General features: G+C 69.8%; 105 protein-coding genes and 3 pseudogenes (1 of these 108 only partly in view). 54 read left to right on the forward strand and 54 right to left on the reverse strand.

The window, feature by feature from the left end:
- Positions 1–178: 178 nt before the first annotated feature.
- Complete coding sequence (locus QE388_RS04195) at positions 179–1,513, reverse strand: LuxR C-terminal-related transcriptional regulator (protein WP_307383190.1); 1,335 nt, start codon at positions 1,511–1,513, stop codon at positions 179–181.
- A gap of 819 nt (positions 1,514–2,332) precedes the next feature.
- Here QE388_RS04195 and nhaA point away from each other — a divergent pair.
- Entirely contained in the window at positions 2,333–3,661 is a 1,329-nt protein-coding gene (gene nhaA / locus QE388_RS04200) for a Na+/H+ antiporter NhaA (RefSeq protein WP_307383193.1), read from the forward strand.
- 4 nt (positions 3,662–3,665) lie between these two features.
- Here the strand turns inward: nhaA and QE388_RS04205 are convergent, their stop codons facing one another.
- The 3 genes from QE388_RS04205 to QE388_RS04215 all read right to left on the reverse strand — a co-directional run bounded on the left by QE388_RS04205 (position 3,666) and on the right by QE388_RS04215 (position 5,589).
- Complete coding sequence (locus QE388_RS04205) at positions 3,666–4,220, reverse strand: NUDIX domain-containing protein (protein ID WP_275797628.1); 555 nt, start codon at positions 4,218–4,220, stop codon at positions 3,666–3,668.
- A gap of 176 nt (positions 4,221–4,396) precedes the next feature.
- On the reverse strand, positions 4,397–4,912 hold the full coding sequence (locus tag QE388_RS04210; RefSeq protein ID WP_275797630.1) for an RNA polymerase sigma factor: 516 nt from the start codon (positions 4,910–4,912) through the stop codon (positions 4,397–4,399).
- A complete protein-coding gene (locus QE388_RS04215) occupies positions 4,909–5,589 on the reverse strand; it encodes a hypothetical protein (protein WP_275797632.1) in 681 nt (226 codons plus the stop codon). Before QE388_RS04215 ends, QE388_RS04210 begins: the two co-directional genes overlap by 4 nt.
- Before the next feature lie 118 nt (positions 5,590–5,707).
- On the opposite strand from QE388_RS04215, the gene QE388_RS04220 reads away from it, so the two are divergent.
- A complete protein-coding gene (locus tag QE388_RS04220; protein ID WP_275797634.1) occupies positions 5,708–6,589 on the forward strand; it encodes a hypothetical protein in 882 nt (293 codons plus the stop codon).
- 205 nt (positions 6,590–6,794) lie between these two features.
- Here QE388_RS04220 and QE388_RS04225 read toward each other — a convergent pair whose 3' ends face one another.
- Both QE388_RS04225 and QE388_RS04230 read right to left on the reverse strand, forming a co-directional pair.
- Positions 6,795–7,097 carry a hypothetical protein gene (locus QE388_RS04225; protein ID WP_307383198.1) on the reverse strand — a complete coding sequence of 101 codons (303 nt, stop codon included), beginning with the start codon at positions 7,095–7,097 and terminating at the stop codon, positions 6,795–6,797.
- Between the two features lie 54 nt (positions 7,098–7,151).
- Positions 7,152–7,736, reverse strand: a complete 585-nt coding sequence (locus QE388_RS04230) for a hypothetical protein (protein ID WP_307383201.1) — start codon at positions 7,734–7,736, stop codon at positions 7,152–7,154.
- A gap of 127 nt (positions 7,737–7,863) precedes the next feature.
- On the opposite strand from QE388_RS04230, the gene QE388_RS04235 reads away from it, so the two are divergent.
- Both QE388_RS04235 and QE388_RS04240 read left to right on the forward strand, forming a co-directional pair.
- The gene (locus tag QE388_RS04235; protein WP_307383204.1) at positions 7,864–8,376 is read left to right on the forward strand and encodes a VOC family protein; all 513 of its coding nucleotides are present in this window, start codon (positions 7,864–7,866) and stop codon (positions 8,374–8,376) included.
- Positions 8,369–9,160, forward strand: a complete 792-nt coding sequence (locus QE388_RS04240) for a MerR family transcriptional regulator (RefSeq protein WP_307383207.1) — start codon at positions 8,369–8,371, stop codon at positions 9,158–9,160. The genes QE388_RS04235 and QE388_RS04240 overlap by 8 nt, the downstream gene beginning before the upstream one ends.
- On the opposite strand, the gene QE388_RS04245 is transcribed toward QE388_RS04240, so the two are convergent.
- The 3 genes from QE388_RS04245 to QE388_RS04255 form a co-directional block, all read right to left on the reverse strand.
- Positions 9,161–10,174, reverse strand: a complete 1,014-nt coding sequence (locus QE388_RS04245) for a LacI family DNA-binding transcriptional regulator (protein WP_307383210.1) — start codon at positions 10,172–10,174, stop codon at positions 9,161–9,163.
- Between the two features lie 77 nt (positions 10,175–10,251).
- On the reverse strand, positions 10,252–10,641 hold the full coding sequence (locus QE388_RS04250; protein ID WP_307383213.1) for a helix-turn-helix domain-containing protein: 390 nt from the start codon (positions 10,639–10,641) through the stop codon (positions 10,252–10,254).
- A 17-nt stretch (positions 10,642–10,658) separates the two neighbouring features.
- Entirely contained in the window at positions 10,659–11,156 is a 498-nt protein-coding gene (locus QE388_RS04255) for a hypothetical protein (RefSeq protein ID WP_307383216.1), read from the reverse strand.
- Positions 11,157–11,446: 290 nt separating this feature from the next.
- Here QE388_RS04255 and QE388_RS04260 point away from each other — a divergent pair, with 290 nt between their 5' ends.
- A complete protein-coding gene (locus QE388_RS04260) occupies positions 11,447–12,688 on the forward strand; it encodes a hypothetical protein (RefSeq protein ID WP_307383219.1) in 1,242 nt (413 codons plus the stop codon).
- A gap of 391 nt (positions 12,689–13,079) precedes the next feature.
- Here QE388_RS04260 and QE388_RS04265 read toward each other — a convergent pair whose 3' ends face one another.
- Together QE388_RS04265 and QE388_RS04270 are read right to left on the reverse strand one after the other, a co-directional pair.
- Positions 13,080–13,313: a helix-turn-helix domain-containing protein gene (locus tag QE388_RS04265; protein ID WP_307383221.1), complete on the reverse strand. Its 234-nt coding sequence runs from the start codon at positions 13,311–13,313 to the stop codon at positions 13,080–13,082.
- Positions 13,314–13,474: 161 nt separating this feature from the next.
- A complete protein-coding gene (locus QE388_RS04270) occupies positions 13,475–14,002 on the reverse strand; it encodes a cupin domain-containing protein (RefSeq protein ID WP_307383225.1) in 528 nt (175 codons plus the stop codon).
- 230 nt (positions 14,003–14,232) lie between these two features.
- On the opposite strand from QE388_RS04270, the gene QE388_RS04275 reads away from it, so the two are divergent.
- A complete protein-coding gene (locus QE388_RS04275) occupies positions 14,233–16,116 on the forward strand; it encodes a hypothetical protein (RefSeq protein ID WP_307383228.1) in 1,884 nt (627 codons plus the stop codon).
- Positions 16,117–16,209: 93 nt separating this feature from the next.
- Here QE388_RS04275 and QE388_RS04280 read toward each other — a convergent pair whose 3' ends face one another.
- The 4 genes from QE388_RS04280 to QE388_RS04295 are packed head-to-tail and all read right to left on the reverse strand — an operon-like array spanning position 16,210 to position 21,058.
- A complete protein-coding gene (locus QE388_RS04280) occupies positions 16,210–17,700 on the reverse strand; it encodes a GH1 family beta-glucosidase (protein ID WP_307383230.1) in 1,491 nt (496 codons plus the stop codon).
- A 29-nt stretch (positions 17,701–17,729) separates the two neighbouring features.
- Positions 17,730–18,644: a carbohydrate ABC transporter permease gene (locus QE388_RS04285; RefSeq protein WP_058627660.1), complete on the reverse strand. Its 915-nt coding sequence runs from the start codon at positions 18,642–18,644 to the stop codon at positions 17,730–17,732.
- Positions 18,641–19,720 (reverse strand): carbohydrate ABC transporter permease, encoded by a 1,080-nt coding sequence (locus QE388_RS04290; protein WP_307383235.1) that lies wholly within the window; start codon positions 19,718–19,720, stop codon positions 18,641–18,643. The genes QE388_RS04285 and QE388_RS04290 overlap by 4 nt, the downstream gene beginning before the upstream one ends.
- Positions 19,721–19,780: 60 nt before the next feature.
- Positions 19,781–21,058 carry an extracellular solute-binding protein gene (locus tag QE388_RS04295; RefSeq protein ID WP_307383238.1) on the reverse strand — a complete coding sequence of 426 codons (1,278 nt, stop codon included), beginning with the start codon at positions 21,056–21,058 and terminating at the stop codon, positions 19,781–19,783.
- 323 nt (positions 21,059–21,381) lie between these two features.
- Here QE388_RS04295 and purS point away from each other — a divergent pair, with 323 nt between their 5' ends.
- The 8 genes from purS to QE388_RS04335 all read left to right on the forward strand — a co-directional run bounded on the left by purS (position 21,382) and on the right by QE388_RS04335 (position 29,347).
- Positions 21,382–21,630: a phosphoribosylformylglycinamidine synthase subunit PurS gene (gene purS, locus QE388_RS04300; RefSeq protein ID WP_307383241.1), complete on the forward strand. Its 249-nt coding sequence runs from the start codon at positions 21,382–21,384 to the stop codon at positions 21,628–21,630.
- Positions 21,627–22,334: a phosphoribosylformylglycinamidine synthase subunit PurQ gene (gene purQ, locus QE388_RS04305; RefSeq protein ID WP_275801414.1), complete on the forward strand. Its 708-nt coding sequence runs from the start codon at positions 21,627–21,629 to the stop codon at positions 22,332–22,334. The genes purS and purQ overlap by 4 nt, the downstream gene beginning before the upstream one ends.
- Positions 22,335–22,518: 184 nt before the next feature.
- Positions 22,519–23,949, forward strand: a complete 1,431-nt coding sequence (locus QE388_RS04310; protein ID WP_275801416.1) for a helix-turn-helix transcriptional regulator — start codon at positions 22,519–22,521, stop codon at positions 23,947–23,949.
- Positions 23,950–24,200: 251 nt separating this feature from the next.
- Positions 24,201–25,643 carry a helix-turn-helix transcriptional regulator gene (locus tag QE388_RS04315; RefSeq protein ID WP_275801417.1) on the forward strand — a complete coding sequence of 481 codons (1,443 nt, stop codon included), beginning with the start codon at positions 24,201–24,203 and terminating at the stop codon, positions 25,641–25,643.
- Between the two features lie 28 nt (positions 25,644–25,671).
- Positions 25,672–26,400: a GntR family transcriptional regulator gene (locus tag QE388_RS04320; RefSeq protein ID WP_307383246.1), complete on the forward strand. Its 729-nt coding sequence runs from the start codon at positions 25,672–25,674 to the stop codon at positions 26,398–26,400.
- Between the two features lie 63 nt (positions 26,401–26,463).
- A complete protein-coding gene (locus QE388_RS04325; RefSeq protein WP_275801420.1) occupies positions 26,464–26,952 on the forward strand; it encodes an ureidoglycolate lyase in 489 nt (162 codons plus the stop codon).
- Positions 26,949–28,421 (forward strand): FAD-dependent oxidoreductase, encoded by a 1,473-nt coding sequence (locus QE388_RS04330; RefSeq protein ID WP_307383249.1) that lies wholly within the window; start codon positions 26,949–26,951, stop codon positions 28,419–28,421. Before QE388_RS04325 ends, QE388_RS04330 begins: the two co-directional genes overlap by 4 nt.
- Positions 28,418–29,347: an NAD(P)-dependent oxidoreductase gene (locus tag QE388_RS04335; RefSeq protein ID WP_275801422.1), complete on the forward strand. Its 930-nt coding sequence runs from the start codon at positions 28,418–28,420 to the stop codon at positions 29,345–29,347. The genes QE388_RS04330 and QE388_RS04335 overlap by 4 nt, the downstream gene beginning before the upstream one ends.
- Positions 29,348–29,483: 136 nt before the next feature.
- On the opposite strand, the gene QE388_RS04340 is transcribed toward QE388_RS04335, so the two are convergent.
- From QE388_RS04340 to QE388_RS04390, 11 genes are all read right to left on the reverse strand, one after another.
- The gene (locus QE388_RS04340; protein ID WP_307383250.1) at positions 29,484–30,695 is read right to left on the reverse strand and encodes an ROK family transcriptional regulator; all 1,212 of its coding nucleotides are present in this window, start codon (positions 30,693–30,695) and stop codon (positions 29,484–29,486) included.
- Positions 30,696–30,773: 78 nt separating this feature from the next.
- Positions 30,774–31,994 (reverse strand): multiple monosaccharide ABC transporter permease, encoded by a 1,221-nt coding sequence (gene mmsB, locus QE388_RS04345; protein ID WP_058595194.1) that lies wholly within the window; start codon positions 31,992–31,994, stop codon positions 30,774–30,776.
- 5 nt (positions 31,995–31,999) lie between these two features.
- Positions 32,000–33,529, reverse strand: coding sequence for a multiple monosaccharide ABC transporter ATP-binding protein (mmsA, locus tag QE388_RS04350; protein WP_307383254.1), 1,530 nt, complete (start codon positions 33,527–33,529; stop codon positions 32,000–32,002).
- 66 nt (positions 33,530–33,595) lie between these two features.
- Positions 33,596–34,711, reverse strand: coding sequence for a multiple monosaccharide ABC transporter substrate-binding protein (gene chvE / locus QE388_RS04355; protein ID WP_307383256.1), 1,116 nt, complete (start codon positions 34,709–34,711; stop codon positions 33,596–33,598).
- 267 nt (positions 34,712–34,978) lie between these two features.
- Entirely contained in the window at positions 34,979–36,361 is a 1,383-nt protein-coding gene (locus QE388_RS04360) for a glycoside hydrolase family 32 protein (RefSeq protein WP_307383259.1), read from the reverse strand.
- Positions 36,358–37,347: a LacI family DNA-binding transcriptional regulator gene (locus tag QE388_RS04365; protein ID WP_307383262.1), complete on the reverse strand. Its 990-nt coding sequence runs from the start codon at positions 37,345–37,347 to the stop codon at positions 36,358–36,360. The genes QE388_RS04360 and QE388_RS04365 overlap by 4 nt, the downstream gene beginning before the upstream one ends.
- Positions 37,344–38,255, reverse strand: a complete 912-nt coding sequence (locus tag QE388_RS04370; protein ID WP_307383265.1) for a carbohydrate ABC transporter permease — start codon at positions 38,253–38,255, stop codon at positions 37,344–37,346. The genes QE388_RS04365 and QE388_RS04370 overlap by 4 nt, the downstream gene beginning before the upstream one ends.
- On the reverse strand, positions 38,255–39,133 hold the full coding sequence (locus QE388_RS04375) for a carbohydrate ABC transporter permease (RefSeq protein WP_307387051.1): 879 nt from the start codon (positions 39,131–39,133) through the stop codon (positions 38,255–38,257). Before QE388_RS04375 ends, QE388_RS04370 begins: the two co-directional genes overlap by 1 nt.
- 76 nt (positions 39,134–39,209) lie before the next feature.
- Positions 39,210–40,553: an ABC transporter substrate-binding protein gene (locus QE388_RS04380; protein WP_307383269.1), complete on the reverse strand. Its 1,344-nt coding sequence runs from the start codon at positions 40,551–40,553 to the stop codon at positions 39,210–39,212.
- 49 nt (positions 40,554–40,602) lie between these two features.
- Positions 40,603–42,069, reverse strand: a complete 1,467-nt coding sequence (locus QE388_RS04385; RefSeq protein WP_307383271.1) for a family 43 glycosylhydrolase — start codon at positions 42,067–42,069, stop codon at positions 40,603–40,605.
- 131 nt (positions 42,070–42,200) lie between these two features.
- Positions 42,201–42,770 carry an NTP transferase domain-containing protein gene (locus tag QE388_RS04390; RefSeq protein ID WP_307383274.1) on the reverse strand — a complete coding sequence of 190 codons (570 nt, stop codon included), beginning with the start codon at positions 42,768–42,770 and terminating at the stop codon, positions 42,201–42,203.
- 51 nt (positions 42,771–42,821) lie between these two features.
- On the opposite strand from QE388_RS04390, the pseudogene QE388_RS04395 reads away from it, so the two are divergent.
- The 10 genes and pseudogenes from QE388_RS04395 to QE388_RS04440 all read left to right on the forward strand — a co-directional run.
- Positions 42,822–43,472, forward strand: a pseudogene (locus QE388_RS04395) (XdhC family protein); the annotation flags it as partial.
- 127 nt (positions 43,473–43,599) lie between these two features.
- Positions 43,600–43,788, forward strand: a pseudogene (locus QE388_RS04400) (XdhC family protein); the annotation flags it as partial.
- Positions 43,789–43,940: 152 nt separating this feature from the next.
- Positions 43,941–45,083, forward strand: a pseudogene (locus QE388_RS04405) (amidohydrolase family protein); the annotation flags it as partial.
- A complete protein-coding gene (locus QE388_RS04410; RefSeq protein ID WP_307383276.1) occupies positions 45,080–45,721 on the forward strand; it encodes a helix-turn-helix transcriptional regulator in 642 nt (213 codons plus the stop codon). The pseudogene QE388_RS04405 and the gene QE388_RS04410, both read left to right, overlap by 4 nt.
- A complete protein-coding gene (locus QE388_RS04415; RefSeq protein WP_307383278.1) occupies positions 45,718–46,665 on the forward strand; it encodes a PDR/VanB family oxidoreductase in 948 nt (315 codons plus the stop codon). The genes QE388_RS04410 and QE388_RS04415 overlap by 4 nt, the downstream gene beginning before the upstream one ends.
- A 594-nt stretch (positions 46,666–47,259) precedes the next feature.
- Positions 47,260–48,492 carry a styrene monooxygenase/indole monooxygenase family protein gene (locus QE388_RS04420; protein ID WP_275798283.1) on the forward strand — a complete coding sequence of 411 codons (1,233 nt, stop codon included), beginning with the start codon at positions 47,260–47,262 and terminating at the stop codon, positions 48,490–48,492.
- A gap of 8 nt (positions 48,493–48,500) precedes the next feature.
- Positions 48,501–48,821, forward strand: coding sequence for an EthD family reductase (locus tag QE388_RS04425; protein WP_275798281.1), 321 nt, complete (start codon positions 48,501–48,503; stop codon positions 48,819–48,821).
- Positions 48,818–49,321, forward strand: a complete 504-nt coding sequence (locus QE388_RS04430) for a flavin reductase (RefSeq protein ID WP_307383282.1) — start codon at positions 48,818–48,820, stop codon at positions 49,319–49,321. Before QE388_RS04425 ends, QE388_RS04430 begins: the two co-directional genes overlap by 4 nt.
- A gap of 48 nt (positions 49,322–49,369) precedes the next feature.
- The gene (locus QE388_RS04435) at positions 49,370–50,335 is read left to right on the forward strand and encodes a helix-turn-helix domain-containing protein (protein ID WP_307383284.1); all 966 of its coding nucleotides are present in this window, start codon (positions 49,370–49,372) and stop codon (positions 50,333–50,335) included.
- A 92-nt stretch (positions 50,336–50,427) separates the two neighbouring features.
- Positions 50,428–51,840 carry an aldehyde dehydrogenase family protein gene (locus tag QE388_RS04440; RefSeq protein ID WP_275798275.1) on the forward strand — a complete coding sequence of 471 codons (1,413 nt, stop codon included), beginning with the start codon at positions 50,428–50,430 and terminating at the stop codon, positions 51,838–51,840.
- Positions 51,841–51,843: 3 nt separating this feature from the next.
- On the opposite strand, the gene QE388_RS04445 is transcribed toward QE388_RS04440, so the two are convergent.
- Complete coding sequence (locus QE388_RS04445; protein ID WP_307383287.1) at positions 51,844–52,539, reverse strand: IclR family transcriptional regulator; 696 nt, start codon at positions 52,537–52,539, stop codon at positions 51,844–51,846.
- 266 nt (positions 52,540–52,805) lie between these two features.
- On the opposite strand from QE388_RS04445, the gene QE388_RS04450 reads away from it, so the two are divergent.
- The 8 genes from QE388_RS04450 to QE388_RS04485 all read left to right on the forward strand — a co-directional run bounded on the left by QE388_RS04450 (position 52,806) and on the right by QE388_RS04485 (position 61,192).
- The gene (locus QE388_RS04450) at positions 52,806–54,071 is read left to right on the forward strand and encodes an amidohydrolase family protein (protein WP_307383289.1); all 1,266 of its coding nucleotides are present in this window, start codon (positions 52,806–52,808) and stop codon (positions 54,069–54,071) included.
- Between the two features lie 25 nt (positions 54,072–54,096).
- A complete protein-coding gene (locus QE388_RS04455) occupies positions 54,097–54,873 on the forward strand; it encodes an ABC transporter ATP-binding protein (protein WP_206542529.1) in 777 nt (258 codons plus the stop codon).
- Complete coding sequence (locus QE388_RS04460; RefSeq protein WP_058595186.1) at positions 54,870–55,760, forward strand: ABC transporter permease; 891 nt, start codon at positions 54,870–54,872, stop codon at positions 55,758–55,760. The genes QE388_RS04455 and QE388_RS04460 overlap by 4 nt, the downstream gene beginning before the upstream one ends.
- A gap of 131 nt (positions 55,761–55,891) precedes the next feature.
- Entirely contained in the window at positions 55,892–57,070 is a 1,179-nt protein-coding gene (locus QE388_RS04465) for an ABC transporter substrate-binding protein (protein ID WP_307383291.1), read from the forward strand.
- A gap of 265 nt (positions 57,071–57,335) precedes the next feature.
- Positions 57,336–58,664, forward strand: coding sequence for an FAD-binding oxidoreductase (locus QE388_RS04470; protein ID WP_307383292.1), 1,329 nt, complete (start codon positions 57,336–57,338; stop codon positions 58,662–58,664).
- The gene (locus QE388_RS04475; protein ID WP_307383294.1) at positions 58,661–59,440 is read left to right on the forward strand and encodes a creatininase family protein; all 780 of its coding nucleotides are present in this window, start codon (positions 58,661–58,663) and stop codon (positions 59,438–59,440) included. Before QE388_RS04470 ends, QE388_RS04475 begins: the two co-directional genes overlap by 4 nt.
- 40 nt (positions 59,441–59,480) lie before the next feature.
- On the forward strand, positions 59,481–60,692 hold the full coding sequence (locus QE388_RS04480; protein ID WP_307383297.1) for an MFS transporter: 1,212 nt from the start codon (positions 59,481–59,483) through the stop codon (positions 60,690–60,692).
- A 128-nt stretch (positions 60,693–60,820) separates the two neighbouring features.
- Positions 60,821–61,192: a hypothetical protein gene (locus tag QE388_RS04485; protein WP_307383298.1), complete on the forward strand. Its 372-nt coding sequence runs from the start codon at positions 60,821–60,823 to the stop codon at positions 61,190–61,192.
- A gap of 113 nt (positions 61,193–61,305) precedes the next feature.
- Here QE388_RS04485 and QE388_RS04490 read toward each other — a convergent pair whose 3' ends face one another.
- Positions 61,306–62,682 (reverse strand): amidohydrolase family protein, encoded by a 1,377-nt coding sequence (locus tag QE388_RS04490; protein WP_307383300.1) that lies wholly within the window; start codon positions 62,680–62,682, stop codon positions 61,306–61,308.
- Between the two features lie 496 nt (positions 62,683–63,178).
- On the reverse strand, positions 63,179–64,129 hold the full coding sequence (locus tag QE388_RS04495; RefSeq protein ID WP_307383301.1) for an alpha/beta hydrolase: 951 nt from the start codon (positions 64,127–64,129) through the stop codon (positions 63,179–63,181).
- A gap of 148 nt (positions 64,130–64,277) precedes the next feature.
- Here QE388_RS04495 and QE388_RS04500 point away from each other — a divergent pair, with 148 nt between their 5' ends.
- The 5 genes from QE388_RS04500 (at position 64,278) to QE388_RS04520 (ending at position 68,609) form a co-directional block, all read left to right on the forward strand.
- A complete protein-coding gene (locus tag QE388_RS04500; protein ID WP_307383303.1) occupies positions 64,278–64,787 on the forward strand; it encodes a hypothetical protein in 510 nt (169 codons plus the stop codon).
- Positions 64,788–64,889: 102 nt separating this feature from the next.
- The gene (locus QE388_RS04505; RefSeq protein ID WP_307383305.1) at positions 64,890–65,597 is read left to right on the forward strand and encodes an SDR family NAD(P)-dependent oxidoreductase; all 708 of its coding nucleotides are present in this window, start codon (positions 64,890–64,892) and stop codon (positions 65,595–65,597) included.
- A 246-nt stretch (positions 65,598–65,843) separates the two neighbouring features.
- A complete protein-coding gene (locus tag QE388_RS04510; RefSeq protein WP_058598107.1) occupies positions 65,844–66,194 on the forward strand; it encodes a carboxymuconolactone decarboxylase family protein in 351 nt (116 codons plus the stop codon).
- A gap of 3 nt (positions 66,195–66,197) precedes the next feature.
- The gene (locus tag QE388_RS04515) at positions 66,198–67,475 is read left to right on the forward strand and encodes a M20/M25/M40 family metallo-hydrolase (protein ID WP_307383311.1); all 1,278 of its coding nucleotides are present in this window, start codon (positions 66,198–66,200) and stop codon (positions 67,473–67,475) included.
- Positions 67,476–68,090: 615 nt separating this feature from the next.
- Positions 68,091–68,609, forward strand: a complete 519-nt coding sequence (locus tag QE388_RS04520) for a GNAT family N-acetyltransferase (protein WP_307383314.1) — start codon at positions 68,091–68,093, stop codon at positions 68,607–68,609.
- A 68-nt stretch (positions 68,610–68,677) separates the two neighbouring features.
- On the opposite strand, the gene QE388_RS04525 is transcribed toward QE388_RS04520, so the two are convergent.
- The 3 genes from QE388_RS04525 to QE388_RS04535 all read right to left on the reverse strand — a co-directional run bounded on the left by QE388_RS04525 (position 68,678) and on the right by QE388_RS04535 (position 71,658).
- Complete coding sequence (locus QE388_RS04525) at positions 68,678–69,511, reverse strand: ADP/ATP-dependent (S)-NAD(P)H-hydrate dehydratase (RefSeq protein ID WP_307383316.1); 834 nt, start codon at positions 69,509–69,511, stop codon at positions 68,678–68,680.
- Complete coding sequence (locus tag QE388_RS04530; protein WP_307383317.1) at positions 69,495–70,247, reverse strand: histidine phosphatase family protein; 753 nt, start codon at positions 70,245–70,247, stop codon at positions 69,495–69,497. The genes QE388_RS04525 and QE388_RS04530 overlap by 17 nt, the downstream gene beginning before the upstream one ends.
- 292 nt (positions 70,248–70,539) lie before the next feature.
- Entirely contained in the window at positions 70,540–71,658 is a 1,119-nt protein-coding gene (locus tag QE388_RS04535) for an Ldh family oxidoreductase (protein ID WP_307383319.1), read from the reverse strand.
- Between the two features lie 73 nt (positions 71,659–71,731).
- On the opposite strand from QE388_RS04535, the gene QE388_RS04540 reads away from it, so the two are divergent.
- Positions 71,732–72,040, forward strand: coding sequence for an antibiotic biosynthesis monooxygenase (locus tag QE388_RS04540; protein WP_307383321.1), 309 nt, complete (start codon positions 71,732–71,734; stop codon positions 72,038–72,040).
- On the opposite strand, the gene QE388_RS04545 is transcribed toward QE388_RS04540, so the two are convergent.
- Entirely contained in the window at positions 72,037–72,738 is a 702-nt protein-coding gene (locus QE388_RS04545; RefSeq protein ID WP_307383322.1) for a GntR family transcriptional regulator, read from the reverse strand. The genes QE388_RS04540 and QE388_RS04545 overlap by 4 nt on opposite strands.
- A gap of 92 nt (positions 72,739–72,830) precedes the next feature.
- Here QE388_RS04545 and QE388_RS04550 point away from each other — a divergent pair, with 92 nt between their 5' ends.
- From QE388_RS04550 to QE388_RS04560, 3 genes are read left to right on the forward strand one after another with little or no spacing between them, the layout of a single operon-like run.
- Positions 72,831–74,264 (forward strand): CitMHS family transporter, encoded by a 1,434-nt coding sequence (locus QE388_RS04550; protein ID WP_307383324.1) that lies wholly within the window; start codon positions 72,831–72,833, stop codon positions 74,262–74,264.
- Positions 74,265–74,291: 27 nt separating this feature from the next.
- On the forward strand, positions 74,292–75,704 hold the full coding sequence (locus QE388_RS04555; protein WP_307383327.1) for an NAD-dependent succinate-semialdehyde dehydrogenase: 1,413 nt from the start codon (positions 74,292–74,294) through the stop codon (positions 75,702–75,704).
- 3 nt (positions 75,705–75,707) lie between these two features.
- Positions 75,708–76,445, forward strand: a complete 738-nt coding sequence (locus QE388_RS04560) for a cupin domain-containing protein (protein ID WP_307383330.1) — start codon at positions 75,708–75,710, stop codon at positions 76,443–76,445.
- A gap of 99 nt (positions 76,446–76,544) precedes the next feature.
- Here QE388_RS04560 and QE388_RS04565 read toward each other — a convergent pair whose 3' ends face one another.
- On the reverse strand, positions 76,545–76,919 hold the full coding sequence (locus QE388_RS04565; RefSeq protein ID WP_275798717.1) for a MerR family transcriptional regulator: 375 nt from the start codon (positions 76,917–76,919) through the stop codon (positions 76,545–76,547).
- A gap of 110 nt (positions 76,920–77,029) precedes the next feature.
- Between QE388_RS04565 and QE388_RS04570 the strand changes: the two genes are divergently transcribed.
- Entirely contained in the window at positions 77,030–77,965 is a 936-nt protein-coding gene (locus QE388_RS04570; RefSeq protein WP_307383334.1) for an aromatic alcohol reductase, read from the forward strand.
- Between the two features lie 163 nt (positions 77,966–78,128).
- On the opposite strand, the gene QE388_RS04575 is transcribed toward QE388_RS04570, so the two are convergent.
- On the reverse strand, positions 78,129–78,665 hold the full coding sequence (locus QE388_RS04575) for a GNAT family N-acetyltransferase (protein ID WP_373426635.1): 537 nt from the start codon (positions 78,663–78,665) through the stop codon (positions 78,129–78,131).
- Entirely contained in the window at positions 78,662–78,775 is a 114-nt protein-coding gene (locus tag QE388_RS18510; protein WP_373426636.1) for a hypothetical protein, read from the reverse strand. The genes QE388_RS04575 and QE388_RS18510 overlap by 4 nt, the downstream gene beginning before the upstream one ends.
- A 245-nt stretch (positions 78,776–79,020) precedes the next feature.
- On the opposite strand from QE388_RS18510, the gene QE388_RS04580 reads away from it, so the two are divergent.
- From QE388_RS04580 to QE388_RS04595, 4 genes are all read left to right on the forward strand, one after another.
- Positions 79,021–79,737 (forward strand): GNAT family N-acetyltransferase, encoded by a 717-nt coding sequence (locus tag QE388_RS04580; RefSeq protein ID WP_307383339.1) that lies wholly within the window; start codon positions 79,021–79,023, stop codon positions 79,735–79,737.
- Between the two features lie 66 nt (positions 79,738–79,803).
- Complete coding sequence (locus tag QE388_RS04585) at positions 79,804–80,265, forward strand: prevent-host-death protein (RefSeq protein WP_307383342.1); 462 nt, start codon at positions 79,804–79,806, stop codon at positions 80,263–80,265.
- Positions 80,266–80,267: 2 nt separating this feature from the next.
- Positions 80,268–80,618 (forward strand): hypothetical protein, encoded by a 351-nt coding sequence (locus tag QE388_RS04590; protein WP_307383345.1) that lies wholly within the window; start codon positions 80,268–80,270, stop codon positions 80,616–80,618.
- Positions 80,619–80,810: 192 nt separating this feature from the next.
- On the forward strand, positions 80,811–81,827 hold the full coding sequence (locus QE388_RS04595) for an LLM class flavin-dependent oxidoreductase (protein ID WP_373426603.1): 1,017 nt from the start codon (positions 80,811–80,813) through the stop codon (positions 81,825–81,827).
- Positions 81,828–81,955: 128 nt separating this feature from the next.
- Here the strand turns inward: QE388_RS04595 and QE388_RS04600 are convergent, their stop codons facing one another.
- The 6 genes from QE388_RS04600 to QE388_RS04625 all read right to left on the reverse strand — a co-directional run bounded on the left by QE388_RS04600 (position 81,956) and on the right by QE388_RS04625 (position 89,885).
- Positions 81,956–83,140 carry a PLP-dependent aminotransferase family protein gene (locus tag QE388_RS04600; protein ID WP_307383349.1) on the reverse strand — a complete coding sequence of 395 codons (1,185 nt, stop codon included), beginning with the start codon at positions 83,138–83,140 and terminating at the stop codon, positions 81,956–81,958.
- A complete protein-coding gene (locus QE388_RS04605; protein WP_307383351.1) occupies positions 83,137–84,792 on the reverse strand; it encodes an ABC transporter ATP-binding protein in 1,656 nt (551 codons plus the stop codon). The genes QE388_RS04600 and QE388_RS04605 overlap by 4 nt, the downstream gene beginning before the upstream one ends.
- The gene (locus QE388_RS04610; protein WP_307383356.1) at positions 84,789–85,697 is read right to left on the reverse strand and encodes an ABC transporter permease; all 909 of its coding nucleotides are present in this window, start codon (positions 85,695–85,697) and stop codon (positions 84,789–84,791) included. Before QE388_RS04610 ends, QE388_RS04605 begins: the two co-directional genes overlap by 4 nt.
- Positions 85,694–86,710 carry an ABC transporter permease gene (locus QE388_RS04615; RefSeq protein WP_307383359.1) on the reverse strand — a complete coding sequence of 339 codons (1,017 nt, stop codon included), beginning with the start codon at positions 86,708–86,710 and terminating at the stop codon, positions 85,694–85,696. The genes QE388_RS04610 and QE388_RS04615 overlap by 4 nt, the downstream gene beginning before the upstream one ends.
- A 70-nt stretch (positions 86,711–86,780) precedes the next feature.
- On the reverse strand, positions 86,781–88,427 hold the full coding sequence (locus tag QE388_RS04620; protein ID WP_307383361.1) for an ABC transporter substrate-binding protein: 1,647 nt from the start codon (positions 88,425–88,427) through the stop codon (positions 86,781–86,783).
- 42 nt (positions 88,428–88,469) lie between these two features.
- Positions 88,470–89,885 carry an FAD-binding oxidoreductase gene (locus QE388_RS04625; RefSeq protein ID WP_307383363.1) on the reverse strand — a complete coding sequence of 472 codons (1,416 nt, stop codon included), beginning with the start codon at positions 89,883–89,885 and terminating at the stop codon, positions 88,470–88,472.
- A gap of 480 nt (positions 89,886–90,365) precedes the next feature.
- On the opposite strand from QE388_RS04625, the gene QE388_RS04630 reads away from it, so the two are divergent.
- The 3 genes from QE388_RS04630 to QE388_RS04640 are packed head-to-tail and all read left to right on the forward strand — an operon-like array spanning position 90,366 to position 94,806.
- Positions 90,366–91,571: an LLM class flavin-dependent oxidoreductase gene (locus tag QE388_RS04630; protein WP_307383366.1), complete on the forward strand. Its 1,206-nt coding sequence runs from the start codon at positions 90,366–90,368 to the stop codon at positions 91,569–91,571.
- On the forward strand, positions 91,568–92,917 hold the full coding sequence (locus QE388_RS04635) for an NtaA/DmoA family FMN-dependent monooxygenase (protein WP_307383368.1): 1,350 nt from the start codon (positions 91,568–91,570) through the stop codon (positions 92,915–92,917). The genes QE388_RS04630 and QE388_RS04635 overlap by 4 nt, the downstream gene beginning before the upstream one ends.
- A complete protein-coding gene (locus QE388_RS04640; protein ID WP_307383371.1) occupies positions 92,914–94,806 on the forward strand; it encodes an FAD/NAD(P)-binding domain-containing protein in 1,893 nt (630 codons plus the stop codon). Before QE388_RS04635 ends, QE388_RS04640 begins: the two co-directional genes overlap by 4 nt.
- Positions 94,807–94,978: 172 nt before the next feature.
- Here the strand turns inward: QE388_RS04640 and QE388_RS04645 are convergent, their stop codons facing one another.
- From QE388_RS04645 to QE388_RS04655, 3 genes are all read right to left on the reverse strand, one after another.
- Complete coding sequence (locus QE388_RS04645; RefSeq protein WP_307383373.1) at positions 94,979–95,434, reverse strand: MarR family winged helix-turn-helix transcriptional regulator; 456 nt, start codon at positions 95,432–95,434, stop codon at positions 94,979–94,981.
- A gap of 7 nt (positions 95,435–95,441) precedes the next feature.
- A complete protein-coding gene (locus tag QE388_RS04650) occupies positions 95,442–95,870 on the reverse strand; it encodes an SRPBCC family protein (RefSeq protein ID WP_307383375.1) in 429 nt (142 codons plus the stop codon).
- A gap of 353 nt (positions 95,871–96,223) precedes the next feature.
- Positions 96,224–97,246, reverse strand: a complete 1,023-nt coding sequence (locus QE388_RS04655; RefSeq protein WP_307383378.1) for a methylenetetrahydrofolate reductase C-terminal domain-containing protein — start codon at positions 97,244–97,246, stop codon at positions 96,224–96,226.
- A 107-nt stretch (positions 97,247–97,353) separates the two neighbouring features.
- Here QE388_RS04655 and QE388_RS04660 point away from each other — a divergent pair, with 107 nt between their 5' ends.
- From QE388_RS04660 to QE388_RS04670, 3 genes are all read left to right on the forward strand, one after another.
- Entirely contained in the window at positions 97,354–97,968 is a 615-nt protein-coding gene (locus QE388_RS04660; RefSeq protein ID WP_307383380.1) for a pyridoxal 5'-phosphate synthase, read from the forward strand.
- A 1-nt stretch (position 97,969) separates the two neighbouring features.
- Positions 97,970–98,803, forward strand: a complete 834-nt coding sequence (locus QE388_RS04665; protein WP_307383382.1) for a xanthine dehydrogenase family protein subunit M — start codon at positions 97,970–97,972, stop codon at positions 98,801–98,803.
- A gap of 145 nt (positions 98,804–98,948) precedes the next feature.
- The gene (locus tag QE388_RS04670) at positions 98,949–101,807 is read left to right on the forward strand and encodes a molybdopterin cofactor-binding domain-containing protein (protein WP_307383385.1); all 2,859 of its coding nucleotides are present in this window, start codon (positions 98,949–98,951) and stop codon (positions 101,805–101,807) included.
- Between the two features lie 76 nt (positions 101,808–101,883).
- On the opposite strand, the gene QE388_RS04675 is transcribed toward QE388_RS04670, so the two are convergent.
- The 4 genes from QE388_RS04675 to QE388_RS04690 all read right to left on the reverse strand — a co-directional run bounded on the left by QE388_RS04675 (position 101,884) and on the right by QE388_RS04690 (position 104,932).
- A complete protein-coding gene (locus QE388_RS04675; RefSeq protein ID WP_307383388.1) occupies positions 101,884–102,744 on the reverse strand; it encodes a PhzF family phenazine biosynthesis protein in 861 nt (286 codons plus the stop codon).
- A 165-nt stretch (positions 102,745–102,909) separates the two neighbouring features.
- Entirely contained in the window at positions 102,910–103,599 is a 690-nt protein-coding gene (locus QE388_RS04680) for a DUF3800 domain-containing protein (protein WP_307383392.1), read from the reverse strand.
- Positions 103,596–103,892, reverse strand: a complete 297-nt coding sequence (locus QE388_RS04685) for a hypothetical protein (RefSeq protein WP_307383395.1) — start codon at positions 103,890–103,892, stop codon at positions 103,596–103,598. The genes QE388_RS04680 and QE388_RS04685 overlap by 4 nt, the downstream gene beginning before the upstream one ends.
- Positions 103,893–104,080: 188 nt before the next feature.
- Positions 104,081–104,932 carry a helix-turn-helix domain-containing protein gene (locus QE388_RS04690; protein WP_307383398.1) on the reverse strand — a complete coding sequence of 284 codons (852 nt, stop codon included), beginning with the start codon at positions 104,930–104,932 and terminating at the stop codon, positions 104,081–104,083.
- A 217-nt stretch (positions 104,933–105,149) separates the two neighbouring features.
- Here QE388_RS04690 and QE388_RS04695 point away from each other — a divergent pair, with 217 nt between their 5' ends.
- Positions 105,150–106,544 carry a hypothetical protein gene (locus QE388_RS04695; RefSeq protein ID WP_307383400.1) on the forward strand — a complete coding sequence of 465 codons (1,395 nt, stop codon included), beginning with the start codon at positions 105,150–105,152 and terminating at the stop codon, positions 106,542–106,544.
- 878 nt (positions 106,545–107,422) lie between these two features.
- Positions 107,423–108,691, forward strand: coding sequence for a hypothetical protein (locus QE388_RS04700; protein ID WP_307383403.1), 1,269 nt, complete (start codon positions 107,423–107,425; stop codon positions 108,689–108,691).
- 268 nt (positions 108,692–108,959) lie between these two features.
- On the opposite strand, the gene QE388_RS04705 is transcribed toward QE388_RS04700, so the two are convergent.
- The 5 genes from QE388_RS04705 to QE388_RS04725 all read right to left on the reverse strand — a co-directional run.
- Positions 108,960–109,562 (reverse strand): GrpB family protein, encoded by a 603-nt coding sequence (locus QE388_RS04705; protein ID WP_307383406.1) that lies wholly within the window; start codon positions 109,560–109,562, stop codon positions 108,960–108,962.
- Between the two features lie 125 nt (positions 109,563–109,687).
- A complete protein-coding gene (locus QE388_RS04710; RefSeq protein ID WP_307383408.1) occupies positions 109,688–110,965 on the reverse strand; it encodes an allantoate amidohydrolase in 1,278 nt (425 codons plus the stop codon).
- A complete protein-coding gene (locus QE388_RS04715) occupies positions 110,962–112,191 on the reverse strand; it encodes an alanine--glyoxylate aminotransferase family protein (RefSeq protein WP_307383410.1) in 1,230 nt (409 codons plus the stop codon). The genes QE388_RS04710 and QE388_RS04715 overlap by 4 nt, the downstream gene beginning before the upstream one ends.
- Before the next feature lie 151 nt (positions 112,192–112,342).
- Entirely contained in the window at positions 112,343–113,917 is a 1,575-nt protein-coding gene (locus QE388_RS04720) for an AtzH-like domain-containing protein (protein ID WP_307383413.1), read from the reverse strand.
- Positions 113,918–114,208: 291 nt separating this feature from the next.
- Positions 114,209–114,340, reverse strand: the end of a protein-coding gene (locus QE388_RS04725; RefSeq protein ID WP_307387055.1) for an acetamidase/formamidase family protein. 996 nt of this gene lie beyond the right edge of the window; the window shows 132 of its 1,128 coding nt (coding positions 997–1,128); its start codon lies off the right edge, out of view; it ends in the stop codon at positions 114,209–114,211.

Raw genomic sequence — 114,340 nt, forward strand, 5'->3', positions numbered from 1 at the left:
CGCACGGGACCCGTGCGTCGGGACGCCGACCTCAGCGGCAGGAGAGGATCGCCCCCTCGGCAGAGGGTCGAGACCCGATCGCACGACGCCCGGTTTCGCGGGCGCGACGGATGTCGATGAGAGACCACGCCGGAACGCGACCACGTCTCACGCCCTTTGGGAATACCGCGCGAGCCTTTCAGTCTCTTCTGGGATCCGCGGAGATGACGTTCTCGTTGACGACTGCCATGAAGAAATCACGCTCCTCCAGGAAGGAAAGCGCCTGCTCCCTGCTCGAGACTCCGAGTTTGCGATAGAGCGTGCGCAATTGCGTCTTCACCGTATTGACACTGACGCTGTCCTTTTCGGCGATGTCTTTATTTGATGCGCCATGATAAATACTCCACGCCAGGGACTCTTCGCGAGACGTCAAGCTCGGGACGAAGGACGGCGAAGGCGGGGCGGGCAGGCTCCCACGATATTCTTCGAGCCGAGCGACGAGGGCGCGGGCCCCGGGCACCAGGTCGCCGACGACCTGCGCGACCTCGTCCAGCTCGGTGCCCGCGAGGCCGATGAACGCGTTCAGCGACAGCTGCGCACGAGCCGCCACCCGGAAGCCGTCGGTCAACGAGCGGCGCGCGCGGCCGATCTCGCCGAGGCGGTATTGAGCCACCCCCCGCACGAGCATGATCGCCGCTGCCGCGCGCAGGCTGTGCTCGGCGAGGCGCCCCACACAGGGTTGCGTGACGCGCAACACGGAGCGGTAGTCGCCCATCATCTCCAGCGCCATGGCGCGTTTCGCCTCGAGGCAGACCACGTGGGAAGGCGGCAGAGCGCACGCACTCAGCACGGCCAGCGCGCGCCGCGGCTCGCCGCGCAGCAGCAGCGTGTCGAAGTACAGGTTCGTCAGCAGAGCGCGGACGATCGAGTGCCCGCGCGACGATCCGCAGGCGAGCAGATCGCCGGCCAGGCAGACCGCTTCATCGAGGTCGCCGGAGAGCACCTGCGCCTGCACCACGGCCACGTCGGCGGCGTACGCGAGAGGATCGCCCCCGCCGACGATCTGTCGGAGGGTCGCCGCCGTGCGGAGCAGACCGTCGGCATCCCCGCTGTTCGCGAGGACGAGGATCCGCGCCACGCTCAAGATGTAAGAGTTCTTCGCCCACGAAGAATCGTTACGCTCCGCGAGGGCGTCGCATTCAGCGATTTGAACGGATGCCAGGGCCATATCGCCGCGAAGCGCCTGACAGAGAGCCAGCACGCTCTTCGCCCGGAAGGATTCGGCCGAACTCACACTCATACTCAATGCCCGGCGCGAATGCAGAGCGCCTGCGGCGATGTCTCCGAGGGAGCAATAAGCCTCCGCCGCATTCGCCTCGAGGAAGAAACTCGACTGACGATCCAGAGGGACGCTAGAACGAAGATGGAAGTTCCGCCAATAGCGGCGGAGGAGATACTCGCAACTTTCCATATCATCGAGTCGTGAATGCGAGATGAGTGCTGCGCTGAGAATAATTACGTCATTTTCGGACATATTCTGAGGGCCTGACTGGAACCTCGATGACCGCACGTAATTCAAGTCGTAGATTTGAACGGCCGCCGCATTCGGCAACGTGCTCGCATTCACTCGGCGCGCCGACTCGCTAACCAGATCGTATGACTCGAAAAGACTCACTTCGCTTCCACCGTGATCACTCGAGGCCCCCCTCATAAGAAAACCGGAATTGCCTGTTATGCATACGTGCACGAGGCGCCACTCGATACGGCGTGCCACTGTACAGGGGCCCAACGCGCACACTCCGCTTCTTATCCGCGGCAAATAGGCGTGACGGAACCGGGCCCGTCGAGGTGTCGAACTCGCCGGCCGAGAGGGGCCCCCCGACGAAGTTCCGCCGCATATCGAGCGAAATCGGCATTCGCGATGACACGAGCATCGCGACACGCGCGGCCTCGCTCACCCGGATGTGGGAGCGCTCTCACGACGTTTCGGTCGATTCGCCACGCGCGCGCCTCAACGGCGTGTCGCGGCTCCCTCCGGTCCGTCGCGCCGAGGGGGCGTGATCGGCCGCCGCGTGCGCGTCACCCATTTGTCACGGCGGCGCACGGAGCGACACCGTCGCATTGTCGGCACGCCACCGAATAGCGATCCCGAGATCACAGACCGGCCGTACGCGGGATATCCAGATAACGCAAGAAATGGAAACCCGGTCGGCGCGAAATACCCAAGGACGCTCATCGACCCGACGCAGCGGACGACGGACAGAGCGAGAGCGGAAGCGACGCGGGTAAACTTGTGTACGGTGCGTCGGGAAGTCTGGTCGACATTTCGTCGATCGACCCCTCTGGAGGCTTCATGAGCCCTGACACCGTCCGCGCGCCGAGCTGGCCGGGATACGCCGAGGTCCACCGCGTCACTACGCTGCTGCGCCGTGAGTCCGTCGGCGGGATGCTCCTCGTCGTCGCCGCGGTCGTGGCGATCGTCTGGGCGAACTCGCCCGCTTCCCCGACGTACTTCGCGCTGCGCGACTTCCGCTTCGGCTACGAGCCCTGGCATCTCGAACTCAGCGTCGGAGCGTGGGCCGCGGACGGCCTCCTCGCGATCTTCTTCTTCCTGGTCGGACTCGAGCTCAAACGCGAGATCGTCGTCGGAAGCCTCCGCCGGCTGAACACCGCGATCGTCCCCGTCACCGCCGCTTTCGCCGGCGTCGCCGTGCCCGCGCTCATCTATGTGGCGGTCGTGCACACCCAGCCGAGCCTGCTCGCGGGCTGGGCGATCCCCACGGCGACCGATATCGCCTTCGCCGTCGCGGTGCTGGCCCTCGTCGGCTCGCACCTGCCCGGTCCTCTGCGCATCTTCCTGCTGACGCTCGCCGTGGTCGACGACCTCATCGCCATCGCGATCATCGCGATCTTCTACACGAGCGACATCGCGCTGCTCCCGCTCGGCATCTTCGCCGTGCTCGTCGTCGTCTACGGCGTGATCGCTCACCGCGCCCGCGCGTGGTTCGCGCGCACGCCGTGGGCCGCGTGGGTCGTGCTGCTCCCGATCGGTTTCGCGGCCTGGGCGTTCCTGCACGCCTCGGGCGTGCACGCCACGATCGCCGGTGTGGCGCTGGCCTTCACCATTCCGGTCGCCGCATCGCGCCGCCGCGAGGCGAACACGATGGACCTCGCGGAGCAGTTCGAGCACCGCTTCCGCCCGATCTCGGCCGGCATCGCCGTCCCGCTGTTCGCGTTCTTCGCCGCGGGCGTCTCGGTCGGCGGCGGCGACGGCCTCCTTCGCGCTGTCACGGACCCCGTGACGATCGGGGTCGTCGCGGGTCTCGTTCTCGGCAAGCCCATCGGCATCCTGCTCGGCGTTCGCCTGCTCACCCTGGTGACGAAGGTGCGTCTCGACACCGCGCTGACCTGGGTCGACCTCGCGGGCGTCGGTCTGCTGGCGGGCATCGGCTTCACCGTGTCGCTGTTGATCGCCGAGCTGAGCTTCGGCGAAGGCTCGCCGCACACCGACGACGCGAAGATCGCGATCATGGTCGCCTCGCTCCTGGCATCCGTCCTGGCGTCCTGCGTGCTCCTCGTCCGCAATCGTCGCTACAAGCAGCTGGCGCGGGACGAAGAGGTGGATGCCGACGGCGACGACGTTCCGGACGTGTACCAGCAGCCTCTGCCGCCGGGTCGCTGAGCGCTCAGACCGTGGGGGCGACGGCCGGGTACTCGTCCATCGCCACGGGCTCCCATGCGGGGAGGATCTCGTCCAGGATGAACCGCCCCGCCTCGCGCCACATCTCGACGATCTCGTCGTCGGGAATGGCGTCGAGTTCCACTCGGGTGAGCAGGCGGATGTCGGTCGACTCGCCCGCGTCGGGGTCTCCCGCGGGTTCTTCGCCGGTGACGAGCGCGTACAGCAGGTCGGTGTGGAAGTGCGCCGGATCGGCCGAGGTGCACGCGGTCGACGACAGCACCGGCACGGGGTGCGCCGCGGCGTCGGTGAGGCGGCGCACACGCACCGCGGGCTGGAGCAGCCGCACCTGCTCGGGCTGGTAGCCGGACTCCTCTCTGAGCTCACGTCGCACTGCCGCCCAGGGTGTCTCGTCGTGCTCGACGTGACCGCCGAACATCATGAGCTTCCGTGCACGCCGGTGCAGGTGGTAGCTCAGACGGGGCTCGGGGCCGTCGATGCGGACCACGAAGAAGCTCACGGTGGCGTCGTGATCGCCGGGACGGGTGTGCAGGTGCGGCATCGGCGGCTCGCTTTCAGCGGGTCGGGAACGTCCACGGTACCGGCCTCTCCCGCGCCGCCCGGACGCGGCCGCCGCCCCCACGAGAACAGGAGATCGTGCGGAAACAGGACGACCGGAAGCAGAGTGGTCCTGTCGCGGTGGCATCCCCTGTTCTGATGACGCGGGCGCGCGCCAGCTCAGTCCTGGGAAAGGGGGACGTCGGAGAGGGATGCCGCGAGCGCGAGCTTCGCGCGACGGTACCGGCCCCGAACGGTGGCCGGGGCCACGTTCTGCAGGTGGGCGATCTCGACGAACGACAGCCCCTCCCAGTGCGCCAATGTCACCACCTCCGCAAGCTCCGGTTCCAGTTCGCCGATGAGCGCGCGGAGGGCGATGGCTTCGGTCGAATCCGCCACCGTGTCCGCCGCCATCTCGCGGCGGAGCGTGTCAGCGAGGGCACGGCGTCGACGAGTTCCCCGCTCGGAGTTGGCGAGCACGTTTCGTGCGACACCGAACAACCACATGCGCACCTCCTCCCGAGGAGTAGGGAGATCGGCCCGGCGGCGCCACGCCGTCAGCAGCGTTTCAGCCAACAGGTCTGCCGCGTCCTGACCCACTCGCCGGGCGAAGTACCGGAGAAGGTCGGGACTCAGCTGCTCGACGAGGGCGACGAACGACGCTTCATCGTCGCTGCGGCGGAGGGGACGCTTCACCGCTTCTCGCCCTCGCACAGCTCTTGGGAGGAGAAGCCCAGGCCCGTGGTGGGATAGCCCACGGCCTCGACGTGCGACATGACGGCGGTGAAGACGGCGTCCTTGACAGCGATGTTGTATTCGACGTCGGCGTTGTACTGGTTCGTGCCGAACCCGAAGGGAACGGACTCCCCCTCGCCCTCGTAGGTCATCGGCTCTTGCCGTAGCTTCGCGATCTCGGCATCCACGTCGATCGCGTGGGCGAGGTCGGTGGTTCGGAGGTATTCACGGGCGGCGTCGGCTGCGGCGGGGTCCGCCGGCACATCCGCGGGGCGGTCCGCCGCCGGCGAGAACGTGACGTCCCCGATCCTGACCTCGCAGGTTCCACCGCCCGGGAGGGTGTAGGCGAATGACGCATCCGGGGAGAGCGCCCAGGTCTCCCACGCGGCGGGCTCCATCCAGAACCGGCTCCAGTCGACGGCGACCGCCGCATACGCCGCGCCCGCGGTCCCCAGTACGAAAACCGGGACGAGTGCGGCCGCGAGCACTCGCTTACGCCGTCCACGATTCCGGTCATCGGCGACGATCGCGCGCGCCATGGTCGAGGCACGGACGCGCACCCCGTCGTCGCTCACGTCACGTGCGCGATCAGCGCGAGTCATGATCGCGTGCAGCGCGTTGTCCACGTCGTCGTTCATCCGGAACACCTTCCCTCACCGGGGGCGGAAGCACCCCTCTGGAACAGACATGTCCGGGTGTCTCCCAAACGTTGTCGGATCTTCCGGCCGGTGCAGGTACGGACGGTACGGTGACCGCGTGGACAATGAACGCGAGAGCCTCGTCATGCGAGCGAAGATCCTCAGGGGCTACATCACCGCGGTCGAACAGCCCGAGAAGCTCCTGCAAGTGTGCGCCGCCGCCACCGGCACTGTCGACGACGTCCGAGTCGCGGTCGCCACGGCCTTCGGCGTCAACGACATCACCGCCGAAGCGATCCTCGACCTGCAGGTTCGGCGCTTCGCGCCGACGACGGTTGCGCAGATGAAGGCGGAGCTGGCCGAGAACGAGCGGCGCCTCGCCGACCTCGACCTCGTGTCGAACGTCCCCGCGGCACCGAACGAGGCGGACCGCCGAGAAGACGGCGACCTTCCGCCCCGACATCTGACCGCGAGCGCGTACGGAATCTTCCTCAACGGGGCGTACGGTGTGGGAAAGTCGTCGGTGCTGGACCATCTTGGCGATCTGTTTGCCCGGCATCAACTGGCGTTCAGCCTGTTCGATGTCGACTGGTTCCACCGTTCGTGGCCGACAGCATCCCACGACCCGCGGAACGTCGTCGTCGAGGCGGAGAACATGCGAGCCACCTGGGAGAACTATCTCTTGACGGGACCGCGTACGCCCCTCATCGCTGGCATCATCGAGACCGCGGACGACCTCGTCCGATACGAGGAAGTGTTTCAGCGGGAGCTGCGGATGGTTCTTCTCACCGCCTCACCCCGGGTCGCCGAAGACCGGCTCCGCCGCCGATATGACCGCGACAGGTACGCCGCACTTTCGTGGCACCTTGCCCGTCATCGCGATCTCGCCTCGCGCCTCGAGACGGGCCACGGGTACGTCGTAACCGTGGACACCGACGAACTCACGCCGGCCGGGGTGGCGGCATCCATCTTCGATGCTCTTCGTCCGGGCGAGAGCTGACCGGATCTCCGCGGGGAGATGAATCGCCACGCGGGCTCTCACAGGGACGGCGCTGCTGACCGAGTATGCCGAGGCTGGTAGATGAACAGGCACGACGCTGAGCGAACAGGCTGTCTCGGCCCAATCCGGCTCGAGCACGTTCACAGAGGCCCGCATCTCGAGGGTGCCGTCAGCAGCGACGTCCGCTCTCAGCAAACGAACAGCGTCAGCGCGGATCAGCCGGCTCCGGCGCGACCTCGATGGTGATGCGCCTGCCCGCTTCGATCACCCCGGGACCGCGGTCGGGTGTGGGCGCGGGAAGCGGAATCTCCTGCTCGGCTTCCCACACGATCCGGGCTTCATGCGCCGCGGGATGGAACAGTTCATCGAAGCCGAGCAGGCCGCCGGAAGACACGGCCGAAGCACCGGCCCGCCGCTGACGACGGCCGACCGCGTAGGCGACCGCCGCGAAGACGAACGGCACGCAGAGGACGACGGCGATCGTCGCCCACCCCCACACGTCTTTCATGCCCGCGACTCTGCCAGACTTCTCTCCCGCAGCACACCCGCGAACCGAGAGCGATCAGCCGAAGATCTGCGACGTGATCTCCGAGAGCCACGGCCGCGCGTTGACGTTGACGGTCTCGAGGTACAGCCACTTCCCGTCGCCCGCGACCACCACGTCCTCGGTCTCCGGGGTGTCGGCGGGCTTGGCGCAGTACTGCGCGCCGAAGTCCTGCGACGGCTGGCATTCGAATCCCTGCGCACCCAGCCCTTCGAGACCGGCCGTGATGTCCGCCGCGGGTGCGGTGCTCACGATGAGCAGCACCGCGGCCGACTCCTCCTGGATCCAGTTGCACGACAGCACGGTCGTCGCGTTCGCGGGCGCCGGGCGCACGAAGCCGTCTGCGTGCTGGGCGGTCAGGTCGCCGACGGTCTGCTGGCGGGTCTCGGCGGTGCCGAGATCGTCACAGGATGCCGGCAGGGCAGCGGGCAATGACGACGGGGCCGCGGGCATCGAGGCCGTCGGCGAGGCGACCGACGCCGTCGGCGACGCGACCGGGGTGTCGCTCGGAGCCGGCGCGGCGGTTCCCGAGGCGCATCCGGTCAGTAGGGCGGCGGCCCCGATCAGCAGCGCCCCCGTGACAGCGAGTGGTGCACGACGCATGACGGTCCCCCTTCGCGCGGCGGCGATCTCCCCAGGCCATCCGCTTGTCCTGCGCTCAACATAGCTCGGTTCGCCCGACGCTTCACCCACTTGACCCTCACGCAACGTGAGGGCCGAGTCTGGAGGCATGAACGAGAACCTCGACGCCTTCGACATCAGTCCCGTGCCGCCTCCGGGACCGGATGCCATCGCACCCCCGCTGTACCGCGGGATCTACGGCATGCCCCAGTTCGTCACCATCCCGACGTCCGACCTGACGGCATCCGTCGACTTCTGGACGCGCGGGCTCGGATTCTTCGAGCTCTTCGGCATCCCGGGGCAGATGGTGCACCTGCGGCGGTGGGCGTTCCAAGACGTCCTGCTCGTGTCGGGCGAGACGCCGGCATCGGTCTCGGCGGGGCGGGTGAGCTTCGCGTGCCTCCTCGACCAGATCGATACTCTGGTGGCGTCGCTCGCCACCGTGGGAGTCGCCGCCGAGGCGCGCGATACCCCCTGGAACACGCGCGACGTCGAGGTCGTCACGCCCGAGAACGCGCGCGTCGTCTTCACGGCGGCCAAGGTGTTCGATCCCACGACCGTCGAGGGCCGGAATTTGCAGTCGGTCGGGATCGGGCGCGACGAGAATGACTCCCATGGGTGAGCAGGGGATGCCGGTCGGCGAGACGGCCGTGCAACTCGGGCTGACCGTGCGCACGCTGCACCACTGGGACGAGATCGGGCTCGCGAGCCCCGCGGCCCGCTCGGCCGCCGGATACCGGCTCTACACCGACGACGACCTCGAGCGGCTCCGTCGCATCGTCGTCTACCGCGAGCTCGGTCTCGATCTCGATGCCATCCGCGCGGTGCTCGACGAGCCGGGCGGAGACGTGGCCGAGCAGTTGCGCGTCCAGCGGGCGCAACTCGCTCGCCGCATCGCCCAGTTGCAGCACCTCGACGAGGACCTCGAGCGCATGATCGCGGCGCAGGAGCGCGGCATCCTGCTATCCGAAGAGGAGCAGCGCGCGACGTTCGGGCCGGGGTGGGACACCCGCTGGCCCGCCGAGGCGCGAGAGGCCTACGGCGGGTCGCCGCAGTGGCAGCAGTACGCCGAGCGGGCGGCATCCCGCTCGGCGGACGACTGGAAGGCCGTGACGCAGACGGTCGCGGCCTTCGACGAAGAGCTCGGCGCAGCCATCGACGCCGGCGCCCGCCCCGGCGACGCAAAGGCCGACGCGCTCGTCGAACGGCACCGCGAGGTGTTCTCGCAGTACTTCCCGATCACCCGACAGATGCAGGTGCACCTGGGCCGGATGTACGCCGCCGATCCGCGCTTCGCGGCGCACTACGACGCGGTGCGACCCGGGCTCGCTGTGTGGCTGCGCGACGCGATCGAGGCGAGCGCCCGCGCGCACGGCATCGACTCCGACACCGCTGCCTGGGAGTGATCAGGCCGAGCCGCGCTCGATGATCTCGGTCGGCAGGATCGCGGTGGTCGACGGCGCGCGCCCGGCGAGCAGGTCGAGCAGCATGCGGGCCATCTGCCGTCCCTGGTCTCGCGACGGCTGCCGGATCGTGGTGAGAGCGGGGACCAGCGAGGTCGCGACGGACGAGTCGTCGAACCCCATGACAGCGACGTCGCGCCCGGGCTCGATCCCCCGTTCGCGCAACGCCGTGTAGGCACCGCGGGCCATGAGGTCGCTCGCGGCGAAGACCGCGTCGGGAACGTCTCCGGATGCCAGGATCCGCCGCATTGCGGACGCACCCTCGGCCTCGGTGAACCCGCCGTCCTCCACGGCGAACGGTTCGAGTCCAGCGGCGGCGAGGGCGTCGCGGAACCCCTGGAGCCGGTCGATGCCCGCGGGCATGTCGGCCGGGCCGGCGACGGTGGCGATACGACGGTGCCCGCGATCGATGAGGTACTGCGTGGCATCCCGCCCGCCCTGCACATTGTCGACGTCGACGTAGTGGTCGGTAGGGCGCACGCGCGCGGGGCGCCCGCCGTAGACGACGGGCACGGTGTCGGCGAGGCGGTCGATGAACGTGTCGCTGGTGTGGTGCGAAGCAACGATCGCGCCGTCGACGCTGCCGCTACGGAGGTAACCGAGCGCCTTCGCACTGGCGTCGTCGCTCGCGATGAGCATGTTCATGACGTAGTCGGACTCGCCGATCACCTGCGAGATGCCGGCGACGATGGAACCGAAGAACGGATCGCCGAAGAAGCGGTCGGTGTCTTCCGGGATGACGAGAGCGATCGCGCGTGTCTGGCGGCTGGCGAGCGATCGGGCTGCCCGGTTGGGGACGTACTGCAGCTCGTCGATCGCCCGCTGAACGGCCTCGAGAGCCGAGGGCGAGACAGCGGTCGAGCCATTCACGACGCGCGAGACCGTGGAGCGCGAGACCCCCGCCCGCGCGGCGACTTCTTCGATCGTGGCGGCACCGCGCACGGGGGTCAGTGACATCGATTCTCTCTCGGGCTCTGCGATGCGACCGCGCCGTTTGACGAGCGGCGACGTTGCGAGCGTACTCCCCCGGTGGGTCACAGACGCGGCGACTCCGCAGACGCGAGAGCATCTCGCAGGGCGCGGGCCGATGGGAATCCGGAAAGGGCCGCGACCTCGGCGAGCTCCCGGGCATCGTCGGCCGCGAGCAGGTCGCGCGCGAGGCGCAGGCGCTGAGCGCGGAGCACCGCCGCCGGGGTCTCGCCACGTAACCGGAACGCTCGCTCCAACCGACGCCGACCGACGCCCAGTCGCGTCGCGACATCGTGGATCGTCAGCCCCGGACGTACGGCATCCGCGTCGAGCACCGTTCGCGCCCGCGCGTACAGCAGGTCGTAACTGTCTGTCGTGTCGCGGGAGTGTCGGGGCGGCAGCATCCGGGCCTCCGCCCGGACCGCGGCGATGAGGGCTTCGAGCGAGGCGGCCATCGCCGTGGCCGCGCTAATTACCCCCCCCCCCCCCGCTGCTGGTCATGCGCGTGGAAGAGGGCGTTGACGGCCGACGTGATCATCGCGACCGACACGAGCTCTCCGTTCGCGTGGAACGCATCGGCCGCGCGGTCGCGCGCCCCATGGTCGATCTCGATACGGGCGATCGGCTCGCTGGAGCGGTAGGAGACCGCGGTGCCGCGCGGCACGAGCAGCACGTCGTTGGGTGCCAGCGGAGCCTCGGGGTCGTCGCCCACGCGGATGATTCCCCTGCCGGCAACGTGGACAACAAGGGTGTCGGTCGGCTCGTCTCGCCCGGATGCCGTCTCGTCGGGCATGCGAGGCGATCGCGACAGCGCGAGTGCGGTGTGCCACACGCGACGCACCGCCACATCGGCGACGACAGCCTCGTCGATGAAGGCGTGAGCGGTGGCCGCATCGGATTGTTCGACGGTCCAGCCGCGGAGTCGGAACCACTCGCCGACCTCTCGCCCTTCGAGCGGAATACGCCGCACGCGCCACGGCGACCGTGGCGGGTGGCGGTCGCGTGTCACGGCAATGTCTCCAGAGCATTCCTCAGAACGAGGTCACAAAAACCTAGACCCGCTTCGCGTTGACAGAGCCGCCTCGCCCACCCAGGCCCGCTTTCCCTCACCCCGACCATCCCCACCACCAGGGATCCCCCTCACCCGCGAAGCCGGTGGAGCGACAGCCGCGACGGCGCTCCGACACCGCCTATGCGCGGAGGAGGCGAACACGGCTGGATGTGACACGGAACATCACCCACCCTGAGAGGAACTCCCCCATGGAGAACGCCCCCGAAACTCCCGCTGTCGACAGCGGACTCCCCCGCCGCACGGTGCTCACCGGCGCCGCCTGGACCATCCCCGTCATCGCCGCCGCCACTATCGCACCCACGGCGTCCGCCTCGGGCACGCTGCAGCTCGCGTTCGACAAGACGACCTACAACGGCACCGCCTGCTCAACCATCACGGGCGCGTACGTGACCGCGACGACGAACGGCGTGCCGACGACGGGAGCGTCGATCACGGTAAGCCTGTCGAACAACTACACGTTCTCGGGCGGCTCGACGTCGGCTACCGGGCTGTCGGGGTCGAACGGGCGTTACACGTTGCCGGACATCAACGTGCCTGCCAGCGGAGGGAGCGGTGTGCTCAACGCACAATCCGGGAGCGCTTCAGCCAGCGGAGCAATCAGCGCTTCGGCTAAGTCGGGGGGCCTCGGTTGGTATGACACCAGCCGTCAGTTCCACGCGGTCACCGCAAACATCCCCGCGGACTCCGTCCCCTACGGCGCCTGGTTCCTCACCCAGGACGGACGCCTCCTCAACGCCGCAGACGCCGCCGTCAAAGGCACCGGAATCGCCACCGTCGGCCCGGAAATCGGCGGCTACTTCGGCGTCACCCTCAAAAACGGAGGGTACGGATGGTACGACACCCAACTCCAATTCCACACCGTCACCGCAAACATCCCCGCAAACTCCGTCCCCTACGGCGCCTGGTTCCTCACCCCAGACGGACGCCTCCTCAACGCCGCAGACGCCGCCGTCAAAGGCACCGGAATCGCCACCGTCGGCCCCGTCATCAACGACTACTTCGCCGTCACCCTTAAAAACGGAGGGTACGGATGGTACGACACCAGCCGTCAGTTCCACACGGTCACCGCAAACATCCCCGCGGACTCCGTCCCCTACGGCGCCTGGTTCCTCACCCAGGACGGACGCCTCCTCAACGCCGCAGACGCCGCCGTCAAAGGCACCGGAATCGCCACCGTCGGCCCGGAAATCGGCGGCTACTTCGGCGTCACCCTCAAAAACGGAGGGTACGGATGGTACGACACCCAACTCCAATTCCACACCGTCACCGCAAACATCCCCGCAAACTCCGTCCCCTACGGCGCCTGGTTCCTCACCCCAGACGGACGCCTCCTCAACGCCGCAGACGCCGCCGTCAAAGGCACCGGAATCGCCACCGTCGGCCCCGTCATCAACGACTACTTCGCCGTCACCCTCAAGGGAACCTGCTAAGCGCGGCGGTTCTCTTCGTGGCCGCCCGATCTCTTCGGGCGGCCACTGCGCTCGTCGCCAAGAGTGGGAAGTGGGCTTGCCGTCGGCATGTCACCCGTTCACGGGGGCGGAGCTCACCCCTGACGGCGGAACAGCGACAGCGGCAAAGGCGATCCGACGGGTGGGTCCTGATTTCCGATGGAACGCTCTACTGGTCCCAGAACGGATCCACGTTCCCCGCCGCCGCGAATAACTTTGAGCGCCTTGCCGCCGCCGACAAGGCCAACATCTACGCGCTGAGCCAGCCTGCTGATGCGTGCCCCGCGGGGCCGGCCGCTCATTCAAGCGGCCGGCCCCGCAACCAGAGCCCGGATCGCGGGCGACCGGTGAATTGACCGCACGACGAGACGGGTCACCGCGCGAGGGCGTGCGTGAGCGCCCGTTCCGAGGAGAAGCCGGCGAGTTTCGCGACACTCGCCAGGGGAAAGTCAGGGTCGGCGGCGAGCAGCATGCGGGCCAGGCGGAGCCGTTCCTCGCGGAGCATCTGTCCCGGCGATCGGCCGTGCGCGGCGAAGGCGCGCTCCAACTGCCGACGCGTCGCGCCCAGGCGTTCGGCGAGACGATCGACGGTGAGATCGACGTGCATCGCTCCCGACGCGATGACGACCGATGCGCGGTCGTAGAGGTCGGCGTAGTCGACGGTCTCGCGAGATCGAGCACGGGGTGAAGCGCGTAGCGCTCCGGCCTCGGCGCGAGCGGCGGCGATGAGAGCTTCAACGGATGCCGCGACCGCGGTCGCAACGCTGATTACCCCCCCCCCCCCCCCCCCCCCGAAACGGGGGTGTGGAAGAGGGCGTTGACGGCCGACAGGATCATGGTGGCCGACACCAACTCGCCGTTGCCGTGTACCCACGCGGGCGAACGGTCGTGCGCGCGATAGTCGATCTCGACGCGCGCGATCGGCTCGTCGGATACGAGCGAGAAGGCCTGCCCGCCGGGGAGGAAGACGACGTCGTTGGGGCCGAGAGTAACTTCGGTGTCATCGCCGAGCGAAAGCCGTGCCTCCCCGGCGACCTGCACGAGAAGCGTGTCCCGCGTGCTCATGGTGTTCGCGGCGGGGCGGGTGAGGCTCAGCGGCGTGTGCCAGATCCGTCGCACCGAGACCTCGGCGACGTCCGCCTCATCAATGAACGCGTGACTGCGCGCGAGGTCGCCACGGGCATCGATCCCGCGGGCTGTGAACCACTCGACGACGGCGGACCCGGTGAGTGGAACACGGGCGATCGTCCACACGGGTTCGCGGCGCCGAGAGCCCGATGCACCGGGCTCGCTCATGCGGTCTCCCCTCCACGATGCGTAGGGACCGAATCTAGACGCCGCGATTCACCGCGGGAAGCTGCTTCACCCTCTCTCCCTGACTGCGGCGTTCGGGAGTCACCCGCTGCCCACCCGCTGAGGCCGGCTCCCGACAGCACGCACCATCTTGCGACACCGTTTGCGCCGCAGAGGGGGATGCACGGCTGGATGTGAGACGCAACATCACCCGACCCCGAGAGGACCTCCCCATGGAGAACACCCCCGAATTCCCTGCCGTCGATGCCGGCCTCCCCCGCCGCACGGTGCTCACTGGCGCCGCCTGGACCATCCCGGTCATCGCCGCCGCCACCATCGCCCCTGCCGCATCCGCGTCGGGCACGCTTCAGCTGGCGTTCGACAAGAGCACCTATAACGGCACGGCCTGCTCGACCATCACCGGCGCCTACGTGACGGCGACGACCAACGGGGTGCCGACGACAGGAGCGTCGATCACGGTGAGCTTGTCGAACAATTACACGTTCTCGGGCGGCTCGACCACGGCCACCGGCTACTCCGACACGAACGGGCGGTATACGCTGCCGGACATCAACGTGGCGGCGGCGGGTGGGACAGCTGCCGTTACGGCGACCTCGGGATCGTCGACCGGGACCGCGACTCTCAGCGCGCCCGCCGTTCCTGATGAAGTCCCGCAAGACGGGAGCGTGGCGCTGACCGGGCTACCCGCCGGAGTCACCGCCACCCAGATCGCCCGCCAGAACACCGCCAACGGCGGCGTCATCTGGGTACGCGGCAGCGATAACAACCTCTACGGCGTCACCCGAACCTCCACCGCCGTCACGACACTGACCCGACAGTTCACCAACGCCAACTCGTTCTACTCCACCCCCAACAGCGACGCCATCGGATGGATCACCACCAGCGGGACCCCCATGGACGGGAGCGTGGCGCTGACCGGGCTACCCGCCGGAGTCACCGCCACCCAGATCGCCCGCCAGAACACCGCCAACGGCGGCGTCATCTGGGTACGCGGCAGCGATAACAACCTCTACGGCGTCACCCGAACCTCCACCGCCGTCACGACACTGACCCGACAGTTCACCAACGCCAACTCGTTCTACTCCACCCCCAACAGCGACGCCATCGGATGGATCACCACCAGCGGGACCCCCATGGACGGGAGCGTGGCGCTGACCGGGCTACCCGCCGGAGTCACCGCCACCCAGATCGCCCGCCAGAACACCGCCAACGGCGGCGTCATCTGGGTACGCGGCAGCGATAACAACCTCTACGGCGTCACCCGAACCTCCACCGCCGTCACGACACTGACCCGACAGTTCACCAACGCCAACTCGTTCTACTCCACCCCCAACAGCGACGCCATCGGATGGATCACCACCAGCGGGACCCCCATGGACGGGAGCGTGGCGCTGACCGGGCTACCCGCCGGAGTCACCGCCACCCAGATCGCCCGCCAGAACACCGCCAACGGCGGCGTCATCTGGGTACGCGGCAGCGATAACAACCTCTACGGCGTCACCCGAACCTCCACCGCCGTCACGACACTGACCCGACAGTTCACCAACGCCAACTCGTTCTACTCCACCCCCAACAGCGACGCCATCGGATGGATCACCACCAGCGGGACCCCCATGGACGGGAGCGTGGCGCTGACCGGGCTACCCGCCGGAGTCACCGCCACCCAGATCGCCCGCCAGAACACCGCCAACGGCGGCGTCATCTGGGTACGCGGCAGCGATAACAACCTCTACGGCGTCACCCGAACCTCCACCGCCGTCACGACACTGACCCGACAGTTCACCAACGCCAACTCGTTCTACTCCACCCCCAACAGCGACGCCATCGGATGGATCACCACCAGCGGGACCCCCATGGACGGGAGCGTGGCGCTGACCGGGCTACCCGCCGGAGTCACCGCCACCCAGATCGCCCGCCAGAACACCGCCAACGGCGGCGTCATCTGGGTACGCGGCAGCGATAACAACCTCTACGGCGTCACCCGAACCTCCACCGCCGTCACGACACTGACCCGACAGTTCACCAACGCCAACTCGTTCTACTCCACCCCCAACAGCGACGCCATCGGATGGATTGCGCAGGCGGCGTGCTCCTAAGACATTCGTGACGGGCCCGCAGAGAGCCCCGGCTCGGGTCGCCCCAGTCGGGGCTGTCTGCGGGCCCAAGTTAGAGCGTTGAGGCGGGACAACTCAGCAAGAGTGGTCTATGGCCCGGCCACAAGACACAGCGCGGACCCCCTCAGCAACCAACGCCCGCTCCGCAATAACCCGCGCATAAGCCAACCCCGAGTCCTTCACGGTCCGCTCCTGCGTCGCGTAATCGACGTACACGATCCCGAACCGCTTCTCGTAGCCCCACGCCCACTCGAAGTTGTCCATCAGCGACCAGTAGAAGTAGCCACGTACGTCGACGCCCTGGTCGACGGCATCCAGGACCGCTCCGAGGTGCGCCTCGACGAACTCGACGCGATCTGCGTCGTGGACGTGCGCCTCTCCGTCCTCGACGACGAGCTCGTCGTCGTAGGCCGCACCGTTCTCGGTGACGTAGAGGGCGACGCCGGCCTGAGCGCTGTACTCCTCGCTGACGTGCACCAGCAGGCGAGTGAGGCCCTCGGGCTGCACCTCCCAGCCCATGTTCGTGCGAGGGAGACCGCGGTCGTGCCAGAAGAGGTTCTCGTGCGCCGGGAACGGCGACGAGATCGGCCGTTGCGTGGGAGCGTCGCCCGCGGGCGGGTTGACGACGGGGGGCGCGCCCCCGACGAACTCGCCGTGGTAGTAGTTCACGCCCAGGGTGTCGATCGGCGTCGAGATGATGTCGAGATCGCCCGGCTGCACGGCCGCCCGCCATCGCGACACGGCCTCGGCGTCGGTGTCGCGGAAGTCCTTGATGATGTCGGCGGGGTACTCGGCACGGAACACCGGCTCGAGGAACCAGCGGTTGAACTGACCGTCGATGCGGCGCGCGGCGTCGACGTCGCTCGGGTTCGTCGGGTCGACGGCATCCGCCACCGTGAGGTTCAGCGTGAGTCCGAGGTTCAACGACGAGTCGCGCGCACGGAGCTCGCGGACGGTCTGACCGTGACCGAGCAGCAGGTGGTGGGCGGCGAGCATACCCTCGGCCTGCGAATAGTGTCCGGGGGCGTGCGCGCCCGCGGTGTAGCTGAGGAACGACGAGCACCAGGGCTCGTTGAGCGTCGTCCACACGTTGACCCGGTCGCCCAGGGCGTCGTGCAAGTCGAGCGCGTACTCGGTGAAGAGGTCGCTCGTCTCGCGGACGGTCCAGCCGCCGCGATCTTGCAGGGCCTGCGGGAGATCCCAGTGGTACAGGGTCAGCCACGGGAGGATGCCGGCATCCAGAAGCTCGTCGACGAGGCGCTTGTAGAAGTCGACGCCCTTCGGGTTGAGCGCGCCGCCGTCGGGGCGCACGCGCGACCACGACGTCGAGAAGCGGTACGTCTGCAGGCCGAGGCTCTTCATGAGCTGCACGTCGCCGGCGTAGCGGTGGTAGTGGTCGCAGGCGACGTCGCCGTTGTCGGCGTTGATCACCGCGTTCGGGACGCGGCTGAACGCGTCCCAGATCGAGGCGGTACGACCATCATCGAAGGCGGCTCCTTCGATCTGGTAGGCCGCGGTCGCGGCTCCGAAGAGGAAGCCCTCGGGAAAGGCTCGGGATGCGGACATGGTTCGGGTTCCTTCCGTGGGCGCGAGGGTCATCCCTTCACCGCCCCTTGCATGATGCCACTGACCAGCTGCTTGCCCGCGAACACGAACAACAGCAGCAGAGGAACAGTGGAAAGCAGCACACCCGCGAGCACGACCGAGTAGTCGACGAAGTAGTTCGACTGCAGCAGCGACAGGGCCACCGGCAGCGTCGGGTTCTGGCGGTCGAGCACGATGAACGGCCAGAAGAAGTTGTTCCACGCGGTGACGAAGGTGAACAGACCCAGCATCGCCGCGGCCGGGCGAGCGGCCGGGACGCCCACCGTGAGGAACGTGCGGAACGAGCTCGCTCCGTCGACGCGGGCGGCCTCGATCAGCTCGTCGGGAACGGCCTGGCGCAGGTACTGCGTCATCCAGAAGACACCGAAGGCGCTGGTGAGCGCCGGCACGATGATCGCGCCGATCTGTCCCGTCCACCCGATCTCGCTGAACAGGATGTAGAGCGGAACGACGCCGAGCTGCGTGGGCACGGCCATCGTCGCGACGACGAACACCAGCAGCCAGGGACCGCCTCGGAAGCGCAGCTTCGCGAAGGCCCAACCCGCGAGGGTCGAGAAGAAGACGACGGATGCCGCGATCAAGGCCGAGCTGAAGATGGAGTTCCACAGGCCCGTCCAGAAGTTGACGGCGGGGTTGTTCAGCACCGCGGCGGCGTTCGTGAAGAAGTTGCCGCCGGGGATCCACGACAGCTCGGTGTTGCGGATCGTCGAGGAGTCACCCGAGCCGATCAGTAGCGCCCAGTAGTAGGGCACGATCGCCGCGAGCAAGACGACGCCGAGGCTGGCGTAGACGAACCAACCGGGACGCGAGCCCCGCACGGCGCGGGGCCGGCGGGCCCGGGACTGGCGCTGCGGCGGATTCGGGTCTGCGGCCGCGGTGACGGGAGAGGTGTCGATGACGCTCATGACCGTGCGCCCTTTCCGGTGGATTCGGCGGCGAGGCGCTGCTTCGCCGCACGAGAGGCGGCACGACGCTGAGCACGGGTGAGGCCGTCGCGAGCGCCCTCGTCACGCACGAGCGAGCGGCTGATGAAGAGGTTGACCGCCCCGATGACGAGGATGATGAGGAAGAGGATCCACGCGAGCGCGGCCGCCCGACCGAAGTTCCACTCGCCCCACCCGAGCTTGTAAAGGTAGAGCGAGATCGTCAGCCATTGGTTGTTGGACCCGCCGGTGCCGCCCTGGTCGAACATGCGCGGCTCGTCGAAGATCTGCAGGCCGCCGATGGTCGACGTGATGACGACGAAGATGAGGGTCGGCTTGAGGCTCGGCAGCGTGATCGAGAAGAACTGACGGACCTTGCCCGCACCGTCGACCGTGGCCGCCTCGTAGTACTCGCGCGGGACGGCCTGCATGGCGGCGAGCAGGATGAGGGTGTTGTAGCCGGTCCAGCGGAAGTTGACCATCGTCGCGATGGCGATGTGGCTGGCGAAGGTGTCGGAGTGCCATCCGACCCCGGGGAGGCCGATGCGGCCGAGCAGGGTGTTCACGATGCCGTACTGGTCGCCGAACATGTTGCTGAAGATCAGCGCGACGGCGACGGGGGCCATGACGTACGGGACGAGGACGCCCATTCGCCAGAGGGTCTTCGCCCGGATGTTCTGGTCGAGCATCGCCGCGATGAAGACCGCGAAGATCAGCTGCGGCACGGTCGACAGCACGAAGATGCTGAAGGTGTTGCGCAGGGCGTCCCAGAACGCGGGCTGGGAGAGCACGTAGGCGTACTGGTCGAAGCCGACGAAGGTGCCCGAGCCCCGGATCTGGTCCCAGTCCATGAACGAGATGACGCCCGTGTACAGGATCGGGAAGAGGCCCGTGACGATGAAGAGGATGAAGAACGGGGAGATGTAGAGGTACGGGGAAAGCTTCAGATCCCAGGCGCTGAGCTTCGAGCCGAACCCGACGCGTCGGGGCGTGCGAGCGGGGGGACCGTCGGGGGCGGATGCCGCGGGGTTCGCGGGCGGCTGCAGTGTCGTGGTCATGGGTTTCCTTCCGGGGGTACGGGCCGGGCGCACACGGCGCCCGGCCCGCGACGTCCGACGTCAGCCGATGGCATCCACCTGAGAGACCCACTGGTCCCACGAGGTCTGGGCGTCCTGCGTGTTCTGATCGACGCGCAGGAGCGCCTTCGACATCGCGTCGTTCACCTGGAAGTAGTACTGGCCCTTGAACGGGGTCACCGACACGGCGTTCGCGCGGTTGGTGAAGATCTCACCGATCGCCGCGTCGCCGAAGTAGGCGTTCTTCGCACCGAGGAGCTCGGGCGACTTCAGCGCGTCGACCTGGCTCGGGAAGGTGCCCGCCTGCTCGAAGAACTTCACCTGCTGCTCGGGAGAGGTCAGCCAGTCGGCGAGGGCCTGCGCCTCGGCGACGTGCGGGCCGTTGGCGGGGACGGTCAGGTACGAACCGCCCCAGTTGCCGCCGCCGTTGGGGAAGACGTCGGCGATCTTCCATCCCGAGACCTCGGGAGCGTTGCCCTCGATCTGCGTCAGCATCCAGCCGGGGCAGGAGAGCGTCGCGAACGCGCCGTTCGCCATGCCCGCGTACCAGTCGGTCGACCACTGCTCGAAGTGCGCCGACTGCGTCTTGCTGGCGTCGAGCGTCTGGGTGTAGATCTTCTTGACCTCGGGGTTGGTCGTGGCGGTGATCTCTCCCGTGTCGGGGTCCTCGTAAGCCGCCTCGACCTGGTTGATCATGCCCTGGTACACGCTGCTGGCGGAGTCGAAGAACGGCTTGCCGGTGGCGGCGACGTAGGTGTCGCCCATCTCGAAGTACTTGGACCAATCGCCCTGAAGAGCGGCCGCGACCTCGGCCGGGTCGGAGGGGAGGCCCGCGGCCTCGAACAGGTCGGCGCGGTAGCAGATGGCCTCCGGGCCGATGTCGGTGCCATAGCCGATGAGGTTGCCGGAGGAGTCGGTCGCGGCCTTCGACTTCCAGTCGAGCCACCGGTCCTTCAGGTCGTCGGGCACCGGTGCCAGCAGGTCGGAGTACTTCATGACCTCGGGCAGCCAGTCGACCTCGATCGCCTCGATGTCGGCCAGGCCGGTCTTGCCGAGCTTCTGGAAGTAGTTGGCGCGGGCGTCGTTCGACTTGGCCGCGCGGTTGTGCACGATCTTTACGTTCGGGTGCTCGGCGGTGTACGCGTTCAGCAGCTCGTCGGTGTAGCCGAAGTCGTTGAAGGTCGCGACGGTGAGGGTGATCTCCTCGTCGCTGCTGCCGGCGGCAGCGCCCCCGCCGCCGGAGCAACCGGCCAGCACGAGGGCAGAGGTGGAAGCGACGGACGCCGCCAGGGCGACGCGGCGCAGGGCGCGTGATTTCACAGGACACTCCTTTGTGGTGGATGCGAATCGACAGAGCGATCAGCCCCCGGCCTCGCGTGTGGGAGCGCTCTCATCGATTTCGTCGAGAGTATGGGATCGCTCCCACGACGTCAAGAGAGCGCTCCCACATCGTTACGCGCCGCGCTGTCCCGCAAGGAGCCTCGCGAGACTTCATCGCGCTGACAAACCCACTGCAGCCTGCAATGGAGATGTCAGCGGGATGCTGTCTCGCGGCCAGATCGCCGAGACCCCGTCCGCGACCGCGGCAGCCGGGGCGCCCTGCGTAGAATGGGGGCACAACCCCACCGACTTCTGGAGCTGCTGTGCCCACCATCGTCGTTGACGTCATGCCCAAGGCCGAGCTTCTCGACCCCCAGGGGAAGGCCGTCGCCGGCGCCCTGTCGCGTCTGGGTGAGAACCGCTTCTCCGACGTCCGCATCGGCAAGCGCTTCGAGCTCACCGTCGAGGGCGAGGTCGACGAGGCCACGCTCGCTCGCGCTCGCGAGCTCGCCGACGAGATGCTCTCGAACACCGTCATCGAAGACGTCGTCAACATCGAGGTCGTGGAGTGACCGCCCGCATCGGGGTCATCACCTTCCCCGGTTCGCTCGACGATCGCGACGCCCAGCGCGCGATCCGTCTCGCGGGCGCCGAGCCGGTTGCGCTCTGGCACGGCGAGCACGACCTGAAGGGCGTCGACGCCCTCGTCCTGCCCGGTGGGTTCAGCTACGGCGACTACCTGCGCGCCGGCGCGATCGCCGCGTTCGCGCCGATCATGGCCGAGGTCAAAGACGCCGCGAGCAAGGGCATGCCCGTGCTCGGTATCTGCAACGGCTTCCAGATGCTCGTCGAGGCCCACCTGCTCCCGGGCGGTCTCATCCGCAACGCCCACCAGCAGTTCATCCGCCGCGACCAGCGCCTGCGCGTCGAGAACGCCTCGACCGCGTGGACGAGCGACTTCACCGAGGGCGAAGAGATCGTCATCCCCCTCAAGAACGCCGACGGCGGCTACATCGCGGATGCCGAGACCCTGGCGCGCGTGAACGGCGAGGGCCTCGTCGCCTTCCGGTACCTCGGCGTGAACCCCAACGGATCGCTCGATGACATCGCCGGCCTGACGAACGAGCGCGGCAACGTGGTCGGCCTGATGCCGCACCCCGAGCACGCGGTCGAGCCGGGCTTCGGCCCGGGCACGTCTGCCGCCATGCGCTCCGGCGTCGACGGGCTGGGCTTCTTCACCTCGGCGATCTCGGCCGTGGTCTCCGCCGCCGCCTAGCCGCACCCGCATTACCGCAGGACCGGCCGCTGCGCCGGTGGATCATGCGAAATCTCACCCGGGTCACTATCGTTCTCCGTACCCGCATCCCGATATCGCGCTTCCCGACCTCCCCATCGAGCCCGCGGATGGCGAGCCCGGCACCCGTCGCCGCGCGCCCGGGCGGAGAGAGGATGTGCCGATCGTGGACGTGCCCGAAGGTGGCGATGCGCTTCGCGCGGCGTCGGCGCAGACCCTCCTGCGCCTCGAGCCCGGACACGGTCAGCCGATCGCCCGCCACCTGACCCTTCTCGCCGAGGTCGATCCGGGGCCTGCGCCGCCCGTCTGGACCGACGCGCGCGCCGGCGTCCTCGCCAGCATCCTTGCCGCCCGCGCGCGGCGCGACGCCCTCGCGGACGGCCTGGCCCTACCGCAACGCTACTTCGAGGACGGACGCCTGACACGGCCGGCTTCGATGTCGACCAGCGCGCGCTCGCGTCTGTACGCGAGCGTGAGCGAGTACTGCTCCGCCGCCGGGTGGCCGCAGATCGCGGCACGGTATGCGGCCGAATCGCTGCTGTTCGCCGAGACGGATGCGCAGCGGTACCGGGCCCACAGCGTGCACGCGCTCGCTCTCGCCCTCAACGCGGAGTACATCGCCGCCGCGGAGGCAATCGAGCAGGCCCACGCCCTGTTCGCGGCGCACGACTGGCACGACGACGACCTCTCGCACTGTCTGTGCCTCGGAGAGGCGATGCTCGCTCTCACCCGCGCCGACGTCGGACGTCTCCGCGAACTGGCCGACGCGCTGCAGAGGACGCCGTCCGACCAGCCCTACTGGAACTTCGGTGCGGCGGTCATGCGCGTCGCCGCGCACTTCTTCGATCGGGACCTCGCGGCGGGCCTCGCCGAGAGTCGCCGACTGCTCCACGCCTCCGATCGCGCCAGGAGTCCACGGTTGCAGCGCGACCTCCTGCTCGGGATGCACGCCGACATGCTCGCCCTGCACGGCGAGTTCGACGAAGCGCTGGCCGTGCTCTCGACGGGGGTCACCCAGCCCGGGCACGCCGTGTGCTTCCCGATGCAGCGGGCGGCGACGCTCCTGCTCACGGGAAGGGAGCGCGAGGTCATCGAATCGACGAACGCCTGCGTCGCGATGCACGACGAGCACTGCCTGCGCACCCTCACTCCTCTCCTCACCCGCCGCGCCGTCGCCTTCCTTCGCCTGGGCCACCTTCGTCGCGCTACGCAGAGCATGGAGTCGGCCATCGTGCTCATCGCACGGACGGGCGGATCGCTTATGCCGTTCCTGATGATCCCGAGCGCCGACGCGGCGCGACTGCTCGACCTCGTCGCCGAAGAGCGCGACGACCTCGCCGAGACCATCACCGCGATGCGCGCCGCCCTCCCGGCGCTGGCTGCACGCCAGTCGATGTCTCCCGCCCTGTCGCCGCTCAGCCCGGCGGAGCGGGAGCTCGCGGCCCTCCTGCGGACGGATCAGACCACCGCGGAAATCGCTCGCGCGCGCGGGGTGTCGGTGAACACCGTCAAGTCTCAGATGCGATCGATCTACAGCAAGCTCGGGGTGTCGAGCCGCGAGGAGGCGGTGGACATCCTCGACGTCCACTCGGACTGAGGCCACCCGTCGCATCGACCCGCGTCGATCGATCACGCTCACCCCAGATCCCGCCGTGACAGTGCCGTGAAGTGCGCCCGTGCCCGACACTGAGGCGTATCCTCGCAAATGGACCGCTCACGGGGGCAGCGGGTTCCGACGATCGCCCGCGGACCCGAAACCGCGCCCGACCGCCGCCCACAGAGGCGCTTTTCCGTATAGCCGTCGCGCACGCTGTGTCCACGCGCCCGTGTTCGCCTCTGGAGGGCCTCATGAGCGACCCCGAAAGCTCGACCGATCCCGGCACCGCGTTGCGGGCGGCCGCCGCGCACACCGTCCTGCGCCTCGAGCCCGGGCACGGCCAACCGCTCGCGCGCCACCTGGCGCTGCTCGCCGAGGCGGAGCCCGGACCCCCTCCGCTGCTGTGGACCGACGCCCGGGCAATGATGCTCTCGGCCGTGCTCGTCGCCCGCGCGCGCCACGACGCCCTCGGCGAGGGGCTCGACCTCGTCTCACGCTACTTCGACACCGGCCGACTCACGCGGCCCGCAGCCCTCTCGGGACCGGTCAGGTCAGGGCTCTTCGCGAGCGTGGCGGAGTACTGCGCCGCCGCGGGGTGGCCGCAGCTCGGCGGGCATTACGCGGCTGAGGCGTTGTTGTTCGCGGAGACGCCGGGGCAGAGATATCGCGCGCTCAGTGCACAGGCTTTGTGCTTGGGGTTGAATGCCGAATACCCCGCGGCCAGACGAGCCATCCACGAAGCGTGGGCGATCTTCGGCGCAGAGAGGTGGGGTGCCGCCGACGTCTCGCACTGCCTCTTGCTCGGCGAAGTACTCGTCGCGGTCAGCCGTGCCGACGTCGAGCGGATGAGAGAGATAGCCGACGAACTCGAGCGCGCGCAGCCCGATAACCCGTATTGGGCGTTCAGCGCCGGAATGGTCCGCGTCAGCACCACGCTCATCGATCGAGGTGCCACCGCGGGCCTGTCGCAATGCCGCGAGCTGCTGCACGGTTCCGGTCGATCGCGCAGCTTTCGCATCACACGCGAGATCCTCCTCGGGGTTTACGCGGACATGCTCGCTTCCCTCGGTGAGTTCGAAGAGGCCCTCGCCGTGATCTCGCACGCCGTGACCCACCCGGGACACGCGGTCTGCTTCCCGATGCAACGAGCGGGCGTCCTGCTGCAAATGGGACGCGAGCGCGAACTCATCGACATCACCAACGCCTGCGTGGCCCTGCACGACGAACACTGCCTACGCACGCTCACCCCGCTGCTCACTCGGCGGGCGGTCGCCTTCCTGCGTCTGGGGAACGAGAAGCGCGCGGTGCAGAGCATGGAGGCAGCCGTATTGCTGATCCAGCGAACGGGTGGGTCGCTCACGCCGTTCCTCATGATCCCGCTCTCCGACACCGACCGCCTCCTCGACCTGGTGGCCTCCCATACACCCGACCTGGCTCCCGCCGTCACCGCGACGCGACAGATGCTGCCGCGCGTCGCCGCCTCCTCTCCCTCGGTCGACGCCCTCTCCGCTCTCACGGCCACGGAGCGCGAACTCGCGCACCTCCTCACCTCGAGCCTGAGCCTGGCCGAGATCGCGCGCGTCCGAAGCGTGTCGACGAATACCGTGAAGTCTCAGGTCCGCTCGATCTACGGCAAGCTGGGGGTGTCCAGCCGCGAAGAGGCCGTCGGGATCCTGCGGGGTTCCCCGACGTGAGCCGCCGCTCGACACGAACGAGGAGCCCATGGCAACGACCGATCAGGATGCCGTCATCGACCGGATCCTGGCTCTGTGGAGCGGCGACCTCGAGACGCTTCCGTCCGAGCCGCGGCTCGCGGAGCTGACCGGCGCGAGCCGCGCGTCCGTTCGCGAGGCGCTCGTCCGGCTCGAGGAGCGCGGATACGTGCACCGCACGCAGGGCACCCGCACCACGCCGAATCGTCGACTCCCGCACGTGGGTCGTCGGATCGACGAGCAGTTCGACCATTCGCTCTCGATCCGCTCGGCCGGGTACGAGCCGCGGCTCGAGGTCGTGGCATCCGAGGTCCGGGTTCTTCTGCCCGGCGACCCGCACCGCTACGACGACCTGCCCGACGGCACGCGCGTCTTCCGAACGGTGAAGGTCTGGAGCGTTGACGGAACGCCCTACGCCCTCGCGGAGGACCTCGTGCCTCTTGCTCGCGACATCGACCTCGACCCGCACCGACCCGTGTTCGAGCTGGCCGAGGAGGCCAATGGCATCCATGTCGCGTGGGAGACGCTCTGGGTCGACGCGGTCGCGCTCGATGCCGCGCGCGCGGAGCTGCTGTCGACCGAGCCCGGCGTGCCGGTGGTCGAGATGACGTACTGCGGCTACGGCACGGGCGACACGGTCGGGTACTGGTCGCGCGAAGTGCAGGTCGCGGCGCCGGCGGGACTGCGCAACGCCTTGATCCGTCGAGTACGGCACGATCGGGGCGTTTCGGGGTCGTAACGAGGTCGTAAACGTGTCAGACAAGATGGGACAAAACTTGTCTGACAGGTATAGCTTCGTGGCATGCCCGAGACCCTCACCCCCCACGCACTCGCCGCCGAGACCGTCACCGCCGAGAACTTCGCCCCGTTCGGCGTCATCCTCACGCCGATGGCCGACGGCACGCCCTTCACGTCCGAGGAGGCCGTGCTCGACGTCTCGGGTGGCATCCCGCGCTTCTACCTGATGTCACTCGACGACAAGAAGCCCGAGTTCGTGCGCGTCACGCGTCACCTCGAGACGACCCAGACGCTCATGGCGGTCGGCGACGTCGAGTGGACGATCGCCGTCGCACCCAAGGGCATCGACGAGCCGACGCTCGACGACCTGCGCGCGTTCCGCATCCCGCCGCGCACCGCGATCACGATGCTCAAGGGCACGTGGCACGCGGGCCCGTTCTTCGACGAGCCCAGCATGGACTTCGTCAACCTCGAACTCGACGACACCAACGTCACCGACCACCACAACTTCCGACTCGACGACGCGTACGGCGTGCGGGTCGTCGTCGAGTGAACACGCTCGAACCGCGCCCCGACGCAGCCGCCCGCCTGGCCGCCCTCGAGCGCGAAGCGGCGCACCAGGAGCGACTGAGCGCCGGCGACGAGCGGGCGTGGGTCGGCGAGAGCGACGGCGAGCACCCGGTCGTCATCGTCGGCGCCGGCCAAGCCGGGCTCGTGCTCGCGCGCGGACTCCGGCGGCGCGGGATCGACGACGTCGTCGTGATCGACGCCGCCCCGGTCGACGCCACCGGTCCGTGGACGACCTACGCGCGCATGCACACGCTGCGCACCCCCAAGGACATCGCCTGGCCGACCTGGGATGTTCCCGCGGTGAGCCCTCGCGCCTGGTTCGAAGCCGTCTACGGCGAAGACGCGTGGGAGGCCATCGCGTTCTTCCCCACGGTCGCGTGGCAGGGCTTCTTGCAGTGGTACCGGGTCGTCTCAGGCATCGAGGTGGTCGGGTCCACCCGCGTCGGCGCGATCCGCCCGACCGAGCCCGACGGTCCGCTGCGCATGCACCTCGACGGACCCGACGGCTCCTGGGTGCTGCTGGCCCGCCACGTCGTGCTCGCGACCGGCATCGAGGGGGCGGGCGGACGCCACATCCCGGCGCTCCTCGGTGACATCCCGTCCGACCGCGTGCACCACACGCACGACGACATCGACTTCGCCGCTCTCGCGGGCCTGCGGATCGGCATCCTGGGGGCGGGCACGGGCGCATTCGACAACGCCGCGACCGCCCTCGAGCACGGCGCGGCCTCCGTCAACGTGCACATGCGACGCCCCGCCATGCCGCAGGTCAGCCCGTACCGCTGGATGGAGTTCGCCGGCCTCATCGAGAACTACGGTTCGTTCACCGACGAGCAGAAGTGGGCGTTCAACGTCCACCTCTCGGCCGTCGACCAGCCCGCGACGCAGAACGCGATCTGGCGCGCGCACGCCTTCGACGGCTTCCGATTCCTCACCGCTTCGCCGTGGCAGAGCGTCGAGTGGGACGGCAGCGACATCGTCGTGACGACGCCGCATGGCATCCATCGTTATGACGTCGTCTTCGCCGCGACGGGGATCGTGGCCGACCTGGCTCGACGCCCGGAGCTCTCAGCGGTGGCCGCGGATGCCACCCTCTGGAGCGATCGCCTCAGCCCCGAGGCCGCGGCGCAGAACCCGGGGCTCGCCGCGTTCCCCTACCTCGACGACGACTTCGGCCTCGTGGACCGCCGCGGAGGGGAAGCGCTGTCGCGGATCCACCTGTTCAACCACGGCGCGCGGATCAGCCAGGGGATGCTGAGCCATCAGATCCCGGGTCTCGTGGGCGGGGCGACGAAGCTCGCCGCCGCGCTCTCGCGGCGTCTTTTCGCGCAGCGCTCCGACGAACTGCTGGCCGAGTACCTCGCCTACGACGTGCCCGTGGGCGTTCACGTCGGCCGACGCGCGCAACCCGCCTCCACGGGCGAGACGCCGGCGGTAGCGTTCTCGGGATGACGACCGCGACCCCCCTCACCGTGTCCGTGCCCACCGCCCAGCTCCGCGATGACCTCGGCGAGCTCCCCGACGGCGTCGAGGTGGTGATCTGGGACATGAAGGATGCCGCCCCGCGCGAGCGTTTCGACATGGTGGTGCCGCCGTACATGTCGATGGACGGGGTCGTCGAGGCCCTGTCGAGCGTCGAGGTCGGGCTCGTCCAGAGCCAGTCGATCGGCTACGACAACGTCGAAGGACGCCTGCCCGAGGGGCTCGTGTTCGCGAACGCGTCGTCGGTGCACGAGACCGCGACGGCAGAGCTCGCCGTGGCGCTCGCCCTGGCCGCGCAGCGTCGCCTCCCCGAGTTCGTGCGTGCGCAAGACCGCGGCGAATGGATCGGCGGTGGCGCGCCCGGTCTCGCCGACCGTCGTGTGACGCTCCTCGGTTTCGGGGGCGTCGGTCGCGCGATCGCCGCACGTCTGAAGCCGTTCGAGCTCGAGCTGCGCGCGGTCGCCTCGCACGGGCGCCTGCAGGACGAGGTCGAGGTCTTCCCCCTCGGTGAGTTGGCCGAGGTGCTTGCCGACACCGACATCCTCATCGCGTCGCTCCCCGGCGGCGACGCGACCCGGCACATCATCGACGACGCGGCGCTATCGGCACTCCCCGACGGCGCGCTCGTGGTCAACGTCGGACGCGGCCCGCTCGTCGACACCGACGCTCTCGTCGACCACGTGCGACGCGGCCGGATCCGGGCGGCGCTCGACGTGACCGACCCCGAGCCGCTGCCCGCGGGGCACCCGCTGTGGAGCCTCGAGGGCGCCCTCGTCGTCCCGCACGTGGGAGGAGCGACGGATGCCATGCGCCCCCGCATCGCTCGCCTCGTGCGTCGGCAGATCGACCGCCTCCGCGCCGGCGAGGAGCCGCTGAACGTGGTCCTCGGCGGCTGACGCCCCGCCCCGCGGCGCCGGCGCGCGCCGCCCCCGCACGTCCAGCGTTGAGTGTCCAAGACACGCCGTAATGGCCCCGGCAGTTGCGGCGTGTCTTGGACACTCAACGGGGGGCGGGGGCGGCGACGGGACGACGTCAGGCGCGGAAGCCTGCGGGGTTCGAGAGCAGGTCGGCGAAGGCCAGCTCGGCGGGGCCGACGAGCATCAGGCGCGAGCGCAGGTGGGCGCGCTCGAGGCGGATCGTGCGCCCCTCCGCGCCTAAGGGGTGCACGCGCACCGCTTCGGCCAGGCGCTCGCGACTCACCGACAGCAGGGCGCCGAGGTAGCCCGAGAGCACCACGGTCTCGGGGCTGAAGGCGTTGACGAAGTTGGTCAGTGCGACCGAGAGCACCTCGACCTGACGGGTGACCTCGGCCATCACGCGGGGATCGCGAGCGACCCCGAGCTCGACGTCGAGCTCGTCTTCGTCGAGCTTGCGGCGCCCGAGGAGCGGCTCGAGGAGGTCGAGGCTGACCTCGGCTTCGAGGCATCCCTTCCTCCCGCACACGCAGCGCCGACCCCGAGGGTCGACGACCGTGTGGCCGAGCTCGCCCGCGTAGCCCGAGGTTCCGCGCAGCAGCGTGCCGTCGATGATGAGCCCGCCGCCAATGCTGTGCATCGCGCCGCCGAGGTAGAGGAGGTTGCCGACGCCCACCCCGACGCCGAACCGCGACTCGGCGAGGGCACCGATGCTCGCGTCGTTGCCGGCCATGACCGGCATGCCGAGCTGATCGCTGAGGCGGGCGGCGACCGGGTCGCGCTTCCACCCGAGCGTCGGCGACACGAGGACCGAGCCGTTCGCGTTGACCAGACCCGGCACCGCGAGGCCGGCACCGACCACCCGGTAGTGCCGGTCGATGTCGGCGCGCATCGCCTCGACCGACGATTCGACGATCTGCACGAACCGGCGCGGCGAGGGAGCGCTCGCGGTGTCGTGGCGCAGGCGCGCGTGCACCACGCCGCCGAGTCCGACGAGCGCCACGGTCACCGCGTGCGGCTCGGCGCGGACGCTCAGGGCCGCGACGTGGTCTTCGGGTTCGATGTCGAGCGTGGGCCGCCCGACCTTGCCGGTGCGCTCCCCGCCCGGGGCTTCGCGGACGAGCCCCAGCTCGGTGAGCTCCATGACCAGGCCGGTCACGGTCGAGCGGTTCAAGCCGGTGGTGGCGCCCAGCTGCGCGCGTGAGAGCGCTCCCCGCGAGTGAAGGAGCGACAGCACGGACGCGAGGTTCTGCTGGCGGATCAGGTCGTTGGTCGTACGACCGGCCGGGGGTGCGAGCGGCGTCGCGGGCTCGAACACGGCAGGGGTCATGAGGGGCGCACCTCCCCCATCATTCCATCGGAGCCGGGCGGATGGGGAGCGGGCCCCGGGGCCACGCTCCCCATCCGATCACGCACCGCCGTTGCGGCGCTTGTTGAAGATGTCGAACGCGACGGCCAGCAGCAGCACGATGCCCTTGATCGCCATCTGCCAGGCGGCATCCACACTGAGGATCGACAGACCCATGTTCAGCACGCCCATGACGAGGCCACCGACGACGGCGCCGATCACGGTGCCGATGCCGCCCTGGACGGCCGCTCCACCGATGAACACGGCGGCGATGGCATCCAGTTCGTAGTTCTGACCGGCGGATGCCACGGCGCCACCGGCGCGAGCGGTGCTGACCACGGCGGCCAGGCCCGCGAGCACGCCCATGTTCACGAAGATGAAGAAGTTGACCCACTTCGTCTTCACACCGCTCATCACGGCGGCGAACAGGTTGCCGCCCATTGCGTAGACGTGACGACCGAAGGTCGTGCGGTTGAGCACGAACGTGTAGGCGAGCACGAGCACGGCCAGGATGATCAGCACGATCGGGGTGCCGTTGTAGGCGGCGAGGGTGAAGGCGACCGCCATGATCGCGACCGCGGCGATGGCGTTCTTCGCCCAGAACGACCACGCGACCTCGCGGGGCAGCTCGAGACGACGCAGCGTCGCCCGCGTCCGCAGCTGCTGGGCGATGAGCGCGACCACGGCGACGAAACCGAGGACCACCGTCAGGGAGTCCCAGACGCCGACGTAACCGAGGATGGGCGGCAGCCAGCCGGCGCCGATGGCGGTGAAGCCGTCGGGCAGGCCCGCGATGGTCCCGCCGGTGAGCAGCACCAGGGTCAGGCCGCGGAACAGCAGCATGCCGGCGAGGGTGACGATGAACGCGGGTATGCCCACGAAGGCGACCCAGAAGCCCTGCCAGGCACCGACGACGGCGCCGACGGCGAGCGAGAGGATCACGGCCAACCACCACGGGAGGCCCCATTGGTTCATCGCGATCGCCGCGATCGCCCCGACCATGGCGACCACCGAACCGACCGACAGGTCGATGTGCCCGGCGATGATGACCATGACCATGCCGATCGCGAGGATCAGCACGTAGGCGTTCTGCTGGATGAGGTTGTTGACGTTGCCCGGCATGAGCAGTCGCCCGCCGGTGAGCACCTGGAACAGCACGATGATGATGACCAGGGCGGCGAGGATGCCGAACTGACGGAAGTTGATGCGCGACAGGATGCCGCGGCGACGCGGCCCGGGCTGGGTCGGCGCTTCGACCGTCTGGGTGGATGCGGTGGCCATTGCTGTCAGTTCCTTCCGGCGGTCATGTGCCGCATGAGCGTCTCCTGGGTGGCATCCGCGCGGCTGACCTCGCCCGTGATGCGTCCCTCGGAGATGGTGTAGATGCGGTCGGAGAGGCCGATGACCTCGGGCAGCTCCGACGAGATGACGATGACGGCCTTCCCCTGGGCCGCGAGTTCGTTGATGATTCCGTAGATCTCGTACTTCGCGCCGACGTCGATGCCGCGGGTGGGCTCGTCGAGGATGAGCACGTCGGGTCCGGTGAACATCCACTTCGACAGCACGACCTTCTGCTGGTTGCCGCCGGACAGGCGTCCGGTAATCGCGGCGACGCTGGGGGCCTTGATGTTCATCTTGTAGCGGTACGAGTCGGCGACCTTGTACTCGCGGTACCGGTCGACGACGCCCAGACGCGCGAGGCGGGCGAGGGCGGATGCCGAGACGTTGACCTGGATGTCGCCGATGAGGTTGAGGCCGTACTTCTTGCGGTCCTCGGTGGCGTAGGCGATGCCGTGCTTGATCGCCGCGTCGACCGTACGTACGTCGATCGGCTGGCCGTTCTTGTAGACCTCGCCCGAGATGCCCGTGCCGTACATGCGGCCGAAGATGCTCATCGCGAGCTCGGTGCGGCCGGCACCCATGAGTCCTGCGAAACCGACGATCTCGCCCGCTCGCACCATGAACGAGGCGTTGTCGATCACGACGCGCTCGGTGTCGACGGGGTGGTGCACGGTCCAGTTCTCGACGCGGAACAGCTCGTCGCCGATGTCGGGCTCGCGCGGCGGGAAGAGACTGTTGAGGTCGCGACCGACCATCGCGCGGATGATCCGCCCTTCGTCGGTGTCGGGATCGTCGCGGAGCATCGTCTCGATCGTCCGGCCGTCACGGATGATCGTGATGCGGTCGGCGATGCGGAGCACCTCCTTCAGCTTGTGGCTGATGATGATGCAGGTGATGCCCTGGTCGCGGAGCTGATCGATGAGGTCGAGCAGGTGCGCGGAGTCGTCGTCGTTCAGCGCGGCGGTGGGCTCGTCGAGGATGAGGAGCTTGACCTCCTTGGCCAGCGCCTTGGCGATCTCGACGAGCTGCTGCTTGCCGACGCCGATCTCGTAGATCTTCGTCGCGGGGTTCTCGCGCAACCCCACGCGCTTGAGGAGCTGGGCGGCCGCGGTGTTCGTGGCGTTCCAGTCGATGACGCCGCGCTTGGCCTTCTCATTGCCGAGGAAGATGTTCTCGGCGATCGACAGGTACGGGCTGAGGGCCAGTTCCTGGTGGATGATGACGATGCCGGCCGCTTCGCTGTCGTTGATCGAGCGGAACGCCATCTCCTCGCCCTCGAGGGTGATGCTGCCCTCGAAGCTGCCGGCCGGGTAGACGCCGCTCAGCACCTTCATGAGGGTGGACTTGCCGGCGCCGTTCTCGCCGCAGATCGCGTGCACCTCGCCCCGGTGCACGTCGATCGAGACGTCGGCGAGCGCCGGGATGCCGTTGAACGACTTCGAGATCCCCGACATGCGCAGGATCGGTTCGGTCATGGTTGTCCCTCCGTCAGGGATCGAGCGGCGGGACGGGCCGAAGCCCGCCCCGCCGCGAGGGGTGGATCAGAGTCCGACGTCGGACGCCTTCAGGAAGCCCGAGTCGATGAGCTTCGACTGCACGTCGTCCTTGGTGACCACCTCGGGAGTCAGCAGGTACGAGGGGACGACCTTCTTGCCGTTGTCGTACGTCTTGGTGTCGTTGACCTCGACGGTCTTGCCGTCCTTGATCTCCTGGATCATCGTGAACACGCGGTCACCGAGGGCGCGGGTGTCCTTCCACACGGTCATCGCCTGAGCGCCGTCGAGGATCGCCTTGACGTTGGCCTTGTCGGCATCCTGGCCCGTGATGATCGGGTAGTCGGCGCCCGGGGTGTACCCGGCCGACTTCAGCGACGCCTCGATACCGATGGCGAGGCTGTCGTTGGGCGAGAGCACGACGTTGACCTTCTTGCCGTCGCCGTAGAACGACGAGAGGCGGTTGTCCATCTCGGCCTGGGCCTTGTCGGACGCCCAGCCCTGGATGCCGATCGACGCCCATGCGTCGTCGTTCGCCGGGGCCTTGCCGCTGGGGACGACCAGCTGGCCCTTGTCGACGTACGGCTTCAGCACGTCCCACGCACCGGCGAAGAAGAACTTCGCGTTGTTGTCGTCGGGGCTGCCGGCGAAGGGCTCGAGGTTGAACGGGCCCTTGCCGTCCGCAAGGTCCAGCTGCGTCTCGATGTACTGGCCCTGGAGGGTGCCGACCTTGTAGTTGTCGAAGGTGGCGTAGTAGTCGACGTTCTCGCTGCCGTTGATGAGGCGGTCGTAGGCGATGACCGTGGCGTTCTGCGCCTTGGCCTCCTGCAGCACCGGGCCCAGGGTCGATCCGTCGATCGCGGCGATCACGAGGATCTTCGCTCCGCCCGAGATCTGGTTCTGGATCTGGCTGATCTGCTGGTCGGTCTTGTTGTCGGCGTACTGCAGGTCGACGGTGCAACCGGCGTCGGTGAGCTTCTTCTGGAGCTGCTCGCCGTCGTTGATCCAGCGCTCGAGGCTGCGAGTCGGCATCGCGATACCGACGTTGCACTCGGTGCCGCCGGCGGCGTCGCCGCCACCGGAGGTCGCGCGCTCCGAGCTGCACGCTCCGAGACCGACGGCGAGAGCGGCGATGGCCGCACCGGTCAGGATTTTCTTCAGCATGTGATCTGCGTTCCTCTCTGAACTGCAGGGACCCCCATGGTCGTACCCGTGCCCTCCCCGGCACAGATCGGGTACGCCTTCGTCCCGGCTCTCTGGTTGCCGTCGCAATTATGACGGCTCCGAAAAATTATCTAGCCGCAGGGGTTTTGTCTATAGCCACGTCAAAATTCACCCCGGCCGTGATCAGACCGTGACCGAGACAGACCCGCGGAATCGATGAGGCGGGCCATCGTCCGCCCCCGTCGGATCGCGAGGTGGGGCCCCGGCTCACACCCGCTCGGAGAACTGGCCGTCCGAGTCGGCAAGCGCGCCGAACAGCGCAATCGGAAGGTGCGAGGTCTCGGCGTCGATCGAAACGGCGACCGCAGCCGACCCGAGCGTCACCACGTGCGACAGCACGACCGCCCCGTCATCGGCGAAGACCTCGAGGAGCATGCCGTCGAGGACCACGGTCAGCTCTCCGGCGCCGTCACGTACGAGCGGAGCGACGCTCGTTCCGGCGAAGTCGGAGTGAAGGGCCATCGCCGCCGATCCCGCGCGCGTGACCGACAGGGTCCGCACTCGCGGATCGTGAACGATCTCGACCGTCGCGTCCCCCTCGCCCTCGAGCAGCACGCGGACGACGCCGGACTCCCGCGGGTCCCAGCGCAGATCGAGCACCCCGTGCGGGATCGCCGCGAACGGGGCTGCACCCGTCACCGCGGCAGTCCGCATCGGCGGCAGCACCGCCGGGCGCTGCACGAGACGCGGCACGCCGTCGACGCGGCGCAGCCCGAGAATCCGCGGCAGCGACATCGCCCCGCGCCACGGTGAGGTGGGCATCTCGTGGGCGTACCGCCAGTTGCCCATCCACGCCAGCATCACCGCGGCGGCCCCGGGGGCATCGGCGAAGGTGACTCCGGCGTAGCAGTCCCGCCCGTGATCGAGGGGCGACAGATCCGCGGCATCCGCGTGAAAAACCCCGTCGGACAGGTCGCCGACGACGTAGTGCATCGCGGACCCGCGCGGGTCGGCGTGGTCGCCGACGGGATTGGTGCTGAGCAGCAGCACCCACGCCGACTCGGCCGAGTCCTCGACCGGCAGCCGCACCAGGTCGGGGCACTCCCACACCACGTCGGTCGGCCCGAGCGGACCGAACGATCCGGCCTCGCGCCAGTGCACGAGATCGTCCGAAACGTAGAAGACGACGCGGCGTTGCACGGCCTCGACCGCCAGCATCACCCAGCCGCCGCCCGGAAGCGGAACGACCTTCGGGTCGCGAAAGTCGCTGCTCCCGCGGTCGAGCACCGGGTTCGCGGCATCCGGTCTCCACGTGTATCCCCCGTCGATGCTGGTGGCGCGGGACTGGGCCTGAATGCCGTGATCGTACGCGCTCGTGTAGAACGCGGTCAGCGTGCCGTCGGGCGCCGAGACGACCGAGCCCGAGAAGATCTGCTCGCCCGGGCGGTGTGCGAGAGCGACCGGGTGCTCGTTCCACAGCACCAGGTCGGCGCTGGAGGCATGGCCCCAGCTCATGTTGCCCCAGTCGTTGCCCTCGGGGTTGTACTGGAAGAACGCGTGCCAGCGCCCATCGACGTGGATGAGCCCGTTCGGATCGTTCATCCAATTCCGCGACGGCGCGAGATGGAAGCGCGGGCGCGGAAGCGTCATAGCGACTGCCGGCGGACGGTCGGGCAGTCGATCAGTCGACGTGACCCGGTGGCGGAAGCGTCCAGCCCGAGCAGAGTCCGTACTCCGGCGGCGCCGAGCTCGTAGTGCGGCAGCGCGACCGTCGACAGCGGAGGTCGCAGGTGCGCGGCGATGACGTCCTGGTTGTCGAAGCCGATGACGGCCATGTCCTCGGGGATACGCAGCCCGCGCTCGCGCAGACCGTCGTAGAGGCCCATCGCGACACGGTCGTTGTGGCAGAACACGCCCGTCGCCCCGGAGGCCACGACCTCAGCGACCACGTCGTACCCGCCCTCCTGCGCGGGATCCGCATCGAACACGAGCGCGTCGTCGACCGCGATTCCGGCCTCGTCCAGCGCAGCGCGGTAGCCGGCCAGACGTCCATCCCGCGCGGGAGACGGAGTGGTCGTGTTGACGAAGGCGATCCGGCTGTGTCCGGCCGCGATCAGTTCTGCCGTGGCCGCGCGACCCCCCTGCTCCTCGTCGGGGACGACCGCGGGGAACGAGTCGTCGTCGCTGAAGCAGTTCACCAGCACGGTCTCGCTCTGCCGCAGCGCAGGGGGCACGGCGATCTCGCGGTGATACCAGGTGGAGTACAGGATGCCGCGCACCTGATGCTCCAGCATCATCGCGATCGCGTCGTTCTCGACCGCGCCGTTGCCCTCGGTGTTGGCCACGAGTAGCACGAAGCCGTGACGCCACGCCTCGTCCTGCGCGCCGTGGATGATCTGCCCGGCGAAGGGCGTCGTGGCGATGGCATCCGCTACGAGACCGATGAATCGCGAGCTGCCCTCGGACAGGGTCTTCGCCAGGGCGTTCGGGCGATAGCCGAGCGCCGCGATCGCTTCGTGCACACGTCGGCGGGCGTCGTCGCCGATGCGCGCCCCCGGCTTGTCGTTGACGACGTGCGACACCGTCGCCACCGACACTCCCGCCGCCCGCGCCACGTCGCGCATGGTCGTGCTCATCCCTTGGTGGCTCCGCTCTCCAGGCCCGCGATCATCGCCTTGTTCAGCACGAGGAACACCAGCAGCAGCGGCGTCACCGTCACGCACACGGCGGCGAACGTCGCTGTCCAATCGGTGTTGCCCATGGCTCCGATGTAGTTTTGCAGGCCGAGCGGGATCGTCTTCAATCCGTCCGACAGAACGAACGTGTTCGCGAAGATGAAGTCGTTCCAGATGAAGATGCTGTTGACCAGCACGACCGTGATGATCGTGTTCACCGACAGCGGCGCCGTGATCTGCAGGAAGATACGGTACGGCCCTGCGCCGTCGAGAGAGGCGGCCTCGTACAGCTCGCGCGGGATGTACTCGTAGAACGACGAGAACAGGTACACGCCCATCGGCAGCGAGAAGGCCGCGAGCGGCAAAATCATCGACAGATGCGTGTCGAGCAGGCCCACTTTCGAGTAGTCGATGAACAGCGGTACGAGCGCGATCTGCACCGGGACGATGATGCCGAGCAGGAACAGGGCGCGGACGAACCCACTGAAGCGGAACCCCAGCACTTGCAGGGCGTAGGCGGCCATCATCCCGGCCACGACGATGAGCGCGCTGGCGCCGAGGGTGACGATGAAACTGTTGGCGATGTTCAGCGCCAGGTTGCCGGTCGCGAACGCGCGCGAGTAGTTCTCGAGCGTCCACTCCGCGGGGAGGGCGAAGGGGTCGCCGCCGGCGAAGTCGCTCGCGGTGCGGAAGCTCGTGAGGAACAGCCACAGCAGCGGGTACACCTGCACCACGACGATGAGGATCACCGTGACGGTCAGCAGGGTCCGCTGCACACGGGCGCGCGGCGACCGGCGCACGGGCTGGGGAACCGTCGCGGGAGACGGAGGGAGGGATGCCACCGGGGCCGGGGCGAGAGTCGTGCTCATCACGCATCCTTTCGACGCAGCAGCAGGAAGATGAGGCCCACCGCGACGAGGCACTCCACCACGATGAAGACCGAGATGGCGCTGGCGTAGCCGTAGTCGGTGTGGACGAAGGCCGTCTTGTACATGTACGTGGTCAGCAGTTCGGACGACTGCCCCGGCCCGCCGTTGGTGAGCAGATAGGGGATGTCGAAGCCGCGGAGCGCGAAGGTCGTGGCCATGACCGTCGTCGTGATCCACACGGGGCGGATGTAGGGGAACCGGATGCGCCAGAACGTCTGCCACCACGACGCGCCGTCCAGCCGCGCGGCCTCCTCGAGCTCTTTCGGCACGGCCAGGAGAGCCGCGTAGATGATGAGCATGTACAGACCGGTGAAGCGCCACCCCTCGGGGATCGACACCGCCGCCAGCACCGTCTGCACGTTCGAGAGCCAGGCCGTCTGGAGCCCCTCGAGTCCCACCCACGCCAGCAGCTGATTCAGCAGGCCGACGGGTTCGAGCGAGTAGATACGGACGAAGAGGAACGCGATCGCCACGGTGGAGATGACCGCCGGCAGCAGATAGAGCGTCTTGACCAGCTCGCGGGCCCGCGGAAGCGCGGTGAGGAGTCCCGCGACTGCCAGGGCTCCACCCAGTTGGAGGACCAGGCAGATCGCGAGGTAGCCGAGGGCGTTGCCGAAGGCCGTCCAGAACACGTCGTCGCGCGTGAACATCTTGATGTAGTTGTCGAGGCCGACGAACTGCAGGGCGGTGATGCCATCCCACTCGAACAAGCTCAGGATGAGGGACTGCACGATGGGCAGCAGGACCGCAGCGCCATAGAGCAGCAAAGGCGGGACGAGGAAGACGGCGACGGCCAAGCCCGAGCGCCGCGGCAGCATCGAGGTGCTGAGCGGACGCCGACGCGGGGAGGGCCGGCCGGCCCCGGTCACCCGGGGCCGGCGCGGAGCGAGCGTGTCAGCCACCGACGTTCTCCGTCAGGGCGGCATCCATCGTGCTGATGAACTCGTCGGGCGTGATGTCGCCCTGGACCAGGAGGGTCAGCTCCTGCTGAAGGCGAGTGTTCGTCGCCGGGTCGAGCTGCGTGTCCCACGGCATCGCGATCTTCGTGCCGACGTCGCCGGCCTGCTCGATCGCCCGCGTGTACAGCGGAGTGGCATCCGCGGGAATCGTCGTCTCGACGCCGGTCGTCGGCGACAGGGCACCGGAGGCGGCGACCTCGGCGGGGTAGCGCTCGAGGGCGAAGTGCAAGAAGTCGCGCACGAGCGGGTCGTACGTGGCGGAGTTGACCGCCATGCCGATGCCGGAGGGAGTCACGTACTCGTTGTCGGCTGTCACCGATCCCGGGATCGTCGGGAGAGTGAAGTAGTCGACGTTGTCACGGACGCCCGCGTCGAGCTTGTCGGTGGCGAGGTTGGCCAGCTCCCACGTGCCGATGTTGTACACCGCGGCCTTGCCCGAGGTGAACTGCGCTTGCGCGTCGGCGTAGCCGGTGGCCGAGAAGCCCTCCTGGAAGCAGCCGGCCTTGCCGAGTCCGGACAGCCACTCGGCGGCGGCGCGTCCGGGAGCGTCGGAGAACTTCGCCTCACCCGTCTTGAGCTTCTGCACGTATTCGGGTCCCGCCTGACGGAACGGGTAGTACGCCATGTACCTCTCGAGCGGCCATCCGTCGGCTCCGTCGAGAGCGATGGGCGTGATACCCTTGGCGCGCAGCGCCTCGCACATCGGGGCGAAGTCGTCGAGGGTGGCGGGAACCGACACCCCCGCCTGGGCGAGGAGGTCCTTGTTGTACCAGAAGAACTCCAGTTGGAACTCGAACGGCACCATGTACAGCGAGCCGTCGTCGAAGCGCTGGTAGTTCAGGGCCGCTTCGCGGTACTCGTCGGACAGACCGAGATCCTTCAGCAGCAGGTCGACGTCGACCATGCGGCCCTGCTGCGCGAGCTTCTGCGCGAAGGGGGTGGCGTCCGTGTCGAAGAGCTCGGGGAGCTTGTTCGCCGCCGCGAGCGTTTCGTACTTCTGGATGTAGCTGGGCCGGTCGGGCGTCGTGATGAGGTTCAACGAGAAGCCGGGGTGATCGGCGGCGTACTCATCGGCGATCTTCTGCATCACGGTGATGACGCCGCCGTCGGCGGGACGAGACAGCAGCCACGAGATCTCGCGGGGTTTCACCTCTCCTTCGGGGTTGACGTCGGTGGGGTCTCCGCCGCCGCCGGTACCGGCGCAGCCGGACAGGACGATCGCGGTGGCGGCGACGAGGGCGGCCCAGGAGGCCGGGCGCAGAGAGCGGGGGTGGACCATGTGAATCTCCGTTGATATGTGTGGTTCGGGCAGGAAAGGGTGGTGCGGGTCAGGAGGAGGCGACGAGGGCGTCGTCAAGCGACGCGACCGCCGCGGCGGCGGACGCCCCGGTGATCTCCAGCGAGAGCACCGTCACGGTGCCCTCGCCGACGAAGACGCCCACGTGGCCGTCGGTGCGGTCATAGAGCCTGGTGCTCAGCGTCACGGCCCCATCGACGGTGGCCACGCACAGGTCACCGTCGACGACGACCTCGAGCCGGTGCGGTCCGGGTGCGAGTGTCACGGGGCGCTCGAGCTCGACGACGTGGGGGACGTCGCCCGAGATCTGCCACTGTTCCCCGCCCGTGCGGCGGCGGGGCCAGCGGTCGAAGACGAGGCGGTTCCGTCGTGGCTCGAGGCGCAGGACGTACGCCTCGTCGCCGTCCGCGCTCGCGCGCAGCAGCAGACCGCACTCGGTCGTGTCGGGGGCGATGTCGACGACGGCATCGACGCGGAAGGCCGAGGGGAGGACTGTCGGTACGAGCAGCTCGGCGTAGCCGTCGGGGGCAGACAGGACGGTTCCGGATGCCGTCGACCCGAGGCGCTCGTGGAAGCCCTCGGAGAGTTCACGCGGCCGATGGAACCGCAGCGAGCCGTCGGCGTTCTGTTCTGCCTCGAGGACCGAGAGGGTACCGGCCCACTGCCAGGGGCCATCGTCGGTGCCTCCCTCGCGGGAGGAGATCCAGCCGAAGAAGAACCGGCGTCCGTCGCGGGCGGCGGACTTGGCGGCGTAGTACGCGCGCCCGTCGATCGTGTCGTTCTCGGGCACCTGCCACGGCCCGTGCAGACTCCGCGACAGCCGATAGCGGGTGGTGAAGGACTCGCTGAACTCGGAGTACACCAGGTACCACCAGCCGTTCCACTCGAAGACCTCGGGGCACTCGTGAGCGATGTATCGCCGCGGGTCCCAGAATGGCTCGACGGGCTCCCACGACTCCAGGTCGCGCGACACGCACTGCGCGATGACTCCGCGTCGGCGGATCGGACCGTCGATGTGACGCGCGGTGATGAGCATGCGCCAGAGCCCGGCCTCCTCATCGCGGAAGACGAACGGATCCCGCCAGTCGGCCGTCTCATAGCCCGCGGTCGCCCCGAACGTGTGCTCCGGGTGCCGGATCCACGTACGCATTCCGTCGACGCTCGTCGCGTGCAGGACCACCTGGAGGGGCAGACCATCGGCACCGAGCTTGTCGGGATTCTGACCGGTGTAGAACACGTGATGGATGCCGTCCGCCTCGATGATGCTGCCCGTGTAGACGTTGAAGTCATCGGCGTGCGGACCCCCGGATGCCAGGGCCCATCCGGTCTCGGTGAACGTGGTCACATCATCGGTCACGACGTGGTGCCACGGCATCCCGATCTTGGGTGTCTGTCGGGTCTCGTGCAGGTAGAAGAGGTGCAGTCGACCGTCCTCCTCGAAGGGGATGACGTCGCCGACCCAGGCGTCGTGCGGTTGGTAGAACCCTCGTCGGTTCACGTGGTCACTCCTCGTCGAGATCGGCACCGATGCAGGTGGTTAATCGGTTACGCAGACCGTAGCAAGGGTCGTCGAGGTTGGTCAAGCGGTTAATCACAGTGATTCGTGGCACCGCACGAGAGCCGAGAACGTCAGCAGGTGTCGCAGTCCACGCCCGACCAGAGGTCGCCGCATTCGACGAGGGCGGCCTCCTGCGCGATCAGGTACGGTCTCGCGCCGACATCGCCCCGCACCGAGGCCGACACCGCCGCCCAGTGCGCCCGCCCCAGCAGCACCGGATGCCCGGGGACGCCGTCGTAGACGGCCTGCGCGAGCGCGTCGCCGTCGGAGCGGCGGACGACTCGCGACACCGCCGCCGGCACCAGGTCGGGGGTGTCGACGGGGATGACGACGGCGGCCAGCGCCGACCCCGACTCCAGCGACGCGAGACCCGCCCGCAACGACGCCGCCGCTCCCGAGACCCAGTCGGCGACCCGCACGATCGCGACCCCGTCGGGCACGAGCGTGGCGGCTTCGTCGGCCCCGGCTCCGAGCGCGACGGTGACGTCGCGGCATCCGCCCTCTCTCAGCGCGCGGACGGCGAGAGCGAGCCACGGCGTCCCCGCGGGGGTGCGGGCGAGGGCCTTCGGACCACCGAAACGCCGACCCGCACCCGCGGCCAGGACGAGCCCCGAGACGGCGACAGGAGGCGCGGCGGGCATGGTCACGACAGCGTAGCGTGCGCGAAACACGCCCCGACTACCGTCGCGTCCATGCTCGATCTGGCCGCCGACCTGCTGCCGCTGCTCGACGCGGACGTGCCCGTCGCCGCGGTCACGGTCACCGCGGTCGTGCGCAGCGCGCCGCGCGGAGTGGGTGCCACGCTCGCCGTCACGCGGGACGCGCGGGTGATCGGGTCGATCTCGGGCGGCTGCGTCGAGAACGACGCCGTGATGCTCGGCCTCGACGCGCTGCGCACGGGAGAGGTGCGTCGCGCACGCTTCGGGTTCTCGGACGACGACGGCGTCACGCCCATCGCCGCGGGACTCGCGTGCGGCGGGGCCGTCGACGTCGTGGCCTACCCGGTCGATGGTGCCGCGGCGCGGGCGGCGTTGGGGGACGCCCGCGCCGGCCGGGAGGCGACGCTGCGCCTCGACCTCGACGGCGAGCCGCTCGAGCTGCACCGACCCGCCCTCCCGCGGTTGATCGTGCTGGGCGCGGGTGAGCACGCCGCCGCCCTGTGCCGGCTCGGAGCGGCCGCGGGCTTCGCCGTGACGGTGTGCGACGACTGGGCGCTTCTGGTCACGCGCGAACGGTTCCCGGATGCCGCCGAACTCGTCGTCGCGGCTCCGCACGAGTACCTCGAGAACCTCGACTCCCCCGACGCCCGCACCGCCGTGTGCGTGCTGACGCACGACGAGCGGCTCGACGTCCCGGCCCTGCGCACCGCCCTGCGGATGCCCGTCGGCTTCGTCGGCGCGATGGGCGCACGGGCCACGGTCGCGCGTCGCGCGATGCTCCTCCGCTCCGCCGGGGGTCACGGATGCCGAGCTCTCACGCCTGCACTCCCCCCTCGGCCTCGACCTCGGCGGCGCCACGCCGGAAGAGACGGCACTGTCGGTGATCGCCGAGATCGTGGCATCCCGGAACTCCGCCAGCGCGCGGCCGCTCCGCGACGGACACGGCTCCGTGCGACGCCGAGACGCCTCGTCGGACTCGTGCGCGGTGAGGAGCGCGTGAGCGCTCTGGTCGTGCGCGGCGCGGTCGCGGTGGTCGACGGCGTCGGCGGAGTGCACACGGGAGATGTCGTCAGCGTCGACGGAGTGATCGTCGACGGCGCCGCCCCCGAGGGAGCGACGATCGTGGACGCCACGGGGTGCGTGGTCACGGCGGGTCTCGTGAACGCCCACCACCATCTGCTGCAGACCGCGTTCCGGACGCTTCCCGGCACCCGCGGCATCCCGATGAGGGAGTGGCTGCCGGCGATGGCGGCGGCCTACACCGCCGCGGGAGTGGACCCCGAGCTGACCGGGCTCGCGGCGCGCGCCGGTCTCGCCGAAGCCCTGCTGAGCGGCGTCACCACGGTCGCCGACCACCACCTCACCTGGCCGAGCGGCGCCGACACCGTCGGCATGGCGCGGGCCGCGGCCGAGGCCGCAGCCGGGCTCGGGGCACGCCTCGTGTTCGTGCGGGGAGCCGCGCGCGACGATCCGCAAGAGGCCGCGACCTCGGCCGATGCGATCGTGCGGGCGCTGGTCCCGGATGCCCCGGGCGGTGTTTCCGCCGACGGGATGCTGCAGGTCGCCGTGGGACCCGCCGGCGTGCACAGCGACCCGCGAGAGACCTTCGCGCTGCTCGGCGAGGTCGCCCGCGAGCACGGGCTGCGCCGACGCACGCAGGCCAACGAGGTCGTCGACGTCGAGATCGCGCTGGATCGCTACGGCGCGCGTCCGCTCGACCTCCTCGAGGAGTGGGGCTGGCTCGCCCCCGACGTCACCCTCGCCCACCTGTGCGACGTCACCGATGACGAGATCGCCCGGGTCGCGGCATCCGGGGCCTCCGCGACGCACGCGCCGGGCTGCGACGTGCCGATGGGCTGGGGCGTCGCTCCCGTGCGCCGCCTGCTCGACGCCGGCATCGCCGTGGGGCTCGGGACGAGCGGCGGAGGCAGCAACGACGCGGGGCACCTGCTCGCGGACGCGCGCCTGGCGATGCAGGTGTCAGCTCTCGTGGGGCCGCAGCTGCCGGCATCCGAGGTCCTCTCGCTCGCGACGAGCGGATCGGCGGACGGACTGGGGCGGCCCGAGCTGGGCCGGCTGACCACCGGGGCCGCCGCAGACCTCTGCCTGTGGGATGTGTCGGGCGTCGCGGATGCCGGCGTCGCCGACCCCGTGGCCGGGCTCCTGTGGGCGTCACCTGGACGGCGGCCGCGCACGGTCGTCGTGGGCGGACGCCTCCTCGTCGACGAGGGGCGCCTGCTGACCGCCGACGAGGACGAGGTCGTCGCGCGACTGTTCGAGAGGGTGGGACGATGACGACCATGGCTCCTGCGACGTCGGTCGACGACTCCCCCACCGGCGACGAGAGGCTCGGGGCCCGGGTCCGCGGGCTGCGCAAGGCGCGCGGGCTCACCCTCACGCAGCTGGCCGAGGCCGCCGCACTGTCGCACCCCTTCCTCAGCCAGCTCGAACGCGGACTCGCGCGGCCCAGCATGGCCAGCCTCGAACGACTCGCGCGGGCGCTGGGAACGAGCCGCGTCGAGCTGATCGCGGCCTCCGAGCCGCGCCGTGCCGACGCCGATGCGGAGCCGTCGTTCGTACTCGCCGACGAGGGCGCGATCGGGCCGTACGCCGAGGGCACGGCGCGCCTGCTCGCGGACGGACCGCGCCGATTCGAGCCGCTGGAGTTCTCGGGGTCGAACGCCGCCCCGGGCGACCACTACATCCACGAGGAAGACGAGTTCCTCACCGTGCTCGAGGGCACGATCGTGATCTCGTTCGGGCCGTTCGGCGAGCGGCGCCTGTCGGTGGGCGACTCGGTCTACTGCCGCTCGGGCACGCCCCATCGCTGGCACTCGCCGGACGGCTCTCCGTACCGTCTGCTGATCGTGAAGGAACTCGTGCACGGGTCGGTAGACGGAGCTGCGGACGACGGGAGCCAGGGAGACACATGAGCGGTGGAGTGACCTTCGAGGCCATCGTCCGAGAGCGACGGGAGGCCGCCGACGGGGTGATCGTCCTCGACCTCGAGCGCGCCACCGGCACGCTCCCGCACTGGTCGCCGGGCGCGCACATCGACGTCGTGCTGCCCGGCGGCATCGAGCGGCAGTACTCGCTGTGCGGATCGCCGAGCGAGCGCGGCACGTGGCGCATCGGGGTGCTCCGCGAGCGCGAGGGCTCGGTCTGGCTGCACGAGAACGCCCACGTGGGCGCGACGCTGCGGGTGCGCGGTCCCGCCAACCACTTCCTGTTCGCGCCCACCGCGGGCCGATCGTACGTGTTCGTCGCGGGCGGCATCGGCATCACGCCGATCGTGCCGATGATCGAGGCCGCCGAGGCCGCGGGCGCGACCTGGACGCTTCTCTACGCGGGACGCTCACGGGGCACGATGGCCTTCGTCGACGAGCTGGTCGAGCGCTACGGCGAGCGCGTCGAGGTGTACGCGGCCGACGAGGGGCGACGTCTCGACCTCGCGGAGCGCTTCGGAACGCCGACGGCGCGGACCGTCGTCTACTCGTGCGGCCCCGCGCGCCTGCTCGAGGCCCTCGAGGACGCGATGACGGGCTGGCCGCGCGGGAGCCTGCACCTCGAGCGTTTCGAGGCGAAGGTGCTCGGCCCGCCGGTGTGGAGCGAGCCGTTCGAGGTCGACCTCATGATGTCGGGGATCACGGTGACGGTTCCGCCGGAGCGCTCGATCCTCGACGTCGTCGAGGAGGCCGGGGCCGTCGTGCCGTCGAGCTGCCGCGTCGGCACCTGCGGGACGTGCGAGGTCGCGGTGGTCGACGGCGAGGTCGAGCACCGCGACTCCGTGCTGTCGCCGGAGGAACAGGATGCGAACCGCTCGATGATGGTGTGCGTCTCGCGGGCGGCGTGCGGGCGGATCACGCTCGAGCTCTGACGCGGCGTCGTGAGAACAGGGGATACCACGGGAACAGGGCGATCGCCGGACCGACGGCTCGTTCTCGCGGCAAGCCCTGTTCTCGCGGCACGCCCTGTTCTCGTGGCATCCGCTCTCTCGTAACGATGCGCGCGGACCCGCCGACGACGGAGCCCGATGTCAGGGGCGGAACACCGCGCGGACGCAGCCGTCGCTCTTCTTCTTGAACATGGCGTACCCCTCGGGCCCCTCGTCCAGCTGCATCACGTGGCGAGGTGCTCGGTGCGGAGCTCGTCGCGCGCCATCCGCTCAAGGAGCATCGGGATATAGCGGTGCCCGTGCTGCTGGGCCGAGTGCCTGCTGGCGCGTGGGGCGCTACGTTCCCGTCTCGCAGGCGCGTCCCGCCTGAGCCAAGAGCGCGGTCGACGTCGACCGGTACCCGTCTCGCTCGCCGTCGACGCGGTATCCACTTTGCGAACGGCTCCCCCCTGGTCGAACCACCGACCTATCGTTTTGCTCACATAGCGGTCTCACCACCGCTTGACAGCCCGATAATCGGGCCGGTACGCAATGACGCGGACACCTCTTCGCGTCTCGACGAGAGAGACAGGAAGCATGGCAACGATCGGCATAGTCGGCGCCGGAGTCGCAGGTCTTCACCTGGGACTGCACCTGCGGCAGCAGGGACGCAACGTCACCATCTACACCAACCGCACGGCCCAGCAGGTGGCCGACGGCAAGGTGATGAACTCCGTCGCGCATATGAGCGCGACCATCGACATCGAACGCGAGCTCGGGATCGCCGACTGGCCGGAAACGGATGCCGAGTACTCGCTCCACCACCACTACAACGGCTGGGGAGAAGAGCGCCGGTTCAGCGGTGCCTTCGAGAAGCCGGCGCGCGTCATCGACTACCGGATCTACCTCCCCCGCCTCATGGACGAGTTCGAATCACGCGGGGGAACGATCGAGTACCGCGACCTCAGCGTCGCCGACATCGAGAACCTGACGGAGGTGCACGATCTCGTCGTCGTGTCCACGGGCAAGGGAGAGATCGGCGCGCTCTTCCCGCGGCGTGAGGACAAGTCCCCGTTCGCGGCACCGCAGCGCAAGCTCGCGGTCGGCTTCTGGAAGGGCGTCGCCTCGCGCGAGCCGCGCGGAGTCGAGATCAGCCTCGCCCCGCCGGCCGGCGAGCTCCTCGCCATCCCGATGTGGTCGTTCAGCGGCCTCGTCCACGCGCTGCTGTTCGAGAGCGTCCCCGGCGGCGCGCAGGAGATCCTGACCGACTCGCGCTACGAGGACGATCCCGCCCGGTACCGGGAGACGACGCTCTCCATCCTCGAGGAGTTCCACCCGACGGTGTTCGAGCGCGTGGACACGCGCTCGTTCGAGCTGCAGAACGGGGCGAAGGACATCCTGCAGGGCGCCGTTACCCCCGTCCTGCGCGAGGACTACACACTCCTGCCCAACGGGCGGTTCCTGCTCGCGCTCGGCGATGTGCACATGACCGTCGATCCGATCCAGGCCCAGGGTGCCAACTCGGCGGCGTACTCGGCGAAGGTCATCGCGGATGCCGTCGCCGAAGACCAGGTGTTCGACGAGCGCTTCATGAAGAAGGTGGCGCGACGCCGTGCGGAGCGCCTCGAGGCATCCAACGACTGGGTCAACACCATCATCCAGACGCCGCCCGCCCCGCATATCCCCGAGCTGTTCTCGGCGATGGTGCACGATCAGGCGCTTGCCGATCGGTTCACCGAGAACTTCAATCACCCCATCCGCCAGGTCGATCTGCTCGGCACGCCCGAGCGCGTCACCGCGTCACGGGCCGCCACCGCGGCCCTGGTCTAGGAGTCCGCATGCACAAGCTCATCGTTCTGTACCCCGAGCCCGTCGACCGGTCCGCCTTCGTGGACTACTACGAGAAGACTCACCTCCCGCTCGCACAACGGCTGCCCGGCCTCCGCAGCTGGCGGTACTCCGTCGACGTGAGCCCCGACGCCGACGGGAATCCCCCCGCGTACTTCGCCGTCTTCGAAGCCGAGTTCGACGATGCCGACGCCTTCCGCTCGGCGATGGGGTCGTCCGAGGGCCGGGCCGTCGCGGCCGACGTCCCGAACTACGCGTCAGGCGGGGCCGTCATCCTCGACTACGCGCTCGCAGGAGGAGGTGCAGCATGAACAACGAGCTCAGCCCCAAGCAGGTCGACTTCCGGCACGCGATGGCCAACCTCGCCGCCGCCGTTCACATCGTGACGTCGGACGGACCGCACGGACGGGTCGGCATCACGGTGAGCGCCGCATGCTCGGTCACGGATTCGCCCCCCACGGTTCTCGTCTGCATCAACCGCAGCAGCGCCACGAGGAACGTCTTCGCCCGCAACGGGAGACTGGCCCTGAACATCCTCGCTGCCGACCAGGAAGAGCTCGCTCGACATTTCTCGGGCCAGACGGGCGTCCCCATGCCCGAGCGGTTCGCCTGGGACATCTGGACCGATCTCGAGGGGGTGCCCACGCTCACGCAGGCCCGGGCCGCGCTGTCCGGTCGGGTGGTCAGCCTCCTCGAACAGGGCACGCACACGATCTTCTTCGTCGAGATCGACGCCATCCGCAACCGCGAAGACGTCCAAGCGCTGGTGTACGACAGACGTGCCTTCCACGCCGTCGGCGCCGTCGCCTGACGCGGACGCGACACGACCGACCGCACCGCCGACCACACGGAGATACGCATGTCTGTGGGACCGCCCCGCGCGCAGATCGCTCTCTCGGCCCGCGCGCGCTCGCTCGAAGAAGCGCACGCGCTGGGAGCGTCGCTGTACTACCCGCATGTCCTGACGCCCCTGGGCGCCAAGGACGACGTCAGCCTCGTGGCGTCGGCGGCGCGGTTGGGGCCCGTGACCGCCGGCGTTCTGGAGTACTCCTCGGGCATCCGCATCGACACCGGGGAGTACGGGTCGGCGGTGCAGGTGAACGTCCCCCTGTTCGGTTCGCTGAAGACGACGATCGGCGACGAACACGTCCGCGCGACGAACCGGATCGCCGCCGTGTACCCCCACGACGTCCCCACCGTCATCGCCGGCTGGGACAGCCCGCTGGCGATGCTGGCCGTCAAGCTCGACCGTCGCACCGTCGAGCGCCGTCTCCAGCAGTACGACCAGGCCGTGGACCTGCACGACGTCCCGACTCTGGACGTGCGTACGGGGCCCTCCGCCGACTGGGTGGTGGCGGTGCGACGCGTCATCGCGACCGCCCAACGCCTGCCCGCGATGGACGAGGGCCTCGTCCGATTCCTGGCGGACCGTTGCATCGACGGTCTCGTCCTGGCGCTGACGGCGGACCCGAACTCGCCGTCGTCGGCGGACTCCGCGACGGATCGGACCATCATCGACAGGGCCCGCGAGGCGATCGCGTACTCCAGCGGGCCACTGCTCTCCCTGCACGACCTCTCGCAGTACGTCGGCGTGAACGCCCGCTCGCTCCAGCTCGCCTTCAAACGCGTCCTCGGTCAGACACCGATGCAGGTACAGCGCCGAGAACGTCTGCGCCGCGTGGCGCGCGAGCTCGAGGCATCCGCGCACGGGGTCGACCGCGTCCAGACGATCGCGCTCAAGCACGGGTTCACGCACCTCGGCAGATTCTCGGCCGAGTACGAGCGGACCTTCGGCGAGCTTCCTTCCCGCACGCTCGCCCGCTGACCACCGCCTCCTCGGGTGCCACCGAGCGGGCGTCGACCGACATCCCCGTCCCCGAACTCCGGGCGACGGGCCACCCCTGACGAAAGGCACTGATGTTCACCTCTTCTCATCTCCTGGATCTCGTCGTGGACGAGACCGGACGCGGGATCGCGTCCCTCGACCCTGCGACCGGCGAGACCATCGGATCCTTCCGCCCGATGACCGTCGCCGAGCTGCACGAAAGCGTGGATCGCGCGGCGCAGGCGCAGCCGGCGTGGGCCTCTCTCCCCGACGCCGAACGTCGTCGCTTCCTCCACCGGGCGGCCGACGCCATCGAGGAATCCGCCGAGGCGCTCGCGGAGCTGCTCTCGCGGGAGCAGGGAAAGCCCCTCAACGGGCCGAACGCACGGTTCGAAGTCGGAGGTTGCGTGGCCTGGCTCCGCGCGACGGCCGAGACCGAGATCCCGGTCGAGGTGATCGTCGACGACGAGACGGGCAGGGCCGAGATGCACTACCGCCCCCTCGGCGTCGTGGGCGCGATCTCCCCGTGGAACTGGCCCATGATGATCTCGATCTGGCAGATCGCGCCCTCTCTGCGGATGGGCAACACCGTGGTCCTCAAGCCGGCGGAGACCACGACCCTCTCGGTGCTGGCACTGGTCGCGGTCATGAACACCGTCCTCCCGGAGGATGTACTCATCGCCGTCCCGGGTTCGGGCGGAACCGTCGGAGACGCGCTCGTGCGCAGTCCGAAGGTGAGCAAAGTGATGTTCACCGGTTCCACGGCCGTCGGCAAGAAGATCATCGAGGCGTCCGCCGCCAACGTCACGCGTCTCACCCTCGAGCTCGGCGGGAACGATGCCGGTATCGTCCTCCCCGACGTCGACCCGGCGGTCATCGCGGAGGACCTCTTCTGGGGCGCCTTCATCAACACCGGTCAGACGTGCGCGGCGCTGAAGCGCCTCTACGTCCATGACGACATCTACGATCGGGTCGTCGACGAGTTGACGAAAGTCGCCGCAGCCGTGCCCATGGGGCGCGGACTGGACGAGGCGAACGTGCTGGGGCCGCTGCAGAACCGGGCGCAGTTCACGATCGTCGACGAGTTGGTCGAGGCGGCGAAGGCCTCGGGCGCACGCGTGGTGCTCGGAGGCGATCCGGACCGCGACGCCGTGGGGAACTTCTACCCCACCACGCTCATCGCCGACATCGACCCCCGGGAGCGCCTCGTCGTGGAGGAGCAGTTCGGTCCGGCGCTGCCGATCATCCGCTACACCGACCTCGACGATGTCATCGGTCTCGCGAACGCCCTGGAGTACGGCCTCGGCGCCTCCGTCTGGTCCCCGGATCGGAGCAGGGCCCTCGAGGTCGCCGCGCGCCTCACCGCGGGGACGGTCTGGATCAACTCGCACGGCGGGTTGCACCCGCTTGTACCCTTCGGCGGGGCGAAGCAATCCGGATACGGTCGCGAGTTCGGGCTCGAAGGGCTGAAGGCGGTGGCGGAGCCCCAAGTCATCAGCGGGTGACGGTCAGTCCGTCCAGACGTCGAAGGTCCGCCCCAGGCGCTGAACCGCTCTGAGCAGGGCTTCGACGGAGTCGGCCAGCGGCCGGGTGGCGTGGGGGAAGACGATCGCGACGCTCGCGAGCTGTCCGTCGCGGATCCTGACCGGAGAGGCCACCGACTCGAAGCCGGGGAAGGGAGAGCCCTTGGTGTGGACGACACCCCGCGAACGCGCCAGGGTGATCTCGTCGGCCTCGTACGGCTCAGCCGGCCCGAGGGAGAGGATCGCCATCCCCGGCGCGCCGTCGGCCGCGGGCAGACGCGTCCCGCGCCGGATCGCCACCGACGCGGAGTACGCCGCCGGTCGCACCGAGGACAGGACCACCACGTCATCGCGCTGCGGGATGCAGAGGATCGCCGTCGAACTCGTCTCGTTCGCCAGCTCGGTCAGCACCTCTTCGATGCGCACCTCGCCCTCGCGCAGTCCTGCGTCCGCGAACGCCGCCAGCCCCAGACCGATCGTGTAGCGACCGTCCGTCGTGCGGGTGACGAAGGCGTAATCCTCGAAGGTGCGCAGGATGCGATAGACGTTCGATCGCGGGATGCTGAGGGCCTCCGCGAGTTCGTGACTCGAGCGGGGCCGGCCGTCCGCGAGCACTTGCAGCGCGTCGAGCGCACGCCCGAGCGTCTGCGAACGCATCGTCGGACTGCCGGAGGAAGACACCGCCTCAGGCTATCGGTGACGCCGACGGCCCCGGCGAGGCAACGTGCGCGAAGGAGACATACATCGCGGCATCGCCTGGATGTGGACCCGAGAAAGGTTTGTCACGAGGGTCACGCCGAGGAAATACAGCGGAAACGCGTGGTTCCTAGCATCGGAACATCGCCGGATGTTGGTCACACCAACACTGGCCGGCCGCCCCAGGCGACCCGCCCCGATGCCGTGGCTCCCGTCTCGACGCTCGTCTACCCGACTCCTCGGAGGCCCCCGTGTCTGCCGCTCCACCCGTCTCGATCGCTGCGCTCCGCGGTGCGCGCCTGCCCTCCGGCGCGCTCGTCGACATCGCGCTCGACGGTGACGAGGTGTTCGCGGTCGTCCCGGCGGGGAGCCCGCTCCCCGAGACCGACGGCGAGACCCTCGACCTCACCGGCTACCTCGTCACCGCCGCCGGCGCCGAGCCGCACGCGCACCTCGACAAGGCGCTGTCGTGGGATGCCATCCAGCCCCCGTTCGGCGACCTCGAGCGCGCGATCGAGAGCTGGCACGCCTTCGCCGTCGCACTCGACGAGGACGAGACGCTCGGTCGGGCCCGCGCCACGGCGTTGCGGATGCTGGCATCCGGGATCACGTCCGTGCGCACCCACGTCGACCTGCTTCGCGGCGACGACCCGCTCACGGGCGTGCGCGCGATGGTCCGTCTGCGCGACGAACTCGCGGGCCTCATGGACATCGAGCTCGTCGCCCTCGGCGGACCCACGATCACCGACGACGTCTTCGAGGCCGCGCTCGACGCGGGCGTCGACCTCGTGGGCGGCGCGCCCCACCTCGCCGAGGACCCGATCGCCGACCTCGAGCGCCTCATCGCGCTCGCCCGTCGCCGCGACGTCGGCCTCGACCTGCACACCGACGAGAGCCTCGCCGGAGCAGACACCCTCGCGACCTACGCCCGCGCGGTGACCGGCTGGCATCGCCCCCGCAGCGCCGGCCACTGCGTGCGCCTGAGCATGATGCCCGCGACCGATCTCGCGGAGCTCGCCGAACAGATCCGCGTCGCCGACATCGGCGTGATCGCGCTGCCCATCACCAACCTGTACCTGCAGGGATGGGATGCCGATCACGCGGTGCCCCGCGGAATCGCGCCGATCGCCCGCCTCAAGGCCGCGGGCGTCCGCGTCGCCGCGGGGGCGGACAACGTCCGCGATCCCTTCAACCCCGTCGGTCGCTGCGATCACCTCGAGACCGCGTCGCTGCTCGTGTCGGCGGGGCACCTCGCCCCGACGGAGGCGATGGATGCCGTGACCGTCGGCGCGCGCGACGTGATGGGCCTGCCCGCGGCGGGACCCGTGCCGGGATACCGTGCCGACCTCGTCGCCGTCCGCGCCGACTCGATCGGCGAGGCCGTGGCGTTCGCCTCGGCCGACCGCGTCGTCGTCCACCGCGGCCGGCTCGTCAGCCGCACCACCGTCTCGACCCGAACCGCCACTCCCCTGCCCACCGAACCCTCCCGCGCCGCCGCACCCGCGACGACTCCCTGAACCCGACCGGAAAGTGAGCGCCCCCGTGACCTTGGCCTCTCCCGCTCCCGCAGACATCGCGGATCCGACCGCGCCCCTGCTGGACTTCCGCAACGTCGCCATGACGTTCCCCAACGGCACCACCGCCCTCTCCGGCGTCGACCTCACGGTCGGTCGCGGCGAGTTCGTCAGCGTCGTCGGTCCCTCGGGCTGCGGCAAATCGACGCTCCTGCGCATCGCCTCGGGTCTCGAGACCGCGAGCGAGGGCACCGCGACCGTCAACACCGACCGCATCGGCTACGTCTTCCAGGACGCGACGCTCCTGCCCTGGCGCGACGTGCAGTCCAACGTCGAGCTGCTGGCCGAGCTGAACTGGCAGCCCAAGCGCGTCCGCACGCCGAAAGCCCAGTGGGCGATCGACCTCGTCGGGCTCAAGGGCTTCGAGAAGCACCTGCCCAAGCAGATGTCGGGCGGTATGAAGATGCGCGCCTCGCTCGCCCGCTCGCTCACCCTCGACCCCGAACTCTTCCTCTTCGACGAGCCGTTCGGCGCGCTCGACGAGATCACCCGCGAACGCCTGAACGACGAGCTGCTGAAGATCTTCGTCGAGCAGAAGTTCGGCGGTCTCTTCATCACCCACTCGGTCTCCGAGGCCATCTACCTCTCCACCAAAGTCGTCGTGATGTCGGGTCGCCCCGGCCACCTCGTCGACACCTTCGAGATCCCCTTCGACATGCCCCGCGACCCCGAGATCCGCTACACGGCCGAGTACGCGAAGCTCGTCGGCGAGGTCTCCCACGCCCTTCGGGAAGGACACTCATGAGCACCACCTCTGCAGAGCCGGTCGCCGCCCTGTCGCCCGAGCCCACGGCATCCACTCCTCCGCCCACTCCGCCGAAGAAGAGCACGCCCGCGCGTCGTCGCGGCTTCGGCGCCCGCGCCGCGTCGATCCTGCCGCCGCTCGGCGTGCTGGTCGTCCTGCTCGGCGCCTGGTACGGCGTCTCGATCGCCCTCGCGGCGTCGGGCAAGGGCTTCCTCATGCCCATGCCCCACGAGATGTTCACGCAGGGCTTCTTCGACCCGCAGGTCGGCGCCGACATCTGGATCTCGCTGTTCCGCACCACCGGCGTCGCCCTCACGGGTCTCGCGATCGCCATGATCATCGGCATCGGGTGGGCCATCGCGATGTCGCTGGCGCGCTGGGTCGAGCGGTCCACCTACGCGTACGCCGTGATGCTCCAGTGCATCCCGATCCTCGCGCTGGTGCCGCTCGTGGGCTTCTGGTTCGGCTACGAGTTCCTCGCCCGCGTGATCGTCTGCGTGCTCATCGCGCTGTTCCCGATGGTGTCGAACACGCTGTTCGGTCTGCAGTCGGTCGACAAGTCGCAGCGCGAGCTCTTCCGCCTGCAGAAGGCCGACAAGTGGACGGTGCTCACCAAGCTCACGCTCCCCGCCGCCCTCCCCTCGATCTTCGTGGGCATGCGCACCTCGGCCGGCCTCTCGGTCATCGGCGCGATCGTCGGCGACTACTTCTTCCGCCGCGGTGAGCCGGGCATCGGCTCGCTCATCTCGAACTACCAGTCGCGCCTGCAGAGCGCCGAACTGTTCGCCGCGATCCTCGCGGCGTGCCTCCTCGGCGTGGCGATCTTCGCGTTCTTCGGCTGGTTGTCGAAGGTCGCCGTCGGCCGCTGGTACGACAGCACGCGCTGACCCAGACCCCGGATGCCACGGCCTCCCCCCTCGTCACGAGCGAGGAGGCGGCATCCGGCGTACCCGGAAACACCCCGCACCTGCTTCACCTTCCGCACCCGAGTTCCATCCGTCACAGAAAGCGACCCAGCATGCAGCGCTCCACCCTTCTTCGCGCCACCGCCGCCACCGGTGCCTTCGCGATCGCCCTCACGCTCACCTCGTGCGCCGGGAGCGCCGCGGAGCAGGCGGCGCCGGCGACCGACATGCCCATCGGCTCGGTCGACCTCTCGGCCGACTGCCCCTCGACGATCGTGGTCCAGACCGACTGGAACCCCGAGGCCGAGCACGGTCACCTCTACGAGATGATCAAGGACGATTACACGATCGACGCGAACACCAAGTCGGTCACCGGCCCCCTCATGGCCGACGGCGAGTACACCGGCGTCAACCTCGAGATCCGCGCCGGTGGCCCCGCGATCGGCTTCCAGACCGTCTCGGCGCAGATGTACCAGGACGACAAGATCACCCTCGGTTACGTCAGCACGGACGAGGCCATCCAGCTCTCGGCGACCACCCCCACCAAGGCCGTCATGGCGCCGCTCGACATCAGCCCGACCATGGTCATGTGGGACCCCGCGACCTACCCCGACGTCAAGACCATCCAAGACGTCGCTCCGGCGCTCGAGAAGAACGGCGGCGTGTGGCGCTACTTCGACGGCTCCGCGTACATCGAGTACCTCAAGAGCGCGGGCCTGGCCAACGCCTCGATCCTCGACGGCTCGTACGACGGCACCCCGTCGAACTTCGTCGCCGCCGGCGGCAAGGACATGCAGCAGGGCTTCGCCTCGGCTGAGCCGTACGTGTACCAGAACGAGGTCTCGGCCTGGGGCAAGCCCGTGAAGTTCGCCCTGATCCACGACGCGGGATGGCAGACCTACCAGTCGTCGATGTCGGTGAAGAAGGACGACTTCGACAAGCTGTCACCGTGCCTCTCGAAGCTCGTCCCCGTTCTCCAGAAGGCGGGCGTCGCGTACTACAAGGACCCGAAGGCCGCGAACGACCTCATCCTCAAGCTCGTCGACGAGTACGCCACCGGCTGGACCTACACGCAGGGCGTCGCCGACTACTCGGTGAAGACGCAGGTCGACCTCGGCCTGGTCGGCAACGGCACCGACTCCACCTACGGCAACTTCGACGACGCCCGCTTCGCGGACTTCTACACGAAGGCTGCGAAGGTCTACACCGACCTCGGCACCCCGCCGGCGTCGGGTGAGACCGCGAAGGACCTCTACACGAACGAGTTCATCGACACCTCGATCTCGTTCTGACCCGTCCGGCCCGGCCCGCCTCGTGCGGGCCGGGCCGCCTCGGTCTGGTCCACCCCGGTGGCTTCGACAAGCTCAGCCACCCCCGAAACCCAGGTCCCTGAGCCCGTCGAAGGGACCGGGCACCGCGCCCACCCCCGAAACCCAGGTCCCTGAGCCCGTCGAAGGGACCGGGCACCGCGCCCACCCCCGAAACCCAGGTCCCTGAGCCCGTCGAAGGGACCGGAACCACACACCCCACGTCCCCGTTCCACCCGGAGAAACACCCATGAGCGACACCGCCACCCGCGTCCTCTCCCTCGAGGACGAGCTCCTCGACCTGCTCGGCCCCGCAGCCGTCAGCACCGAACCGCGCGTGCGCGAGCGCGCGAGCGTCGACGGCTCCCCGATGTCGCCGATCATCGCCGCACAGCTCCCGCTCGGGCTGGCCGATCTCGTCGTCTTCGCCGCGGACGCCGAGCAGATCGCCACGGCCGTGGCCGCGGCATCCCGTCACGGGGTCCCGATCACCGTGCGGGGCAAGGGCACGGGCAACTACGGTCAGGCCATTCCGATGCAGGGCGGCCTCGTCATCGACACCACCCGCGCCAAGGCCATCGTCGAGGTCGGCGACGGCTTCATTACCGCCGAGGCGGGCACCCCCATGGTGCTGCTCGAGCAGGCCGCGTGGGCCAGCGGGCAGGCGCTCTGGATGTACCCCTCGACCGCGCAGTCCACCATCGGCGGCTTCCTCTCGGGCGGCTCCGGCGGCACCGGCTCAATCGCCTACGGATCGAACGACCGCGGCTTCGTCGCCGCCCTCGACGTCGTGCACGCCGACGGCAGCGCCGAGATCCACCACGTCGAGGGCGACGAGGCCCAGAAGTACGTGCACAACTACGGCACCGCGGGGGTCATCGTCCGCGCGACCGTCCGCCTCGAGCCGCTGCGCGAGTGGCGCGGGCTCTGGGCGAGCTTCCCCGACTTCTCGGGCACCCTGTCGGTGCTGCAGACCATCGGCAACCTCGACCCCTCGCCGCGCCTCGTGTCGGGCGACGGCCCCGACATCTCGGCATCCCTTCCCGCCGACGAGGCGATCCCCGAGGGCCGGTCGAGTCTTCGCGTGATCCTGGATGCCGCCCAGATCGACACCGTGACCGCGATCATCGAGGGCGCCGGCGGGCGCGTCGAGGCGGTGCGCGAGGGGCCCCAGGCGAGCATCCGCCTGTCGATGCTCAGCTACAACCACCCGATCGAGTGGTACCAGAAGAGCCAGCCGCACGAGGTCTTCCACCTCGAAGTGGCGGGGATGCCGCTGAGCGAGAACGTCGAGGCGGTCGAGGCCGTGTTCCCCGGCGGGAAGCTCCACATCGAGTCGACGAAGCAGCACCCGATCGGCATGCTCGCCGCCCCCTACGTGAGCGAGGAGGACGTGTATCGCGGCATCGCCGCGCTCAACGCGATCGGTGTGGGCGTGCACAACCCCCACCAGTGGAACGTCGACTTCAACGTCGAGCAGACGGTCGAGACCGCGCGCGTGACCGACCCGAACGGCCTGCTGAACCCCGGCAAGCTCAACCCCGAGTACACCGGCGCCCGCAAGGGAGCGATCCGTTGAGCCGTCTGCTCGCCGAGCTGAGCGGCCCCGCCGCCGCCGAGGCCCTCACCGAGAAGTCGATCATCGTGCTGCCCACGGGCGCGATCGAGCACCACGGTCCGCATCTGCCCCTGGCGACGGATGCCATCGTGGCCGAGGCCTCGGCGACGGCCGCCGTCGCGCGGGCCGCGGCCCAGGGCCTCGACGTCTGGCAGCTGCCGACCCTGTCGATCACGAAGTCGGACGAGCACTCCTGGGCTCCCGGGACGCTGTGGCTCACGCCCGAGACGATGATGCAGACGATCGTCGACATCGGCCGGTCGCTTCTGACCACGCGCGCCCGCACCCTCGTGTTCCTCAACGGGCACGGCGGCAACGTCGCGCTGCTGAACGTCGCGAACCGCGAGCTGCGCCGCCGCTTCGGCCTGCGCACGTTCTTCATGCCCGCCGCGCGCGTGCCCTCGTTCGACGGCACCGACGGCGGCCCCGACGAGCACGGCACCGGCATCCACGCCGGCCACGGCGAGACGAGCATGATCATGCACCTGCGGCCCGAGCTCGTCGACGCGTCGAAATTCGAAGCGACGGTGCCGGCGCACATCGGCGACTTCCGGCACATCGGCTTCAACGGCAAACCCGTGACCTTCGGCTGGCTGTCGAACGACTTCGGTCCCACGGGGGTGCTCGGCGACCCCACGGGGGCGAACGCCGCCCACGGGGCGCAGCTGTTCGAGGACAGCGTGTCGTTCGTCGTCGAAGCCCTCGAGGAGATCAGCCGATTCGACTACACGGCGTGAGCGCCGTGACGCCGAACGCGATGGGCTCGGCGGCGCGCGCGTGAGCGCCGCCGCCGAGACGCGTCAGGGGGTTCGCGCCTACGGGCAGGTGCTGCGCCTGCCCGGGGCGCGGAGCTTCGTCGCCGCGGGCATCCTGGCCCGTTTCCCGCGCGCGACCCTGTCGCTCGGCATCATCCTTCTGGTGTCGGCGGTGACCGGGAGCTTCGCCTCCGCGGGACTCGTCGTCGCGCCGCTGGTCGGCGGCATGGCAGTCGCGGCGCCGCTCTGGTCGTCGCGCATGGATCGGCACGGCCAGGCGCGGGTGATCCTGGTGTCTCTCGGATGCCTCGTGCTCGCGGCATCCGGATTCCTCGCCCTCGTGCTCGCGGGGGCACCGTTCTGGACGTGGCTCGTCGCCGCGTTCGTGACCGGGGCGTCGACTCCCGACCTGACCTCGGCCGTGCGGGCGCGGTGGACGGTCCTGGCGCCCGAGTCGCAGCGGACCGCCGCGCTCGCGCTCGAGACGATCGCCGATCAGATGGTCTTCATCTCCGGTCCGCCCGCGATCACGGCGGTCGCCGCCGCGATCGATCCCGCCGTGGCGATGCTCGGCTCGCTCGGGCTCGGGGTGGTCGGCGGGGTGTGGCTCGCGTCGCAGCGAGGGACGCAGCCCGTCGCGACCCCGCGCGGGCCGCGCCGAGGTCTCGTGCTTCCGCCCGCCGGGGTGATCCCGGTGGCGATCGCGTGCATCGCCCTCGGCGGAGTCTTCGGCGCCTTCGACGTCAGCCTCGTCGGCTGGGCCGAGCTGAGCGAACGGCCGTGGCTCGCGGGCCCGGCGTTCAGCGCCTTGGCGGTGGCCATCGCCATCGGCTCGGTCATCACGGGCGCTCGCGCATGGAAGCTGTCGCCCGCCGCTCGATACATCGGCTTCGCGGCGCTGGCCGCCGTCGTCGCCGCGGGCCTGCCCGTGGCGCAGGGCTCGGCGCCCGTGCTGTTCGGCGTGATCCTGCTGCTGGGCCTCGCGGTGTCGCCGGTGATGGTGTCCGGCATCCTGGTCGCGTCCGCGCGGGCACCCGAGGGGCGTGTGACCGAGACGCTCGCCTACCCGACCGCCGCGATGTCGCTCGGCGTGCCGATCGGCGGGGTGATCGCGGGAGCGGCCCTGGATGCCACGGGCCCGGCGACTGCCCTGGTCACGATCGCGGTGTCGCTGGCTCTCGCGGCGGCGATCGCCGCGGTAGGTGAGGCGTTGTTGCGGGCACGGCGGCGGTAGGGGCGGAGGCTTCGACGGGCTCAGCCACCGCGCACGACCGAGACCCCCTGCCGCCACCGAGGTCCCTGAGCCTGTCGAAGGGACCGGACACGCGCGGCGGCGGGCGGACGACGCGTACCGTGGCTGTCATGGAGCCCGAGACCGAGGAACAGCGAGCGCGCTTGGCGCACTGGAGCTGGCAGGAACGGTCGCTGACGTCCACCACACCGCCACGGCTCGAGGACGGTCGTCGGCTCATCCGCGTCTTCCCCGAGTGGATCAGCTGCCTCCCCCTCTGGGAGAACTACACGGACAACTACCCGTTCGAACGCGACGTCCTGCCCCTCTCGTCCGAGCTGCAGGACCGGCTCGTGGCGTGGAACGACCACTGGCAGAACCGGGACCTCGACGAGGAGGTGCCCGACCTCGACCGGTGGATCGCCGAGGGCCGGGAACTCGTCGCCCGGCTCCGCGACGAGCTGGGTGACATCGCCGACGTGCGGGCCGAGTTCGGCCTGTGAAGCGCGAGTCCTCGTTCGGTGAGTGTCCAAAACACCCGGGAAGGTGCCGCGACACGTCCGGGTGTCTTGGACACTCAAGTTGAGGGAAGCCGGCGCGGGCGGGGGCCGCGGGGCTAGAGGATGACGCCGAACTCGTCAGCCAGGGCGGGCAGCTGCGTGTGCAGGACCTCGGATGCCTCGACCGCGAGCGGGTTCGTCGAGACGCCGTCCTGACTCACGAGCTTGCCCCCGACGTACACCTGCTTCAGGTTGCGCGTGCCGCACGCGAGCACGTAGCTGCGCACGGGGTTCCACAGCGGACCGATGTCGGGGGTGCGCGGGTCGACCACCACGAAGTCGGCGAACTTGCCGACCTCGAGGCTGCCGACGCGGTCGTCGACGCCCATGATCTCGGCGCCGCCCAGGGTGTGCAGGCGCAGGACCCGCTCGGGCATCATCGACAGCGGGTCGTGGGTGCGTGCGCGCTGCATGAACATGCCCATGCGCATGTTCTGCCACGGGTCGGCGACGTCGGTGCAGGCCTGGTCGTCGAGGCCCATGCCGACCTTCATGCCGAGGTCGAGCATCTCGGGCACATGCGCGATGCCGGACGCGAGACGCCCGTTCGACGCGGGCTGCCACGACATGCTCGCGCCGCCGGCAGCGGCATCCGCGATGATCTCGGGCGTCGTCTGGATGAAGTGCCCGAACATCATGCCCGGCCGCAGGGCTCCGGCGTTCTTGTACAGCTGGAACTTCGTCTGCTGGTGCTCGATCGCCTCGTACGTCTCGAGGAAGTGCGCCTGGTTGGTAACGCCGAAGCGGTCCATGACCGCGACCTCGATCTCAGCGGCATCCGGCCGAGTCGACCACTGCACCTGCCCCATGATCGACGCGCCGAGCGCGATGTCGGGGTCCATGGCCAGGACGTGATCGAGGGATGCCTCGAACCGGGCGAAGATCTCGTCGTCGGTGCCGACGGTGGCGTCGAGCGCGATGGAGTCGACGAAGCGGAGCCCGGCGTCATGGCATCCGTCGGCCTGTCGGGTGTGCCAGGCGTGATCGCGAAGCTGTCCGCCGCCGTCGGCGCGCTTGCCGTCGACCATGGGCTCCCAGGGCAGGAGCGGGTCGGTGAAGTTGTACGCCGTGGTCACGCCGTTGGCGAGGAAGTCGAGCGAACCGTGCAGGGTCGCCCAGTAGATCTGGTCGGGCGAGGCGTTGTTGAGCACGCTGAACATCGAGGTGCACCAGCCGTAGAGCGTCTGGTCGACGCCGAGTCCGCGCGAGCCGCTCGTGAAGAGGTGGCTGTGGGAGGAGACGAATCCCGGGGCGACGAACTTGCCGTCGACGTCGAGGACCTCGTCCGCGGAGACATCCGGGGCAGGGTCACCGGCACCGATCGCGGAGATGCGTCCGTCTTCGACGAGCATGTAGCCGCGCTCGATGTATCCGGGGTCGTCGGTGCCCGCGGGGACGGTGATGAGGCGTGCGTTGGTGACCAGGAGCGACATGTTGATGACGGTAACAATCGCGTGTTTCCGCGGTGTTCCAAGCGTGCGGCGGAGCGTTTGCGTGACGGTTTCGTCGCGCCGCGTCCCAATATGTGCGGCTCAGCACCCCTGGGACTGCACAAAGTGGGACACGGTGCAGCCAACGCGGGTCGGCTCAGCGGCCGTGAGCACCGGTGGCTCTCCATGTCCCAAAATGTGCGGCTCAGCACCCCTGGGGCTGCACGAAGTGGGACACGGTCCAGCCGACGCGAGTCGGCTCAGCGGCCGTGAGCACCGGTGGCTCTCCATGTCCCAAAATGTGCGGCGCAGCACCCCTGGGGCTGCACAAAGTGGGACACGGTGCAGCCAACGCGGGTCGGCTCAGCGGCCGTGAGCACCGGTGGCTCTCCATGTCCCAATATGTGCGGCCCAGCACCCCTGGGACTGCACAAAGTGGGACACGGTCCAGCCGACGCCGAACGCGCGCGGCGGCGCGTCGCCCTACGCGCGCCGCAGATCACGCGAAGGCGCGACGCACCGCGGGCGCGATCGCCTCGAGGACCTCGTCGCGCGCGGGCGTCGACGGGAACACCAGGAACAGGTGCGGCACACCCGCGCGCCGCACGAACTCGACGGGGACTCCGGATGCCGCCAACCGCCCGGCGTACTCCTCGGCCTCGTCGGACAGCGGGTCGACGCTCGCCGCGACGATCACCGCCGGCGCCGATCCATCGACGACGGCGGCGCGCAACGGCGCCGCCTCGACGGGCACCGCGCCCGCGGCATCCTGCACGTACAGCCCCCAGTACCACTGCATGCCCTTCGCGGTCAGCGGCAGGTTCTCGGTGTGCGCGCGGTAGCTGGGGCGCTCGGGGTCGGGGGCGTCGAGCACGGGGCACAGCAGCACCTGGACCCGGATGCCGGGAGCCCGACCCTCGCGCGAGCGCAGGGCGAGCGCGGCGGCGAGGTTGCCCCCCGCGCTGTGCCCGGCGACCCCGAGCAGCGCGGGGTCGATCAGCCCTTCGGCCCCCGAGGCGGCGAAACGCAACGCCCGCTCGCAGTCGTCGAGCCCGGCTGGGAAGGGATGCTCGGGCGCAAGCCGGTAGTCGACGCTCAGCACCTGGGTCCCCGTCGCGGCGGCGAGCGCGCGGCACAGCGCGTCGTTGTTGTCGAGGTCGCCCGCGACCCAGCCGCCACCGTGGGCGAGGACGAGCGTCCCGCGGTGGCCCGCGCGGGGCCGGTAGAGGCGCAGCGCGAGGCCGTCGGCATCCAGATCTCGCGACTCGACGACCTCGTCGTCGGGCAGCCGCACCCACGACGGGTTCGCGCGGAGCTCCGCGATGCGCGCGGCGTCGTCGCCGTCGGCATCCGTGGCACCGGACGGGATGGTTCCCGCCTGCGCCGCGAGCCGCGCAAGGTGCGCCCGCACGTGCGGGTCGGTGATGGCCGGATGCACGGCGTCGATCACGGGGGTCCTTCCGGCGGGTATCAGGATGCCGCGCACGCGGGCGGCGATGCCCCGAGCGTAAGACCCCGGATGCCACCGGCCCGACGCCGACGACCAAGCGTTACGCCGCGGAAACACCGGCGTCGCCCGCGCCCCGGACGATGACCGCATGTCTTCTCCGGAACAGCGCGCGGCGGCGATCCTCGCGGCGCAGCGCTTCGTCGTCATCGGAACCGCCGACGTCGAGGGCCCGTGGACAGCGGCCGCGCAGTACCGGCTCCTTCCCCGCGGCCTGTACGTCGAGTCCGACCTCGGGTCGCGCCACGCCCGGGCGATCGCGGCGTCGCGCGTAGCATCCGGGGTCGTCTACGACTCCTCGGCGGCGATCACCGATGCCGACGGGGTGCAGCTGGCGTTCTCGGCCCGGGAGGTGGATGCCACGGAACCGGCCGTGCGAGCCGTCCTGGCCGCGCGGCTCCCCCGGGACGCGGCTCCCGCCGACGCGCTCGATGCCGAAGTGGCAGCGGTGCTCGCGGTGCCGACGAAGCGGCTGTACGTTCTCGAGGTCGAGCGGGCGTACGTCTTCGATCGCGACGCCTGGCGGTCACGTGGCACCGACGCGCGCCTCGAGGTCGACGTCGCCGCGGTGTGGGGTCTCCTCGGCGCGGGGCGACCCTAGCGAGCGGCGTTACGCCGCCGAAACAGCACCGTCGCGACGCCGTACGACGCGGGGCGTACCGTGACGCCGCAGGGCGACCCGACGTCCGGAGAGAGGAGCACCGTGTCCCACCGCGTCATCGTCACCGGAGGCTCGGGCGGCATCGGCGCCGCCATCGTCGAACGCTTCCTCGACGACGGCGCCCGTGTCGCGGTCCTCGACCGTCGCGCCCCCGCCGAGGAGTCGGCATCCGTCTTCGTCACCGTCGACCTGCGCGACCCGATCGATACGCGGCGCGCGGTCGCCGAGGCGATCGAGGTGCTCGGCGGCGTCGACGTCCTCGTGAACTGCGCGGGCATCTTCCAGCACGTCTCGCTGCTCGACATCACGGTCGACGACTGGGATCGCGTGCTCGACATCAACGCCCGCGCCACTCTCGTGACGATGCAGGCCGTGGCCCCGTCGATGCTCGATGCCCGCCGCGGCGCGATCGTCAACATCGCGAGCATGGCTGCGAAGCAGGGCGGCGGCGGCGAGGGGCACTACGCCGCTTCGAAGGCCGCGGTCGTCGCGCTGACGCGCGCGGGCGCGCAGGAATGGGGATGCCACGGCGTCACCGTCAACGCGGTGTGCCCCGGGTACGTGCTCACCGAGATGGGCGCCGACACCCGCTCGGAGGCCGACATCGCCGCGTGGAGCGCGAAGTCGCCGCTGGGCCGGCTCGGAATCCCCGAGGACGTGGCCGGGGTCACGCACTTCCTCGCCTCACCGGCCGGGAGCTACCTCACCGGCCAGGCGATCAACGTCACCGGCGGGATGGTCATGCACTGAGGACCCGGCGCGGACACGGGCAGCGCGCGCGGACACGGGGTGCCGGCGCGGGTGCGAGCGAAACTCCTGAGATTTCGAGTCCGCCGACCCCTCCTGCACCACGGGCCGCCGCCGCCGCGCGATTTCTCAGGACTTTCGCGCGGGCCGGTCGCGTGTGACCGCGCGTGACGGCGGCCGAGGCGCGTCGGAGGGCGATGGTTACGGTGGGGCTTGGCATCCGTCCCGCCCTTTCGACCTGGAGAGCACATGTCCGAGTACTTCGACCGCACCGCCGACAAGACCTACACGAAGGTCTACAAGGCCGAGACGCCCGACATCCTCGCCGCGTTCGCCGCGTTCGATCAGGCCGTCTTCGCTCCCGAAGGGCGCGCGATCCCGCTGAAGTACCGCGAGCTCATCGCGCTGGCCGTGGGCATCACCACGCAGTGCGTGTACTGCATCGACGGGCACTCGCAGAACGCGGTGAAGGCCGGTGCGACCGAGGCCGAACTGGCAGAGGCGGCCTGGGTGGCCACCGCCATCCGCGCGGGCGGCGGCTACGCGCACGGCCGCCTCGCCTTCAAGCTCGGCGAGGACGCCCGTCCCCACGAGCACTGACGCGTGTCGCCCCTGGAGGCGGAGGCGCTGGAGTTCGTCCGCGCCCTGATCCGCATCGACAGCGTCAACACCGGCGAGGCCTCGACGATCGGCGACGGCGAGACGCGCGCCGCGCTCTTCGTCCAGGCGCAGCTCGAAGACGCGGGCTACGAGACGACCCTCGTCGAACCCGTTCCGGGGCGGGCGAGCGTGATCGCGCGCCTGGCCGGGTCGGATCCGGATGCCGGTGCCCTCGTCGCCCACGCCCACCTCGACGTCGTACCGGTCGAGGCCGAGAACTGGACGTATCCGCCGTTCGGCGCCGAGATCCACGACGGCATCCTCTACGGTCGCGGAGCCGTGGACATGAAGGACTTCGCCGGCATGCTGCTCGCGATCGCCCGGGCCTTCCGGCGCGAGGGCATAATCCCGCGCCGCGACCTCATCTTCGCGTTCTTCGCCGACGAGGAGGCCGGGGGCGTGTGGGGTGCGCGCTGGATCGTCCGCCACCGCCCCGAGCTTTTCGCGGGGGCGACCGAGGCGATCAGCGAGGTCGGCGGGTTCTCGATCCCGCTCCCCGGCGACCGTCGCGCGTACCTCGTGGCGACCGCGGAGAAGGGCGTCACCTCGGCGACCCTGACGGCGCGCGGGCATGCGGCGCACGGCTCACGCCCCACCGCCGACAACGCCGTGGTGCGCCTCGCGCGCGCGGTCGTCGCGATCGGCGAGCATCGGTTCCCCGTGGTGCGGACGGCGACCCTCGACCGCTTCCTCGACGTCTACGCGCGAGCGGGTGGCGATGCCGACGACCTCGGGTTCACGGCATCCCTCATCGACGCGGGAATGCACCACACCGTCTCACCCACCGTGCTCGAGGCCGGGGGAAAGACGAACGTCATCCCCTCGACGGCATCCGCTCGCCTCGACATCCGCATGCTGCCGGGGCACGACGACACGCTCCGCGACGAGATCGAAGCCCTCGTCGGCCCCGACATCGAGGTCACGTGGGCCCGCGCGGTGCCCGCGATCGAAGCACCGGTCGACGCCCCGATCATCGGCGTGCTGCAGGATGCCATCACCGCCGAGGACCCTGACGGCACGGTCGTGCCGTATCTGCTGCCGGCCAGCACCGACAACAAGCACCTCGCCGAGCTGGGGATCCGCGGGTACGGCTTCGTGCCGCTGCGCGTGCCCGCCGACTTCGACGTGTTCGGGCAGTTCCACGCGGCGGACGAAGGGGTGCCGGTCGAGGCGCTGCTCTTCGGCGCACGGGTGACGGCGCGGGTACTGCGGGAGGCGTGAGGGCGGTCCGGTCGAGCTGACGGTCAGCGCGAAGGGGGCTGAGCCTGTCGAAGCCCCCGGACCCCGGTGCCACCGGTCCCTTCGACAAGCTCAGGGACCTCCGACGCGACACGCTCAACGACCTCGAGCGCCCGGCGCCAGGGGGCTGAGCCTGTCGAAGCCCCCGGACCCCGGTGCGACCGGTCCCTTCGACAAGCTCAGGGACCTCCGACGCGACACGCTCAACGACCTCCGACGCCCGGCACCAGGGGGCTGAGCCTATCGAAGCCCCCGGACCCCGGTGCCACCGGTCCCTTCGACAAGCTCAGGGACCTCTGACGGGACATGTGCAGCGACCTCGAGCGCGCGGTAGCGCGAGCGACCCCGTGACGCCAGCGTGTTACCCCGCGAGGCGGACCTTTGCGGAGCGTGGCAGACGGTTGCGACGTGTGAAACGGAGCCTCGCGAGCGACAGAACCCCGGCTTAGCGTCTCGGGCACCCACCGGCTTCACCGCCGATCCGCCGCTCGAGGAGCACGCCATGACCACCACCGCGCCGGCCCCCGCCGCCCGCCCCGTCGCCGCGCCACAGGCTGCCGAGAAAGTCGATCTCGCCCCTCGAGAAGAATGGATGCCATGACCCCCGCGACCCCATCGACGCTGACCATCCGCCCGGTCGAGTCACACGAGCTCGCCGAGGCCGGTCGCGTGACCGTCGAGGCCTACCGCCACAGCTACGACGGGCTCACCGAGAGTTACGTCGCCTCGCTCGCCGACGTCGCCGGCCGCCTGGCTCACGGCGAGGTGTGGGTGGCCGTGAACGCCTCGGGCGAGATCGTGGGCACGGTGTGGGTCCCGCGACCCGGGGAACGGCTGTCACCCCTCGCGCGCGACGGCGAACTCGACTTCCGCCAGCTGGCGGTGGCCCCCTCGGCGCGCGGTCGCGGGGTCGGCGAGGCACTCACCCGCCACGTCATCGATCTCGCGCGCGCTCGGGGAGCGCGGCGGGTCGTCATGAACAGCGGCCCCGAGATGATCGGCGCGCATGCGCTGTACCTCAAGCTCGGGTTCCGGCGCCTGACCGAGCGGGAGCACCCGGTCGAGGTGGAGCCGGGGCGGTTCCTCGACCTGCGGGCTTTCGGGTTCGAGCTCTGAGCGGCGACGAACGTCGCGGGGGAGCGGCGGTGACTCGGGTCCGGATGAAGGCGAAGACCGTCGACAGCTCAGCTGTCGTGGACGACCGCGGTCAGCTCCGCCAGCAGATCGCGCGCGAGGAACCCGATGCCGATGCGTTCGGTGAGCCGGTCGCCCGCCCGCGCGTGCGTCCAGCCACCCCAGACCGCCGCGCGCTCCGGTTCCATGCCGAGGGCGGCGAAGCCGGCGATCGCGCCCGCCAGCACGTCGCCGCTCCCGGCCGTCCCCAAGCCCGACCCTCCGGGTTCGGCCCGCCATGCCCGTCCGTCCGGGGTGGCCACGGTCGCGAAGCAGTGCACCACCGCCGAGAAGCGCTCGGCGATCTCGCGGACATCGGCGACCCGGTCGTCCCCCAGATCGCGCCCGAGCAGCAGCGCCGCTTCTTCTTCGTTCGCGTTGATGATGAGTTCGTCCGGCAGGATGCCGCGGTCCACATCGGGCAGGATGCCGAGCGCGAAGGCATCCAGCACGAGCCTGTCGATATCCGCGTCGGCGACGGCGAGGAGCGCCGCGCGAGTGGCATCCGGATCATCGAAACCGGGCCCGAGGAGAACCGCATCGGCGGACTCGACCGCGGAACGCAGGTGCTCGTCGAGCGGCTGCGACCCGGCCGGGAGCGTGTAGACGCCGGCCTCCGGAATCGCCGGTCCGAGCGGCGGCGCGATGTCGACGGGGACGGCGAGACCGACGCGGCCCGCGCCCACGCGCAGCGTCGCCTCGGCCGACAGCAGGACACCGCCCGGTGACCGGGTCGAGCCGCCCACGACGACGACCTGGCCTCGCGACTTCTTCGACCCGCCGGGTTCAGGGAGGCCCCAGGCGCGCAGCAGCGACAGCGTGACGTTCTCAGTGCTCGAGGCCATCGTCTTCTCCCGAGTGGACGGTGATGTCGGCGCCCTCGACGGCGAGGTGCTCGACCGACGAGAACGTCGTGAGCTGCCACCCGCTCTCGCCGCGGACGAGCCCACCGCGGACGAGCCCACCGCGGACGAGTTCGGTCACCGAGGCGTTGCGCACGGTGTTCTCGGCAGCGAAGGAGAGCAGCTCGGTCTCGTCGAGGGGCAGCAGCACCGCGAGGATGAGCATCACGACGGCGTCGTGCGCGACGACCATCACGGTGCCGTCGGGGCGTTCGAGGTTCTCGCCGAGGAACGACCGCAGTCGCAGAGCGACATCGGCCCACGACTCGCCCCCGGGTGGCCGGTGGTAGTACTTGCCGAGATGGCGCCGCCGCGCCGCCTCTTCGGGGTGGAACTCCCGCACCCCGCGTGACGTCAACAGATCCAGGATGCCGAGCTCCCGGTCGCGCAGCCGGTCGTCGACGCGCGTGCGGGTCGAGAGCGCCGTGTCGTCGACCGCGAGCGCGAGGGTCTGCCGCGCGCGGAGGTACGGCGAGACCCAGTATTCGTCGATGCGTCCCGCGCCCTCCCACCACGTGCGCAGCGCCCGCGCCTGATCCTCCCCCGTCGGCGAGAGGGCGACGTCGGCGTCGCGGACGTCGAGGTCGATCGTGGGCGAGCCCTCGCGCTCCGCTCTCGAGGCGGCGACGTTGCCCTCGCTCTCGCCGTGGCGGACCAGCAGGAGTCGGGTGACGGTCATGGCGTCACGCTAGGTCGACGAAGTCGCCCCGCGCAGGGGCGTTGACACGGCACGAGGTCCCCTCCGACGTTCCCCGGACGTCGAGCGCCGACACGAGGCACCGGTACAGCTCGCTGTCGCGTAGCAGGTCGGCGTGCGTTCCGCGCGCGAGGCGCGGGAGAACGACAAGACGTGACCGGCGTCCTGCTCGTCTACCGTGCTCTCGAAGAACCAGGTCTCCTTCGTCCTCTCCGCGCCGACATTCGAGGGCGGACTGCAACAGCACGTTCGAGGGAAGTCTTGGGGGCCCAGATCACACGATTGGCGAGATGTTCTGTTCCGCTCCCACACGGCGGAGGTCCTGCACGGTCTGTTCGGGCAGGATGAGTCCTCCCGCGGCTGCGACGGCCTCGGCGGAGCGATCTTCGAGCTCGCCGGGGTAGAACACCTCGGAATGGCCCTGCGCCAGCGGCACCGACTTCGCCTCGTCGACAAGCGCGGCGACACTGGCGCGGTAGTGCTCCACATCCGCGGCGGTCTCGACGTCGATGGCGATGAACATGTGTCCGGCACCGCTGCGCGCGTTCGGTTCGTACGGGCCGTGCACGCCGGTCCCGACGGCGCTGCCGGTCAGGGCGCCCGAGAGCACGTCCATCATGAAGGTGATCGCGTACCCCTTGTGCCCGGCCATGGGCAGGATCACCCCGTGCACCGCTTCAGCGGCATCCGTCGTGCGTGCGCCCTCGGGGGTGAGCGCCCAGGTGTCGGGAATGGGCTCGCCTTTCTGGCGCGCGAGGTAGATCTTGCCGCGCGCGACGGCGGTGTTCGCGATATCGACCGCCACGACCTTGTCGCCGTAGGGGGCGGCGATCGACCAGGGGTTCGTGCCGAGTCGCTTCTCGCGCCCGCCCCACGGGGCCATGGCGGGCGAGGCGTTCGTGGTGAGGATGGCGGCGCAGCCGTCGTGCGCGGCGCGGCGGGTGAAGTACATCGCCGTGCCGAAGTGGTTGGAGTTGCGCACGCCCACGAGCCCGACGCCGTGCTGCTTCGCGCGACGCACGGCTTCGATGCGGGCGCGTTCGGTGAGCACCTGACCCATGCCGTCGTGGCCATCGAGGATGAGCATCGGACCGGTGTCGACGACGGTCGTGGGTTCGGCGACCGGGCGCATGGCGCCGGTGCGGAGTCGCTCGAGGTACCACGGCAGCCGCAGGACGCCGTGCGACTGGTGACCCCACTCGTCGGCGGCGACGAGGGAGTCGGCCACGAGCTCCGCGTCGGCGCGGGGGACGTCGACGCTCTCGAAGACGTCGCGCGCGAACGCGCGCAGCGCCGTCGGGTCGACGCGCGTCGACCCGGATGCCGCGGCGGTGGAGGCCGCGGAATCGGGCGTCGCGGTGAGGGTATCGGGGTGCGCAGGCTGAGCAACCATGATCTGCCTTTCGGAAGCGGTGTACACCTACAGGTATACACTACGAGGCGATCATCATCTCCAAGGAGGAGCTATGCACGCCGTCTGGGTCGAACTGGAAGTGCTTCCGGGAAAGGTGGAGGAGTTCCGTCGCGCGATCGCGGCGAATGCGGAGGCGACCGTACGTGATGAGCCCGGGTGCTTCTCGTTCGATGTGATCGAACTCGACCCCGAGCGCCAGCGCTTCGCGTTCTACGAGATCTACCGCGATCGGGAGGCGTTCGTCGTCGAACACCGGAGCGCGGCGCACTACGGCGCGTGGAAAGCGGCCGTCGCCGAGACGGTGGTGCCGGGCTCGCAGACCATCACCGAAGGCCGGCGCCTGTTCGCCGAGCGCGCTTAGGAGACCAGGATCTCTCCGGCTTCGCCCCCTAGGAGCTGCCGGAAGATCGCCTGGTCCACGTGATGCAGGTGCGTCGTCATCGCCGCGGCAGCTGCGTCGGGGTTGCCGTCGATGATGGCGGTGCACATGGCGATGTGCTCGTTCACCGACTCCTGCAGGCGGGACCGGTCGCCGTGCGCGATGTAGCGCAGCCGGGCGCTATGCGGACGCAGATCCGCGATGGCGCGGGCGAGGTAGCTGTTGGGCGTGTGAAGGGCGACGATGCGGTCGAACTCCGCCGTCGCTCGACGGAACTGCTCCGCGAACGTCTCGTCGTAAGGGACCCCGCGCATCGCGTGGAAGGCGTCGAGGAGGGCGAGCAGATCGTCCCGGAGGGCGGAATTCGTCTCGGCCTTCTGCGCCACCGCCCGCACGGCCTCGGGCTCGATGAGCCGGCGGAAGTCGAAGAGCGCGCGTGCGCCGCGCAGCGAGATCCGAGACACGGTGGGGGCGCGCCGCGGCTCGAGGTCCACGAGCCCCTCGGCCGCGAGGCGGCGGATGGCCTCGCGTACCGGCGTGCGCGAGGCGCCGGTGTGCGTCGAGAGCTCGATCTCCGACAGGGCCTGGCCCGGCGCGAACACGCCCGTCTCGATGTCGTGGCGAAGCTGCGCGTACACCCTGTCGGCTTTTCCCCGCCAGGTGCCCATTTCTTCGACCATACGACCAGCATAGTTGTCCAACAGGTATACCCACGTGTATAACTCTTAGGAGTGGCACCGCCGCCACCTCCCACACACTCGAAGGAGCGACGATGCTCGTAGTACTCGGCTTCGCGATGATCGCGGTGTTCATGACACTGGTCATGACCAAGCGCGCCACGCCCATAGCCACGCTGATCCTCGTGCCGATCATCTTCGGGCTGTTCACCGGCGCGGGTCTGGGCCTGAGCGACATGATCATCGAGTCGTTCCTCAAGCTGGCGCCGACCGCCGGGTTGCTGTTCTTCGCGATCATGTTCTTCGGCACGATGATCGACGTCGGCCTGTTCGACCCGTTGATCCGGCTCATCCTGCGCTTCGTCGGCAACCACCCCACGCGGCTGGTGGTGGGCACCGCGCTTCTGACGTCGATCGTGTCGCTCGACGGCGACGGATCGACGACATTCATCATCGTGACCTCGGCATTCCTGCCGATCTACCTGCGTCTCGGCATGAGCCCGGTGATCCTCACCGTGGTGGCCGCGATGTCGAACGGCGTGCTCAACACCGTGCCGTGGGGCGGCTCGACCGCACGTGCGGCCGCTGCGCTGAACGTGTCGCCCATCGACATCTTCGTGCCGATGATCCCCTCGATCGCGGCGGGTATCGGCGCTGTCCTGGTCCTGGCCTACCTGATGGGCCGCTCCGAAACGAAGCGCCTCGGCCGTCTCGAACTGACCGAGTCCCCGGGCTTCCTCCGACGAGCGGATGCCGTCGGCGAAGAGATCCGGGCCGGTTCCTCGCGTCGGTTCCGAGACCGCAGCGCTCAGGAGAACGCCGCTCCGACGTGGAACTCCTCGGTGGTCGTCACCAACAACTTCGCCGTTCCCGTCGACGACGAGGGCAAGAACATCCTCGACCGGCCGAACGCCCGCCCGAAGCTCATCTGGTTCAACCTGGTGCTCACTCTCGCCGTCATGACCACCCTCGTCATGGACATCACGGAGCCGGTCGTCATCTTCCTCGTCGCCGCCGCCCTCGCGCTGGTCGTGAATTTCCCGCGAGTTCAGGAACAGTCCGCGCAGATCAAAGCGCACGCCTCCTCGATCGTCTCGGTCGTCGGCATGGTGTTCGCTGCCTCCGTACTCACCGGTGTCATGAGCGGCACCGGAATGGTCGAGGCGATGGCCGCCTGGCTGGTCAGCGTCATCCCGCCCGTGCTCGGACCGTTCATGGCGGTGATCGCCGGCATCCTGAGCATTCCGTTGACCTTCATCATGACCAACGACGCGTTCTACTTCGGGGTCCTGCCGATCCTCGCCGAGACCGCAGGGCACTTCGGTATCGAACCGGTCGAGATGGCGCGTGCCTCGCTCGTCGGTCAGGCCCTGCATCAGTCGAGCCCTCTGGTGGCGTCGTTCCTGCTGCTCATCGGTCTCGCGAACGTCAACCTCGGAGAGCACTTCAAGAAGGTGATCTGGCGCGGCACGATCGTCGCGCTGGTCATGCTCGCCGTCGGCGGCTTCATCGCCTACCCCCTCTTCTGAATCCCCGCATCACAGAAAGGCACCACCATGGCCATCACCTCGGTGAATCCCGCGACCGAAGAGGTCGTCGCATCCTTCGACCTGCACACCCCCGACGAGGTCGAGCAGAAGCTGGCCGCGGCCGCTGCCGCTCAGCGCGCATGGCGGCGCACCCCCGCCGAGGAGCGCACGGCGCTGTTGAGCCGCATCGCGGAGGTGTTGCGCGAGGGCAGCGAGGAGTACGCGCAGATCATCACGCGCGAGATGGGCAAGCCCATCGCCGAGTCGCGGGCAGAGATCGAGAAGTGCGCGGTCACGCTGGACTACTACGCCGCTCACGCGCCGAAGTTCCTCGCCAACGAGAGGGTGGACTCGAACGCGAGCGAGAGCGCGGTGGTGTTCGACCCGCTGGGGGTGGTGTTGGCGATCATGCCGTGGAACTACCCGTTCTGGCAGTTCTTCCGCTTCGCCGCCCCCGCGCTGGCGTCCGGGAACGCGCCGTTCCTCAAGCACGCCAACAACGTGCCCGAGGCGGCGCTCGCGGTCGAGGAGATCGTTCGCAAGGCCGGCGCCCCCGAGGGCCTGTGCACGACCGTGCTCATCGATGCCGGCGACGTGAAGGCGCTGATCGACGATGACCGCATCGCCGCGGTCACCCTGACGGGCTCGACGCAGGTGGGCCGGATCGTGGCGTCGCAGGCAGGCACCGCGTTGAAGAAGCAGGTGCTCGAGCTCGGCGGGTCGGACCCCTTCATCGTGCTCGCGGACGCCGACATCGCCGAGGCGGCGAAGGTGGCGGTGAAGGCGCGGTTCACCAACGTCGGGCAGAGCTGCGTGAACGCCAAGCGCTTCATCGTCGAGGAGGCGGTGGCCGACGAGTTCGTCGCGGCCTTCGTCGAACATGCTTCGGCGCTGAAGGTCGGCGACCCGATGGAGGACGACACGAACATCGGGCCGATGGCGCGGGCGAACCTGCGCGACGACCTGCATCAGCAGGTGCTGCGGACACTGGAGAACGAGAACACCGTGCTCAAGCTCGGCGGGGCTCCGCTCGACGGTCCCGGGTTCTTCTATCCGCCCACGGTCATCGACCACGTCCGCCCGGGCGACACCGCGTTCGAGGAAGAGACGTTCGGTCCTGTTGCGGCGATCATCCGCGCACGCGACACCGCGCACGCGATCGAACTGGCCAACGACACCGAGTACGGCCTCGGTGCCGCCCTGTGGACCCGAGACCTCGACCTCGCCCGGCGCCTGGTGCGAGAAATCGACGCGGGAGCGGTGTTCGTCAACGGCATGGTCGCCTCCGATGCTCGCCTGCCCTTCGGCGGCATCAAAGCGTCCGGCTACGGCCGCGAGCTCGGCATCCACGGGCTGCGGGAGTTCGTCAACGTCAAGACCATGTGGATCGGGCCCGCGAAAGCCCCCGCCCCCACCACCGGCGAGAAGATCGGCGAGTAACTCATGAGCATCGAGAGCATCACCTCCCAGCCCGCGCACGTCTTCCGCCCCGAGCAGCTCCCTTCCAAGAACCGCGGCGGCGGCGCCCGAACGATCCCTCTCGTCACCGCTGCTCGGGGCGCGACGACCTACCTCAACGGCGTCACGATCTTCGAGCCCGGTGCCGCGATCGGCCACCACACGCACAACGTCGCCGAGTCGGTCATGGTCATCGCCGGCCGCGCCGTCGTCGACATCGACGGAGAGCGAACCGCGCTGAACACGTTCGACACCACGTTCGTGCCCGCCAACGTCGCCCACCACTTCGAGAACGCCTCCGACACGGAGGAGATGAGGATCTTCTGGACGTACGGATCGCTCGATGCCACCCGCACCCTCACCGCGTCCGGGGAACACGGACGAGTGGATGCCGAATCCGCCGACACCGCTGCCGGCTCGGTACGGATGGTGACCGAGATGGCGACCATCGACGTCCTGCCCGGTCACAAGAAAGACTTCGAGGCCGCCGTGGCGAAGGCCGCCCCGCTGTTCCAGCGGGCGCGCGGGGCACGGACGCTCCGGCTGGAGTCCTCGGAGGAGAGCCCGCAGACCTACCGACTCTTCGTCGGTTGGGAAAGCATCGACGATCACGAGAGCTTCCGCGCCTCTGCGGCGTTCTCTCGCTGGCGAGAACTCATCGGCCCTCACCTGGGCGCGACGCCGCAGGTGGAACACCTGCGTAACACTCTCACTGCGTTCTGACGCTGTTGATCGCGGGCACGTCGCGCAGGCAACCGCTCGGCCGGATCGCGCGAAGTACCCGAGAGCGCTGCAAAGCTGAGGCTTCTTCGGGTCGATCTCTCACGCGGATGAGCGACGCGCGTTGGCGAGGAGGTCCGAATAGCCCGCACCTGTGAGGTACGAGATCACCGCATCTCGACTTCTCTCGAGGCACACGATCCGGTTCTCCACGACGCGGAGCTCTCGCGCGAGTTCCGCCGCTTCGGCACGCTTCGCCGGTCCGGCGGTTTCGATGTTCAAGACGATCTTGATCATCCGGGTGGAAAGGCCCGCCTCGACGAGAGCGCGGACATGGCGGGCATGCTCGACCTGCTCATCCGAGTAGTCCCGGTACCCGTTCGCCGCGCGCGACGCGGCGATGAGGCCCTGCTGTTCGTAGTAGCGCAGCATGCGCGCCGGCGCTCCGACCGCTTCTGCCGCCTCGCTGATCTTCATGCCGCACCACCCCGACGCGCCTTGATTTGACCTTGACAGTGATGTCAAAGTTTAGCCTTTCTGCGAGTGAAGGGTCCCGACCGCCGGGACCGATGAGAGGAACAGAACCCATGCGCAGCTGGGATGGACAGTCACGGAGAATCCTCGTGATCGGAGCGGGAGAGCTCGGGATGCCCGTTCTTCGCAACGTCGCCCGACGTGCCGCCGCGGTCGAGGGCTCCTCGATCGACGTGCTCCTGCGAAGCACCACCACAGAATCGCCCGCACCCGCGAAACAGCGCGATCTGGCGGAGATCCGGCAGCTCGGAATCGGCATCGTCCACGGCGATCTGGTGACGAACACTGTCGACGACCTCGCCCGGATCTTTCGGGACTACGACACCGTGATCGGCTGCACCGGCATCACCGCCGGTCTCGACACGCCGATGAAGGTGGCGCGCGCCGCGCTGGGCGCGGAGTTGCCCCGGTACTTCCCGTGGCAGTTCGGCGTCGACTTCGACGTGATCGGTCGTGGCAGCCCGCAAGACATCTTCGACGCCCAACTCGACGTTCGCGACCTTCTCCGATCACAGCACGACACCGAGTGGGTGATCATCTCCACCGGCATGTTCATGAACTACCTCTTCGACGCCGACTCCGGCATGGTCGACCTCGCTCACGACACCGTCAACGCGCTCGGAGCCGCGGACACCACCGTCACGGTCACCACCCCGGAAGACATCGGCGCCCTCACAGCGGACATCGTGTTCGCTGCGCCGCGCATCCGCAACGAAATCCTCTATGTCGCGGGGGACACGATCTCGTACGGCCAGCTGGCCACCACCCTCGAGACGGTCCTGGGTCGGCCCTTCGAATTGCGCGTATGGTCCGAGCCGACCCTCATGGCCGAGTTGGCTGCCGACCCCGACAACATGACCCGAAAGTACCGCGCCGCCTTCGCTCAGGGCCGCGGTGTCGCGTGGAACAAGGCAGACACCTACAACGAGCGCCACGGCATCTCGACGACGACCCTCGACGAATGGATCCGCACTCACCTCGCCGCGTGAACCCGCCCTCCCGGTGGAGTGAACGCCGACCGCTCTGGCTGAGGAAGCCCACGCCACCGCCACCGGCGAACTCCTCGCCGCGAGCAGTGAGCGCGAGCAGTGAGCGCGAGCAGGAGGCGCGAGGAGCGCGGGTGCGAACGCCGTTCCGGCCGCGGCCCGGGGCTCACCGCGTGGCGGTGCTCAGCGCCTTCGCGAAGCACCGCGACCCCGCGAACCGCACGTACGGCAGGAACACCGGGATCGCGCGGTAGCCGATCCGCTCGTACAGCGCGATCGCCTCGGGCTGCCGATCACCGGTCTGCAGGATGAGGCGCTCGGCCCCGCGCGCCCGGGCGAGGCGCTCCAGCTCGGCCATGAGCGCGCGGCTCGCCCCGCGCCCGCGCGCGCGGCGATCGACGAACACGCGCTTGACCTCGAGGTCGTCGTCGAGGGCGCGAAGAGCGGCGTGGCCCATCGGGCCCCCCGAGGGGTCGAGCACGAGGATCACGTCGACGATCGTGGCCGGGTCGACCGCGAAGTCCTGCGCGAGCAGCGCGGCGGTCTCGTCATCGAACGCCGCGAACACCTCGGCGTACCGCGGGCCGATCTCGTCGTCCATCGCCGCGCGCAGCGCCACCGCTCGCTCGTCGTCCCAGTCGACGCGCTCGATCGTCCACGCGATCGACTCCACGGCTGCGCCGGAAGACACCGACCCCGTCATGTCCCGCTCGCCACGATCCCGGCATCCGTCGCCACTCCCTCGGCGCGGGCGGTCGGGGTCTTCTCCCCCGCCTCCACGGCGAAGGGCAGCCGATTCTCCGCCGGCGGCAGCGGGCAGGAGGAACCCGTGCGCCTCGTGCCCCGCGGCCCACTCGCTCGCGAAGGTGTCGACTCGGGTCATCGTTCTCCTCGGGTGATGGGCGGACCGGATGCCACCCCTCCAGCATGCGCCGACCTCGCCGCCGCGGCACCGGCGCCTGACACACGGCGTCGCGCGGCGTCACGCCCCGTCATGACGACCCGCTCAGACAGGCCCACGGTTTGCGCGACGGCCATGACCGGCGCAGAGTGTCTCGGTGACCACCGCTCCCGCCCTCGACATCCCGCACGCCGACGCCACCGTCCTCGACAACGCCGCCTGGCACTCGCTCGCGGGCCCGCACTCCTCGTTCGCGATCGGCGGCGACCTCGTGCGCCGGTATCCCGCCGACGTCGCGCCCTTCGTCGCGGTGCGCTCGTGGGAGGAGCCCGGCGTCTGGGACGCGCTGCGCGACCTCGTCGGCACCGGCGCCGATGTGGGGCTCTCGGGTTACGAGGGCGGCTTTCCCGACGGGTGGGAGTACCTCGGCGGCGGCGAGGGCGTCCAGCTCGTCGAGACCGACGCGCTGAAGACCCGCCCCGACGACGAGGCGATCGAGCTGGGCGCGGACGACGCCGCCGACATGATCGCGATCGTCGACCGCAATCAGCCCGGCCCGTTCCGGCCCCGAACCTACGAGCTGGGCCGGTACATCGGCATCCGTCGTGAGGGTCGGCTCGTCGCCATGGCGGGCGAGCGCCTGCACCCGACGGGATGGACCGAGATCAGCGCTGTCGCGGTGGATGCCGATCACCGGCGCCAGGGCCTCGCCTCGCGCCTGGTGCTCGACGTAGCCTCCCACATCCAGCAGCGCGGAGACCGGGCGCTGCTGCACGCCGCGGCGGCGAACGTGAACGCGATCGCGGCGTACGAGAAGCTCGGCTTCGCCCTGCGCCGGCGAAACAGGTTCGCGTCGGTGCGGACGCCGGCCTGAGCGCGAGCGAACCGGGCTCCCGCCTGCGCCTCGACTTCCGAATGCATTCGGAATACAATGTGGGGCATGGGTACCGCGACATTCCTCCCCGCTCATTCGCGGCGGTCGTCCGATCTCAGCAAGCACTCGGCCGAAGTCTTCGCCGAAGCCGAAGATCACCCCATCACCGTCACGCGACGCGACGGGCAGACGCTCGTTCTCATGTCCGAGCGCGAGGCGAACGCCCGGGCACAGCTCTTGAACTTCGCGGCGCAGCTCATCACGGTGACCCTCGACGACGACGGGCCATTGGAAGAGCGCATGGCGAAGACATTTCCGTGGATGCTGGCGCTCTCGCACGCCGATCGGACGCAGTGCGCACAAGACCTCATCGATGCCGCGCGCGCATCGTTTGCGACCGATCAGCCTCACCTCGCGCTCGCGGAACTCACCTCGTGGAAAGAGACCGCGGTCGCCGTCGCCGCCGGGCTCGGCACGACGGTGGTCGACTGGCTCGATGACGACGGCGAGACCGTCGAGCGTCCCTGAGCATGGCAGCTTCGAAGCGCGGCGAGGTCGTTCCGCGCCCTCCGAAGAAGATCGAGTACGAGGTTCGATTCGCGACGGTGGATGCCCGGCGCGGCTGGCAAGACCTGGTCGCGACGGTTCGCAACGCCATGGCCGACTGCGGGGATTTCCTCACGCGAGCCCCGCTGACGACGACACCGACGAACTACCGGCTGAAAGGCGAACTGGGAACCATCACACGTGCGGGTGTGACCCACGAGCGATGGCAGCACAAGCCGACGCTCAAGGGTGGCGCGCGCGTCTGGTTCTTTGTCGTAGACCGCACGGTGTGGCTCGAGCACGTCCACACGAGCCACCCCAACGAAACGAAGTAGAGCCTCTCCGCCCCCCGGTCACGAGCCCAGAACGGCGCGGGCGGAAGGACAACCCTGAGTGTCCAAGAAACCCGGACAAGTTTCCTGACGCGTCCGGGTGTTGTGGACACTCAACGGCGTGCCCGCTCATGCGTGACCGCGCGTGACCGTCCGTGACAGCGCGCCGACCGTGCCGCCGACGCCGCGGCTAGCGTGACCGACATGGCCCGTGCACTCCGCTCCCTCGGCTTCCTCACCATCGGTCTCTTCGACCGCGAGAACCCGCGGGCGGGGCACGAGACCACCCTGTCGATCATCGAGCGCGGCGAGAGCCTCGGCTTCGACAGCGCGTGGCTGCGCGACCGGCACCTGCAGTACGGCATCTCTTCCCCGGTCGCGGTGCTCGCCGCTGCCTCGCAGCGCACGAGCCGGATCCGGCTGGGCACCGCGGTGATCCCCCTGGGGTGGGAGAACCCGCTCCGCTTGGCCGAAGACCTCGCGACCGTCGATGTGCTGGCGGGCGGGCGCCTCGAACCGGGGTTCTCCGTCGGCCCTCCGCCGCGCCTCGACGACGTCGCGGCGGCTCTGTACCCCGACACCGTCGAGCACGAGGAGTTCGGATACGAGCGCCTCGCGCGACTGCGCCGCTTCCTCGCGGGGGAGCCCGTCAGTGCCCGCGCCGGCACCGAGGGCATCGAGGAGTATTCCGAGCGGATCGAACCGCACTCCCCCGGCCTGAGCGACCGGCTCTGGTACGGCGCCGGAAGCCCCACCTCGACGACGTGGGCAGCCGAGAACGACTTCCACCTCCTGACCAGCAGTGTGATCCAGTCGACGACATCGACCGACTTCGACGCCGAGCAGTACGCGCAGATCCGCCTCTACCGCGACACGCACCCCGCCGGCGAGACCGCCCGGGTCTCGCAGGGTCTGGTGGTCGTGCCGACCGACTCGGCCACGCCCGATCAGCGTCGACGCTACGAGGCCTATGCCGAAGCGCGACGCGGGCGCGTCGGCATCCCTCAGGGTCCGCGCCGGATGCTGTTCGCCGAGGATCTCGTCGGCACGTCGGAGCAGATCGCCGAGCGGTTGCTCTCGTCGCGGGCGTTCCCCGAGGTCGACGAGGCCGCCTTCGCCCTGCCGTTCTCGTTCGCCCCCGACGACTACGCGCAGATCCTTGAGGACATCGCGGGCCGACTGGGCCCCCTCCTCGGCTGGGCGCCCGACTGACGCGAGCGCGGGCGAAGTTGAGTGTCCAAGACACGCCGTAACGGCCTCCCGCTTTACGGCGTGTCTTGGACACTCAACGGGGACGGGCCGCGGCCGGGGGCACCACGGGCTGGGCCGCGGCGGGCGGGTCAGCTCTGCCGCGCCACCGCACGCCCCAGCCGCGCCGCGGCCTCGCGCAGCAGCTCCTCCGAGGTGTCACCGTAGGCGAGGCGCAGGTGCCGGTCGGCATCCGTCCCCGGCCCCGAGGGGAAGAACGAGCCGCGCTGGTACTCCACGCCCTCGGCGCTCGCGTCGGCGGCGAGTCGGTCGGCGTCCAGCGAGTCGTCCGTCAGACGCGGCCAGAGGAACAACCCGCCGTCGGGCACGGTCACGTCGAAGGCTCCGGATGCCGAGAGCGCCTCGGCCAGGGTGTGAGCCCGCGACCGGTAGAGCGCTCGAGCCCGCCCGAGCACCCGGTCGAAGAGCCCGGCGTCGCTCGTCAGCAGTTCCGCGACCACCGCCTGCACGAAAGTCGACGAGTGCGAATCCTGGCGGCTGCGCAGGGCCACGGCATCCGGGACCAAGCGCTCGGGCAGCACGACCCACCCGAGGCGGAGCCCCGGACCCAGTGTCTTGGTGAAGGTGTTCACGTGGATGACGTGGGCGGAGTCGTGGAACGGAGCGAGCGACTCGGGCTCTCCCGCGAAGCGCAGTTCGCGGTACGGGTCGTCGGCGAACACGACGAAGCCGTACTTCTCGGCGAGGTCGACCAGCTCGCGGCGGCGGGCCGTGGGAAGAGACGACTGCGAGGGGTTGTGGAACTCCGGCACCGTGTACACCGCGGCGGGACGCGCGCCGGCCCGCAGTTCCGCGGCGAGCGCGTCGACGTCGAGTCCCTCGGCGCCGACGCGGATGGGGAGCACCCGCGCGTCGGCCAGCTCGAGGCCCCGCAGGAACAGCGGGAACACGGGGTTGTCGACCGCGACGAGGTCGCCGCGCTCGAGCACCGTCTGCACCGCGATCGCGAGGCCGTGGAAGCCGCCGTTCGTGATCAGCACGCGGTCCACGGCGACGCCCTCGCGGGCCGCGATCCATTCGCGCAGCGCCGGGATGCCCTCGGTGCGCGAGTACTGCAGCGACGGCGCACCCGGCGCGCTCAGCACCCGGGCGGTCGCCTCGGCCAGCTCGGCGGTCGGCAGCACGGAGGGATCCGGGATGCCGCCGAGCAGCTCGATCGCGTCCGGGCGGCGATCGCGCAGGGTCTGGTCGCCGAAGCCTCTCGGCGCGCTGAAGGCCCGGACGAGCGCGGGTCGGGAGGGGGCGAGAACGGTCATCGGGAACTCCGGAGGTCAGGGGCGGGGATGGCGTCGACGAGGGCGCGGGTGTACTCCTCGCGGGGGTGCGAGAGCACGTCGGCGACGCGGCCGGCCTCGACCACCCTCCCGTCTTTCAGCACCGACACCGTGTCGGCGATCTGGCGCACGAGGGCGAGGTCGTGCGAGACGAAGAGGTACGTCAGGCCCCGCTCGCGCTGCAGGCGACGCAACACATCGAACACTCCGGCCTGCACGGTCACGTCGAGGGCCGAGGTCGGCTCATCGAGCACGATCACGTCGGGCTTGAGCACGAGGACGCGCGCGATGGCGACGCGCTGACGCTGGCCGCCCGACAGCTCGGCGGGACGGCGGCGAGCCAGATGGGGCGGGAGGCCGACGGCATCCAGAGCCTCCGTCACCTTCGCCGTCCGTTCGGCGCGCGTGCCGATCCGGTACTGGTCGAGGGGCTCGCGCACGATCCTCCCGACGCTCCATGTGGGATCGAGCGAGGTGAAGGGGTTCTGGTAGACGAGCTGGAGGTGCCGACGGATGCCGCGGAGTTCCGCCGGCGTCCGGCCCGAGACCGCGACGCCGTCGACGAAAATCTCTCCGGCGTCCGGGCTCTCGAGTCCCAGCAGCAGACGGACCGTGGTGGTCTTGCCCGAGCCTGACTCCCCCACGAGGGCGTGCGTCGTGCCGGGCGGGACGCGGAACGAGACGCCCGAGACGGCGGCGCGGGCCACCCCGTCGACCACGAAGCTCTTCGACACCTCGCGCACCTCGATGCGGGTCGCGGTGGTGTCGGTGGTCCATGCGTCGACACCGCGTTCGTCGGCGTCGCGGCGGTAGCGGTCGGGGTTCAGCGCGGGAGCGTCGGCCTGCAACTGCACCGTGTACGGCGAAGTGGGGGCGGCGAAGACCTCGCGGGTGGCCCCGGCCTCTTGGACCCGCCCGTCCTTCAGCACGACGATCTCGTCGGTGCGCTCGGCCGCGATGGCGAGGTCGTGGGTGACGAGTAGCAGACCGATGCCGAGATCCTCGCGCAGGTCGTCGAGCAGGTCGAGGATGCGCTTCTGGATCGTCACGTCGAGGGCGCTGGTCGGCTCGTCGGCGACGAGCAGGTCGGGGCGCGGCAGCACCGCGAGTCCGATGAGCACGCGCTGGAGCATCCCCCCGGAGAGCTGGTGCGGGTACGCCCCGTACACGCGCGCGGGGTCAGGCAGGCCCACGCGCGCGAACACGTCGAGGATCGCCGCGCGCTGGGCACGGGCGTCGGAGAACCCCGCGAGAGCCGCCGCCTCGTGGGCTTGCGACCCGACGGTGCGGACAGGGTTCAGCGCGTGTGACGGGTCCTGCGGGACGAAGCCGATGCGGCGCCCCCGGTACGGGCGGAACCGCGCCTCCGACAGCCCCAGCAGGTCGTCGCCGTCGAAGGCGATACGCCCCCGTGCGGTCGCCGCTCCGCGCGGCAGCAGGCGCAGGATCGACCGCGCGATCGTCGACTTGCCCGACCCCGACTCGCCGATGAGGGCGAGACTGCCGCCCCGCGGGATCGCGAACGAGACCTCGTGCACCACGGGGGTGCGGCCGTAGGCGACGGAGAGACCCTCGACCGCCAGGAGCGCGGTCGAGGTGTGCGCGTCAGAGTGCACAGGAAGAGTGGTGGTCATGACGTCCTCCGGAGCCAGCGGCTGATGCGGTTGATCGAGAGCACGGTCGCCACCGTGATCAGGGCGGGCCAGACGACGAGCCACGGCGCGCGCGGGTAGTCTTTGCCCGCCGAGATGAGCAGACCCCAGTCGGATGCCGGGGGTGGATCGCCGTAGCCGAGGAACGCGAGCCCGGCGATCACGAGGATCGACAGCCCGAACTGGAGCACCGCGAGGGGGATCAGCGAGCGCGAGGCATTGGGGAGCACGTGCCGGAACAGCACGTGAAGGGTCGATCCGCCCTGCAGCCGCGCCGCCTCGACGAACACCGAGGAGCGCACGCGGAGCACCTCGGACCGCATGACCCGGGCGAACACCGCCACGGCGGAGACGCCCGTCGCGATCGCGGCGTTGATGGTCTGGAAGCCCAGCGAGCTGACGATCACGACCGCGAGCAGGAACGCCGGGATCGCGAGCAGCACGTCGACGAAACGCGCGAGCACGGTGTCGGTCCACGATCCGAGGAAGCCGGCGAGCAGGCCGATGAGCCCGCCGACGACGACCCCGATCGCCACGGCGACGAGGGCGCTGGTGACCGAGGACTGCGCGCCGAACACGATCCGCGCGAAGAGGTCGCGACCGAGGTGGTCGGTGCCGAGCAGATGAGCGGGGCTCGGGGGCTGGAGCTTGTCGGCGGGCACTCCCTGCGCGGGGTTCTGCGAGGTGAAGAGCGCGGGCGCGAGCGAGAAGGCCAGCACCACGGCGACGACCGCGAACGAGACGATGACGTCGATCGGGACGGAGAGACGGATGCCGCGCGCGCGGGCGAGCAGACCGCCCGGCGCCGATCCCGGTGCCGATCCCTGTGATGGGTCGACCACGGTCGGCACCGGGGCCGCGCGGCGAGACAGGGGTGCGGTGGTCATACGATGCTCACCTCCTCACGAAGCAGCGGTGCGGGCTCTTCGGCAGCCGGGGCGGCGACCGTGCGCCCGCGGGATCCGATCGACACCCGCGGGTCGAGGAGCGGGTAGGCCAGGTCAGCGATGAGGTTGACCAGGACGAACACGATCGCCGCGAGAGAGACCACCGCCTGCAGCACCGGGAGGTCCTGGCTGGCCACGGCCTGCTCGACGAGCGTGCCGATGCCCACGCGGCCGAAGATCGCCTCGGTGATGAGCGCGCCGCCCAGCAGCTCGCCGACGATCAGCGCGAGCACCGTCACCGTCGGCAGCGCGGAGGGCTTCACGAGGTGGCGCAGGAACAGCGCACCCTGCCCGAGGCCGCGCGAGCGGGCCACCGCGACGTACTCCTGCCGCGACTCGTGGTCGAGCGAGGCGATGAGCACCTCGGCGAGCTGCGCCGAGACCGGGATGCCGAGAGCCACCGCCGCGAAGAACGTGCCCCAGGGCGTCTCGGTGTCGATCATGCTGAACAGTCCGAGACCGAAGGCGAACACGTGGATCAGCAGCAGGCCGATCACGAAGTTCGGCACCGAGAGGAACAGCGAGGGCAGCGAGCGCAGAGCGCCCTGGCCGAAGCGCGGCGGGAGGAACTGCGTGCCGTACGCGATGACGACGGCCAGCACGATGGCGACCAGCAGGGCGGCACCCGCGAGGCTGAGTGTGGACCCCAGAGCGTCGAGCACGAGGGTTCCGACGGGCAGGTTCGAGCGCAGCGAGACGCCCAGATCTCCCACCACGAAGCGACCCAGCGACGAGCCCAGCTGCACCCACCACGGCTGGTCGAGGCCGTAATAAGCCACGATGCGGGCGATGTCGTCTCCGGTGAAGCCGTTATCGGGATTGCGCAGGGTGCTCGTGATCGGGTCGCCGGGCAGGATGCTGATCACGAAGAACGTGAACAGGTACGCCAGCAGCACGACGACGAGCGCCTGGCCCGTGCGGCGCAGCGCGAAGCGGCCGTAGGTGCGGAGCATGCTCTCCTCCTCTCGTCTCGGTGGAACGGGTACGGGGACGGATGCCGTGGCATCCGTCCCCTGTCCGATGTCAGCTGTTGAGCCAGGTGCCCAGGTAGTACGCGTAGGCGAGGCCGTTGTAGCTGACGCCACTCACTTCGGGCGACTGCACGTAGACGCGCTGGACGATCTGGGTGAGGGGCACGAAGTAGCCCTGCTGGAGCACGTAGCTCTGCAGCTCGTCAGCGACCTTCGCGCGGGCGTCACGGTCGGTGGCCGTGGCGATGCGCGTCGCGAGGTCGTTGAGGGTGGCATCCGAGGTTCCGAGCTTGAACCAGTCCTCGTCGCCCTTCTTCTGCGAGGTGAGGACCCCGGCGACGGTTCCGACATCGACGAAGCTCCGGGTGATCTCTGTGGCCGGGATCGTGGCGTTGCCGATCACCTTCTGGCCGTAGGTCGGGACGTCGTAGGTCTCGAGGTTCACCTCGAAGCCGAGGCTCGTGAGCTGCTGGTCGACGAGCTCGTCGACCGACTGCGAGGCCTGCAGGTACGGGTTGGGGTAGAGCGTGAACGACAGCTTCTGCCCGTTCTTCGTGCGCACGCCGTCGGCACCCTTCGTCCAGCCCGCCTCGTCGAGCAGGGCCGCAGCCTTGTCGGGGTCGTACGCGAAGTCGGCGCTGTGGTCGGTCGCCTCGGGCACGGTGCTCTGGAACAGCGACTCGGCCGCGTGCCAGTCCGTGGTGTAGACGGTCGAGAGGATCTGGTCGCGGTCGATGCCATGCTGCACGGCCTGGCGCACCTTCACGTCGTCGAAGGGGGCGACGGAGGTGTTGAGCGCATAGCCGTTGACGAAACCGAGGTAGCGGGGCGTCTCGACGGTCAGCCCCTCCTGCTTCAGCGCGTCGAGGTCCTGCGGGCTGGCGTTGTAGGCCACCTGCGCCTGGCCCGACTCGACCGAGGCGGTGCGCAGCGTGGGCTCCGCGACCTGCTTGTAGGTGATCGTGTCGAGGTACGCGGCACCTTCGTGGCCGACGGCTTCGGGACCCCAGTCGTAGTCGTCGCGCTTCTTCAGAACGACGCTGTCGCCCTCGGCGACCTTCTCGACCGTGAACGGGCCGCTGCCGATGTCCTTCGTGAGGTCGGCCTGCTGGTCGGCGGGGAGCGCCAGCGTCGCCGGGGACAGGAGGATCGAGCCGTGGTACGCCAGCGTCGGGATGAAGCTGAGCGTCGGTGCCGAGAACGACACCTTCACCGTCGTGGCATCCACCGCTTCGGCACCTGCGTAGTTGGCCGAGGGGAACAGACCGATGCGGTTGATGCCCTCGTCGGGCCGACCCTTCGCCCAGATGTCGATGTTCGCGACGACCGCGGCTGCGTCGAGGGGTGTGCCGTCCGAGAAGGTCACACCCTCTTTGAGGTGGAGCGTGAACTGCGTCTTGTCGGCGTTCTCGTCCCAGCTCTCCGCGATCCACGGGCTGAGGTTGCCCTCGGCGTCGACGTAGACGAGTTTGTCGGTCACGTTGCCCCAGATCTGGCCCTGGTAGCTCGAGATGGAGCTGTTGTTGGGGATCCAGGTGGCGCCGAGCGAGTCGATGAGGAACACGAGGTCACCGCCGGGCTTCGGGGCGGCGTTCTCGGCCGGGCCGGCCGCGGTTCCCGCGCCGCAGCCGCTGAGGAGAACGGCGCCGACGGTGAGGGCGGAGGCGACGCCCAGGAGGCGTCGGAAGCGAGTGGTCATGGAGGGGTCCTTGTGCTGTGGGAACGTGCTGCGGAGAACGGGTTACAGGGCTTTGCCGGGGTTGAAGAGACCGGCGGGATCGAGTGCGTCCTTGATCGCGAGCTGAGCCGACCGCACGCGCGCGGCGAGCTCCTCGGCGGCGAGCGCGCGCTTGACCGTGCCGATGCCGTGCTCGCCGCTGACGGTTCCGCCGAGCGCGAGGGCGACGCGCACGATGTCGTCGGTGGCTTCGTGCAGCGCCGCCGGGACGAGGGAGGGGTCGGCATCCGCCGGGATCGGGAGGGTGACGACGGGATGCAGGTTGCCGTCGCCGGCGTGGGCGACGGCGCTGACCGCCACCCCGTGGCGCGCCGCGATGGCGGGGAAGCCCGCGAAGACCTCGGCGATGCGCGACTTCGGCACCGCGACGTCTCCGCCGGCGAACCAGGACCCCTCGTCGAAGCGCCGCCCCGAGCGCCGCAGTTCCCAGAGGACCTCGGCATCCGGTTCGCTCTCGACCTGCACGCGACCCCCGGCGGCGACGAGCGCCGTCGTCAGTTCGGCGGTCTGCTCGTCGATGCCGAAGCCGTCGAGTTCGATGAGCAGCAGGGCCGCGCCGCGGGCGCGGAGTCCCGAGTCCTGCGCGGCGTCGATGCCGACGAGGGTGGGTTCGTCGAGGAACTCGATGACGCTCGGACGCACGCGCGACGCGGTGATCGCCCCGATGCCCGCGGCCCCCGCCGCGGTGGAGTCGAAGAACGCCGTCACCGTGCGCCGGGCGACGGGCAGCGGTCGGATGCGGACGGTCGCGCCGACGACGATGCCGAGGACTCCCTCGGATCCGACGAAGAGCGAGACGAGATCGAGGCCGGTCACGCCCTTGATCGAGCGGTGGCCGATCGAGACGAGGCTCCCGTCGGCGAGCACGACGTCGAGCGCGAGCACCGACTCGCGGGTGACGCCGTACTTGGCGCAGCGGAGGCCCCCGGCGTTGGTCGCGATGTTGCCGCCGATGGTCGAGATGCGCCAGCTCGCGGGATCGGGGGCGTAGAACAGGCCGAGCGGGGCGAGGTGCTCGTTGAGCGCCGCGTTCAGGACACCCGGCTCGACGACCGCGACCTCGTCGGCGGGCGAGATCTCGACGATCCGGTTCAGGCGGTCGGTCGAGACGACGAGCTGCTCGGCGTGCGCCACGGCGCCGCCGGAGAGCCCGGTGCCGGCGCCCCGAGGAACGATGCTCACGCCGTGACGCGCGGCGAGGCGCACGAGCTGCTGGACCTCGCCGACGGTGGTCGGGAAGGCGACCGCGGGACCGTCCGTCGCGCTGGTGCCGCTTCGAGGCGCGGTGCCCGCGTCGTGCGCGTACTCCGCGGTGTCGGCGGACGGCGGGAGCACCTCGACGCCGGGGGCGTCACGCTCAATGTCGTCGAGCAGGGCGGACAGGCCCGTGCGCGGGGCGGTCGCGGTGGAAGCGCTCATGGGCGTGCCTCTCTGGGTGGGGACGGGAGTGCAGCCGAAGGTAGGACGATGCCGGCGCTGCCTTCATCTCGGCGGAAACGCGCCGTCGCGATGCGTCACGGTCCGTCACGACGCGACACGGGGAGTCACAGTCGCCCGCCGGCGGAGGCTCGGGCGCTACCGTGCGCTCGGTCACGGGGTACCGGTCCCTTCGACAAGCTCAGGGACCTCAGCGGTCGCCGCCTCACGACCCTCACCCGCGCGGGGAGCGGTCGCTGAGCCTGTCGAAGCGACCACAGGCGCGCGGAGCGGTCGCTGAGCCTGTCGAAGCGACCACGGGCGCGGGAAGCGGTCGCTGAGCCTGTCGAAGCGACCGCGGACACCGACACCGTCGTAACAATGACGCCTCGCGGCGTTGTGTGACGCGCGCGATTGTGCCGACGCGGCACCGACGGCACAGTGGGCCTCTCGGCGGGACCGGCCCGCCGCGAAGGAGTCCCGATGCCCGACCGCATCCACCTCGCCGTCGCCCTGGACGGCGCCGGCTGGCACCCGGCCGCGTGGCGTGAGTCCACCGCCCGCCCCACCGAGCTCACGACGCCCGCGTACTGGCGCGACCTCGCCCGCACGGCCGACGGCGCCGGGCTCGTCCTCGCGACCATCGAAGACGCGTTGAGCCTGGGCGGCCGATCCTCCGAACCGGATGCCGAGACCCGGCGCGACCGCGCGCGGGGCCGCCTCGACGCGGTGCTGTTGGCGTCGTTCCTGGCGCCGGTCACGCGTCGTCTGGGTCTCGTCCCGACCGCGACCACCGCGCATCCCGAACCGTTCCACCTCGCCACCGGACTCCAGACCCTCGACCACGCCAGCCGGGGTCGCGCCGGCGTCCGCCTCGTCGCGGGCTCGACGCCGCAGGAACGCGCGAACTTCGGGCGCCGCACCGAGGGACCGACCGGGATCCCGGCATCCGGTCGCGTCGAAGACGATCCGGCGCTGCTCGCGGCGTTTCGCGAGGCGGGTGAGGTGGCCGACGTCCTCCGCCGCCTCGCCGACTCGTGGGAGGACGACGCCATCGTGCGCGACCTCGAGACCGGGAAGTTCCTCGACCGGGACCGCGTGCACAACGTCGCCTTCGAGGGCGAGTTCTTCTCGATCACCGGCGCCTCGATCGTGCCGCGCTCCCCGCAGGGCCAGCCGCTCATCACCGCCCTCGCGCACCAGACGATCCCGTACCGTTTCGCCGCGGAGCACGCCGACCTCGTGTTCGTCACGCCCGCGGACGCGGCGGCGGTCGGCGGCATCCGGAACGAACTGGCGGATGCCGCGGACGAGGTGCGCACGCTCGACGAGCCGCTGCGCGTGTTCGCCGACCTCCTGATCCTCGTGGAGGACACACGCCGGGAGGCCGAGGCGGTCTGGAACCGTCTCCAGGACCGCGCCCCGCTCACCACCGACGCCCGGGTCGTGGTCGGCACCGCCGACGACGTCGTGGACGAGATCCGCGCTCTCGCCGAGGCCGGGGTCGACGGCATCCGCCTGCGCCCCGCCCGCCTGCCCGCCGATCTCGAGGCGATCGCCGACCGGGTCGTGCCGCGCGCGGCGGCCGCCGGCATCCTGCTTCCCGACGACGGCGCGCCGACGTTGCGCGAACGGGTCGGACTCCCCCGCCTCGCCAGCCGTTACGCCCGTCAGGAGGTCGGCGCATGACCCGCCGCCAGATCCACCTCGCCGCCCACTTCCCAGGTGTGAACAACACCACCGTGTGGACCGACCCGAGCGCGGGCAGCCAGATCGACTTCTCATCGTTCGAGTACTTCGCCCGCACGGCCGAGCGGGGCTTCTTCGACTACCTCTTCCTCGCCGAGGGCCTGCGCCTGCGCGAGCACCGGGGGCAGCTGCACGACCTCGATGTCGCCGGACGTCCGAACACCCTCGCGATCCTCACCGCGCTGGCCGCCGTCACCGAGCACATCGGTCTCGTCGGCACGCTCAACACGACGTTCAACGAGCCCTTCGAGCTCGCCCGCCAGCTCGGCACGCTCGACATCCTGTCGAACGGCCGGGCCGGATGGAACGCCGTGACCAGCTCCGACGCGTTCCACGGCGCGAACTTCCGCCGCGGGGGCTACCTCGACCACGCCGACCGGTACGTGCGGGCGTCGGAGTTCGCGGCGCTGTCGAAGGCGCTCTGGTCGTCGTGGCGCGACGACGCGATCGTGGCGGATGCCGAGACCGGCGCGTTCCTCCGAGAAGACGCGATCGCGCGGGTGCGGCACGAGAGCCGCCTGTTCGACGTCGACGCGGTGTTCGACGTGCCACGCTCTCCGCAGGGGAGACCCGTGATCGTGCAGGCCGGGGACTCCCCCGACGGCCGCGACTTCGCGACCGCGCATGCCGACGTCATCTTCTCGCTGCACACCGAGTTCGCCGACGCGCAGCAGTTCTACCGCGATGTGAAGGGCCGACTCGCGGCGCACGGCCGCGACGAGGATTCGCTCAAGATCCTCCCGGCAGCCACCTTCGTGCTCGGCGACACCGCCGACGAGGCCCGCGAGCGCTCGCGCGAGATCGCCCTCGCCCAGGTTCGCCCGCAGACCGCGATCACCTACCTCGAGCAGATCTGGAACCGCGACCTCAGCGGGTACGACCCCGAGGGTCCGCTCCCCGACGTCGAGCCCGACACGGGCGTCGAGACCGCGCAGGGCTTCGCCGGTCGACACGCGGCGATCCGCGCGCGCGTCGGGCAGCTGCGCGAGCAGGCGGCCGCTGAGAACCTCAGCATCCGGGAGCTCGTGATCCGTCTGACCGCGAAGCACACCTTCGTCGGGACGCCGGAGCACGTGGCATCCGAGATCGACCGGTACGTGCAGGAGCGCGCGACCGACGGCTTCACCGTGGTCGGGCACGTCACCCCGCACGGCCTCGACGAGTTCGCCGACCGGGTCGTGCCGCTGCTGCAGGAGCGCGGGTCGTACCGCCGCTCGTACGACGACGGGGCGACGCTGCACGATCTGCTGGGACTGCCGCCGGTACTCGCCCCCGCCGCGCGATGATCCGGGTCGTCATCGTGGGGGCCGGCCCGCGCGCGGTGATGCTGGTCGAGCGCCTGCTCGCCCGCCGGACCCGCGCGGCCAGTCCACGCCTGCACATCACGCTCGTCGACCCGCACCCGCCGGGGGCCGGTCGCATCTGGCGCCGCGATCAGTCTCCGCTGCTCAAGCTCAACTCGATGGCGCGCGACGTGACCGTGTTCACCGACGAGACGTGCGCGATCTCGGGGCCGGTGCGTTCCGGGCCGTCGCTCATCGAGTGGGCCGAGCGCGTCCGCGCCGGGACCATCCCCGACGTCGCGATCGACGATCCGGATCTGGATGCCGAGCTCCGAACGCTGCGTGCAGACAGCTTCCCCACGCGCCGACTCCAGAGCGTCTACCTCGACTGGTTCTGGCGGCGGACGGTCGCGATCGCGCCGCCCGGGGTCGAGGTGCACGAGCACCGCGGGGTCGTGCAGTGGGTCGATGACACGATCGAGGGGTACGAGGTGGCGTTGGCCGATGGCATCCGTCTTCCCGCCGACATCGTCGTGTACGCGCTCGGCCACAACGGACGCGACCCCGACGGCGAGACGCGCGCCCTGATCACCGCAGCCGCGGACGCGGGCCTGACCTACGTGCCGCCGTCGTTCACCGCCGACGCCGACCTCTCGGTGCTCGGAGCGGGCGACGACGTCATCGTGCGCGGCATGGGGCTGGCGGCGGTGGATGCCATCGTGCTGCTGGCCGAGGGACGCGGCGGCCGCTTCGTCCGAACGCCGGAAGGCCGCGTGCGGTACGAGCCCTCGGGGCGGGAACCGCGCCTGCACCTCGGCTCGCGCCGCGGCGTGCCGTACCGCTCGAAGGTGTCGTCGGAGCTGCGGGGCGACGCGCCCGCGCGCGAGGTGCTCACCCCCGCGGCGATCGCGGAGCTTCTGGCGCGACCGGGCACGATCGACTTCCTCGACGACGTGTGGCCGCTGATCGCCCGCGAGCTCGTGTGGGGGCACTACCGCGAGCTGTTCACCGGACACCCCGAGCGGGTCCTGGTCCCGTGGGGCGTCTTCCGCGAGACGCTGCGCGCCGTGGACGGCGACACGGCGGCCCTGCGACGCGCGGTCGCCGAGGTCGTCCCCGACCCGTTGGACCGTTTCGACGTTCCCGCGCTCGATGTGCCTCTCGGCCACGAGGCGTTCGCGGATGCCGCCGAGGTGCACCGCCGCGTGCGTGAGCACATCGCCGAAGACCTGGTCTTGCGCACGACCCCGGAACGCAGCACCGCGCAGGCCCTGTTCCTCACGATCCTGCAGTCGTTCCTCGCGGTGTCGGAGATCCCCGCCGAGCGGTGGAGCGCACGGTCGCGGGCGATCGACCTCCCCGTGACGTGGCACACCTTCTTCAGTTACGTCGCGTCGGGGCCGCCCGCACACCGTCTCGAAGAGATCGCGGCGCTCGCGGATGCCGGGATCGTGCGGTTCCTCGGACCCGAGATCGCGGTGCGGATCGACGACGGGCGATTCGTGGCATCCTCTCCACGGGTTCCCGGGGAGGTGCGCGCCGGCGCGCTCCTCGATGCGTGGCTCCCGGGCGCCGAGGCGGCCTCCAGCGACAACGCGGCCTTGCGCGAGCTGGCGACGCGGCACGGCCGCGAGGTGCACGTCGCCGACGAGACCTTCACGGGTTCGCTCGGCCGCATCGACACCGACGCCGACGGACGCGTCGTCTCACGCGACGGCATCCCGCACGCGACCCTCTTCGCCATCGGACCGTTCACCTCGGGCATGGAGGCCGGCGCCTTCACGCGCCCGCGGTCGAACGCCCTGTCGCTCCGGCACACCGACCGCGTCGCGGGCGCGGTGTCCGAGGCGGTGGCCGCGGTGTCCGCGCGGCGCTGGGCGTTCTCGCGCTGAGCCCGCGCCGCGCGCTGACGTCCGCGCGCCGCCCCGCGCCCGCGCGCCGCCCCGCGCCCGCGCACGGGTCGCGCCGCCGCCGCGCCCCGTCCACTTCCGTTGAGTGTCCAAGACACGCCGTAACTCCCCCGCGCATGACGGCGTGTCTTGGACACTCGACGCTCAGAGTCGCCTACGCGAGCGAGCGCGCCAGCGCCGCGGCGAGGTGCTCGACCATTGGGCGAGACGCCGTCGCGTCAGGCCCGAAGAACTGCTCGTCGACGTCCTCCACGGCGCGATTCGCCGCGCGCGCCAGCTCACGCCCGGCGGCCGTGGCCCGGACGCGGACGGCGCGGCGGTCAGTGGCATCCTGTCGCCGTTCGACGAGATCCCGCTCGGCGAGCGCGCGGATCACCTGCGACACCATCATCGGGTCGGCGCCCGCACGCTGGCTGAGCGCGGCCTGCGTCATGCCCTCGTCGGAGTCGCCGAACGTCAGCACCGCCAGCAGCACGAACTGCACGTGCGTGACCTCGTGCGGCGCCAGCGCGCGGCGGATCGCCGCCTGCCACCGGTTCGTCACCTGCCAGAGCAGGAATCCCGGGCTGGCGTCGCCGGAGGCGAACCGACTGTCGAGGGGAGTCGTCATCCCTCGATCATCGCGCGCGCACCGTCTCGACGAGAGCGACGAGCCGGTCGAGGTCGGCAGGCACCGAGCGTTCGAACCCCGAGAACGCGGTGCGCGCCCACAGCCACGACAGCGGTCCCTCCAGCGTCACCTCGGCCGCCACCCGCGACCCGCCCGCGGTGGCGTCGACCCGGTGCCGAAACGTCAGTCGGGCTCCCGGAACGCGGCTGACGTCGGTGTAGACGCGGTCGGGCTCGAGCTCGGCGATCACGAAGGCCGTGCGCGGACCACCGACGGGCTTCAGGATGCCACGCGCCCCCTGCCGCACCTCACCCTCGACGCGCGCCCACTCGGTGTCGGGCGACCACTCGCGCCACGAGTCGTGATCGACCCAGCGCGCGAAGAACGCCGAGGGCGAGGCGGTCGATTCACGGGTGACGGAGGCAAGTGTTCGCATATGTTTAGTATGCGCGCATATTACTTCCACGGCAAGGCCCCTCCCTCCCGCTCCTCTCGTTGAGTGTCCAGAACACGCCGCAACTCCCGCGCGCATAACGGCGTGTCTTGGACACTCAACGAACTCGCGGCTGGCACGCGCGGCCCCGGGGCGGGGCGCTCGCTCCAAACGCCCCGCGCCGCGCGCCGCGCGCCACCCCTCCTGTTGGGCGTCCAAGACACGCCGTAACCCCGCACCGAATTGCGGCGTGTCTTGGACACTCAACGCCCATCGGCTGGCGACGGCCCGCGACGCACGACCCCACGCCCCACGCCCCGCCCGTCCCGCCCCGCACGGCACGGCCGCCCCGCGCCTCACGGCAGACGCCGCGCGACCTCCGCCATCGCCTCGGCGAACGACTCCTCGGCGCCCTCGCGACCGCCGGAGAGGTTCACGCCCACCACCCCGGGGATCGCGAGCATCTCCTCCGCGAGCGCGACCGCGAGGGCGATTCCCTCGGCACGAGGGTCTGCGGCACTGCGGACGCGCGACAGGAACCCGTCCGGCAGCACCAGCGTCGTGAACGACTCGAGCAGTGCGGCCGAGGCGTGGTCGACGACCACCGGAACGCAGGGGATGTACCGCACCGGCTCCCCCACCTCGTCGATGAACCGCCGCACCGGCTCCGCGCCGCCCGCGTGGTTGACGAAGCACACGTCGGCACCCGCCCGCAGCTTCTCGCGCAACCGCGCGGCGCGGCGCTCCACCGGCGGGGCCGCGGGCGACCCGGCCACCGACACGACGTGCCCCGCCGCCCGCGCGAGCGCCGCCGCCTCGGTCGAGTCGAGGTCGAACACGGGGGCGGCGTCCGGCCGGTGACCCGTCTGAGTGTGGTCCCCCGTGACGCAGTGCACCCCAGCCACCCCCTCGACGGCAAGCGCCGCGAGCTCCCCCTCGATCGCGACGCGATTGCGGTCGCGCATGTTCAGCCCCGTCCAGACGCGCAGCCCCCGTCGCTGCAACAGGTGCGCGCGGTAGGCGGGAGGGAACTGCACGCGCGCGGTTCCCGCGTCGCCGGCGAGGACGGCATCCACCTCTCCCGAGAGGACAGCGGCGCAGCCGTCGATGGATGCCACACTCAGCGCCCGCGCCGGCAGGTCGGCCACGACCCACGGACGGGTGTCGAGAGAGGCCAGGGTGTCCGCCGCCGCTGCGGTTCGCGGGCCGGGGCCGACCGGGGTCGTGCGGTCGACGCCGGTCCACGGCACCGTCGGACGGGGGAGGAACACGCAGCGATGGGCGGCGTCGATCTCGCACGAGCCGTCGAAGCCGACACCCCCGCACGGGCCGTATTCCATGCGCTTGGGGCACACGTCGATGAGAGGCAGCGAGCTCATGGCCGCGAGTGTAGGGACGCCGTGTTTCGGCGAATGTTCGTGGTGGCAACATCACCGAAACGCGGCATCCCTACGCTCGGCGATAACCCCAGCCCCCGGGAGGACCCATGATCACGGCCGGCACCACCTTCGGTTCCGATGTCGACGTCACCGACGTGCTCGTCGCCGACCCGATCGCGCTCATGGTCCGGTGGCTGCCGTCGCACGACAGCGAATTGCGCCCCCTCGCCGCCCTCTCGACCATCGGGCTCGACGGCATCCCGTCCCTCCGCCATGTGCTCATCAGCGACAGGGATGCCGCGGGCCTGACCTTCCACACCGATGAGGCGAGCGCGAAGGTCGCCGAGATCGTCGCCAACCCCGTGGCCGCGATGGCCGTGGCGTGGCCCGAGGTCGGGCGCCAGCTCGTCGTCCGGGGAATCGTGGAGCGCGTGACCCCCGCGGAGGCCGCGGCGGTCTACGCCCAGCGCTCGCGCTACCTGCAGCTGCTGGCGTGGCTGAACACGCGCGAGAACGCACAGCTCGACACCGCCGCGCGTCAGCACCTGTGGGCCGAGTTCGACGCCGCGCACCCGACGCTCGACCCGCCTCCGCGCTGGGTCGGTTTCCGCCTGCGTCCCGTCACCCTGACGTTCTGGCGCGGCGACCCGATCGGGCAGAGCACGCGCCAGCACTACACGCTCTCCGACGGCCGCTGGTCGGGCAGGATCCTGGCGGGCTGACATGGACATCACCACCGTCACCTCGTTCCGCCCCGCGCGCACGCGCGCCGATCTCGCGCTCGCGCCCGGTGAGGTCGTCATGGCGGGCGGCACCTGGCTGATGAGCGAACCGCAACCGACGACCACCGGGTTCGTCGACCTCACGACCCTCGGCTGGCCCGACGTCGAGATCACGCCCGACGGCCTGCGCATCGGCGCGACCTGCACGATCGCCCGCCTTCTCGCCTGGGCCGAGACCGAGGCGCCCGCCGAGTGGACCTCGCTCGCGCTCGCCCGCCCGTCCGCCGATGCCCTCCTCGCGTCGTTCAAGATCTGGAACACCGCGACCGTCGGCGGCAACGTCTGCCAGGCCTTCGCGGCCGGGGCGATGATCGCGATGCTGTCGACCCTCGATGCCACGGCCCTCATCTGGACGCCCGACGGCGGCGAGCGCGTGATCGCGGTGGCCGACCTGGTGATCGACAACCAGGCGACCTCGCTCGCCCCGGGCGAGGTGGTGCGCGCCCTCGACATCCCGATGCACGCGCTGCGCTCGCGCGTCGGGCTGCAAAAGATCGCCCTCGCCGAACTCGGCCGCTCGGGGGCGGTCGTGACCGCGCGCGTCGATCCGGACGGTTCGGCGGTCTTCGTCGTCACCGCCGCCGTCCGACGCCCGCGGGTGCTGAGATTCGTCCGCGTTCCGGGTGCCGGAGAGCTTCGGGATGCCGTGGCCTCCGCGACCGACTTCTACACCGACCCGCTGGGCAGCGCCGACTGGCGGCGCGGCGTGAGCGTCGTGCTCGCCGAGCGGCTGCGCGCGGCGTTCGCCCGCGATCTCGCGGAGGGCACCGCGTGAGCGCGGCACGCCGCATCGCTGTCCCGCGCTCCGGAACTCCGGGCGCCGCGGCGCGCACCGCGGGCTGCGGCACGGGGATTCTGCCGGCTTCCTCCGGAGCGCGGCACGCAGGGTGCCAGGCAAAGGCGCAACGGGAGGGCACCGCGTGAAGTTCCACGTCAACGGGGAGCCGGTCGACGCCGAGCCCCGCCCCGGTCAGAGTGCGCGCACGCTGCTGCGCGAGGCCGGCCACGTCGAGGTGAAGAAGGGATGCGACGCGGGCGACTGCGGCGCGTGCTCGGTGCTGCTCGACGGGGAGCCGACGCACTCGTGCATCATCCCGGCCATGCGGCTCGAGGGGCGTGCGATCACGACCGCCGCGGGCCTCGCTCCCGGCGACGATCTGCATCCAGTGCAGGAGGCCCTCGCGTCGGGCTTCGGCTTCCAGTGCGGGTTCTGCACGCCGGGCATGAGCGTCACTGCGTCAACCCTGACCGCGGCCGATCTGCCCGACCTCGACCGTCGCATGAAGGGCAACCTCTGCCGCTGCACGGGCTACCGCCCGATCCGCGAGTCGATCCGCGAGTCGGTCCTGGGTCCCGTGCGCGAGACCGGCGCCGGTGCCGCGCAAGCGGAGCGGTCCGGATGCATGACCCATGACCGCACGGCCCTCCCTGCCGCCCCAACAGATCACTCCTGCCCCACGGGTCATGCAAATGAACCACGCCCAGGCGCAGCAGACGGCCGCGTGGGCTCATCGACCATCCCCGAGGCCGCGCGGCGCATCGTGCAGGGCCGCGAACCGTTCACTTTCGACGAACCGGTGCCCGGCGGGCCCCCGCTCGTGCTGCGCGTCGTCACCTCGCCCCACGCGCACGCGCGGATCGTCGCGATCGACACTGCGGCAGCCCTCGCCGTCCCCGGCGTCGTCGCGGTGTTCACCCACGAGGACGTCCCCGACATCCGCTACTCCACGGGTCGCCACGAGCACCGCACCGACGACCCCGACGACACGCGCATGCTCGATGACGTCGTGCGCCACGTCGGCCAGCGGGTCGCGGCGGTCGTGGCAGAAACGGCGGAGGCGGCGGATGCCGGCGTCCGCGCGGTCCGTGTCGTCTATGACGTGCTGCCCGCGGTCTTCGACCCCGAAGAGGCGCGAACCCCCGGCGCCCCGCTCCTGCACCCCGACCGCACGCCCGAGGAGCGGGTGATGGATGCCGGACGCAACGTCGTCGCCGGGTTCCACACCGGCCACGGCGGCGACATCGACGCGGCTCTCGCCGCGAGCCACGCGACCGTCACGGGCGAGTGGACCTCGTCGCGCGTCACGCACGCGGCGCTCGAGACCCACGGCGCCGTCGGCTGGCTCGACGACGACGGCCGTCTCGTGATCCGCTCGTCGACGCAGGTGCCCTTCCTCGCCCGCAACGAGCTCGCGCACATTCTCGGCCTCGAACGCGACCGCATCCGCGTGTTCGCGACCCGGGTCGGCGGCGGCTTCGGCGGCAAGCAGGAGCTGTTCACCGAAGACCTCACGGCCCTCGCCGTGCTGAAACTCGGCCGCCCCGTGGCGTACGAGTTCTCGCGCACCGACCAGTTCGTGCGGGCGTCGCTCCGGCATCCGATGCGCGTGCGCACCACGCTGGGAGCGGATGCCGACGGGCGCCTGACCGCGATGAAGATCGACGTGCTGAGCGACACCGGCGCCTACGGCAACCACGCGATCGGCGTGCTGTTCCACTCGTGCGCCGAGTCGACGACGCTGTACCGCGTGCCGACGAAGTGGATCGACGCCGAGGCGGTGTACACGAACAACCCGCCGTCGGGCGCGTTCCGCGGCTACGGGCTGGGGCAGGTCGTGTTCGCGGTGGAGTCGGCGATGGACGCCCTCGCCCAGGAGCTCGACATCGACCCGTTCGACCTCCGCCGCATCAACGCGGTGAAGGAGGGCGACCCCCTTCACCCCGACGACGACGAGAAGTACGAGGAAGACCTGATCTGGGGCAGTTACGGCCTCGACCAGTGCCTCGATCTGGCCCAGGACGCGCTGCGCCGCGGCAACGACACCGAGGCGCCGAAGGGGTGGCTCGTCGGCGAGGGCATGGCCGCGGCGATGATCGCGACGATGGCCCCGCGCGGGCACATCGCGCACACGACCGCGACCCTGCGCCCCGACGGCACCTACTTGCTGCGGGTGGGCACCGCGGAGTTCGGCAACGGCACCTCGACCGTGCACCGGCAGATCGCGGCGACGGTGCTCGACGCGCCGCACGAGCGCCTGCAGCTGTGGACGGCCGACACCGACGCCGTGCGGCATGACACCGGAGCCTTCGCGTCGGCGGGAACCACGGTCGCGGGCAAGGCGCTGCACGTCGCCTGTTCGATGCTGCGGCGGCGCATGATCGACATCGCCGTGGAGCTGGCCGGAGGGGATGCCGCCTCCGCCGAGCTGGTGGCATCCGGTGTCCTGGCTGGAGACGAACTCGTCACGTGGGAGCGGATCGTCGCGGCCGCGCCGGCGACGATGTGCGACGAGCACGGGCTCACGGCCGACGGCGCGGAGTTCGGCGACTTCCGCTCGCTCGCCTTCAACGTCCACGCCGTGCGGGTGGCCGTCGATCCCGAGACGGGAACGGTGAAGGTGCTGCAGTCGATCCAGTCGGCCGACGCCGGCGTCGTCATCAACCCGGCGCAGTGCCGCGGGCAGATCGAGGGCGGGGCCGCGCAGGCCCTCGGCGGCGCGCTGTACGAAGAGGTGTACCTCGAGGACGGCGTGGTCCAGAACCCCGTGTTCCGCACGTATCGCGTGCCGCAGTTCGCCGACGTCCCCGACACAGAGGTGTACTTCGCCGAGACCGACGACACCCTGGGCCCCTTCGGCGCGAAGTCGATGAGCGAATCGCCCTACAACCCGGTCGGCGCCGCGATCGGCAACGCCGTCTCGCGCGCCCTCGGCCGTCGCGGCTACGAGCTGCCGTTCTCGCGCGATCGCGTGTGGAGGTTGGCCGGCGGGACGGCGTAGCCGGGTTTGGGGCGCGTTCGTCCGTTTGGGGCGGGGAATTTCACGCCCCAAACGGATAATCGCGCCCCAAACCCGCTCACCCCGCCAGCGGCACAGCCGTTCCCGACACCCGGATGCCACCGCTCGGCGGCACGTCCACCTCGAGGATGCTCGGCCGACCGATGTGCCGCCCCTGCCGCACCGTGAACCGGAAGGGCGCGGGCACGGCGATGCGGTCGCGCAGGTAGACGCCGAGCGCGGCGGCGGCGGAGCCCGTCGCGGGGTCTTCGAGGATGTCGCCGACCGGGAAGATGTTCCGCGCCTCGACGGTCATACCGTCGCCGATCTCGCCCGCGACGTGGATCACGGTGACCGTGCCCGCCCACCCGCGCTCGTCCATCAGCGCGCGCACCGGTAGCGGGTCGTAGCCGAACCCGTCGAAGGTGGCTGCCGAGCGCACCGACACCACGGGGTGCACGTTTCCGGCGAAGGCCTGCGCGAGTGGCATCCGCGGGTCGAGGTCGTCGTCCGCGAGGCCCAGCAGGTCGAGGAGCCGGGCGGCCACCTCGGTGTCGAGGTCGGCGACGTGCGGCTCGACGCTGGTGAAGCCCGCGGCGATACGGCCCGGCTCCCCGGTCGTGACCACGTCGACGTCGCCCGCGGGGGTCGCGAACACCCACGAGCCGACGCCCGACCGCTCGGCCAACGCCACCGCGGTCGCGATCGTCGCGTGGCCGCAGAAGGGCACCTCGGCATCCGGAGAGAAGTACCGCACCGACACCCTGTCGCCGTCGCGGCCCGTGACGAACGCGGTCTCGGGGTGGCCGAGCTCGGCCGCGATCCGCTGCATGTCGGCGTCGGTCAGCGCACTCGCGTCAAGCACGACGCCCGCCGGATTGCCCCCACCGGGTTCCGCGGCGAAAGCGGTCAGATTCAGGATGCCAGGGGTCTCGGTCATGCCTCGATTCTGTCGCGCGGATCGCGACGGGGGTGCGGGCCAGTGAAAGGTCTGTGGACCGCCGGCGGTGCCCGACGCTGCTTGCGGTTTCCCCGAACGCCGCGCATACTTGATAAGCGGACCCGCCCCACACTCGTGGACTAGCGGGTCTTGCTGTTTTCGAAACTAAATCTCCTCGGGTGCGCCGTTGACGTCCTTTGCTCGCAGATAGTCCTCGTACCACTCCCAGCCGAACTGGTTCCCCTGATGCCGGTTGAGATGCGTGTAGACCGTGTACGCGACGAGGTCCGCCATCTGCACCCACTGCGAGCGCCCGGAGTCATGCATCATCGGGTCTTCGATCACGTGACGGGTATCGAGCGACATCGACCGGTGGGCATCGAAGTACGTGCGGTCTGAACCGTCGCCATCCATGCTGATGAAAACGTAGCTGTCGGCCGCTCGGTGTTCGTCGTTCCATCGGGTGACGAGCTCACGATAAACCTCACCCCGTTCCTCGTGGTACGCGCGGCCCGTCGCGGTCGTAGCTCTCCAGACGGCACCGACCCCGATGTCCGGGTCATCGGCGAGAACCCGCAGACACTTCTCCGCGACGACGCGCCCAAGGGTCTTCCACTCTTCGGCACCGTCCCCAGTGGTGGCTGCGATACGACTCCGCCCGTTCACGAACTTCGTCGCGTGCAACTCCATTGCTGGGGGAATTTGGTGCTCCCGGTACAGCTGCTTTCGCAGTTCCAGGATGGCCCGCAGTGCGTAGCGCCAACGGTCGGGGCGAACTTCGAGCCAGCCGTAGACGATGATCCCTCGATCGACGGCACCGGAGTCGTCGACGTAGATCATGCGAGAGATGGTCATGGCTGGTCCTTCGTGATGGTGATCGACGTTCGAGCCGCCCGTTTGAGACGCTTCTTCCGTTCCTTTGCTGCGCGTCCCTGGAGGGCAAGACGCGCTTGACGACCGAACGGACCCGTGAGCGAGTGCCACATGCGGACGGTGCCGCCAGTGGCAGAGAGCGGTGCCTTCACCTCGTCGATACGTCGACGCCGCCGCATGCGCACGGCGATGCGCGAATCCAGCACCGTCAGCTCGCTCAACAGATCGCTCGCCGCCCAGACCTTGTCGCGCTTGCGGCCCGTGATCTCTTGCACGACCCCGGCTTCCTCCAGCCGTGCGAGCGCAGTGTCGAAGGCCCGTTAATCCAGGTTGTGGCCCACAACCTGGATTAACGGGCGCGTTAGTCCATGTTTGGAGCCACAACCAAGCGCAACCGGCGCGACCGTCCTGGTCGTATGACACGGCCGACAACGACAGAAGCAACGAGCCAGGGGACGACGGATCAGACCCGCGCGTCCCGCTCCCTCCGCGCCCGCGACAGAGCCCTCGCTGACGGGAAGCCCGAGCGCCGCGCAACCTCAGCGACCGGAAGGCCGCTCGCCCCGAGCGCGTCGGCGAGCTCGAGGCGTCGAGCGCGGAGGGCGGCGCTCGGGGTGTGTGCGTGCCGCGCGAAGACACGCGCGAGGTACTGCCGCGAGACGTGCAGGGCGTCGGCGAGCTCCTCGACCGTGAATCGCGGATCGGGGGCGCGTTCGGTGAGCAGGCGCGTCGCGGCGGCGAAGGTGGCTTGGGCCGAGCGGAACCCCGAGGCTTCGGCATCCGCCCCCGCCCGCCCGGCGATGAGCGCCGCGCACAGGCTCTCGATGGCGCGTCCGAGCGCGGACTCGGCATGGACGCCCAAGCGGTGGTCGCCGTTCAGGATCGCGTTGACGGTGGATGCCAAAGCCCGCCACACCGGACCGTCATCGGCGCCGGGCAGTTGGGCCGGCTCCTCGAGCAACCGGTGGGCCGACGCGACCTCGATACGCGCCGTGGGCCGAGTGGCGCGTACCCCCACGAGGTCGGCATCGGGATAGACCAGCGCGTCCCCCGCGCCGAGATCGACGGCGGAACCCGCGAGACCGAACCCGACCGACCCCTCCGCCTGCAGCACGAGGGTCGAACCCTTTGGTGAGCTTGGCGCCGGCTCGATCGTCAGGGCGGTGTGCCAGAGGCGACGGACCACCACACCAGCAACCTCGGACTCGTCAAAGATGAGCACGGCCGGCCCCTGCGAGACGAGCGTCGCCACGAGCGAACGCTGCGCAAACCACTCGACGACCGCAGCCCCCTCGGCGCGCATGTTCCGGGTCACACGGCTCCGTTCTCGAAAGATGTCGTTCCACCCTCACCGCCCTTCGCCCGCGCACTCCACCAACCCCCGAATCAATCACCTCCGCGTTCACTCTCCACAGACTCCGGATGCCAACACCACCGCTGTGTCGTCACCCTCGGCGGTGATGAAAACCCGCGTTTGGCACCTGTGTGAGAGCGCCCGAAAGCTGAGCGCCATCCCATCCGAAAGGTTCGCTATGTCACACGACATCGAGCAGCACAACACTGCCCCTTCCGCCAGTTCCCCCACGCGCCGCACGGTTCTCGCCGGTGCCGCGTGGTCCGTTCCCGTCGTCGCGGCCGCGAGCATGGCCCCGATGGCCTCCGCGTCGGACACCACTGCGCTCGCTTTCGACAAGTCGACCTACAACGGCACCCCCTGCGGCACGATCACCGGCGCCTATGTCACGGTGACCGTCAACGGCGTCGCGACGGCGGGCAAGAGCGTGACCACGACGCTGAGCGGCGGCTACGCGTTCTCGGGCGGCTCGACCACGAACACGCAGACCAGCGGGTCGAACGGGCGCGTGAGCCTCCCGGCGATCTCCGTGTCATCCCAAGGCGGAAGCGGAACGATCTCCGCGCTCACGGCAGGATCACCCCAAACGAGCGCGCCCCTGTCGTCGAACACCGCCTCAACGAAAATCGTCGGCATTGCGCGGAACAACAGCGCGTTCCCTGCCGTGCCCGCGGGAATCATTCCCACAGCGGTCAGCGGCGCGACCGACGGAAGCAACACCGTCTACGCCCACTTCCTCGGCAACGACGGATACCTATATCGCTCGGTGGGATACGGAGCCTGGGCGAAAACCTCGCCATCAGGAGTGACAGCATTCGCGAAGTTCGCAACCACCGACGCGATTTACACGACCGGCACCGAAGTGGGCGGGAGCTGGAACAACAACGCGTTCCCCGCCCTCCCCTCCGGCGTCACCGCGAAAGACGTCTGCGGAACGAAATCCGGAACCACCCCTTACGCCTACTTCCTGGGCAGCGACCAGCGCGTATACCAATCCGTCAACTACGGAGCATGGACCCCGGTATCACCGAGCGGGGTTGTCGCGTTCGCAGAATTCCCCGGCGCCAGAGCCATCTACTCAACAGGTTCCACCGTGGGTGGTTCGTGGTCCAGCAGCGCCTTCCCCGCGCTTCCCGCGGGTGTGACAGCCAAAGCCGTCGGCGGCTCGACCAATGGCACGACAACCTACGCTCACTTCCTCGGAAGCGACGGCTACGCCTACAGGTCCACGGATTATGGTGCGTGGGCTACGGTCAGTTCCGGCGTCAAGTCGTTCACAGAGTTCAACGGCGGCAACGGGGGGATCATCTACACAACCGGCACCGCAGTAGCCGCTGGTTGGAGCTCATTCCCTGCCCTTCCGTCCGGCGTGACCGCCCTCGCCGCAGGTGGAGGTTCGGACGACTACAACAATGTCGCCATCCATTTCCTTGGAAGTGACGGATACCTCTACGAGTCCAACAATTCCGGCGGTCCTTACAGCGGTTGGAGCAAGACATCGCCGTCCAAGGTCATCACATTTGGGGAGTTCAACAAAGGCGGCGCCATTTACGCCGTCAGGTCGACCTGCTAACCCCACCCCTAACCCAGCACCGCCCCGGCGAGCGCCCGGATCCCCTCCGCGACATCTGCGGCGAAGAGGGCCTCGTCGGGGTGGTGACATCCCCGTCCGGAGCACGGAGAGGCAGCACCCCACAGCAGCGATCGCGACGAGCGACAAAGCGTCATGGCCCGCGCGCAGAACAGGGAGGGGCCACACCACCAACCACGTCCACCGCCCCGCCCAACGACGCTGGTCGCCTCACCGGCTCGCGAATCGCCCCAAACTTCGCCGCCCACCCTCGAATGCACCCGCACCTCATCGAAGAACACCGTCTTCGCCCGTGTGTAGTCGTCGTAGTCGGCCTTGCCGACCTGCTCCGCGCCCAGCACCTCTTCGACCCTTGTGTACCGGTCACGCTCGACGCACCACCTCGACGGGCGCGGTCGGAGAAGCTGATCGGCCCCAAGCCCCCGAGCCACTGAGGCACTTTGCAGGCCCGCGGTCGCGGTATCCGGACCCCGGCATCCATCTCGAATGGGTTGCCACCGAGGGATGCCGTCGCGTCGGCGTAGAAGAGGGCGCCCCAGGCGCGGCAGGGCTCGGACGGCCCCTGCGAGACGGCCGTCGCCACGAGCGAACGCGGCGCAACGCTCCATGGAACGCAGCCCCTCGGCGCGCCTGTTCCGGGGCACGCGGCTCCGTTCTCGAATGGTGTCGCCGCAGCTCCACCGTCCTTCGCCCGCGCTCCCCGCCAACCCCCGAATCAATCACCCCCACGTTCACTCTTTACAGATTCCGGATGCCAGCACCACCGCCGTGTCGTCACCCCTGCGGTGATGAAAACCCGCGTTTGGCGCATGTACGCGTGCGCCCGAAAGCTAGGTGCCAATCCATCCGAAAGGTTTCTCATGTCACACGACATCGAGCAGCACAATGCTGCCCCTTCTGCAACGCGCCGCACGGTTCTCGCGGGTGCCGCGTGGTCCGTCCCGGTCATCGCGGCCGCGAGCATGGCCCCGCTCGCCGCTGCGTCCGACACCGTGACGCTCACCTTCGATAAGTCGACCTACAACGGCACCGCCTGCAGCACGATCTCCGGTGCCTACGTGACGGCGACCGTCAACAGCGTCCCGACCGCGGGGAAGAGCGTGACGACGACGCTGAGCAACGGCTATAAGTTCTCCGATGGCACGACGACGAATACGCAGGCGAGCGGGTCGAACGGGCGCGTGAACCTGCCGGCGATCAACGTGCCCGCCCAAGGAGGCGCGGCTACCCTGACTGGGACTTCGGGCCCCTCAGCAGCAACAACAACCGCCGCCATTCTGGGCACCGCCAACAGCAAGAACTACATCTATCGACAGGGCACATCCAGGCTCACCCCCGCCGCTCCCAATGGCTCCACACCCCTGAACGCCAGCTACTTCCTCAAGAACGGCACCCTCTACCACTGGGAGGGAGGACAGATCGCGACAAACATCGCAGAAACGTCCACCGGATGGACCTACACAAACGGGGTAGATCAGATCGGAGTTCTGACAAAAGATGGGAAAAACTACATCTATCGCCAAGGCACATCCAAGCTCACCCCCGCCGCTCCCGATGGCTCCACACCCCTGAACGCCAGCTACTTCCTCAAGAACGGCACCCTCTACCACTGGTCCGGAGGACAGATCGCGACAAACATCGCAGAAACGTCCACCGGATGGACCTACACAGACGGCGTCGATCACATCGCAGTTCTGACAAAAGATGGGAAGAACTACATCTATCGCCAGGGCAAATCCAGGCTCACCCCCGCCGCTCCCGATGGCTCCACGCCCTTGAACTCCGGCTACTTCCTCAAGAACGGTGCCCTCTACCACTGGTCCGGAGGACAGATCGCGACAAACATCGCAGAGACGTCCACCGGATGGACCTACACAAACGGGGTAGATCAGATCGGAGTTCTGACAAAAGATGGGAAGAACTACATCTATCGCCAGGGCACATCCAAGCTCACCCCCGCCGCTCCCGATGGCTCCACACCCCTGGACGGTAGCTACTTCCTCAAGAACGGCACCCTCTACCACTGGGAGGGAGGACAGATCGCGACAAATATCGCAGAAACCTCCACTGGATGGACCTACACAAACGGAGTAGATCAGATCGGAGTCGCTCAGCCTCAGTCCTGCTGAGCGACCGGGGCATACAGCGCGGCCTCAGTCCTGACCCGGGTCCCACCCCGGCGAGTGCCCGGATCCCCGCCGACATCGGCGGTGGGGACGGCCTCGTCGGGGTGGTGGCTGATCCCCTCCGGATTACGGAGGAACTGCAATCCCGCAGCAGTAGTGGCCGCGATGGACAAAGCGTCCAGGCCCACACGAAGAAACAGGGTGGGCGCGGCACCACGAATCGCTTCCGCTGCCCCGCCGAACGACGCTCGTCGTACCACCGGCTCGTGAATCACTCTGAGTTCGCCGCCCACCCCTCGAAATCGGCCTGCACCTCGTCGAAAAACGCCGTCTTCGCCCGCGTGTAGTCGTCGTAGTCGGTCTTGCCGACCTGCTCCGCGCCCAGCACCTCTTCGACCCTTATGTACCGGTCACGCTCGACGGGGTGAGCCCGCAGCCAATCGCGGAACCACACCGTGTACTGACCCCAGGGCGAGTCGAGCCGCCGGACGCGGAGGATCGCTCGGGCATCCTCGTGCCAGTACAACCTCTTCTCCCACCCGGCGCGATCGACATCTGTCTGGCCGCGCGGAAGGTCGCGATCCACACCCGGCGAGTCGGGCCTCAAGCCTCGGGCACGCACGAACCCGTGCGGCTCGAGTCGGGCGAGCAGCTCGTCTTCGACCGGGAGGGGCAAGATGCGCACCTGAAGGTCGATGTTGGGCTTCGCCGCGAGCCCAGGAATTGCCGTCGACCCGATGCGATCGAACGCGGCGCCCTCAAAACCCTCCACACTCGCGAGGGACGTGCGGATCTCTGTGAGGATCGCTGTCGCGTCGATCGCCCAATCCCGTCGGTGAAGGACGCGGGCGGCGGGGTTGCCATCATCGCTCACGCGACGACGCTACGGTCGAACGCCGAACGTGTGCGAGGAAGGCGACAGAAGAGCGAACGACCCGAGTCAGGCCGGGGTGGTCCGGTCCGGACGCACGGGCGGTCGGCGCCTATGAGGTCACGCCGTCAGAGCGAGTCCGCCCCCAGGTGCAGCACCGCCTCGGCGAGTGCCCGGATCCCCGCCGCAACGTCGGCGCCGGAGACGGCCTCGTCGGGGTGGTGACTAATCCCCTCCGGGTTTCGGAGGAACAGCATCCCCACACCGGTGATCGCCCCGATCGACATGGCATCGTGCCCCGCACGACTGAACAGGGTCGGGGCCTCACCGCCGATTCCGGCCCGGACCACGTCCTGCAATAGCGGCTCGCAGAACACCGCGGGTGCCGAATGCACCTCACGGGCCCGCCACCGCAGGCCGCGGCGGCCCATGATGGCATCCAGCTCCGCTGATATCGCGTCCCAGGTGTGGTCGCGGGTCTCGTCGAACTCGCCCCGCAGATCGAGCGAGAAATGCGCCTCACCGGGTACGACGTTCACAGCACCCGGGAACGCCTCGAGCTGCCCGACCGTGCCGATGATGTGATGCTCGCCGCGGCAGATGCGCTCCACGGCGAGTGCCGCCTCGCTCGCCCCGAGGAGGGCGTCACGGCGCATGTCGTACGGCGTGCCGCCGGCGTGCCGTGCTTCTCCCTCGACGACGAGCTGGAACCGCCGCGCAGACGCGATCGACGACACCGCCGCGAGCGAAAGACCCGCCCGGTCGAGCTCGGGCCCCTGCTCGATGTGCGCCTCGAGATAGCCCACGAGCTGGTCGGACCGACGCGCGGCCTCGCCGATGCGGCCCGGATCGAGGCCGAACTCGCGGAACGCCTCGCGGAGCGTGGAGCCGTCGGCATCCATCAGGTCCCACCACGACTCGTCCCACTGCCCGGCGACGGCCGAGGAGCCCAGCAGCGCTTTGCCGAAGCGGGTGCCCTCCTCGTCTGAGAACGCGATCACCTCGAGAGCGAACGGGAAGGGACTCGACACCGTGCCCTCGTCGTCCACCCGGCGGAGGAGTCGCACGACCTCGAGAGCCATCAGCACACCCACGATGCCGTCGAAGCGGCCGGCATCCGGAACCGTGTCGAGGTGCGAACCGAGCATGAGGGCGGGAGCGTCGGGGGCCCCGACGGGAGCGAGGCGGCCGACCTGATTGCCCGCCGCGTCTTGCCGGGTGGTCATGCCGAGCTCGCGCATCCACTCGGCGGCGAGGCGGTTCACCCGGGCGTGTTCGGGCGAGAGGTACACGCGCGTGATGCTGCCGGGTGTCGCGGTGACGCGCGCGAGCTCCTCGCAGCGTCCCATCACGCGGCGCGCGGCCGCCGCGATGCGCTCGGGCTCGACCTGGAGACGGGTCTTCATCCCGCCGCCCCGTACACGTCCTGCGCGGCCTCCACGCCACCGCCCGCGGGCACCGACGCGCCGTGGCGGCGGAGCACCGTCTCGAGGGCGGCGAGGGTGGTGAGCACTGCGTCCTTGCGCGCGTTGTAGCCCATCGTGCCGATGCGCCAGACGCGCCCGTGCAGCGGACCGAACGACGTGCCGATCTCGATCCCGAAGTCGCTCAGCAGTTCGCTGCGCACGGCGTCGCCGACGACCATCTCGGGAATCTCGACGGCGACGACGTTCGTCATCTTGTGCGCGACGTCGCCGAAGACGGTCAGGCCGAGGCCCCCGACGCCGGCAAGCATCGCGTCGCCGTGCAGCTGGTGCCGCGCGATGACCTCGTCACGACCCTCGAGCAGCAGCACGCGGGCGCACTCCCGCGCCCCGTAGAGCATCGTGGTCGCCTCGGTGTGATGGTTCAGGCGCCGCGGACCCCAGTAGTCCAGGATCATCGCCAGGTCGAAGTAGTTCGAGCGGATGAAGTCGGAGGCCACGGCATCCCCCTCCTCCCGGATCCCTGCCTCGACCCGGGCGCGCGAGCGCACAACCTCGACGGCACGGTCGGACAGGCTGATCGGCGCCGAGCCCGAGGGCCCGCCCAGGCATTTCTGCAGGCCCGCGGTCGCGGCATCCAGGCCCCAGGCATCCATCTCGAAGGCGTTGCCGCCGAGAGAGGCGGTGGCGTCGGTGTAGAACAGGGCACCGTGGGCACGGCAGATCTCGCCGATCTCGTCGAGCGGCTGGAGCATCGTGGTCGAGGTGTCGCCCTGCACGCACGCGACGAGGTGCGGCTTCACGCGCTCGACGGCCTCGCGGATCGCCGACACCGGGAACACCTCTCCCCAGGGGACCTCGATCGTGTGCACCTCGGCGAGCGCGCGCTCGGCGATCTCGGCGAGGAGGTGTCCGAAGCGGCCGAAAACCGGAACCAGGACGCGGTCACCGGGACGGATGAGCGAGACCATCGCGGCCTCGATGCCGGCGCGACTCGTGCCGTCGATGAGGAGCGTCGCGTCGTTCTCGGTGCCCCACACCTGTCGGTAGAGCTCTTGCGTCTCGTTCATCGTCGCGGTCATGAACGGGTCGTACTGCCCCACGAGCGGGGCTCCCATCGCGCGCAGCACGCTCGGGTACGCCGAGATAGGCCCGGGCCCCATCAGCAGGCGGGCGGGCGGGTCGATCGGGCCGGGGAGGTGGGTCATCGGGACTCCGTGGTGCGGGGGTGGGTTTCAGGGATAGTGAGTCGGAGGGGACTGTGCCGGGCTCCGGAGATTTCGACGGATCGCCGCGGCGGACGCCCGCGATGCGCGGCCAGAGGGCGGATCATCCGGAGCGCGGGACAGCGCGCGCCGGTCATCGCCCGCTCCCCGCCTCGACCAGCGCCGCGAGACGCCGAGCCAGACGCACCAGCGCGATGTCTGTGCCCGCGCGCGCCACGAGGCACACGCCGACGGGCGCGCCGTCGACCGTCAGCAGCGGCACCGAGATCGAGGGGAGACCCGCGATCGCGGCCGGTGCCGTCATGCGAAGAGTGGCCGCGCGGACCGCGTCGACGTCAGCGGTGCGCTGCGGCGCGGGGCCGGGCACGGTCGGGAAGATCAGCACGGCCCCGTCGACGAGCTCGGCCAGGTGCGCCGCGATCGGCTCGAGATCTCGGCGCGCATCGGCCTCGGCTGCGGCGGTGATCCGCGCGGCGATGTCGAAGCGCTCGGCGACCGCCGAACCCACGGCCCCGGGGTGCGCCCGCAGCCACTCGCCGTTGTTGCGCCAGGCTTCGGCCCCCTGCACGGTACGGAACGCCGTGAAGGCGGCATCCAAATCGCCCGCCTCGACAGCGCGGAAAGGCGGCGGTTCGTCGGATGCCGCGAGCGCGGCCAACATCTTCGAGAACGCCTCGCGGGTCGCCGGTTCGACGCACGCGAGGATCTCCTCGGGGACGAGGAACCGCCACGGCAGGTCGTCGCCGGACGCACCGTAGACGTTCTCGGTCGACGCCGACCCGTCGTAGCTCAGGCACCACTCGGCCACGCGCTCGAGCGTGTCGCCGTCACGGGTGAGCCAGCCGATCGTGTCGAACGATTGGGCGAGCGGGAGCATGCCCTGCCGCGGAACGAGGTCGTGCGTCGTCCGCAGTCCCCACAGTCCCTGGTACGACGCCGGCACGCGGATGGACCCGGCGGTGTCGGTGGCCAGGCCGATGTCGGCGTGTCCCGCGGCGACGGCGGATGCCGGTCCGCTGGAGGACCCGCCGGGGAGCGCCCCGACGACCGCGCCGTTGGGCGGGGTGCCGTAGTGCACGTTGTCGCCGGCGATCGAGTAGGCGAACTCGTCGGTGCGGGCGATGCCGCGGAGCGACGCTCCGGCGCGGAGGAGGTCGGCGACGGCGGGTGCGGTGGCTTTCTCGGGCCGTGCCCCCTCGAGGTAGGTCGGGTTGCCCGCCCCGATGCGGAAGCCCGCGATGGCGAACAGGTCTTTCACCGCGACGGTGAGTCCCGCGAGCGGCCCCTCCCACGCGCCCTGGAGGAAGGGATCGCCCACGCTCCGCCAGATCGAACGGTCGAGGGGCGGGGTGCGCGGTGCGACGTGGGCCGCGGTGATGAGCCAGCCGCCGTCGATGCGCTGCCACACCTGCGTCTGCAGGCCCCGGCCCCCGCCGCGGAAGCGCGAGACCGACATGAGCAGGGCGACGTCGGGCCCGAGCGGGCGGTAGTGCACGTCGGTGATGTCGCGCGGGGGGACACCGCCGCGGAGCGAGCGGAACCCGCTGATCGCGTCGTGTCCGACGAGCAGCCCCGCGGGGTCGCCGCGGAGCGTGTCGGGCCCCGGCGCGAAGAAGGCGTCGAGGGCGTCGAGGTCATTCGCGACGATCGCGCGCTCGTACGCGTCGAAGGCGTCGCGGAGGTCGGCGGGGATCGTGGCATCTGTCATCGCGCGCCCCTCTCGTTGCGATCGAGTGTCCAAGACACGCCGCTAGCGGCCCGGTCGATACGGCGTGTCTTGGACACTCGACCTTCAGGGGCGGGCGTCGGACCGCACGCGGCGTTGCTGGCCTCGGCGCGGGCGAGGGCGGCGGCGAGAGCGGGGGTCATACGTCGTCTCCTTCGGACTTCTGGCGCGGAAGGGGTCTCGCGGCGGCGAGTGTCCAAGAAACGCCGTTTGCGGCCCCCTCGATACGGCGTGTCTTGGACACTCGATCCTGGCGCCGACCACGCGGGGCCCTCATGCCGCACTCCCGTCTGCGTCGTTACCGGATGCCACGGCCTCGGGCTCCACCGACGGCACGCCCGCGAAGTCCGCCTCGCGGATCCGCGCGTGCACGCCCGAGACGATGTCGACGACCTGCGAGATGTC

It is taken from the genome of Microbacterium sp. SORGH_AS_0969, from assembly GCF_030818255.1.
GTDB lineage: Bacteria > Actinomycetota > Actinomycetes > Actinomycetales > Microbacteriaceae > Microbacterium.

Bases quoted from the DNA above. Each gene is read 5' to 3' on its own strand.
- QE388_RS04195 (WP_307383190.1), bottom strand. From the start codon at position 1,513: ATGTCCGAAAATGACGTAATTATTCTCAGCGCAGCACTCATCTCGCAT.
- nhaA (WP_307383193.1), top strand. From the start codon at position 2,333: ATGAGCCCTGACACCGTCCGCGCGCCGAGCTGGCCGGGATACGCCGAG.
- QE388_RS04205 (WP_275797628.1), bottom strand. From the start codon at position 4,220: ATGCCGCACCTGCACACCCGTCCCGGCGATCACGACGCCACCGTGAGC.
- QE388_RS04215 (WP_275797632.1), bottom strand. From the start codon at position 5,589: ATGAACGACGACGTGGACAACGCGCTGCACGCGATCATGACTCGCGCT.
- QE388_RS04225 (WP_307383198.1), bottom strand. From the start codon at position 7,097: ATGAAAGACGTGTGGGGGTGGGCGACGATCGCCGTCGTCCTCTGCGTG.
- QE388_RS04230 (WP_307383201.1), bottom strand. From the start codon at position 7,736: ATGCGTCGTGCACCACTCGCTGTCACGGGGGCGCTGCTGATCGGGGCC.
- QE388_RS04235 (WP_307383204.1), top strand. From the start codon at position 7,864: ATGAACGAGAACCTCGACGCCTTCGACATCAGTCCCGTGCCGCCTCCG.
- QE388_RS04240 (WP_307383207.1), top strand. From the start codon at position 8,369: ATGGGTGAGCAGGGGATGCCGGTCGGCGAGACGGCCGTGCAACTCGGG.
- QE388_RS04245 (WP_307383210.1), bottom strand. From the start codon at position 10,174: ATGTCACTGACCCCCGTGCGCGGTGCCGCCACGATCGAAGAAGTCGCC.
- QE388_RS04250 (WP_307383213.1), bottom strand. From the start codon at position 10,641: ATGGCCGCCTCGCTCGAAGCCCTCATCGCCGCGGTCCGGGCGGAGGCC.
- QE388_RS04260 (WP_307383219.1), top strand. From the start codon at position 11,447: ATGGAGAACGCCCCCGAAACTCCCGCTGTCGACAGCGGACTCCCCCGC.
- QE388_RS04265 (WP_307383221.1), bottom strand. From the start codon at position 13,313: ATGCACGTCGATCTCACCGTCGATCGTCTCGCCGAACGCCTGGGCGCG.
- QE388_RS04270 (WP_307383225.1), bottom strand. From the start codon at position 14,002: ATGAGCGAGCCCGGTGCATCGGGCTCTCGGCGCCGCGAACCCGTGTGG.
- QE388_RS04275 (WP_307383228.1), top strand. From the start codon at position 14,233: ATGGAGAACACCCCCGAATTCCCTGCCGTCGATGCCGGCCTCCCCCGC.
- QE388_RS04280 (WP_307383230.1), bottom strand. From the start codon at position 17,700: ATGTCCGCATCCCGAGCCTTTCCCGAGGGCTTCCTCTTCGGAGCCGCG.
- QE388_RS04285 (WP_058627660.1), bottom strand. From the start codon at position 18,644: ATGAGCGTCATCGACACCTCTCCCGTCACCGCGGCCGCAGACCCGAAT.
- QE388_RS04290 (WP_307383235.1), bottom strand. From the start codon at position 19,720: ATGACCACGACACTGCAGCCGCCCGCGAACCCCGCGGCATCCGCCCCC.
- QE388_RS04315 (WP_275801417.1), top strand. From the start codon at position 24,201: ATGAGCGACCCCGAAAGCTCGACCGATCCCGGCACCGCGTTGCGGGCG.
- QE388_RS04320 (WP_307383246.1), top strand. From the start codon at position 25,672: ATGGCAACGACCGATCAGGATGCCGTCATCGACCGGATCCTGGCTCTG.
- QE388_RS04325 (WP_275801420.1), top strand. From the start codon at position 26,464: ATGCCCGAGACCCTCACCCCCCACGCACTCGCCGCCGAGACCGTCACC.
- QE388_RS04335 (WP_275801422.1), top strand. From the start codon at position 28,418: ATGACGACCGCGACCCCCCTCACCGTGTCCGTGCCCACCGCCCAGCTC.
- QE388_RS04340 (WP_307383250.1), bottom strand. From the start codon at position 30,695: ATGACCCCTGCCGTGTTCGAGCCCGCGACGCCGCTCGCACCCCCGGCC.
- mmsB (WP_058595194.1), bottom strand. From the start codon at position 31,994: ATGGCCACCGCATCCACCCAGACGGTCGAAGCGCCGACCCAGCCCGGG.
- mmsA (WP_307383254.1), bottom strand. From the start codon at position 33,529: ATGACCGAACCGATCCTGCGCATGTCGGGGATCTCGAAGTCGTTCAAC.
- chvE (WP_307383256.1), bottom strand. From the start codon at position 34,711: ATGCTGAAGAAAATCCTGACCGGTGCGGCCATCGCCGCTCTCGCCGTC.
- QE388_RS04360 (WP_307383259.1), bottom strand. From the start codon at position 36,361: ATGACGCTTCCGCGCCCGCGCTTCCATCTCGCGCCGTCGCGGAATTGG.
- QE388_RS04365 (WP_307383262.1), bottom strand. From the start codon at position 37,347: ATGAGCACGACCATGCGCGACGTGGCGCGGGCGGCGGGAGTGTCGGTG.
- QE388_RS04370 (WP_307383265.1), bottom strand. From the start codon at position 38,255: ATGAGCACGACTCTCGCCCCGGCCCCGGTGGCATCCCTCCCTCCGTCT.
- QE388_RS04375 (WP_307387051.1), bottom strand. From the start codon at position 39,133: ATGCTGCCGCGGCGCTCGGGCTTGGCCGTCGCCGTCTTCCTCGTCCCG.
- QE388_RS04380 (WP_307383269.1), bottom strand. From the start codon at position 40,553: ATGGTCCACCCCCGCTCTCTGCGCCCGGCCTCCTGGGCCGCCCTCGTC.
- QE388_RS04390 (WP_307383274.1), bottom strand. From the start codon at position 42,770: ATGCCCGCCGCGCCTCCTGTCGCCGTCTCGGGGCTCGTCCTGGCCGCG.
- QE388_RS04410 (WP_307383276.1), top strand. From the start codon at position 45,080: ATGACGACCATGGCTCCTGCGACGTCGGTCGACGACTCCCCCACCGGC.
- QE388_RS04415 (WP_307383278.1), top strand. From the start codon at position 45,718: ATGAGCGGTGGAGTGACCTTCGAGGCCATCGTCCGAGAGCGACGGGAG.
- QE388_RS04420 (WP_275798283.1), top strand. From the start codon at position 47,260: ATGGCAACGATCGGCATAGTCGGCGCCGGAGTCGCAGGTCTTCACCTG.
- QE388_RS04425 (WP_275798281.1), top strand. From the start codon at position 48,501: ATGCACAAGCTCATCGTTCTGTACCCCGAGCCCGTCGACCGGTCCGCC.
- QE388_RS04430 (WP_307383282.1), top strand. From the start codon at position 48,818: ATGAACAACGAGCTCAGCCCCAAGCAGGTCGACTTCCGGCACGCGATG.
- QE388_RS04435 (WP_307383284.1), top strand. From the start codon at position 49,370: ATGTCTGTGGGACCGCCCCGCGCGCAGATCGCTCTCTCGGCCCGCGCG.
- QE388_RS04440 (WP_275798275.1), top strand. From the start codon at position 50,428: ATGTTCACCTCTTCTCATCTCCTGGATCTCGTCGTGGACGAGACCGGA.
- QE388_RS04460 (WP_058595186.1), top strand. From the start codon at position 54,870: ATGAGCACCACCTCTGCAGAGCCGGTCGCCGCCCTGTCGCCCGAGCCC.
- QE388_RS04465 (WP_307383291.1), top strand. From the start codon at position 55,892: ATGCAGCGCTCCACCCTTCTTCGCGCCACCGCCGCCACCGGTGCCTTC.
- QE388_RS04470 (WP_307383292.1), top strand. From the start codon at position 57,336: ATGAGCGACACCGCCACCCGCGTCCTCTCCCTCGAGGACGAGCTCCTC.
- QE388_RS04485 (WP_307383298.1), top strand. From the start codon at position 60,821: ATGGAGCCCGAGACCGAGGAACAGCGAGCGCGCTTGGCGCACTGGAGC.
- QE388_RS04490 (WP_307383300.1), bottom strand. From the start codon at position 62,682: ATGTCGCTCCTGGTCACCAACGCACGCCTCATCACCGTCCCCGCGGGC.
- QE388_RS04500 (WP_307383303.1), top strand. From the start codon at position 64,278: ATGTCTTCTCCGGAACAGCGCGCGGCGGCGATCCTCGCGGCGCAGCGC.
- QE388_RS04510 (WP_058598107.1), top strand. From the start codon at position 65,844: ATGTCCGAGTACTTCGACCGCACCGCCGACAAGACCTACACGAAGGTC.
- QE388_RS04520 (WP_307383314.1), top strand. From the start codon at position 68,091: ATGACCCCCGCGACCCCATCGACGCTGACCATCCGCCCGGTCGAGTCA.
- QE388_RS04525 (WP_307383316.1), bottom strand. From the start codon at position 69,511: ATGGCCTCGAGCACTGAGAACGTCACGCTGTCGCTGCTGCGCGCCTGG.
- QE388_RS04530 (WP_307383317.1), bottom strand. From the start codon at position 70,247: ATGACCGTCACCCGACTCCTGCTGGTCCGCCACGGCGAGAGCGAGGGC.
- QE388_RS04535 (WP_307383319.1), bottom strand. From the start codon at position 71,658: ATGGTTGCTCAGCCTGCGCACCCCGATACCCTCACCGCGACGCCCGAT.
- QE388_RS04540 (WP_307383321.1), top strand. From the start codon at position 71,732: ATGCACGCCGTCTGGGTCGAACTGGAAGTGCTTCCGGGAAAGGTGGAG.
- QE388_RS04545 (WP_307383322.1), bottom strand. From the start codon at position 72,738: ATGGTCGAAGAAATGGGCACCTGGCGGGGAAAAGCCGACAGGGTGTAC.
- QE388_RS04550 (WP_307383324.1), top strand. From the start codon at position 72,831: ATGCTCGTAGTACTCGGCTTCGCGATGATCGCGGTGTTCATGACACTG.
- QE388_RS04555 (WP_307383327.1), top strand. From the start codon at position 74,292: ATGGCCATCACCTCGGTGAATCCCGCGACCGAAGAGGTCGTCGCATCC.
- QE388_RS04560 (WP_307383330.1), top strand. From the start codon at position 75,708: ATGAGCATCGAGAGCATCACCTCCCAGCCCGCGCACGTCTTCCGCCCC.
- QE388_RS04565 (WP_275798717.1), bottom strand. From the start codon at position 76,919: ATGAAGATCAGCGAGGCGGCAGAAGCGGTCGGAGCGCCGGCGCGCATG.
- QE388_RS04570 (WP_307383334.1), top strand. From the start codon at position 77,030: ATGCGCAGCTGGGATGGACAGTCACGGAGAATCCTCGTGATCGGAGCG.
- QE388_RS04575 (WP_373426635.1), bottom strand. From the start codon at position 78,665: ATGACGGGGTCGGTGTCTTCCGGCGCAGCCGTGGAGTCGATCGCGTGG.
- QE388_RS04585 (WP_307383342.1), top strand. From the start codon at position 79,804: ATGGGTACCGCGACATTCCTCCCCGCTCATTCGCGGCGGTCGTCCGAT.
- QE388_RS04590 (WP_307383345.1), top strand. From the start codon at position 80,268: ATGGCAGCTTCGAAGCGCGGCGAGGTCGTTCCGCGCCCTCCGAAGAAG.
- QE388_RS04600 (WP_307383349.1), bottom strand. From the start codon at position 83,140: ATGACCGTTCTCGCCCCCTCCCGACCCGCGCTCGTCCGGGCCTTCAGC.
- QE388_RS04605 (WP_307383351.1), bottom strand. From the start codon at position 84,792: ATGACCACCACTCTTCCTGTGCACTCTGACGCGCACACCTCGACCGCG.
- QE388_RS04610 (WP_307383356.1), bottom strand. From the start codon at position 85,697: ATGACCACCGCACCCCTGTCTCGCCGCGCGGCCCCGGTGCCGACCGTG.
- QE388_RS04615 (WP_307383359.1), bottom strand. From the start codon at position 86,710: ATGCTCCGCACCTACGGCCGCTTCGCGCTGCGCCGCACGGGCCAGGCG.
- QE388_RS04620 (WP_307383361.1), bottom strand. From the start codon at position 88,427: ATGACCACTCGCTTCCGACGCCTCCTGGGCGTCGCCTCCGCCCTCACC.
- QE388_RS04625 (WP_307383363.1), bottom strand. From the start codon at position 89,885: ATGAGCGCTTCCACCGCGACCGCCCCGCGCACGGGCCTGTCCGCCCTG.
- QE388_RS04630 (WP_307383366.1), top strand. From the start codon at position 90,366: ATGCCCGACCGCATCCACCTCGCCGTCGCCCTGGACGGCGCCGGCTGG.
- QE388_RS04635 (WP_307383368.1), top strand. From the start codon at position 91,568: ATGACCCGCCGCCAGATCCACCTCGCCGCCCACTTCCCAGGTGTGAAC.
- QE388_RS04640 (WP_307383371.1), top strand. From the start codon at position 92,914: ATGATCCGGGTCGTCATCGTGGGGGCCGGCCCGCGCGCGGTGATGCTG.
- QE388_RS04645 (WP_307383373.1), bottom strand. From the start codon at position 95,434: ATGACGACTCCCCTCGACAGTCGGTTCGCCTCCGGCGACGCCAGCCCG.
- QE388_RS04650 (WP_307383375.1), bottom strand. From the start codon at position 95,870: ATGCGAACACTTGCCTCCGTCACCCGTGAATCGACCGCCTCGCCCTCG.
- QE388_RS04655 (WP_307383378.1), bottom strand. From the start codon at position 97,246: ATGAGCTCGCTGCCTCTCATCGACGTGTGCCCCAAGCGCATGGAATAC.
- QE388_RS04660 (WP_307383380.1), top strand. From the start codon at position 97,354: ATGATCACGGCCGGCACCACCTTCGGTTCCGATGTCGACGTCACCGAC.
- QE388_RS04665 (WP_307383382.1), top strand. From the start codon at position 97,970: ATGGACATCACCACCGTCACCTCGTTCCGCCCCGCGCGCACGCGCGCC.
- QE388_RS04675 (WP_307383388.1), bottom strand. From the start codon at position 102,744: ATGACCGAGACCCCTGGCATCCTGAATCTGACCGCTTTCGCCGCGGAA.
- QE388_RS04680 (WP_307383392.1), bottom strand. From the start codon at position 103,599: ATGACCATCTCTCGCATGATCTACGTCGACGACTCCGGTGCCGTCGAT.
- QE388_RS04695 (WP_307383400.1), top strand. From the start codon at position 105,150: ATGTCACACGACATCGAGCAGCACAACACTGCCCCTTCCGCCAGTTCC.
- QE388_RS04700 (WP_307383403.1), top strand. From the start codon at position 107,423: ATGTCACACGACATCGAGCAGCACAATGCTGCCCCTTCTGCAACGCGC.
- QE388_RS04710 (WP_307383408.1), bottom strand. From the start codon at position 110,965: ATGAAGACCCGTCTCCAGGTCGAGCCCGAGCGCATCGCGGCGGCCGCG.
- QE388_RS04715 (WP_307383410.1), bottom strand. From the start codon at position 112,191: ATGACCCACCTCCCCGGCCCGATCGACCCGCCCGCCCGCCTGCTGATG.
- QE388_RS04720 (WP_307383413.1), bottom strand. From the start codon at position 113,917: ATGACAGATGCCACGATCCCCGCCGACCTCCGCGACGCCTTCGACGCG.